74 protein-coding genes, 1 pseudogene and 1 other annotated feature (1 of these 76 cut by a window edge) are annotated in these 81719 nt (G+C 62.5%); of the genes and pseudogenes, 58 read left to right on the plus strand and 17 right to left on the minus strand.

Going from position 1 to position 81719, the window contains the following annotated elements:
* The 3 genes from I8J29_RS12125 to I8J29_RS12135 form a co-directional block, all read left to right on the plus strand.
* Positions 1 to 340 carry the 3' portion of a glycoside hydrolase family 15 protein gene (locus I8J29_RS12125; protein WP_208847868.1) on the plus strand. 1658 nt of this gene lie to the left of the window's left edge, so 340 of the gene's 1998 nt are visible here — the last part of the coding sequence; the start codon falls outside the window, past its left edge; the stop codon is at positions 338 to 340.
* A gap of 691 nt (positions 341 to 1031) precedes the next feature.
* On the plus strand, positions 1032 to 2951 hold the full coding sequence (gene thrS, locus I8J29_RS12130; protein WP_208847869.1) for a threonine--tRNA ligase: 1920 nt from the start codon (positions 1032 to 1034) through the stop codon (positions 2949 to 2951).
* A 138-nt stretch (positions 2952 to 3089) separates the two neighbouring features.
* Positions 3090 to 3599, plus strand: a complete 510-nt coding sequence (locus tag I8J29_RS12135; RefSeq protein ID WP_208847870.1) for a GyrI-like domain-containing protein — start codon at positions 3090 to 3092, stop codon at positions 3597 to 3599.
* 440 nt (positions 3600 to 4039) lie between these two features.
* Here I8J29_RS12135 and I8J29_RS12140 read toward each other — a convergent pair whose 3' ends face one another.
* The 5 genes from I8J29_RS12140 to I8J29_RS12160 are packed head-to-tail and all read right to left on the minus strand — an operon-like array spanning position 4040 to position 6091.
* Entirely contained in the window at positions 4040 to 4588 is a 549-nt protein-coding gene (locus I8J29_RS12140) for a spore germination protein GerPE (RefSeq protein WP_208847871.1), read from the minus strand.
* A complete protein-coding gene (locus tag I8J29_RS12145) occupies positions 4585 to 4848 on the minus strand; it encodes a hypothetical protein (RefSeq protein ID WP_208847872.1) in 264 nt (87 codons plus the stop codon). Before I8J29_RS12145 ends, I8J29_RS12140 begins: the two co-directional genes overlap by 4 nt.
* 32 nt (positions 4849 to 4880) lie before the next feature.
* Positions 4881 to 5636, minus strand: a complete 756-nt coding sequence (gerPC, locus tag I8J29_RS12150) for a spore germination protein GerPC (RefSeq protein ID WP_208847873.1) — start codon at positions 5634 to 5636, stop codon at positions 4881 to 4883.
* A gap of 18 nt (positions 5637 to 5654) precedes the next feature.
* Positions 5655 to 5855 (minus strand): spore germination protein GerPB, encoded by a 201-nt coding sequence (locus I8J29_RS12155; RefSeq protein WP_090635706.1) that lies wholly within the window; start codon positions 5853 to 5855, stop codon positions 5655 to 5657.
* Entirely contained in the window at positions 5855 to 6091 is a 237-nt protein-coding gene (locus tag I8J29_RS12160; RefSeq protein ID WP_090635707.1) for a spore germination protein, read from the minus strand. The genes I8J29_RS12155 and I8J29_RS12160 overlap by 1 nt, the downstream gene beginning before the upstream one ends.
* 154 nt (positions 6092 to 6245) lie before the next feature.
* On the opposite strand from I8J29_RS12160, the gene I8J29_RS12165 reads away from it, so the two are divergent.
* The 4 genes from I8J29_RS12165 to gndA all read left to right on the plus strand — a co-directional run bounded on the left by I8J29_RS12165 (position 6246) and on the right by gndA (position 9736).
* Positions 6246 to 6671: a hypothetical protein gene (locus I8J29_RS12165; protein WP_208847874.1), complete on the plus strand. Its 426-nt coding sequence runs from the start codon at positions 6246 to 6248 to the stop codon at positions 6669 to 6671.
* 119 nt (positions 6672 to 6790) lie between these two features.
* Positions 6791 to 6991, plus strand: coding sequence for a hypothetical protein (locus I8J29_RS12170; protein WP_090637029.1), 201 nt, complete (start codon positions 6791 to 6793; stop codon positions 6989 to 6991).
* Positions 6992 to 7498: 507 nt separating this feature from the next.
* Positions 7499 to 8095 (plus strand): hypothetical protein, encoded by a 597-nt coding sequence (locus tag I8J29_RS12175; protein ID WP_208847875.1) that lies wholly within the window; start codon positions 7499 to 7501, stop codon positions 8093 to 8095.
* 228 nt (positions 8096 to 8323) lie between these two features.
* Positions 8324 to 9736: an NADP-dependent phosphogluconate dehydrogenase gene (gene gndA / locus I8J29_RS12180; protein ID WP_208847876.1), complete on the plus strand. Its 1413-nt coding sequence runs from the start codon at positions 8324 to 8326 to the stop codon at positions 9734 to 9736.
* Here gndA and I8J29_RS12185 read toward each other — a convergent pair.
* Complete coding sequence (locus I8J29_RS12185; protein WP_090635713.1) at positions 9717 to 10016, minus strand: hypothetical protein; 300 nt, start codon at positions 10014 to 10016, stop codon at positions 9717 to 9719. The genes gndA and I8J29_RS12185 overlap by 20 nt on opposite strands.
* A 144-nt stretch (positions 10017 to 10160) precedes the next feature.
* Here I8J29_RS12185 and I8J29_RS12190 point away from each other — a divergent pair, with 144 nt between their 5' ends.
* From I8J29_RS12190 to ptsP, 6 genes are all read left to right on the plus strand, one after another.
* Complete coding sequence (locus I8J29_RS12190) at positions 10161 to 10706, plus strand: shikimate kinase (RefSeq protein ID WP_208847877.1); 546 nt, start codon at positions 10161 to 10163, stop codon at positions 10704 to 10706.
* 21 nt (positions 10707 to 10727) lie between these two features.
* A complete protein-coding gene (gene aroA / locus I8J29_RS12195; RefSeq protein WP_208847878.1) occupies positions 10728 to 12026 on the plus strand; it encodes a 3-phosphoshikimate 1-carboxyvinyltransferase in 1299 nt (432 codons plus the stop codon).
* Positions 12027 to 12081: 55 nt separating this feature from the next.
* The gene (locus I8J29_RS12200; protein ID WP_208847879.1) at positions 12082 to 12516 is read left to right on the plus strand and encodes a CoA-binding protein; all 435 of its coding nucleotides are present in this window, start codon (positions 12082 to 12084) and stop codon (positions 12514 to 12516) included.
* Between the two features lie 113 nt (positions 12517 to 12629).
* Positions 12630 to 13460, plus strand: a complete 831-nt coding sequence (locus I8J29_RS12205; RefSeq protein WP_208847880.1) for a hypothetical protein — start codon at positions 12630 to 12632, stop codon at positions 13458 to 13460.
* A 161-nt stretch (positions 13461 to 13621) separates the two neighbouring features.
* Positions 13622 to 15505, plus strand: coding sequence for a glucose PTS transporter subunit IIA (locus tag I8J29_RS12210; RefSeq protein ID WP_208847881.1), 1884 nt, complete (start codon positions 13622 to 13624; stop codon positions 15503 to 15505).
* The gene (ptsP, locus tag I8J29_RS12215) at positions 15502 to 17262 is read left to right on the plus strand and encodes a phosphoenolpyruvate--protein phosphotransferase (RefSeq protein ID WP_208847882.1); all 1761 of its coding nucleotides are present in this window, start codon (positions 15502 to 15504) and stop codon (positions 17260 to 17262) included. Before I8J29_RS12210 ends, ptsP begins: the two co-directional genes overlap by 4 nt.
* Positions 17263 to 17365: 103 nt before the next feature.
* Here ptsP and I8J29_RS12220 read toward each other — a convergent pair whose 3' ends face one another.
* A complete protein-coding gene (locus tag I8J29_RS12220; RefSeq protein WP_208847929.1) occupies positions 17366 to 17890 on the minus strand; it encodes a type 1 glutamine amidotransferase domain-containing protein in 525 nt (174 codons plus the stop codon).
* A 332-nt stretch (positions 17891 to 18222) separates the two neighbouring features.
* Here I8J29_RS12220 and I8J29_RS12225 point away from each other — a divergent pair, with 332 nt between their 5' ends.
* The 4 genes from I8J29_RS12225 (at position 18223) to I8J29_RS12240 (ending at position 20757) form a co-directional block, all read left to right on the plus strand.
* Positions 18223 to 18603, plus strand: a complete 381-nt coding sequence (locus I8J29_RS12225; RefSeq protein ID WP_338113140.1) for a hypothetical protein — start codon at positions 18223 to 18225, stop codon at positions 18601 to 18603.
* 15 nt (positions 18604 to 18618) lie between these two features.
* Positions 18619 to 18975 (plus strand): bacillithiol system redox-active protein YtxJ, encoded by a 357-nt coding sequence (gene ytxJ / locus I8J29_RS12230; protein ID WP_208847884.1) that lies wholly within the window; start codon positions 18619 to 18621, stop codon positions 18973 to 18975.
* Between the two features lie 72 nt (positions 18976 to 19047).
* The gene (ccpA, locus tag I8J29_RS12235) at positions 19048 to 20052 is read left to right on the plus strand and encodes a catabolite control protein A (RefSeq protein WP_090635727.1); all 1005 of its coding nucleotides are present in this window, start codon (positions 19048 to 19050) and stop codon (positions 20050 to 20052) included.
* Positions 20053 to 20757, plus strand: coding sequence for a 5'-methylthioadenosine/adenosylhomocysteine nucleosidase (locus I8J29_RS12240; RefSeq protein WP_208847885.1), 705 nt, complete (start codon positions 20053 to 20055; stop codon positions 20755 to 20757).
* 162 nt (positions 20758 to 20919) lie between these two features.
* Here the strand turns inward: I8J29_RS12240 and I8J29_RS12245 are convergent, their stop codons facing one another.
* Together I8J29_RS12245 and I8J29_RS12250 are read right to left on the minus strand one after the other, a co-directional pair.
* Entirely contained in the window at positions 20920 to 22098 is a 1179-nt protein-coding gene (locus tag I8J29_RS12245) for an acetoin utilization protein AcuC (RefSeq protein WP_208847886.1), read from the minus strand.
* A gap of 44 nt (positions 22099 to 22142) precedes the next feature.
* The gene (locus tag I8J29_RS12250; RefSeq protein ID WP_208847887.1) at positions 22143 to 22775 is read right to left on the minus strand and encodes a GNAT family N-acetyltransferase; all 633 of its coding nucleotides are present in this window, start codon (positions 22773 to 22775) and stop codon (positions 22143 to 22145) included.
* Positions 22776 to 22942: 167 nt separating this feature from the next.
* On the opposite strand from I8J29_RS12250, the gene acsA reads away from it, so the two are divergent.
* Positions 22943 to 24667: an acetate--CoA ligase gene (gene acsA, locus I8J29_RS12255; protein WP_208847888.1), complete on the plus strand. Its 1725-nt coding sequence runs from the start codon at positions 22943 to 22945 to the stop codon at positions 24665 to 24667.
* Positions 24668 to 24744: 77 nt separating this feature from the next.
* Here the strand turns inward: acsA and I8J29_RS12260 are convergent, their stop codons facing one another.
* Positions 24745 to 27885: a transglycosylase domain-containing protein gene (locus I8J29_RS12260; protein WP_208847889.1), complete on the minus strand. Its 3141-nt coding sequence runs from the start codon at positions 27883 to 27885 to the stop codon at positions 24745 to 24747.
* A 183-nt stretch (positions 27886 to 28068) separates the two neighbouring features.
* Positions 28069 to 28353 (plus strand) — a binding site (T-box leader).
* Positions 28354 to 28403: 50 nt separating this feature from the next.
* On the opposite strand from I8J29_RS12260, the gene tyrS reads away from it, so the two are divergent.
* From tyrS to I8J29_RS12320, 12 genes are all read left to right on the plus strand, one after another.
* A complete protein-coding gene (gene tyrS, locus I8J29_RS12265) occupies positions 28404 to 29660 on the plus strand; it encodes a tyrosine--tRNA ligase (RefSeq protein WP_208847890.1) in 1257 nt (418 codons plus the stop codon).
* A gap of 211 nt (positions 29661 to 29871) precedes the next feature.
* The gene (locus I8J29_RS12270; protein WP_208847891.1) at positions 29872 to 30399 is read left to right on the plus strand and encodes an NfeD family membrane protein; all 528 of its coding nucleotides are present in this window, start codon (positions 29872 to 29874) and stop codon (positions 30397 to 30399) included.
* A 31-nt stretch (positions 30400 to 30430) separates the two neighbouring features.
* The gene (locus I8J29_RS12275) at positions 30431 to 31996 is read left to right on the plus strand and encodes a flotillin family protein (RefSeq protein WP_208847892.1); all 1566 of its coding nucleotides are present in this window, start codon (positions 30431 to 30433) and stop codon (positions 31994 to 31996) included.
* Positions 31997 to 32290: 294 nt separating this feature from the next.
* On the plus strand, positions 32291 to 33064 hold the full coding sequence (locus tag I8J29_RS12280; protein WP_208847893.1) for an AraC family transcriptional regulator: 774 nt from the start codon (positions 32291 to 32293) through the stop codon (positions 33062 to 33064).
* Positions 33065 to 33218: 154 nt separating this feature from the next.
* The gene (locus tag I8J29_RS12285) at positions 33219 to 34052 is read left to right on the plus strand and encodes a phytanoyl-CoA dioxygenase family protein (RefSeq protein ID WP_208847894.1); all 834 of its coding nucleotides are present in this window, start codon (positions 33219 to 33221) and stop codon (positions 34050 to 34052) included.
* Positions 34053 to 34864: 812 nt separating this feature from the next.
* Positions 34865 to 35974: a glycoside hydrolase family 172 protein gene (locus I8J29_RS12290; RefSeq protein ID WP_208847895.1), complete on the plus strand. Its 1110-nt coding sequence runs from the start codon at positions 34865 to 34867 to the stop codon at positions 35972 to 35974.
* 34 nt (positions 35975 to 36008) lie between these two features.
* Entirely contained in the window at positions 36009 to 37139 is a 1131-nt protein-coding gene (locus tag I8J29_RS12295; protein ID WP_240546123.1) for a DUF4185 domain-containing protein, read from the plus strand.
* Positions 37140 to 37229: 90 nt separating this feature from the next.
* The gene (locus I8J29_RS12300; protein WP_208847896.1) at positions 37230 to 38711 is read left to right on the plus strand and encodes an ABC transporter substrate-binding protein; all 1482 of its coding nucleotides are present in this window, start codon (positions 37230 to 37232) and stop codon (positions 38709 to 38711) included.
* Between the two features lie 93 nt (positions 38712 to 38804).
* Positions 38805 to 39692, plus strand: a complete 888-nt coding sequence (locus I8J29_RS12305) for a carbohydrate ABC transporter permease (protein WP_208847897.1) — start codon at positions 38805 to 38807, stop codon at positions 39690 to 39692.
* Positions 39693 to 39720: 28 nt separating this feature from the next.
* The gene (locus I8J29_RS12310; protein WP_208847898.1) at positions 39721 to 40545 is read left to right on the plus strand and encodes a carbohydrate ABC transporter permease; all 825 of its coding nucleotides are present in this window, start codon (positions 39721 to 39723) and stop codon (positions 40543 to 40545) included.
* Between the two features lie 28 nt (positions 40546 to 40573).
* Complete coding sequence (locus I8J29_RS12315) at positions 40574 to 42817, plus strand: DUF6259 domain-containing protein (protein ID WP_208847899.1); 2244 nt, start codon at positions 40574 to 40576, stop codon at positions 42815 to 42817.
* 227 nt (positions 42818 to 43044) lie between these two features.
* Positions 43045 to 44061 carry a LacI family DNA-binding transcriptional regulator gene (locus tag I8J29_RS12320; protein WP_208847900.1) on the plus strand — a complete coding sequence of 339 codons (1017 nt, stop codon included), beginning with the start codon at positions 43045 to 43047 and terminating at the stop codon, positions 44059 to 44061.
* Between the two features lie 164 nt (positions 44062 to 44225).
* Here I8J29_RS12320 and I8J29_RS12325 read toward each other — a convergent pair whose 3' ends face one another.
* A complete protein-coding gene (locus I8J29_RS12325; protein WP_208847901.1) occupies positions 44226 to 45101 on the minus strand; it encodes an AraC family transcriptional regulator in 876 nt (291 codons plus the stop codon).
* Between the two features lie 119 nt (positions 45102 to 45220).
* On the opposite strand from I8J29_RS12325, the gene I8J29_RS12330 reads away from it, so the two are divergent.
* Positions 45221 to 46324 (plus strand): glycoside hydrolase family 172 protein, encoded by a 1104-nt coding sequence (locus I8J29_RS12330; RefSeq protein ID WP_208847902.1) that lies wholly within the window; start codon positions 45221 to 45223, stop codon positions 46322 to 46324.
* A gap of 128 nt (positions 46325 to 46452) precedes the next feature.
* Here the strand turns inward: I8J29_RS12330 and rpsD are convergent, their stop codons facing one another.
* Positions 46453 to 47052 carry a 30S ribosomal protein S4 gene (rpsD, locus tag I8J29_RS12335; RefSeq protein ID WP_090635757.1) on the minus strand — a complete coding sequence of 200 codons (600 nt, stop codon included), beginning with the start codon at positions 47050 to 47052 and terminating at the stop codon, positions 46453 to 46455.
* Between the two features lie 382 nt (positions 47053 to 47434).
* Here rpsD and I8J29_RS12340 point away from each other — a divergent pair, with 382 nt between their 5' ends.
* The 5 genes from I8J29_RS12340 (at position 47435) to I8J29_RS12360 (ending at position 52154) form a co-directional block, all read left to right on the plus strand.
* Positions 47435 to 49303 (plus strand): GGDEF domain-containing protein, encoded by a 1869-nt coding sequence (locus I8J29_RS12340; protein WP_240546124.1) that lies wholly within the window; start codon positions 47435 to 47437, stop codon positions 49301 to 49303.
* Between the two features lie 159 nt (positions 49304 to 49462).
* Positions 49463 to 50206, plus strand: a complete 744-nt coding sequence (locus tag I8J29_RS12345; protein WP_208847903.1) for a hypothetical protein — start codon at positions 49463 to 49465, stop codon at positions 50204 to 50206.
* Positions 50207 to 50299: 93 nt separating this feature from the next.
* Positions 50300 to 51415 carry an aminopeptidase gene (locus tag I8J29_RS12350; RefSeq protein ID WP_208847904.1) on the plus strand — a complete coding sequence of 372 codons (1116 nt, stop codon included), beginning with the start codon at positions 50300 to 50302 and terminating at the stop codon, positions 51413 to 51415.
* Between the two features lie 78 nt (positions 51416 to 51493).
* Positions 51494 to 51733, plus strand: coding sequence for an HPr family phosphocarrier protein (locus I8J29_RS12355; protein ID WP_090635765.1), 240 nt, complete (start codon positions 51494 to 51496; stop codon positions 51731 to 51733).
* A gap of 139 nt (positions 51734 to 51872) precedes the next feature.
* Positions 51873 to 52154, plus strand: coding sequence for an Fpa/YlaN family protein (locus tag I8J29_RS12360; protein WP_090635766.1), 282 nt, complete (start codon positions 51873 to 51875; stop codon positions 52152 to 52154).
* A 108-nt stretch (positions 52155 to 52262) separates the two neighbouring features.
* Here I8J29_RS12360 and cax read toward each other — a convergent pair whose 3' ends face one another.
* The gene (gene cax / locus I8J29_RS12365) at positions 52263 to 53324 is read right to left on the minus strand and encodes a calcium/proton exchanger (protein ID WP_177221940.1); all 1062 of its coding nucleotides are present in this window, start codon (positions 53322 to 53324) and stop codon (positions 52263 to 52265) included.
* Between the two features lie 171 nt (positions 53325 to 53495).
* Between cax and I8J29_RS12370 the strand changes: the two genes are divergently transcribed.
* Entirely contained in the window at positions 53496 to 53885 is a 390-nt protein-coding gene (locus I8J29_RS12370; RefSeq protein ID WP_090635769.1) for an Asp23/Gls24 family envelope stress response protein, read from the plus strand.
* A gap of 57 nt (positions 53886 to 53942) precedes the next feature.
* Here I8J29_RS12370 and ftsW read toward each other — a convergent pair whose 3' ends face one another.
* Together ftsW and I8J29_RS12380 are read right to left on the minus strand one after the other, a co-directional pair.
* Positions 53943 to 55112 (minus strand): putative lipid II flippase FtsW, encoded by a 1170-nt coding sequence (gene ftsW / locus I8J29_RS12375; RefSeq protein WP_208847905.1) that lies wholly within the window; start codon positions 55110 to 55112, stop codon positions 53943 to 53945.
* A gap of 20 nt (positions 55113 to 55132) precedes the next feature.
* Entirely contained in the window at positions 55133 to 55477 is a 345-nt protein-coding gene (locus tag I8J29_RS12380; RefSeq protein ID WP_090635772.1) for a YugN family protein, read from the minus strand.
* Positions 55478 to 55704: 227 nt separating this feature from the next.
* Here I8J29_RS12380 and I8J29_RS12385 point away from each other — a divergent pair, with 227 nt between their 5' ends.
* The 9 genes from I8J29_RS12385 (at position 55705) to I8J29_RS12425 (ending at position 64725) form a co-directional block, all read left to right on the plus strand.
* Positions 55705 to 56910, plus strand: coding sequence for a M20 family metallopeptidase (locus I8J29_RS12385; protein ID WP_208847932.1), 1206 nt, complete (start codon positions 55705 to 55707; stop codon positions 56908 to 56910).
* 111 nt (positions 56911 to 57021) lie between these two features.
* Positions 57022 to 57465, plus strand: a complete 444-nt coding sequence (locus tag I8J29_RS12390; protein ID WP_208847906.1) for a CBS domain-containing protein — start codon at positions 57022 to 57024, stop codon at positions 57463 to 57465.
* Positions 57466 to 57631: 166 nt separating this feature from the next.
* Complete coding sequence (locus I8J29_RS12395) at positions 57632 to 59362, plus strand: DNA repair helicase XPB (RefSeq protein WP_208847907.1); 1731 nt, start codon at positions 57632 to 57634, stop codon at positions 59360 to 59362.
* On the plus strand, positions 59359 to 61263 hold the full coding sequence (locus tag I8J29_RS12400; protein ID WP_208847908.1) for a hypothetical protein: 1905 nt from the start codon (positions 59359 to 59361) through the stop codon (positions 61261 to 61263). The genes I8J29_RS12395 and I8J29_RS12400 overlap by 4 nt, the downstream gene beginning before the upstream one ends.
* A gap of 197 nt (positions 61264 to 61460) precedes the next feature.
* Positions 61461 to 61886, plus strand: a complete 426-nt coding sequence (locus I8J29_RS12405) for a YlbF/YmcA family competence regulator (RefSeq protein WP_240546132.1) — start codon at positions 61461 to 61463, stop codon at positions 61884 to 61886.
* 40 nt (positions 61887 to 61926) lie between these two features.
* Positions 61927 to 62190 (plus strand): YlbG family protein, encoded by a 264-nt coding sequence (locus I8J29_RS12410; RefSeq protein ID WP_090635781.1) that lies wholly within the window; start codon positions 61927 to 61929, stop codon positions 62188 to 62190.
* A gap of 182 nt (positions 62191 to 62372) precedes the next feature.
* Positions 62373 to 62810 (plus strand): hypothetical protein, encoded by a 438-nt coding sequence (locus tag I8J29_RS12415; RefSeq protein ID WP_208847910.1) that lies wholly within the window; start codon positions 62373 to 62375, stop codon positions 62808 to 62810.
* 155 nt (positions 62811 to 62965) lie between these two features.
* Complete coding sequence (locus I8J29_RS12420) at positions 62966 to 63877, plus strand: selenium metabolism-associated LysR family transcriptional regulator (RefSeq protein WP_208847911.1); 912 nt, start codon at positions 62966 to 62968, stop codon at positions 63875 to 63877.
* Complete coding sequence (locus tag I8J29_RS12425) at positions 63868 to 64725, plus strand: PHP domain-containing protein (protein WP_208847912.1); 858 nt, start codon at positions 63868 to 63870, stop codon at positions 64723 to 64725. Before I8J29_RS12420 ends, I8J29_RS12425 begins: the two co-directional genes overlap by 10 nt.
* Before the next feature lie 229 nt (positions 64726 to 64954).
* Here I8J29_RS12425 and I8J29_RS12430 read toward each other — a convergent pair whose 3' ends face one another.
* The gene (locus I8J29_RS12430) at positions 64955 to 66805 is read right to left on the minus strand and encodes an Rqc2 family fibronectin-binding protein (protein WP_208847913.1); all 1851 of its coding nucleotides are present in this window, start codon (positions 66803 to 66805) and stop codon (positions 64955 to 64957) included.
* Between the two features lie 159 nt (positions 66806 to 66964).
* Between I8J29_RS12430 and I8J29_RS12435 the strand changes: the two genes are divergently transcribed.
* The 12 genes and pseudogenes from I8J29_RS12435 to fmt form a co-directional block, all read left to right on the plus strand.
* Positions 66965 to 69769 (plus strand): calcium-translocating P-type ATPase, SERCA-type, encoded by a 2805-nt coding sequence (locus tag I8J29_RS12435; protein ID WP_208847914.1) that lies wholly within the window; start codon positions 66965 to 66967, stop codon positions 69767 to 69769.
* A gap of 175 nt (positions 69770 to 69944) precedes the next feature.
* On the plus strand, positions 69945 to 70958 hold the full coding sequence (locus tag I8J29_RS12440; RefSeq protein WP_208847915.1) for a MerR family transcriptional regulator: 1014 nt from the start codon (positions 69945 to 69947) through the stop codon (positions 70956 to 70958).
* A gap of 63 nt (positions 70959 to 71021) precedes the next feature.
* On the plus strand, positions 71022 to 71720 hold the full coding sequence (locus I8J29_RS12445; RefSeq protein ID WP_208847916.1) for a class I SAM-dependent methyltransferase: 699 nt from the start codon (positions 71022 to 71024) through the stop codon (positions 71718 to 71720).
* 536 nt (positions 71721 to 72256) lie between these two features.
* Positions 72257 to 73087 carry a diaminopimelate epimerase gene (dapF, locus tag I8J29_RS12450; protein WP_208847917.1) on the plus strand — a complete coding sequence of 277 codons (831 nt, stop codon included), beginning with the start codon at positions 72257 to 72259 and terminating at the stop codon, positions 73085 to 73087.
* A 25-nt stretch (positions 73088 to 73112) separates the two neighbouring features.
* Positions 73113 to 74981, plus strand: a complete 1869-nt coding sequence (locus I8J29_RS12455) for a bifunctional homocysteine S-methyltransferase/methylenetetrahydrofolate reductase (protein WP_208847918.1) — start codon at positions 73113 to 73115, stop codon at positions 74979 to 74981.
* A 288-nt stretch (positions 74982 to 75269) separates the two neighbouring features.
* Complete coding sequence (gene remA / locus I8J29_RS12460) at positions 75270 to 75530, plus strand: extracellular matrix/biofilm regulator RemA (protein ID WP_020615370.1); 261 nt, start codon at positions 75270 to 75272, stop codon at positions 75528 to 75530.
* A 15-nt stretch (positions 75531 to 75545) separates the two neighbouring features.
* Entirely contained in the window at positions 75546 to 76163 is a 618-nt protein-coding gene (gmk, locus tag I8J29_RS12465; protein WP_090635797.1) for a guanylate kinase, read from the plus strand.
* A 16-nt stretch (positions 76164 to 76179) separates the two neighbouring features.
* Positions 76180 to 76404 carry a DNA-directed RNA polymerase subunit omega gene (rpoZ, locus tag I8J29_RS12470; protein ID WP_208847919.1) on the plus strand — a complete coding sequence of 75 codons (225 nt, stop codon included), beginning with the start codon at positions 76180 to 76182 and terminating at the stop codon, positions 76402 to 76404.
* A gap of 106 nt (positions 76405 to 76510) precedes the next feature.
* Positions 76511 to 77731, plus strand: a complete 1221-nt coding sequence (gene coaBC, locus I8J29_RS12475; protein WP_208847920.1) for a bifunctional phosphopantothenoylcysteine decarboxylase/phosphopantothenate--cysteine ligase CoaBC — start codon at positions 76511 to 76513, stop codon at positions 77729 to 77731.
* A complete protein-coding gene (gene priA, locus I8J29_RS12480; RefSeq protein WP_208847921.1) occupies positions 77728 to 80256 on the plus strand; it encodes a primosomal protein N' in 2529 nt (842 codons plus the stop codon). The genes coaBC and priA overlap by 4 nt, the downstream gene beginning before the upstream one ends.
* Positions 80257 to 80298: 42 nt before the next feature.
* Entirely contained in the window at positions 80299 to 80784 is a 486-nt protein-coding gene (def, locus tag I8J29_RS12485) for a peptide deformylase (RefSeq protein WP_208847922.1), read from the plus strand.
* 4 nt (positions 80785 to 80788) lie between these two features.
* Positions 80789 to 81514, plus strand: a pseudogene (gene fmt / locus I8J29_RS12490) (methionyl-tRNA formyltransferase); the annotation flags it as partial.
* Here the strand turns inward: fmt and I8J29_RS33780 are convergent.
* Positions 81454 to 81719 (minus strand): hypothetical protein (locus tag I8J29_RS33780; protein WP_240546133.1); only part of this gene is annotated, 266 nt, incomplete at its 5' end. The pseudogene fmt and the gene I8J29_RS33780 sit on opposite strands and share 61 nt — an antisense overlap.

Raw genomic sequence — 81719 nt, forward strand, 5'->3', positions numbered from 1 at the left:
GAACGACTACTACTTCCAGCAATCGGGCGACATCGAGAACGTTCCCGGCAACCCGTGGGTCATCTGCACGCTGTGGGTCGCGAATTTCGAGATCGAGTCGGCCCGGTCGCTCGCCGACCTGGCCGCGCCGCGGAAGACGCTGGAGTGGGTCGTACGGACGGCGCTGTCCAGCGGCGCGCTGCCCGAGCAGCTGCATCCGAACGACGGCAGCCCGCTGTCGGTCGCGCCGCTCACGTGGTCGCACGCGACGTACGTGCAGGCGGTGACCCGCTACGCGGAGAAGTACGCCGAGCTTTCGAAGGCGAGCGAAGGCGCGGATACCGGTCCGGTGGTAGAGTAGCGGCGCCGCGGCCGCCGCGGGTGGCGGCCTGTCGACCGTCGCGATGCGCCGGCGATCGCGCAAAGAGCAAGGCGGCGGAGTGTTCCGCTGCCTTGTTTGAGTTTGCGCCCGAGGCGCGCGGCGCCGGCGGACGCGGGCGAGGCGGAGAACGCCCGAGCGCGGGCCGGCAATCGGCCCCCGGCTGGCCCGGCTTGGCGGCCGGGGGCCGCGGCCGCCTGCGATGCGACGCGGGAGGCGTTGCCATGCCTGCCGAAAAAATAGGCGCCGCCCCCCTTGCGCTTTCGTTCCCGGCTCCTTATAATAGGGAACCAAAGCTTCATACCCGGCGAGAACCAAAGACACGGTTCCCACCGGCGGGCTGCCCAGAGAGAGGGATGATCGCTGCGAATCCCTTCCGTCCCGCGGTGCGAATTACCACTTTGCAGCCGTCACGTTGAACCCGCCGACTCGGTGTCGCGGCTGTAAACGGAACCGGATCATCCCCGTTAGCGGATTCCAATAAGGACCTTGTCCTCTCTGCGCATGCGGCTCGAGGCAAGGTCGAATGAGGGTGGAACCACGAGCCGAACGCACTCGTCCCTTTCCGGGCGAGATGCGTTTTTTTGCGTTCACGCGGTTTGAAACGGCCCCCTTCGCCAAGGGGCGTGCCCTCGTTTCGGCCGACAATCATTCGAACGGAGGAAGAAGGCTCATGGAACCAAACCTAATCGTGAAATTGGCGGACGGCTCGGAACGAAGCTGCGGGAAAGGAATCGCGGTCGCGACCCTCGCGGACGACATCAGTCCGGCGCTGCGCAAAAGCGCCGTCGCCGCCCGCGTCGACGGGCGGCTGGTCGATCTGGGCCACGCGCTGCTCGGCGACTGCGCGCTCGAATTCGTCCCGCTCGACAGCGAGGCGGGACTGGCGATCTACCGCCGGAGCGCGGCGCTCCTGGCCGCGCAGGCCGTCCAGCGCGTGCTCGGCGCGGACCGGGTCCGGCTCGGCGAATGCCGCGAGACGGAAGACGGCTTCAGCTGCGACGTGCAGGCCGACGAGCCGCTGACGCCCGCCGTTCTGAGGGCCGTCGAGAAGGAAATGGACGCGATCGCGCGCGCGAATCTGCCCGTCGTCCGCCGGCTGCTCGGCCGGGACGAAGCGATCGCATGGTTCGGGCGACGCGGCGAACCGTTTCTGCTGGAGCGGCTCCGCGAGCTGCCGGCCGGCGCGGACGTTGCGGTTTACGAGCAGGGTGAGTTCGCCGCCATGTGCGACGGGCCGCTGCTGCCGTCGACGGGGAGGATCAAGGCGTTCAAGCTGCTCGGCGTATCGGGCGCCTATTGGCGGGGCGACGCGGACGGGGCGGTTCTGCAGCGCGTGCACGGCGCGGCGTTTCTGAAGAAGTCGCAGCTGGACCGTCATCTGGCGCTGCTCGAGGAAGCGAAGAAGCGCGACCACCGCAAGCTCGGCCGCGAGCTCGAGCTGTTCATGTTCTCGGAGGAAGCGCCGGGCATGCCGTTCTACCTGCCGAAGGGGATGGCGGTCCGCGCGGCGCTCGAACGGTTCTCGCGGTCGTTCTGGCGGAAGCGGGGCTACGAGGAGGTGCGCACGCCGTCCATGATGAACCGGCGGCTCTGGGAGCAGTCCGGCCATTGGGACCACTACAAGGACCATATCTACTTCGCGAAGGTCGACGACGCGGAATACGCGCTGAAGCCGATGAATTGCCCCGGCCATATCCTGCTGTACAACCATCGGCGGCGTTCGTACCGCGAGCTGCCCATCCGCTACGCGGAGTTCGGCCAGGTGCACCGCCATGAGTATTCCGGCGCGCTGAACGGGATGATGCGCGTGCGCGCGTTCTGTCAGGACGATGCGCATTTGTTCGTCCGGCCCGACCAGCTCGAACGGGAAATCGACGGCATCTTGGCGCTGATCGACGAGATGTATGCGGCTTTCGGCTTCGCGTACCGGATCGAGCTGTCGACGAAGCCGGAGAGCGCCATGGGCTCGGCGGAGCTCTGGGAGCGGGCGGAACGGGCGCTCGAGCAATCCCTGCGGCGACGCGGCGCCGAGTATCGGTTGAACCCGGGGGACGGCGCCTTCTACGGACCGAAGATCGATTTTCACATCCGCGACGCGATCGGCCGCAGCTGGCAGTGCGCGACGGTACAGCTCGATTTTCAGATGCCGGAGAAGTTCGACCTGTCTTACATCGGCGAGGACGGCGGGAAGCATCGGCCGGTGCTCGTTCACCGGGCGGTGTTCGGCTCGGTCGACCGCTTCGTCGGCATCCTGACGGAGCATTACGCCGGGGCGTTCCCGCTCTGGCTCGCGCCCGTGCAGGCGGCGGTCATTCCGGTGTCCGAGGCGGACGCGGAATCGGCGCTTGCGCTGCGGGAGGCGCTGGAGGAAGCGGGTTTGCGGGCGGAGGCCGACCTGCGGCAGGAGAAGCTGGGGTACAAGGTCCGCGAGGCGCAGCTCGCGAAGGTGCCGTACACGCTGGTGCTCGGCGAGGCGGAGCGGGCCGGCGGCACCGTATCCGTGCGGCGCAGAGGCGAAGTCGCGGCCGCCGCGATGACGCCGGCGGAGCTGATCGCGCGGCTGCGGGCGGAGGAGGCGGCGCGGGCGTAAAGCCGGACGCGAAACCCGCTTGACGCGGCGCTTCCCCGCGGCTAGGCTAAGGCTAGACGGCGTAAGGCGGATGCGCGCGGCATCCGCCCGACGGCCGAAAACGAGCGCGAACGCGAGTTCGCCAGGGAGGCTGCCCGCATGAGCAAGCCCGAAGAAGCAAAGCCCGAGGACGCAAAGCCCGCACAAGCCGAAGACGCACGGCCGGAAGACGTTCGCATCGTCATGCTGCCGCACCGCAGCTACGTCGGCATGGCGCTGACGTCGGCGTTCGCCTCGCACGACCCGAAGCGCGCGGAACTGCTGCAGAAGCAGTTCATTAGCCGGCGTTTCGAGATCAAAGGGATGACGGATTCCGAGACGTATGTATGTCCGTCCTTCGTCTGCGAGCAGCTGTTCACGTATCTGTTTTGCAAGGAAGTGAGCCGGATTGCCGACGTGCCGGAGGGCATGATCGGTTTCGAAATTCCGGAAGGACGCTACGCGAAGGTGCGCGCGAAGCACGGCGACCCGTACGACGCGCTGCATGCGTTCCTGCGGGCGAACGGGCTGCGCAACGACCCCCGCGGCATGTCGCTCGAGGCGTATCGGGTGCATCGCCCCAAGTGGCCGGACGAAGTCGACGTGTACGTGCCGCTCCTCGAGACCTGATGCGAGCGGGCGTTCGGACAACGAGAGCCGACAAACCGGCGAAGGGCGCTTCATGAAAGCATAGGCATCCGATCACCAGACAGGCCTCCGGCGTTCGCCGGAGGCCTTCGTTTTGGCCGCCGCGGGGCCAACCGCCCGCGAACGGCAAACGGCCCTACCGAGGGCAGGACCGTTCCGGGGATCGGGTGCGGTTACCATCTGCTTAGATGAATACACCGCGAAGAACGATTACGAGCAAAATATAGAGGACAAGGATTACGCCGATTGCCGTGCCGAATACCGGGCCGCAACCTACTCCGCCTACACCATTCATGTATCCCACTGTACATACCTCCTGAGTGGTTTGATTTGTGATGGTTCAGATCACATTGGTAATATATGACGGCGGGGCGGCAACGACTGGACGTTTGACGGGGGTACATTCATAATTATGCATTCGCCTAAACGGAAGTCCGCCCGAGCAGGGCGTAAGGCGCCATGGGGGCGCATTCGCCCGGTTCGACCCAGCGGATCGTGGCCGGCTTCGCGAATTGGCGGATGTTGCTGATGCGCGATTCGGCCCGCGTGTTCACCCCGTTGCCCACGAGCAGCATCGCGGAGCTGCTGACGGCGATGATCTCGATGCAGCCGACGCTGATGCGCGGGTCGCGGTTGACCGTCCGCACGTCGACGGGCTCCCTCGCCGCTTCGGCCAAGAACGGCGTGACCGGCGGAACGGGCTGGCTGAAAATATCATAGGACTCGAAATAGACGCGGTTCGAGAACAGATGGTCCGACTCCCGCTGCACGGCGACGCCGCGGAGCTTGGCGTTCACGTCCGCGCGGTCCCCGAACTGCATGATGGACGCGCTGCTGATGCTGTTCACGTAGACGCCGCCGACCTCCGACACGCGGACGGGGTAGTCCGAATTTTCAACGTCCGGCAGGCCTAGAAGGTCCGCGAACGGCACCTCGCCGGGCTTGCGGACGCTGCGCGCCTCGCGGCTCATCGGGCATCCCCGAGCTTGCTGCGCGTCAAGCGTTCTTCCGCTTCCTGCTCCAGCGCGCCTTCGCCTTCGGACTGCTCGGCGCCTTCCGGTTCCATCAGCGGCGCGAACGGACCGACGATGACCGATTCCGGCGGCGTATCGAACATCGAGACGAGCGAGATCGTCTCCGTATCCCCGATTTGCAGGACGGAGGCGCTCGCGACGGCGGTCAATTGGATGCAGCCGACCGCGAGCACGTGATTGACGACGTTAAGCTGCATGGGCGTTTCCTCTCCTTGTTCGCCGGCTTGGCTTAAGGCGCCAGACGGCCGACGTAATTTTGCAGAGCCAGATCGATATCGCGCTCCGTCTTGCGGATGACGTCCGCTTCGATGGCCGGTTCCTGCGCCTCGCCCGGCGTTCCCTTCTTCTGCTCTTCCTCCGCCTTGCGCGTCAGGGTCTGGATATAGAATTGGATGCGCGGATTCATCTGCTTGCGAATATCTTCGATCACCAGCTTGCGATGGTACGGATCCAGGGCGATGCCCGCCTGGGCTTCGATTTGCTGCAGCCTGAGCGGCGCTTCCTGGTCCAGGTAGCAATCGACGGCGCGCCGGATTTCCGGGTACGGCGGCGGAGGCGCGACGAACGCGGGCATTCCGCTCGCCGACGGGGACGGGAATTGATGCGGCGTTTGCGTCGCCTGCGGGTCCATGCCCGATTCCGGATTCTCCTTGGGCTCGTTCACGACGAGCTTGCCCGGTCCCGGCATGACGAGCTGGCCGATCTCCTTGACCTGCTCCTCGCTCGGCGCCGACATGCCGATGTTCAGCGTGCCGCTCAGCTTCTCGACCTTCAGCTGGTCGAAATGGTATTGAATCGTATCGACATGATAATACGGTTTGTTTTCCGCGGCGTTCATCCGCTCGTTCAGGTCGTCGAGCTGCCGGCACAACCTGCCGATGACCGCCTGCTGCTCGTTCACCTGGCCCTGCAGCTGCTGAACATATTGATTGAGCGCCATGACCATTTGCCACGGAGACGGCGATCTATTCGGTTCGTTCTGCATTTGCGGGCACCTCCGGTATTAATTCGGATTCGGCAGCGGCACGAAATTGACCGGATTCTCCTCCAACTGGGGAGCCGGTCCCGTGAATCCTCCCGTATTGTACATTTGGGCGTTCGACGCGATGGAACCCGCCGTCCCGACTTGCAGGACGGACGAGTTCGTCACGCTGTTGACGCGAAGCTGATGGATGGTGATGGTTTGATGAACCGTCAGATTCATCAGACGTTGACTCCGTTGGCGAGGTTGTTTTCCGTGTTGTCCTGAACGTCCGGATCGTTCGTGTTCGTGGCGCTGACGGCGTTGTTGGAGTTCGTCAGGCTGCCGGTCAGGAAGGAGCCGGAGCCCGCGTACGTCTTGGAGGAGCTCGCCGGGGAGAGCTGGACGGAATCGCCGAACTGCACGATGGCGCTCGAACCGACGCTGATGACTTTGACGAAGCCGACGATGGCTGGCATGGTGCCTCACTCCTTATCTGGGATTGCAGCATCGATGCTACATCCTATGCGGCAAACGCCCAGACGTGACTTTCGCGGCCGACTTCGCGTGTGGCGGAACGATGGGCGGATGCATACAGTGGTAGGAAGAAGCACGGAAGCGGGGGGAGTCGGGATGGCGCTTGATTGGGAGGAATTGGAGCAGTGGATGGAGAAGCAGCAGCTGCCCAAAGGATTCGATGTCTTCCGGCAGTCGGAGTGGATCGAGAATTACGTCCGCGGCATGATGAACAAAGCGATTCCGGCGGCTTCGTCGGCGTTCCAGACGACGAACGCGAACGTGGCGGAAACGAAGCGGTTCGTGGTCGTGACGTATCCGCTCGGGGAGGAAGCGGATCTGTCGGCGCTCCGGCTGCTGGCCAAGGAGGACCGGCTGAAGCTGAGCGGCCTGCCGGGCGGCGACGCCGAAACGATCCGGCTGCCGAAGCTGGTGCTGCCGCGTACCTGCCAGGCGGAATACGACGGCGCGGTGCTCAAGGTGAAGCTGAGGAAGCGGCCGCCGAGCAAGCGGTCCCATATCGCGACGATTCAGGGGCCGTAGGGGGGGTTCGTCACATAACTGTCACCAATTCGTCCGAACTTCAAAGGCGCGTCCGCTGGCGGAAGGCGGTTTCTTTCCTTATAATGCAGGTAAAGGAACTTGCATAGGGAGTGTTTTCCGTGACGCTGGTGGATGTCAGCCAAATTTCGGCCGCCTTGTTCATTACGGGCGCGATCTTCATCTTGTTGTTTTTCGGCCTGCTCAGCCTCGGGGTATTGAAAATGTTTCAGCTCAAATACCGGCAGGGCTGGTTCAGCTTCATCGGCGCGGTCGTCAGCGGCGCCGCGTTCGGAATCATATTGAATACGTGGTTCGTCTGAGGCGCTGTACGCGCCGTTCGAGCGAACGCGGAAGAGCCGTTTTTCGTCCGGGGGCCGGGCGGGAAACGGCTTTTTGGCGCGTTTGGATGCAAACGCATGGTGAACATCCGGCTGCGAGGGGAAAAAACGGTATCTGATGCGGTACATGGCCGCAAGCCGGCGGATTAGGGCATAGCTGCATGGCCGCAGCTAATTTGTTCTCGAAAGTACGCGGCCGCCAGGCGTTCCAGGCCTTAAGAAAGGCAACTCCATACGGCGCTCTCCTCCCTGGTAGTAAGCGCTTTCTCGGAGCCGCGCACCGGTTCGTCCGCCGCTGTTTTTTCTCCGATCCCGGACGGCCGGATATTCCCGCGGCGGGAAATAAATTTGTTGTCCCATTCGGGGCGGCGCGTTTAAAAATAGTCAATAATCCAAGTTGCCAGAACATAAGATGGAGTATAAGATAATGATATGAGAGAATATTCAGAACATTTCGTCAATGAATCCATACGAGGGGAGGGCTTGCCGATGAACAAGAGCCATGAAGTCGAGTATTGCAACCTGGAGCTGCGCTTCGACCGCCGGCAAATCCAAAATCTCATTCGGGATCTGATCCAGGAAGGGTACTCGCTCTATTGGAGCGAAACGGACGTTTATTTTCTCATCTCCGTACGAAGCGGCCGCAAGCTGGTTAAGCTTCGGTTTCAGCGGATGCGCAACCGTTACAAGATCGTCGGCGATTATTTGATCAGGGACGAGAAGCTCTCGGATTTGCTCGAGAAGCTGATCAACGATTCCCGCGGCCACGCGGTGGTCAAACGGTTCAAGGACCGGCAGATCGTCATCGAAAGCATCATGTTCGGCGAAATCATACGACTTGTGGAGGTGTCCGGCATGGAACATCGGATCATTTATCAGAAGAAACCGTTCGTTACCGTCGAAGAAGTGATTCAGGCGTTTCAGTCGAAGCGTGCGGAAGAACGGGCTTCCGTACTCCGGTTCGAGCTCGATTACGAATTGTCCGTCCTCCACGAAGCGATTACGGAGGGGCGGGAGACCGATATGGCGCAGTCCAAGGAAAGGCTGCAATCCCTGAGAACCGAGATGATACAGCTTGAGCTTTAGGAAGACCGAACGCGGGCACGCGAAATAGACTCCCGGCCGAACGCGAGCCGGGGGTTTATTTTGTTTGGGGTTCCCGCTTCCCGGCGTCCGTCAACGGCAAAATGTTGGGCGCCATGGTTTTCATTAGCGGCTAAAAAGAGTAAACTAGGAGTATTGTAAGCGTAGTGGGCCTGGCGGCGCGCCGCGTTGATTTAATCCTATAACAGAGAAAAGGTGTGGAATCGTTCAATGTCGAAACAGCAAATCGGTGTCGTCGGACTTGCCGTCATGGGCAAGAATCTTGCCCTGAATATCGAGAGCCGGGGCTTCACGGTATCCGTGTTCAACCGCTCCCGCGAGAAGACGGACGACCTCATGAAAGAAGCGGCAGGCAAAAACCTCGTCGGTACATACACCATCGAAGAATTCGTGCAATCCCTTGAAGTTCCGCGCAAAATCCTGATCATGGTACAGGCCGGCGCCGGTACGGACGCGACGATCGACGCGCTCGTGCCGCTGCTCGACCAAGGCGACATCATCATCGACGGCGGCAACGCCTATTTCCCGGATACGGTCCGCCGCAACAAGGACCTCGAAGCCAAGGGCATCCGCTTCATCGGCACGGGCGTGTCCGGCGGCGAAGAAGGCGCGCTGAAAGGGCCGTCCATCATGCCGGGCGGCCAGGAATCCGCGTATAAGCTGGTCGAACCGATCCTGACGGCGATCTCCGCGAAGGTAAACGGCGACCCTTGCTGCACGTACATCGGGCCGGACGGCGCCGGTCACTACGTCAAGATGGTCCACAACGGCATCGAATACGGCGACATGCAGCTCATCTGCGAGGCGTACGACCTGCTGAACCGCGTGCTCGGACTCGGCACGGAAGAGCTGCAAGCGATCTTCGCCGAATGGAACAAAGGCGAGCTCGACAGCTACCTGATCGAGATCACGGCGGACATCTTCTCGAAGTACGACCCGGATACGAACAAGCCGATGGTCGACGTGATCCTGGACTCCGCGGGCCAGAAGGGTACCGGCAAGTGGACAAGCCAAAGCGCGCTCGACCTCGGCGTGCCGCTGTCCATCATCACGGAGTCCGTTTTCTCTCGCTTCTTATCCGCCCGCAAGGAAGAGCGCGTCGCGGCGAGCAAGCTGCTGAAGGGACCGCAGGCGGCGCCGTTCCAGGGCGACAAGAACGCTTTCGTCGAAGCGGTCCGCAAGGCGCTGTTCGCGAGCAAGATCTGCTCCTACGCGCAAGGCTTCGCCCAAATGCGCGCCGCATCCGACGAGTACGGCTGGAATCTGCGCTACGGCGATATCGCGATGATTTTCCGCGGCGGCTGCATCATCCGCGCCGGCTTCCTGCAGAATATCAAGGACGCGTACGACCGCAACGCGGGCCTCACCAACCTGCTGCTCGACGAGTACTTCAAGGAGATCGTCGAATCGTACCAGGGCGCATGGCGCGAAGTCGTGGCGACGGCCGTGACGCAGGGCATTCCGGTTCCGGCGTTCGCGAGCGCGCTGGCGTACTACGACAGCTACCGCACGGAGCGTCTGCCGGCCAACCTGCTGCAGGCGCAGCGCGACTACTTCGGCGCCCACACGTTCAAGCGCGTGGACAAGGAAGGCACGTTCCACTTCAATTGGATTCAATCGTAAGATCCGCGATTAATTCCAGCAGGCAGCTCCGGAGGCGGTCGGTTTCATGGCCGCATCCGCCGCGCTGCTTGAGCAGCATGAGCGACGCTTCGGCGAAGCTTTGGAATTTCCGCAATAAAAGTGGCTGAGGAAGACCGACCAAGTCGGGCGCTTCGTCAGCCATTTTCTTTTTGACGAAGGCCAGCGTCCAGACGACGTCTTCGCGAGAAAGCGGGTAATCCGGGTTATTCAGCCGGCCGACCCTGTACCGGGCGGACAGCGGCTCTGGCAAAGAAGCCATGGGATTCACTCCTTTTTCGAATGGTAGCACGTATTAACAACTCTACGGTAGAAACAAGTTTTTTATACCCGCGCTACTCTAAAAATGCTATAATCATGAAACATGTTTATCGTGTAAATTGACGCGAAGGGAAGGTGTCGGCCGATGAGCGACGGCAAGCCGCCACGGCACGTGGTACTCGTCGGTTTCATGGGCACGGGCAAGTCGACCGTGAGCCGCCGGCTGGCGGAGCTGCTGGCTTGCGGGACATGCGACGTCGACGCCGAGATCGTGAAGCGCGAAGGGGAAGAGATTGCGGCGATCTTCGCGGGACGGGGCGAAAGGGAATTCCGCGCCGCGGAGACGGAGGCGCTGCGCGCCGTGCTCGGCGCGGAGGACGCGCTCGTCGTCGCGACGGGCGGCGGCGCGGTCCTGTCCCCGATCAACCGCGAGCTGATGTTGCGGCGCGGGTTCGTCGTGGCGCTGACCGCGGATCCGGAGCAGGTGATCGCGCGCGTCAGCCAGGATCCGGACCGCCCGCTGCTGCAGGGCGACGTCCGCCGGCGCGTGTACCAGCTGCTCGAGGACCGGAAAGGCGTCTACGATTTCGCCCACCTGACGATCGATACGACGTCGCTCTCCGTGGACGAGGTCGTGGAACGGATCGCGCAAGCGATCAGCCGATTCAGAACCAGCCAACATTCCATTTAAAAAAGGGGAAGTACGTAAACCATGGACGTTCTTGTTACGCCGACGCCGAGACTGCAGGGCGAACTGCAGGCGCTTTCTTCGAAAAACTACACGACCCGCTATCTGCTGGTCGCGGCGCTGGCCGAAGGCACCAGCACCATCCATTATCCGGCCCACAGCGAAGACAGCGACGCCATGCGCCGCTGCATCCGGGATTTGGGCGCGGTCATCGAGGAAGACGACCGGAAGATCACGATTACCGGCTTCGGTTCGCGTCCGCGGGACGTGAAGGAGCTCGACGTGGGCAACGCCGGCGCGGTGCTGCGCTTCCTGATGGCCATCGCGGCGCTGGCGCCGGACGTGACGTTCATCAACCGATACCCGGAATCGCTCGGCAAGCGTCCTCACGACGACCTGATCGACGCGCTCGGACAGCTCGGCGCGGACGTAAGGCATAACGACGGCAAGCTGCCGATCACGATTCGCGGCGGCGCGCCGAAGGGCGGCAAAATCCAAGTATCCGGCAGCGTCAGCTCGCAATTCCTGAGCGCGCTTCTCTTCCTGACGCCGCTGCTGCAGGAAGACAGCGAGATCGAGGTGCTGCACGACCTGAAGTCGAAGGTCGTCGTCGGCCAGACGCTGGAGGTGCTCGAGCAAGCGGGCATCGTCATCGAAGCGAGCGAGGATCTCATGCGCTATCGCGTGAAGGGCGGGCAGAAATACGCGGCGAAGGAATACGTCGTGCAGGGCGATTACCCGGGCTCCGCGGCCGTGCTCGCGGCCGCCGCGGTCACGCAATCCGACGTGAAGCTGCATCGGCTGCTGGAGAACAGCAAGCAGGGCGAGCGGGCCATCGTCGACGTGCTCCGCATGATGGAGGTTCCTCTGACCCACGATAACGGCGTCGTTCACGTGCAGGGCAACGGCAGGCTGAAGGCGCTCGAATTCGACGGCGACAAGGCGACGGACGCGGTGCTGGCGATGGTCGCGGCGGCCGTGTTCGCCGAAGGCACGTCGCGCTTCTACGACGTCGAGAACCTCCGTTACAAGGAATGCGACCGCATCACCGATTACCTGAACGAGCTGCGCAAGGCGGGCGCCAACGTCGAGGAGCGCCGCAGCGAAATCATCGTGCACGGCCGTCCCGAAGGCGTCGAAGGCGGCGTGGAGATCAACGCCCATTACGACCACCGCGTCATCATGGCGCTGACCGTCGTCGGGCTTCGCGCCAAGTCGCCGATCCGGATTCGCGACGCGCACCACGTCGCCAAGTCGTATCCGATTTTCTTCGACCACATGAAGGCGCTCGGCGCCAACGTGGAATGGGTCGAATCGAAGTAAGGCACGCTAGAACGGAAAGAAGCCGATCATTCAACCACCGAAAGGAATGAGGCCAATGGCGTTCGCGAACCCTTCGCGGGATGAAATCAAGCGTATATTAGAAGAAACGGAAACAATCGCGGTCGTGGGCTTGTCGGACAATCCGGAGCGCACTTCCCATATGATCGCCCAAGCAATGCAGGCCAAGGGCTACCGGATCGTGCCCGTCAACCCGAACGCGGAGACGATCCTCGGCGAGCAGGCGTATGCCTCGCTCAAGGATATTCCGTTCCCGGTCGACGTCGTCGACGTGTTCCGGCGCAGCGAATTCACGCCGCCCATCGCGGAGGAAGCCGTCGCGATCGGCGCCAAGACGCTTTGGCTCCAGCTCGGCGTCGTCAACGACGAAGCGGCCGAAATCGCGCTGCAGGGCGGCCTGAACGTCATCATGGACCGCTGCATCAAGGTGGAGGATTCCATCCTGCTGCCGCACGGAAAGACCAAATCCTGACAAACATAAAAACGCGGCGCGTCTCCAACAATAAGGGAGGCTATTGAGGACCAAGGCGATGCTGCCGCGGGAATCGGAGCCTAATCCACGAATTCTAGGAGGACGACACGACGATGAATCAATACGGGCAGCAGGGCTTCGGCATGAACGCGTCGGGAATGAGACAGCAGAACCAGTATCAACCCTCGGGCTTCGTGCAATCCCACTACCAAGGCATTTCGAAGCAGCCTGGCAGCATTTCCGCCCAATCGAACACGGGGCCGGTGATTTCGCATCTGGGGTACTCCGCGAACAACGGCTACGGACAACAAGCTTCCATGAATTCGTTCTCCGGACAAAGCTTCGCGAACAGCTCCCAGCCGGTGCTCTCGCACTTCGGAGGCAGCTCCGTTCAACAAAATACGCAGCCGGTCATCTCGCACTTCGGCGGCTACCAGGCGCAAAACGCGCAGCAAGCCCAGCCGTATCAAGCGTCGTCCGGCATGCAGCAGCAATCCGCGATCGGCCGCAGCTCGTTTAACGCGAGCTCTCAGCCGGTCATTTCGGCTTTCGGCGGCTACCAGGCGCAAAACGCGCAGCAAGCCCAGCCGTATCAAGCGTCGTCCGGCATGCAGCAGCAATCCGCGATCGGCCGCAGCTCGTTTAACGCGAGCTCTCAGCCGGTCATCTCGGCCTTCGGGGGCTATCAGGCGCAAAACGCGCAGCAATCGCAGCCGTATCAAGCGACGCATTATATGAACCAATCGTCGTCGCAGCCGGTACTGTCGCACTTCGGAGGCAGCACCGTCCAACAAAATTCGCAGCCGGTCATCTCGCACTACGGCGGCTACCAAGCGCAAAACGCGCAAAGCCAAGCCTCCGGCATGAGCAACGCGGGCGGCTTCGGCGCGACGACGAACCAAGCGGGCATGGGCATGATGGGCAGCAACCAACAACGTTTCTAAACAGCCGCGGCATGCGGGCTGAACGAAGCGGCGAGACGGCGGACTTCCGGTCCGCCGTTTTCTTTTTGACAACGGCAAGGGAAACCCTTACGATCAAAGAAGAATCCGCGGCCGTTTCCGATTGCGAAGCCGCGATCCCGTACATAGAGAGGGGGACATTCATGAACATCATGGGTCATTTGCAGCAGCTCGGCCGATCCTTGATGCTTCCGACCATCGTATTGCCCGGAGCGGCGGTATTTCTCGCGCTGAGCGCGCTACCGTGGGCGTCGTTGGGCATGCCGAGCATTCATACGCATCTTCAGACCGCGGGCGAGACGCTCTTCGCGTACTTGCCGTATTTGTTCGCGTTCGGCGTCGCGATGGGCATGACGAGCAACGCCTTGACGGCGGGACTTGCGGCGATCGCGGGGATGTTTATTTATACGAGCATCATCAATGCCAGCCATTACGAGCTGGAGCCGACCGTGTTTACCGGCGTCATTATCGGCATCGTCACGAGCGTCCTGAACGAGAAATTCAAGTCGCTCAAGCTGCCCGAATACATTCAGTTTTTCGGCGGGCCAAGGTTCGTGCCGCTGATCGTAAGCGCATTCTCGACGCTGTGGGCGATCATCATGGTCGAGATCGCGCCGTCGATCCACAGCGCCTTGATGGAGCTGGGCGACATCGTCAACTCCGGCGGAGGCTTCGGGGTCTTCCTGTTCGGCTTCGTGCTGCGGATCCTCGTCGTCTTCGGCTTGCACCATCTGGTCAGCCACGTCTTCTGGTTCCAGGTCGGCGCATACGAGACGCCGGGCGGGCATATGGTATTCGGCGACTTGCCGCGCTTCTTCGCGGGCGACCCGTCGGCGGGCGGCTTCATGGCCGGCCTCTATCCGACCATGATGTTCGCGCTGCCGGCGATCGCGTTCGCGATCATTCACGAGGCACGCGAGGACTTGAAGCCGAAGATCCGCCGAACGTTCCTGACGGCCGCGCTCTCGTCCTTCCTGACGGGCGTGACGGAGCCGATCGAATTCGCGTTTCTGTTCGTGGCGCCGTACCTGTTCGTCGTGCACGCGCTGCTGTCGGGCTTCATGATGTGGCTGACGTACGAGCTTGGCATCCGGACCGGCTTTTCGTTCTCCGCGGGGGCGATCGACTATCTGATCAACGAGCATCTGGCCACGAGGGGCTGGCTGATCATCCCGATCGGCATTGTTTTCGGACTGATCTATTACGTCATGTTCCGCTGGGCGATCCGCCGATTCCGCATTCCGACGCCGGGACGGGAGGAAGGCTCGCAGCTCGACGAATGGGCGGGCGACATCCCGTACCGGGCGCCGCTTATCCTGCAGGCGATCGGCGGGAAGGAGAACATCGTTCAAATGGAAGCCTGCATCACCCGGCTGCGGCTGAAGGTCGGAAGCGACCGGCTGATCGACAACAACGCGCTCAAGCATCTCGGCGCGGCGGGGGTCATTAGGCTCGGCGGCGGCAACGTCCAGATCGTGTTCGGCACCTATTCGGAGCTGATCCGGGAAGAGATGGACAAAGCGATCCGGCGCGACATTTCGCGGGTGCTCTTCAATTCGCCGGTGCAAGGCCGGATGATGCCGCTCAGCGAGGTGCCCGATCCGATCTTCGCGGGCAAGCTCGTCGGGGACGGCGTCGCCTTCATGCCGGAGAAGGGCGAACTCGTCTCGCCGGTGCCGGGCAAGGTCATCCACGTGTACCCGTCGATGCACGCGATCGGCATTCGCACGCCGGAAGGACTCGAAGTGCTGCTGCACATCGGCATCGACACGTCGCAGCTGAAGGGCCACGGATTTAAGGCGCTCGTCAAGGAAGGCGACCAGGTCAAGCCCGGCCAGCTGCTGATCACCTTCGACATGCAAAAGATCCGCAAAGGAAGCAAGTCGCTCGCGACGCCGATGGTCATTACGAACTCGGACCGCGTCAGCTCCTGGAGCTTCGCGCCGTTCAAAAGCGTGAAGCGCGGTCAGGCTTCCGTCATGTCGGTCGTTCTAAAAGAGAGAAGCGGTGGAGGGGAAACAGCGTGATTCAAGGGATAGGAGCTTCAACGGGCATCGCGATCGGCAAAGCGTTCGTCCTCCCGAACTGGGAGTGGGATCTGCCCGAACAAAAAATCGACGTAGGCGATCTGGCCCGCGAATTCGATCGGCTGTACGAGGGGATTCGCACGTCCAAGGTCGAAATCGAGCAGATGAAGGATGAGCTTCGCGAGGTCGTAGGCGCGGAAGAGAGCTATATTTTCGACGCGCACCTGGCCATACTGGACGATCCCGTGTTCATGAACGAGATTCAGGGCATCATTCAGCGGCAGTACAAGGCGGCCGAAGTCGCCGTCAAGGAAGCGATCGACCATTTCGTCACCATGTTCGATCTGCTCGACGACGAATATATGAAGGAACGCGCGCTCGACATCAAGGACGTAGGCAACCGGCTGCTGAAGCATCTGCTCGGCGCGCCGGAAATCACGCTGCCGTCGGATACGCAGCCGTTCATCCTGATCGCGAAAGAACTGTCCCCGTCGCAGCTGGCGCACTTGAACCCGCATCACGTGCTCGGCATCGCGACGCTGGCCGGCAGCATGACGTCGCATTCGTCCATCATGGCGCGGGCGCTGGGCGTGCCGCTCGTCATCGGCATCGAATCCAAGCTGGAGGAGCCGATTCAGACCGGCGACATGCTGATCATCGACGGCGGCCCCGGCATCGTGCACATCGATCCCGAGCAGGCGCTGATCGATTATTATACGGGCAAGCAAATCCTGCAGCGGGAGAAGAAGCAGCAGCTGAAGGGCATCATCGGCTTCAAACCGGTGACGCAGGACGGCAAGGAGATGGAGCTGAGCGCCAATATCAGCTCGCTGAAGGAGCTGGACGTCGCGCTCTCGAGCGGGGCGAACGGGGTCGGCCTGTTCCGGACGGAGTTTCTGTATATGGACCGCAGCCGGCTGCCCCGGGAGGACGAGCAGTTCGAGGTGTACCGCACCGTGGCCGAGAAGCTGTATCCGAAGCCGCTGATCATCCGCACGCTGGATATCGGGGGCGACAAGCAGCTGGATTATTTCGAGCTTCCGGCGGAGGACAATCCGTTCCTGGGCTACCGGGCCATACGTATCTGCCTCGACAAAACCGACCTGTTCAAAACGCAGCTGCGGGCGATCCTGCGCGCTGGCGAACGCGGCAACGTGAAAATCATGTACCCGCTCATTTCGTCCGTCGACGAGGTACGCGCGGCCAACCGGCTGCTCCAGGAGTGCAAGGACGAGCTGCGCGCGGAAGGCTTGGCGTTCGCGGACGACATCCAGGTCGGCATCATGATCGAGCTGCCCGCCGCCGTCGTGATCGCGGATATGCTCGCCGAGGAAGTGGACTTCTTCAGTATCGGCACGAACGATCTCATCCAATTCACGCTGGCGGTCGACCGCATGAACGAGCAGATCTCCCATCTGTACGAGCCGTACCATCCTTCGGTGCTGCGGATGATCAAGCTGACGGTCGAGGCGGCCAAGCGCCACGGCATCCACGTCGGCGTGTGCGGGGAGCTGGCGGGGGACGTCAAGGCGCTGCCGATCTGGCTGGCGCTGGACGTCGACGAGCTGAGCATGTCCGCGCATTCGATCCTGCCGGTCAAGGAACGGCTGCTCTCGCTGCGGCAGCAGGACAGCCGCGACAACTTCGATCGGATTCTCGGCTGCCGGACCAGCGCGGAGATCCACGAGCTGCTCAAGCTCAAGACGTCGGAGGAGCAGCTTGCTGAGGAGTTTCCGGACGTTTTCAACAATTCCTGAGCCGAGCCGGGCGGGCTTACGGTCGCGAAACGCGAGATAGCTGGACGAGAAAGAGCGGCACCCGGTTGGGGGCCGCTCTTTCGCTTGTGCGGTTGGATGGTAATCAGCCGCCGCGAAGCGCGTCGACGAACGCCTTCGCGTAAGGCGGCAGATCCGGCGGACGGCGCGCCGAGATGAGATGCCCGTCCACGACGACCGGCTCGTCCAGCCACGTAGCGCCGGCGTTCTCCATGTCGTCGCGAATGCCGGGGGTGGACGTCACCTTGCGGCCTTGCAAAATTTTGGCCGAAATCAGCACCCAGCCCGCATGGCAGATTTGCCCGATCGGCTTGGCCGCCGCGTCCATCTCCCTGACGAGCTCGAGCACCCTCGGGTAGCGGCGGATCTTGTCCGGCGCCCAGCCGCCCGGCACGAGCAGGCCGTCGATGCGGGAGGCGTCCAGCTCGTCGTAGGCGGCGTCGGCCGTGGCCGGCACGCCGTATTTGCCGATATGCGCGCGGCCCTTCTCCGGCCCGGCGAACAGCACGGTCGCGCCTTCCTCGCGGACGCGGTAAACGGGATACCATAATTCCAGATCTTCGAATTCGTCGTCCAGCAAGCAGACGACCGTTTTGCCTTGCAGCGACATGGACATTGTCCGTCATCCTCCTTCAACCCTGCGCATAGATAAAGATCAAGCCCGCGCAATCCACCCTCATTTTATCGAAGCCGCCCCGGCGAAGCAACCCGGGCCGCCCGCCGTTGCGCGTCCGCGGCGTTTTCAAGCCGCCGCGGCGCTGGCTGCTTAATCCGCTAAATGCAAAAATTACAACCTGCGCGCAAGGAGGACTTTAATGCGAAAAGTCGAATACCTTATCGTCGAGCTGCGCCTCTGAAAGAACGCTTTCAAGGCCGTGCTGCTTTTAGGAGAAGGAGTGGACCATTTTGCAAAAGCGCTGTTCTTGCGGCGACGTGATGCCGATGAAGCTGCGTACCGTCATTTATTCCAATAAGGTTGAAATCGATAACGTGCCCATCTACTCTTGCCCTTCCTGCAACCGCAGCGAAGTGTTTCCCGAGGTAAAGCCGGACCTGACGGGATTGATCGGCCAGCTGGGCGCGCAGCCCGCAAAACAAACCTTCCTGTTTAACGAATGGAATGAATGGGCAAAGCTGTTAGTAGAAGCCTATTACGAACATAAACATTCCGATCCGGCGATCGTCCGGAAGATGACCGAGGAACGGATCGACATGCTCCTCGATTTGCTGGCCGTCGCGCAAGCCACCGGCGATCCGGACTGGATGGCGGACATACATAAGCGGTTAAGCCAGCTGAGCAGGAGCATGCTTCAATACGGCTAAGAAGGATGTGTCCGCATGGAAATGCCTCTTCCGATGAGAACGCTTGCGGACTGGGAGGACGCCTACGGGAGCTCCTTCCGGCAGCCGCTGCTGGTGTTCAAGCACAGCACGCAGTGCTCCGTCAGCGCCGGCGCGCACGACGAATTGGCCAACTGGCTGGAGGACGCGAAGGCGCTCGCGCTGACGCCCGTCCTCGCGCTCGTGCCGGAGAACCGCAACGTATCGGACGCGATCGCCCAACAATTGAATCTCAAGCACGAGTCGCCGCAGCTCATTCTGGTGAACGGCGGCGAGGTGTCGTGGCATGCTTCCCACTGGCGGATTACCTACTCGACATTAGACGAGCATCTCGGCACGCATTGCGAAAAGTAATATTTTGTCGTATGATTAACGATAAAGTGTTATGGGGCGAGAGAAAAATTTGAACTAATGGAGAGAAGGACTGTGACGGTAACCATTTATGATGTAGCAAGAGAAGCAGGCGTGTCCATGGCGACTGTGTCGCGGGTCGTCAACAACAATCCAAACGTGAAACCTCAAACACGCAAAAAAGTATTCGAAGCCATCGAACGTCTCGGCTATCGTCCGAATGCGGTTGCGAGAGGGTTGGCGAGCAAGAAAACCACGACCGTCGGCGTCGTCATTCCCGATATTTCCAACGCGATCTTCGCCGAAGTGGCGCGTGGAATTGAAGATATCGCCAATATGTACCACTACAACATTATCCTGTGCAACGCGGATAAGAAGAAGGATAAAGAGATTCGCGTCATCAACACGCTGCTCGAGAAGCAGGTCGACGGGCTGCTGTTCATGGGCGGCGCCGTAACGGACGAGCACCTGCAGGCGTTCAAGACGGCCAACGTGCCGATCGTGCTGTGCGCCACGACCGACGAGAACGGCATGATGCCGTCCGTCGACATCGACCACGAAGCCGCGGCGTTCGACGCCGTGCAGACGCTGATCAAGAACGGCCACCGCACGATCGCGATGATCGGCGGCACGCTGCAGGATCCGGCGAACGGCTACGCGCGGTTTCAAGGCTATAAGCGCGCGCTCGAAGCCGCGGGCCTGCCTTACGACGAGAACCTCGTACGCATCGGCAATTACCGCTACGAGTCCGGCGTCGACGCGATGAAATACTTCCTGGAGCTCCCGGAGCGCCCGACCGCCGTCTTCTCCGCGACGGACGAAATGGCCATCGGCGCCATTCACTGCATCCAGGACGCCGGCCTCAAGGTGCCGGACAACGTTTCGGTCATCAGCGTGGACAACAGCCGGATGGCGTCCATGGTCCGTCCGCAGCTGACGGCCGTCGCCCAGCCGATGTACGACATCGGCGCGGTATCGATGCGGCTGCTGACGAAGCTCATGAAGAAGGAATCGGTCGACAATCCGCGCGTCGTGCTGCCGTACGAAATCGTCACGCGGCAGTCGGTAGGGAGCATCTGAATGGCGGCTCTTTATCATAAGATCGGCATCGTAGGCGCCATGGCCGAAGAGATCGAGCTCTTGCATAAGCACGTCGTCAAGACGGGATCGTTCGTGAAGGCCGGGATCGAATATACCGAAGGCACGCTGCACGGCCATAACGTCGTCTTCTGCAAATCCGGCGTCGGCAAGGTCAATGCCGCGGTATGCACGCAGGTGCTCATCGACGCGGGCGCGGACTGCGTCCTGTTCACGGGCGTCGCGGGCGCCGTCGCGCCGAGCTTGAATATCGGCGACATCGTCGTCTCGACGTCCTGCCTGCAGCATGACTTCGACGTCACGCCGCTGGGCTTTGCCCGCGGGCAAATCCCGTATCAGGACGTCTGGGAATTTCAAGCCGCGCCGGACCTCGTGGAGCTTGCCGCGTCGGCCTGCGAGCGGTTGTTCCCGGGACGCAGCCTGAAGGGCAAAGTGCTCTCCGGCGACCAGTTCATCGCTTCGCGCGACGCGGTGCGCGGGCTGTACGAAGAGCTGGGCGGCGCCTGCACGGAGATGGAAGGCGCTTCGCTGGCGCAAGTATGCGCGATGAACGGCGTGCCGTTCGTCGTCATTCGTTCCATGTCGGACAAGGCGGACGGTTCGGCGCATGTCAACTTCGCCGAGTTCACGATTCAAGCGTCCGTTAATTCGCACGCGATCATCGACGACATGCTGCGGCATTTGTAAGCAAAGACAGGGATCCGGCTAGTAGAAAGGCAGCTTTTCGCTTCCGAGCGCATCGGAAGGGGAAGCTGCCTTTTGTTTTGGTTCGCGCTTGCGGGTACCAGTGTCAATGATGCCCAATTGCGATCTCATTGACATTGCAATGCCTTGCAGGGCTGTCGCAGCTTAGAGCTGCTGCAGGACGATTCCCGCGACCTCCTTGTTGCGGGCCGCGATCTCGCCGCGCCGCGGCATCGGCGTCCAAGCCGCGAGGTCGTCCAGCCAGTCGGCCGGCAGCGGCGCATCGCTCAGCGCTGCCCAATGCTCCTGCCACGCCAGCGGCAGCGGCTCGTTGGCGCCTTCGGGCGCCAGCCGGTCCATCAACGGATGGTCCGTCATGGCAAGCCAGACGAACGCCCAGGCGCGAGGCACGACGCGCCAGATGTCGTACCCGCCGCCGCCCAGCGCGACCCAGCGGCCTTCGGCGTACCGATGGGCCAGGTCATGGATGATCGCCGGCATCGCCTGGTAGATGCGCATGCTGCAGTGGATGTGCGACAGCGGATCGTAAGCGTGCGCGTCGCAGCCGTGCTGGCTGACGATGACGTCGGGCTTGAAATACTCGGCCGCGCGGCTCACGGTCGCGCGGAAGCTGTCCAGCCACGAGTCGTCCTCCGTATATGGCTCCATCGGCACGTTGATGCTGGCGCCGAAGCCGGCGTCTGCGCCGCGCTCGTGAACGAAGCCCGTGCCGGGAAACAAATATTTGCCCGTCTCGTGAATGGAATACGTGCAAACGTCGGGATCGGCGTAAAACGACCACTGCACGCCGTCGCCGTGATGGACGTCCGTATCGATATAGAGCACGCGGGCGCCGTACCGCTTGCGGATATGCGCGATCGCGATCGCGGCGTCATTGTAGACGCAGAAGCCCGCGCCGCGGTCCGGGAAGGCATGATGCAAGCCGCCCGCCATATGGTACGCGTGCCGCGCGCGTCCGTCCATGACCGCGTCCGCCGCAAGCACCGAGCCGCCGACGATCGCGGCGGCGGCCGCGTGCATGCCGGGAAAATACGGCGTGTCCTCGGTGCCGAGGCCGAATTTGTCCGCGCCCGCGACGTCGGCCGGGACGGGTTGGGGCGAGCCGAGCCGCCGCACGGCCTCGACATAATCGTAGCGATGCACGAGCTTCAGCTGATCTTCGCCGGCCGGCGAAGCCGTCAGCATGTGCTCGTCCTTCAGCGCGCCCGCGGCTTCCAGCAAGTGCTTGGCCAGCGCCAGCCGGATCGGGTTGAACGGATGCTCCTGATTGAATTTATACCGTTTCGCCTCGGGCGAATAAATAAATACGGCATTGGCCGTCATGCTGCTCCACTGCCTCTCTGCACGGATTGCGCGAATCGCCTGAACTAATACATGAATCGCTGCCGGAAACGAACGCGGTCGAACTGCTCGACCGAGCTTAAAGGCACTTCCCTGCCGATGCGGACCATCAGGCAATTGGCGGGATGCGCGCAAATCTCCGGATCGTCGGTCGCGAACCAGACCATGCCGACTTCCTTCATCAGCTTCTCCATCATGGCACGGTAGTCCCAGACGCTGAGCCCCGTACCCTCCAAGTCCCAGTGCCAGTAATATTCCGTCGTATAGACGATGACGTTCTCCAGCTGCCCGCCGCGGAACGCGAGGGAGATGAGCCGCTTGGCCAAGCCCAGCCCGCGGTAATCGTCGGCTACCTCGACGGCGCCGAGTTCGATCAAATCCGCCATGTTGCCTTCCGACCAGCGCTCCAGCTCGTCGGGATAATGAAACGTGACGTAACCGACGATCGTGTCGCCGTCCCGCGCCGCGATGATGCGGCCTTCGGGCAGCGCGGCGATCTCGATCAGCGCCTGGAGCTGCTCGGGCGGACGACGGAAGGCGTCGAGCTGCGCGTGCAGCGTCAACCCGGTTAGCCGTTCGGCCGGCAGCGGGCCTTCGACGACGATTTCCCGCGCCTGAAAGCGGATGGTTTCGGTATGCGGCAGTTTGCGATGTTCCAAAAATCATCGGGCTCCTTTCGCCTGCTACCCTACTTATAGCAAAAAAATGCGTCAATGAAAAGCATGGTCGAGGCATCGAGAGTCATGCTATAATATGAAAGCGTATTCGGGTTTGCCGGCAGAGAGATAGGAAAACAGTTTTACTATGGGCAGGAGGATGATGAAGAATGAGCAATACCCATCAAGAACGGATTCCGGCGACGGCGTCCGGCTCCAACATGGCAAGCTACAATGAAACCTACGAAGCCTTTAACTTCGAACAGCTTGAACGGCAGTTTTCCTGGCATGGCACGGGCAAGGTCAACATGGCCTACGAAGCGATCGACCGTCACGTCGAAGCGGGGCGGGGCGACAAGATCGCTCTCTACTATAGCGATAACGCAAGGGACGAATCGTACACGTTCGCGGAGATGGCGAAGCAGTCGAACCGGTTCGCCAACGTGCTTCGCGGGCTGGGCATCGGCAAAGGGGAGCGCGTGTTCATCTTCATGCCGCGCACGCCGGAGCTGTATTTCGGCCTGCTGGGCGCGCTGAAAGTCGGCGCCGTCGTCGGGCCGCTCTTCGAAGCGTTCATGGAAACGGCCGTCAGGGACCGGCTGCTGGACAGCGGCGCGACCGCGATCGTCACGACGCCGGCGCTGCTGTCGCGCATTCCGCGGAGCGAGCTGCCGGACTTGAAGCATGTCATCGTCTTCGGCGACGACGTGCAGACAGGGGAAGGCATCGTCGATTACAAGGCCGAGATGGCCGCCGCATCCGACGCCGCCGAGATCGAATGGCTCGGGCGCGAGGACGGACTTATCCTGCATTATACGTCGGGCTCCACGGGCAAGCCGAAGGGCATTTTCCACGTGCAGAACGCCATGATTCAGCACTACTTCACCGGCCGGATCGTGCTGGACCTGCAGCCGGACGACATCTACTGGTGCACCGCCGATCCGGGCTGGGTCACGGGCACGTCGTACGGCATCTTCGCGCCGTGGCTGAACGGGGCGACGAACGTGATCCGCGGCGGCCGCTTCAGCCCGCAGGACTGGTACAAGACGATCGAGCGCTACAAGGTGACGGTCTGGTACAGCGCGCCGACGGCATTCCGCATGCTGATGGGCGCCGGCGACGACGTCGTCGGACAGTTCGACCTCTCCAGCCTGCGCCACGTACTGAGCGTCGGCGAGCCGCTTAATCCGGAAGTCGTCCGCTGGGGGATGAAGGTCTACAAGCAGCGCATTCACGACACGTGGTGGATGACGGAGACGGGCGGACAGCTGATCTGCAACTACCCGAGCATGGACATCAAGCCGGGCTCCATGGGCAAGCCGATTCCCGGCGTTCAAGCGGCCATCATCGACGACGCCGGCAACGAGCTGCCGCCGTACCGCATGGGCAACCTCGCGATCCGCACGCCATGGCCGTCCATGATGCGCAAGGTATGGAACAATCCCGCGAAATACGAGGAGTATTTCCGTATTCCGGGCTGGTACATCTCCGGGGACTCCGCCTACCGGGACGAGGAAGGCTACTTCTGGTTCCAAGGCCGGATCGACGACGTCATCAACACGGCCGGCGAGCGCGTCGGACCGTTCGAAGTCGAGAGCAAGCTCGTCGAGCATCCCGCGGTCGCGGAAGCCGGCGTCATCGGCAAGCCGGACCCGATGCGCGGCGAGATCATCAAAGCGTTCGTGGCGCTGCGCGAAGGCTACACGGCGTCGGACGAACTGAAGGCCGACATTACCAAGTTCGTGAAAGAAGGCCTCTCCGCGCATGCGGCGCCGCGCGAGATCGAATTCAAAGACAAGCTGCCGAAGACGCGCAGCGGCAAAATCATGCGCCGCGTGCTGAAGGCATGGGAGCTGAACCTGCCGACCGGCGACCTGTCGACCATTGAAGACTAAGCTTCGCCCGGCTTCGGCCGCGGCACGAAAAAACCTTCCGATGCAGCTCGCATCGGAAGGTTTTTTGCGTTGCTTCTTTAAGGTTGAATGGCGGCCGGCGCCGAAGGCGGCGATTCGCCGGCGTCGTTGACGGCCGTCACCCGGAAATACCCGCTCGTGAGCGGCGAGACGTATTCGAAGCGCGCCTCGTTCGTGGAGCCGATCTTCTTGAACGTGCCGCTGCCGTCGGTACTGTAATACACGTTGTAGCCCGTGACCTGCTCGGACGTCGCGTTGTCCGACCAGGTCAGCTTGATGCCGATCGCCGTGCTTTCGATGGCGATATGGATCGGCGCGGACGGCGACGCGAGGCCGGGATTCGAGCCCGGCTGACCGCCGCCACTGCCGTTGCCGTCGTCGGTCGGCAGTCCGATAATGTCGCCGACCGAGCCCGTGTCCGTCGGCGAGGTCGATCCTTGATCCGGCGGAGGCGCGATGCCGCCGCCGGAATTGACGACCGCGCTCGGCGCGGATTCCTTGCCGGCCACGTCGACGGCCGTGACGTAATAGGCGTAGCCGCCGGGCGCGTTAATGTAGTTCACGAAGCGCGCGTCCTGTCCCGTGAGTACCGGGTTATTCATGTTCGCGAACGCGCCGCCGTTCACGGAACGGTACAGCCGGTAGCCGACGACGTCGCGTTCCGGCGAAGCCTTGAACGTAATCCGGTACGCGCCGCCGCCCGATACCGTCTCGATGCCCACGTTGGACGGCGGGCTCGGCGCCCGGCCGTCGTCGGCCCGCGGATCGACCATGGACGGGGCATCGCGGCCAGCGTCCGCCGGCACGTAAGCGCTCATCGGCCTGCGGCTGTCCGCCGGCAGCTTCGCCTGCGCGGCTTCGATTTCCTTCATTAGCTCGTCGAGCGGCTTCTGACGCTTCACGACGAGCCGCTCCTTGACCATGTCCGAAGGCGTGGTCGGCTTCGGAATGTAATTGATGCCGTTGTAGGAGATGACGGCCATCCTGACGAGCGCGTCGTCCGGCTCCTTCGGCACGAACTTCGTGTTGAACCAGTCGGTGACCAGCTTGCCCTCGCTGCGCGTCAGATCCGTCGGCAGCTTGCCGCTCAGGCTGGAGACGGTCGCTTTGACGATGCCGGACGGCATGGTGAACTCCTTCGTCGGGAACAGCTCGGGCCGCGTGGACGTGACTTCGTTCATGATATCCGACCAGATGATCCGCGCCCGCTCCCGTTCCGGTTTGGACAGCGTGTATTTCTGCTTCTCGTAGCCGACCCAGACGCCGAGCGTAATGTCCGGCGTGAAGCCCATGAACCAGACGTCGCCGTAGCTTTGGGTGGAGCCGGTTTTGCCGACGACCGGAATTTTGCCGTAATTTTTGAAGTACGACGTAATTTTGTGCCCGGAGCCGGACGGATCGGAGATGACCGTCCGCATCATGTCCGTCATCAGGAACGCGGTCTGTTCCGAGAAGACGCGGAGCGGCTTGTCCTCGTGCTGGTAGACGACCTTGCCGTTCGCGTCGGTGATTTTGCTGATCATGTACGCGTCGTTGAATTCGCCTTTATCGGCGATCGCGCCGTAGGCGTTCGTCAGTTCTTCGACGGAAACCCCGATGCTGAGACCGCCGATGACGCCCGTCTGGGCATAGTCGTCTTCCGGCTGAATCGTCGTGATGCCGAGCTTTCTCGCGAATTTCCAGGCTTCCGGAATGGTCACGAGGTTGTTGAAGATTTTGAGCGCCGGGATATTCAGCGATCGGTTGAGCGCGTCCCTTGCCGTCACGAGGCCGTAAAATTTGTTCGTGACGTTCATCGGAATGTGGAAGCCCTTCTGTCCGTCCTTCATGACGATCGGCGAATCGTCGATGACGCTTGCCGGCTGGATGATGCCTTTCTCGATAGCAGGCAAATAAGCGGCGATCGGCTTCATGGTGGAGCCCGGCTGCCGGGTCATCTGGGTCGCGTGGTTCAGCTGCTCCGTGTAGAAGTCGCGGCCTTCCAGCATGCCGAGAATCGCGCCGGTCTTATGGTCGAGCATGACGGCGCCCGTTTGTTCGATGCCTTTCTCCTTGCTGTCGCCTCCGAAATTGCTCGGATCCGACCCGATCTTGTGCATGGCATTATAGACTTTCTTGTCGATCGTCGTGTAGATGTGATACCCGCCGCGGAGCAGATGCTCGTGGGCTTCCTCCAGCAGTTGGGCGTTCTCTTTCTTGTTGACGTCTTCCGGCTTCAGGTTCGGATTCTCCGCGAGCAGCAGCTGCACCGACGCCTGGCGCTCGGATTCCAGCATGAGGAACGGGAACGTCGAGTAGGCTTTCTCCGTCGGCTTCGCCAGCGATTTCTCGAGGTCGAAGCTCATCGCTTCGTCGTACTGCTCCTGGCTGATCCGCCCGGTTTCCAGCATCCGCCGGAGCACGATGTGCTGGCGGTCCACCGCGAGCTTGAAGCCGTCGGGATTGAATTTCCCTTTGCTCGTGAACGCCGTGTACGCCGAAGGGCGCTGAGGCAAGCCGGCCAGATAGGCGGCCTGCGCGATGTTGAGCTTGTTCAGGTCCGTGATGTTGAAGATGCCCTTGGCCGCGGCTTTGATGCCGTACAGATTGTAGCCGCTGTTGCTGGTGCCGAACTGCACCTTATTCAAGTACGCGGTCAGGATCTCGTCCTTCGTCATGAATCGCTCGAGGCGGAGCGCAAGGAAGATTTCCTTGGCCTTCCGGCTGTCCGTCTTGTCGAGCGTCAGGAACACCTGCCGTGCGAGCTGCTGGGTCAGCGTGCTGCCGCCGGTCTGCGTGTCCTCGTTCAGCAGCTTTTGCTTGACCGCGCGGGCCAGGCCGTTGAAGTCGACCCCGATGTGCTTGTAAAAGTTGTTGTCCTCCGTGGCGAGCACGGCGTTGACGACCTGCGGCGGAATTTCGTTCCGCTTGACGAGCCGGCGGTCCTCTTCCGTCCGGAGCTGGCCGACGGGGGTTTGTCCGTCATTGAAATACACAAAGCCGGTGACGGCGTTTTCATCGATTTTCGCTTCGATTTCCGCGCGCGAGCGCACGGGCTCGTCCTTGACGAAAGAGGCTACGTAGCCGGCGACCGCGGCGCCCGCGAACAGTCCGATCAATAATCCGAAAATAAAGAGCCATTTAATTGTTACGAACGTTACGATGCCAAAGGTCCGCCATTTGCTGTAGCTTTTCGGTTTCTGTTGACGGTCTTGATCCATACAATGCTGAGCCTCCTCCGATTAACAGCCTTATTATAGCATAGTTCCCAAGCCGAGTTGGAGTTCGGGGACGACGAATTTGTCCATAGGCCGCCAATTTTCCCAATTCGAAGGCGAATCGCGCGACTTTATTGACTTCGCACAGGGCGTTGTGGTATAACGGAAAACAAGAAAATCGCATATCGAAACGCGTTGAAAGGCTTCAGTAGAGCTGCGGGACGACGATGTCAGAGAGCCGGTGGGAGGTGCGAACCGGTACGCGCCGCAATTCGAATTACCGCCTCGAGCTGATCGGACGAACCCGAATAATCTCCTGTCCGCGATGGGAGCGTTCGCCAGTAGTCCGCATCCGGATGATCTCCGTTATGAAATGAAGTGAGAGCCGTATTCTCGCTGTCCGCGCGACTTGGCGGGCACGGGCGGTTCTAACGAGGGTGGTACCGCGAGCAAATCCTTCTCGTCCCTTGAGGACGCGAAGGATTTTTTTTATTTGATTCGGACGGGAGCGTCGAACGCGAATGGTAAAATGGGAAGCATTGACCGCTGCGCAGCAGCAGGAAGTCGAACGGCAGATGGAGGTCATCCGGCGGGGCGTCGTCGAGATCGTGCCGGAAGACGAATTGAAAGCGAAGGTCGCGAACGCCGTGGCGACCGGCAAACCGCTCAAAGTCAAGCTGGGGCTCGATCCGTCGGCGCCGGACATCCACGTCGGCCACACGGTCGTGCTCCACAAGCTGCGGCAGTTCCAGCAGCTGGGCCACGACGTGCAGTTGATCATCGGCGATTTCACGGGCCGCATCGGCGATCCGACGGGCAAGTCGGAGACGCGCAAGCAGCTGAGCGAGGAGGACGTGAAGCGCAACGCCGAGACGTACCAGAAACAGATTTACAAGCTGCTCGATCCGGCCAAAACGACGGTGTACTACAATTCCGAATGGCTCGGTCCGATGAGCTTCGCGGAAGTCGTGACGCTGTCGGCCAAGGTGACGGTCGCGCGCATGCTGGAACGCGACGATTTCACGAAGCGCTACACGACCGGCCAGCCGATCAGCATCCATGAATTTTTCTACCCGCTCATGCAGGGCTACGATTCGGTGGCGCTCGAGAGCGACGTGGAGCTCGGCGGCACCGACCAGAAGTTCAACCTGCTCATGGGCCGCACGCTGCAGAAGGAATACGGCAAAGCGACGCAGGCCGCCATCATGACGCCGCTCATCGAAGGCTTGGACGGCGTGAACAAGATGAGCAAGAGCCTCGGCAACTATATCGGCATCGACGAAGAGCCGAACGAGATTTACGGCAAGTCCATGTCCATTCCGGACGAGCTCATGCCGAAATACTACGAGTTGGCGACGGATATGACGAACGAGGAGCTGCAGGCGCTGCGCGAAGGACTCGCGGACGGCAGCAAGCATCCGCGCGACGCGAAGATGGCGCTCGCCCGCACGTTCGTGCGCATGTACCACGGCGAGGAAGCGGCGGCGGCGGCGGAACAGCATTTCGTCACGGTGTTCCAGAAGCGCGCGCTGCCGGACGACATCCAAGAGGCGGAGGTGAATTCGTCCGACCTGCAGGACGGGCGCATCGGCATTCTGAAGCTGCTCACCTCGATCGGCCTGCAGCCGTCCACCAGCGAAGCGAAACGGAGCGTGCAGCAGGGCGCGGTAAGGATCAACGAGGAGAAAGTCGAGGATTGGTCCGCGGAGATCGCGGTGGCCGAAGGCGATATCATCCAAGTCGGCAAGCGGAAATTCGCGAAATTGGTTCTTCGTTAAGGAAGGCCGGCCATAAGCTTATCGTGCGGCGTTTTGCGCGCGGTAAGCTTTTTTTTGATCGGCGACGAGTCCGTCCGGCCGCTCCGACAGGCGCGATTCGACAGAAATTGCAACAATTGCAAAGCGTTTCCGAAACTTATTCGGTACAAATGGCGTAAGAAATAACGGATGGAATTCAAAATAATGGAATTCTTCGGACAGGAGGGAGGGCATGGAAGGCTTATTTCTCGGTTGTCTCATCGGAGGCGCCTTGTTCGCGATCGTCAGCGTCGTGCTCGGCGACTGGCTCAGCCTGGCGCTCGACGGCATGCTCGATTTTTTGTCGCTGGACGGCCACCCCGTCCTTCAGCCGACGGCGATCGTCGGGGGGATTACCGTATTCGGGGGAGCGGGGCTGCTGCTCGCGCGCCATACCCCGTTCGGAACGGTTCCGGTCGTGCTGCTCGCGGCGCTCTGCGCGGTCGCGGCGGCGATCGGGATCTATTGGCTGTATATCCGGCCGATGGAGCGAAGCGAGAATTCGACGGGCTACTCCATGAAAGAGCTGACCGGCATGATCGGCGAAGTAAACGTGCCGATTCCGGCCAAGGGCTTCGGCGAGGTGACGGTGAAGGCGGGCGCGGGCTTGACGAATCATACCGCGGCCAGCTTCGACGGCGTCGAGATCGCGTCCGGCGAGCGGGTCGTAATCGTGGGGCTCGACGCGCACACGCTGCTCGTCTCCAAGCTTGAGCTTTAACCGGACATGAATGAGGAGAGGGGAATACAACATGCCAGATTATTTGGTTATTCCGGCTATCGTGGTCGGCGTATTGATCGTGCTCGGCTTGGCGTTTTGGGCAAGATACCGGACGGTGGGGCCGGACAAGGCGATGATCGTGACGGGCTCGTTCCTGGGCAGCCGCAACGTCGCGGAAGACGAATCGGGCCGCAAGAACAAAATCGTCCGCGGCGGGGGCGCGTTCATCCTGCCGATCTTCCAGAAGGCGGACTTCCTGTCGCTGCTGTCGCACAAGCTCGACGTGTCGACCCCGGAGGTGTACACGGAGCAGGGCGTGCCCGTCATGGCCGACGGCGTCGCGATCATCAAGATCGGCGGCTCCGTCGAGGACGTCTCGACCGCGGCCGAACAATTCCTCGGCAAGCCGACGGAATCGCTCAAGAGCGAGGCGCAGGAGGTGCTGGAAGGCCACCTGCGCGCCATCCTCGGCTCCATGACCGTCGAGGAAGTATACCGGAACCGCGATAAATTCGCCCAAGAGGTGCAGGGCGTCGCGGCGCGCGATCTGAAGAAGATGGGCTTGCAGATCGTCTCGTTCACTATCAAGGATCTGCGCGACAAGCACGGCTACCTCGACGCGCTCGGCAAGCCGCGCATCGCCGCGGTCAAGCGGGACGCCGATATCGCCGAAGCCGAGGCGGTGCGGGATTCGAGGATTCAGAAGGCGCGCGCGGAGGAGGAAGGCTTGAAGGCCGAGCTGCTGCGCGACACGAACATCGCGGAGGCGGCGAAGGACAAGGAGCTGAAGGTGGCGTCCTTCAAGAAGGACCAGGATTCCGCCAAGGCCGAGGCCGACCAGGCGTACGCCATCCAGGAAGCGCGCGCGAAGCAGCACGTCGTCGAGGAGCAGATGCAGGTAGAGCTCGTCCGCAAGGAACGGGAGATCGACCTCGAAGGCAAGGAAATTCTCCGCCGCGAGAAGCAGTACGACGCGGAAGTGAAGAAGAAGGCCGATGCCGACCGGTACGCCGTCGAGCAGGCGGCCGAGGCGGATAAGGCGAAGCGGATGCGCGAAGCCGACGCCGCGCAGTACAAGATCGAGACGGAAGCGAAAGCGAACGCGGAGCAGAAGCGGCTGGACGGCCTCGCGATCGCGGACGCGGAGCGGGCGAAAGGAACGGCGGAGGCGGACGTCATCCGGCTTCGCGGCTTGGCGGAAGCCGAGGCGAAGGAGAAGCTCGCCCGGGCGTTCGAACTGTTCGGCGAAGCGGCCGTGCTCGACATCGTCGTGAAGATGCTGCCGGAGCTCGCCGGCAAAGTGGCGGATCCGATCGCCGCGATCGACAAGCTGACCGTCGTCGATACCGGCCACGGCGAAGGCGCGGCGCGGGTCAGCAATTACGTCACGTCGCTGATGGCGACGGCCCCGGAAATGCTGAAGAGCGTCTCCGGCCTCGACCTGAACGCCCTCATCCGCGGCCTGACGACGCGCGTCGCATCGGCAGCGGCCGCCGGCGCGGCGGTCGCGGAGGCGGCCGCAGCGGGAGCCGGGCTGCCGGAGGCGGGTAACCCGATGCTGAAGGCCGATCCTGCGGCCGGAGGCGACCTGGCCTAAACGGCGCCGCCGACATGTCCGGGCCGCGCCGCGCCGGTCCGGGCGGAAGCGGCCGCGCGGAACCGTACTACGCGAAACGGCCCGTCCCTTAAGGGACGGGCCGTTTCGCGCGTCCGTCCGAGACCGGGAGGGAAGCGAGGCCGGTCTCGCGGATACAAGCCGCGGATATAAGCCGGCTTGACGTTCGCGACAGGAACCGCGCGGCTCCGCGGCGAAGGAATACGGCAATCGAGATACGGCAATCGAGATACGGCAATCGGGATGCGCATTAGGCAATCGGAGGAGATGGCAGCCATGATCAAGATGCACACGTGCTACGTCAAGGATTTTCACGGGAAATGGGAAATGGGCCGGGAGCCGACGCAGTACAACATTCTGCTGGTCGTGACGCGGGGGAAGATCATGTACTACGTGAACGACGAGACCGTGTTTCTCCAAAAGGGCGACGTGCTCTTCATGCCGGCCGGCACCATGCGGGGCGGCGTATCGATGGAAGAGCATCAGCGGTATGCGACGCATTTCACGCTGGAGGCGCACGACCGCGCGCTGCTGCCCGTGCTGCGGGAGGAACGCTTTTGCAAGACGTCGATCCCCGGCTTCGAATATTTCAAGCAGCGCTTCCTGCTGCTGAAGCATCATTGGCTCATGCGGGGGCCGTACTCGGAGACGGCCTGCTACGCCGTGCTGCTCGAGCTGCTCGGCATCCTCAACTACGAGCGGGACAAGCGGAAGCTGCCGGCCAAAAAAATCGACATGGCGGAAGACATCAAGCGCTACATGCTGGACCATTTCAAGGAGCCGGTGACGCTGAGCGACCTCGCCGCGTATACCGGGCGGACGCCGAACCACGTGTCGCATGTGTTCAAGTCGGTCACGGGCCAATCGCCGATCGAATATTTGCACCACTTCCGGATATCCAAGGCGAAGGAGCTCATGTTCGACAAAATGACGCCGATCAGCGTCGTCGCGGAAGAGACCGGCTTCTGCGACCAGGCCTACTTCAACCGGGTGTTCAAGAAGCTGACGGGCTGTTCGCCGACGGCGTTCCTGAAAGGACGGACGGATTGACGAAAGAACGGGCGATAGGATGACGGCGTAAATGTCAGCGCTCTCACCGAAATCGTTGAATCGTGCAAAAGAAAGCCGGATCGTTAATCGAATGCGCCTCCTCGGCCCCGTATGATTGATACATGCATTAATTACTCAGTTGGAGGGGATGCCGATGAATCCGTCTTGCTTGCAGTACGCATTGACCGAGGAAGAGCGCAAAACGTTTTTGGAAACCGGCTATCTGATCGTGGAGGACGCGCTGTCGCCGGAGCAGGTCGCCGCGCTGACGGTGGAGTTCGACCGCATATACGACGATAAGCTGAAGGCTGGCCATGATCCGAAGACGGCGCTGTTTTATCCAAATTTCATACCCGACCACGACGTCTTCCTGAACCTCGTCGATTACGAGAAGGTGCTGCCGAAAGTATGGGGCATTCTCGGCTGGAACATCTACCTGTACCACGCCCACATGATCGCGACGCCGCCGAACGGGCAGGCGAAGAACGACAACACGTTCGGCTGGCATCAGGACAGCGGGCGCGTCAACCAGGAGATGGAGTCCCATCCGCGTCCGCGCTTGTCGCTGAAGGTCGCGTATTTCCTGTCGGACGTGTCCGAGCCGGACCGCGGCAATTTCTGGATCGTGCCCGGCAGCCACTTGAACGACAATCTCCAGCTCCCGGCCGACCGTCAGGGCCAGCCGGAAGGCGCGATTCCGGTGCGCGTGAAGCCGGGGACGGCGGTATTCTTCGACCGCCGGCTGTGGCACGCGGGCACGCCGAACTGGTCGGAGCTGCAGCGCAAGGTGCTGTTCTACGGGTACGGCTACCGCTGGATCCGGACGAAGGACGACATGACCGTGCAGCATTTGTGGGACAAGAGCGACCCGATCCGCCGGCAGCTGCTCGGCGCGGGCGTGAACTGCAACGGCTACTATACGCCGACGGACGCCGACGTGCCGCTGCGCGTCTGGTTGAAGGAGCATCAGCCGGAGCTGGTGCGTTAAGAGGAGGCGGGAGGAAGGCCCCGAGCCGTTTCGGCGCTCCGCGACGGCTCGGGCCGGCCCGCGAAAAATAGGCGGAAAAAAAGAGTTGACGGATATCCTTGCCATCCGGTACGATGAACATGTGAACGGCAAGTAATCGATTACATACGGTTCGCTGCTTCGTTTCGCGCAAGCGCGGAGCTTGGAGCGGCACGCCGGGAGCGATCGCGCGGCAGAGGCATCGACAGGGCAAGGCGATGAAGGGGCCTTCTTTTTCCAACCGACTTGAAAGCGGTTACGAGATGCCCGTGATCCAACATTGGATCGGCGTTCCAAGCCCGAGCAGCGCTGACCGGCGTGTCGTCCGATGTGAAAGACCGGCGTGCTGTCCGATACCGAGGCAAGAGCGGCAAGAATTCCGGCCGGCGGGGCGGGTACGAGTTCCGGCTTCCGCGAGCTAGACGGACTGCGGCTGCAGGCAGCCGGGCGCCGATCGTGCGCCATGGCTTGACTTCATTCTGCAATCGATTGCAGAATTCGTCGTTTCCGGCCACCGGCCGCTCTCTTGGCATGTCCGTTCCGTTGACCCGGCCAGGATTGCGGCGGCGACGCTCGGTTCTTAGTTCCGGCAATCAGCCGGACTAAGAGGTCTCGGCCCGACAGGCCGCATGTCCGATGCGGGCTCCCGAGGAAGGCAAAGCTGACGCCTTCGAGCCGGCGGCAGAGCCGACGAGAAGCAAACCGGCAAAACAAGTAAGCCGCTTACCTTTTGTGGCATCGATTGCACATGGGATGTTCAAGAACACGACTACACGGCAAAGGGAGTGCCCATCATGGACGTACAGCAAAGCCTCGCGGGTTTGAGCCAAGCGCGAATCGGCAAGCGCAAGCGCGAATCGAGCTATGACCGCTCGGGCGGCAACAAGGACTTTTTCACGATCAAGCCGGGCGACGTGACGGACGTCTGCCGCCTATCCGGGGCGGGCGCGATCACGCACATCTGGATGACGATGGCGCCGGACGCGCCGGTCGAGGAAGCGTTCCTGCCGCGCAAGATCGTCCTGCGCATGTTCTGGGACGGCGAGACGGAGCCGAGCGTGGAAGCGCCGATCGGCGATTTCTTCGGGATGGGTCACGGCTTGACCCGGAATTACGCGTCGGCCGCGCTGATGATGAGCCCGGAGGACGGCAAGGCGTTCAATTCCTTCTTCCGGATGCCGTTCGCGGACGGCGCCCGCATTCAGATCGAGAGCGAAGCGGAGCATCCGATCAAATTTTACTTCTACGTCGATTACGAGGCGTACGGCAAGCTGCCGGACAGCGAGCTTCGTTTCCATGCCTCGTGGCGCCGCGAGAATCCGACGGACGGCATCCCGGACGACGGCGTCGACAACGCCTATTACGAATTCGGCGGCAAGAACACGACGGGCGACGGCAATTACGTCATTCTCGAGGCCGAGGGGAAGGGACACTACGTCGGCTGCAACTTCAACGTGCATAATCTCCGCGACACGAGCGAGTGGAACTGGTACGGAGAAGGCGACGACATGATCTTCATCGACGGGGAGTCTTGGCCGCCTTCCCTGCACGGCACGGGGATGGAGGATTATTTCAACACCGCCTGGTGCCCCCAGCAGGAAGTTTGCACGCCGTACCACGGCATCATTCTGGGCGGCGGACCGAACTGGAGCGGCAAAATCACGGCCTACCGCTATCATATCCTCGATCCCGTCATGTTCGAGCAGCGCATCCGGGTGACGATCGAGCACGGCCATAACAATCACCGCCGCGACGACGTCTCGTCGACGGCCTACTGGTACCAGCAGGAGCCGCATCGTCCGTTCGCGCCGCTGCCGAAGATCGACAAGCGGCTTCCGCTGCCGGCTATCAAGCCGTTCGACGGCGGCAGCCTGGCTCGCATTTTCGGCCACGCCAATCCGTAATCCGGCTTTATAGCCTCGAAAGGACGGTGCCGCATTGAAACCGAAGAGCGGTATAGCCATAACCGCCGCGGCCGCCGCGCTGCTGCTCGTGGCGGCGGGCTGCGCGGACGGCGGGAAATCGAATCCGATGCTGGACGGCGAAGGGAAATCGTTTCTGCTGAAAGGCGTGTCGGGCGTGAAGCAGATCTCGCAGCTCACGGGCGCGGAGTCGCCGAACAAGACGGAGCGGTTCGGCGTCTTCGGCACGGACCTCGGCTCGATGTTCAACGTCGGCGACCGGACGTATTTCGTATTCGGCGATACGTTCGGCGAACGCGATCCGGATCAGATCGGCGGGGGCGGCAGCTTCTGGCGCTCCAACACGATCGGGTATACGACGGACGGCGATCCCGCGGACGGCATTGCGCTGGACGGCATGATCGCGGACGACACCGGCCTCGCCAAGGAGCTGGTGCCGTCCAAGAAGACCGATTACGACGAGATGACGACGATTCCGACGCACGGGCTGTCGGCGAACGGCGCGATGTACCTGTACTACATGTCGGTCAACCATTGGGGCGATCCCGGCAAGTGGGACGCCAATTTCGCCGGCGTCGCCAAGTCGGCGGACGAGGGCAAAACCTGGACGCTGCTGGATGGCTTGAAATGGCCGGGCGACAGCAATTTCATTCAGATCAGCCCGTATCGCGTGGCAGCGGACGATAACGCCGCGGAGATTTATTTCTGGGGCATCCCCTCGGGCCGGTTCGGCGGCGTTCAGCTGATGAAGGTCCCCGAAGCGGACATCGAGAAGCCCGATGCGTACCGCTATTACGCGGGCAGCGACGAGAAGGGAGCGCCGGTCTGGAGCGAGGCGGCCGCCAAGGCGAAGACGGTGGTCGACGACACGGTCGGCGAGCTGTCCGTCGTCTGGAATCCCTACCTCGAACGCTGGCTGATGACGTACCTTAAGGAAGGCGAGGGCGTGGTCATGCGGGAGGGACTGGCGCCGTGGGGGCCTTGGGGTGACGCGATCGATCTCGTGACAGCCTCGGAGCAGCCGGGTCTCTACGCCCCGTTCATGAACGACCGCTATACGGCGGACGGCGGCAAAACGATCTATTTCACGCTGTCCCTGTGGAACCCGTACAACGTCTTCTGGTTCAAAGCCGACTTGCAAAAATGAAAGCGGATTCAGGTTGACGATCATCATCCATCCGGTTTAAGCGCCACCGGCGTTTAAATAGCATGTCGACAAAAAAGGGAGGCTTCTTTCATGCAGCCAAAGAAGGGAATTCACTACGGCACGGCGCTGCTATCGCTCATGCTCGCATCCTCGCTCGCGCTGACGGCTTGCGGCGGTTCGGGCGGCGGCAACGGCTCGAACGGCAACGCGGCGAACGGGGGCAATGCGGCGAACGGCAACGCATCGGGCGGCAACGGGGCAAACGGCGCCGCGGACGGCAGCGGCGCGGCGGACGCGGGCGGGACGAACGACGGCGGCAACGCGGCACCGGCGGAGAAAACGACGATCGAGTTCTGGGCGAACCAATTCGAGAACACGACGAACGACTGGTTCAAAAAATGGGTCGCCGAATTCAACAAATCGCAGGACGCCGTCGAAGTGAAGATCCAAATCGTCCCGGGCGACGCCTGGGCGCAGAAGATGAAAGCGGCGCAGGCGGCCGGGAAAGCGCCGGACTTGTATACGATGAACTACGGCAGCATCGCCAACTCCGCGAAGTTGGCGCAGATTCAGCCGCTCGACGGGCTCATCGACGGCGGCAAGTTCGACGACGTGTACGACAACATCAAGGATTTCGTCTCGGCCCAGGGCAAATTCTATGCCTACCCGATGCTCGTCGAGCCGTCCGCGGTGCTCTACTACCGAAAGGATCTGTACGAGAAGGCCGGCCTCGATCCGGAGAAGCCGCCGGCGACGTGGGACGAACTGCTCGCGAACGGCAAGAAGCTGACGGAGAAGGGCATCTTCGGACTCGGCACCGGCGGCAACGCGGGCGACATCGGCTGGTCCTCGTGGGGACTGCAGTACGGAGCGGCCGGCCATTTGGCGCTGACGGACGACTGGTCGAAGGCCGACGTGCTGAACGACGGCTACCGCGCGGTCGTCGACTTCTACGCCAACGCGTACAAGTCGGGCATCATGCCGAAGCAGCCGCTCGCCGGCTATACGGACATGGCGCCGTTCGGCCAAGGCAAGCTGGCGCAGCAGGTCAACGGCTCGTGGGGCATCGGCCAGCTGCGCAACGACTACAAGACGCTGCTCGATAAAGTCGGCGTCGCGCCGATGCCTTCCAAGGACGGCGATCCGTCGGCCACGACGGCCACGCTCGGCGGCTGGTCGCTCGTCGTCGACGGCAAGTCGAAGCACGCGCAGCAGGCGGCAACGTTCATCGGCTATCTGCTGGCGGGCGACCCGAACATCATGATCGACTTCTTCAAGACGGCGCAATTCTCCAAGTTCTCGCCGCGCAAATCCGTCGACGAAGCGATGAAGGCCGACCCGGCCGCTTCGCAGGATCCGTGGCGCGCCTTGATCGCCGAGAAAGTCATTCCGTTCGCGAAGGCGGAGCCGATCTACCCGTACGACGTCAGCCTCGCGGTCTCGACGGCGATCGAATCGGCCATGAAAGGCACGGATACGGAGAAGGCGCTGGAGAAGGCGGATAAGGACATCAACGACTTCATCGCGAAATCGAAGCTCGCCGGCACGAATCCGAAGCAAGCGCAGCAGTAGCGACAGCCGGAAGACGCCCGGGGACGCGGCGGGTTCAACCCCCCGTCAACGGGCGTTCGTTCCGATTCCGAACCCACGGTGGTGAGTGAAGCCATGTTCAAAAAAAATGTCCGGCACGACAACAAAACCGCGTATTTGCTGCTTACGCCCATTCTCGTGCTGCTGACCGTCTTCGTCGTCATTCCGTTCTTCTATTCCGTCCGCGTCAGCTTCTTCAACTGGAGCTTCTATCAGCCGTCCAAGTTCGTCGGCGTCGACAACTTCTCGTTCGTCCTGTCGGACGACCGGTTTCTGAAGTCCGTCTGGACCGGCCTCAAATTCGCGCTCATGGTCACGCCGGCCACGCTCGTCGTGTCCTTCCTGTTCGCGAACGTCATTAAAGGCATGGGCAGCAAAATGTCGGGCTTCGTCAAGACCTCGATCTATATCCCGACCGTCATATCCGGCATCGTCGCCTCCGTCATCTTCGTTTTCATATACGATTATCTGGGCGGTCTCGCCAACTACGTGCTGGGCCTGTTCGGCGCCGAGCCGAAGGCGTGGCTCGCGGAAGTCGGCACCGCGCTGCCGAGCATCGCCGTGCCGGCCGTCTGGCTCGGGTTCGGGCTGACGACGCTGATCATGCTCGCCGGCCTGCTGGACATCCCGGAGAGCTATTACGAGGCGTCCGATCTCGAGGGGGCCGGCGCGTGGCAGAAGATGCGCTACATTACGATTCCGCTGCTCAAAAATATTTTCCTGTTCCTAACGGTCACTGGCTTCACGGCGAATATCTCCCAGTACGAGCTGTCGCTCATCATGACGAACGGCGGGCCGCTCGATTCCACGATGACGCCCAACCTGTACATTCTGACTCATTTCCGGAACGACGTGATGGTCGGCAACTCCATCGCGGCGTCGCTGCTCCTGTTCGTCGTGCTGGGCAGCATTTCGGCCATCATCTTCAAGGTGCTCAATTCCGACAAAGCGATCGACGGCTAACGGCCGGGCGGAAAGGAGGATACGGACTATGAAAACGAAGCAAACCGCCGCGAAGGCGACGTTGACGGTCATCGCGCTGATTTGCACGCTGCTCGCGCTGTTTCCGCTCGTCTGGGTCATTCTCGCCGGCTTCAAGGAGAAGACCGAGGTGCTGGCGACGCCGTTCCGGTTTTTGCCCACGCACTGGCTCGGCGTCAACTACGCCGATATCGTGAAGGATGCGGCGTTCCGGGAAGCGATGCTGACCACCTTCGGCGGCGCGCTGCTGTTCGCGGTGCTCTGCCTTGCGGTGAACGCGGCGGCGGCCTACGTGTTCGCGCGGCTGGAGTTCCGGTTCAAAACGTTTCTATGGCTGTACGTCATCTCGACGATGTTCATTCCGAGCATGGCGATTCTGCTGACTTCGTTCATCGTCGTCAACAAGCTGGGCATGCTGGACACCTTCGCGGTGCTCGTGCTGCCTGGGGTGGCCTCGGCCGGCTCGATGTTTTTCATCCGGCAGTTTTACTTGAACATCCCGCTCGCGCTGGAGGAAGCGGCGCTGATCGACGGCGCGGACCGGATGCGGATCTTCACGAGCATTTTCGTGCCGATGTCGTACCCCGTGTTCGTCATCGTCGGCATCGGCGCCTATCTCGGCTATTGGAACTCCTTCGTCTGGCCGACCATGACGATCACGAACCCGCATCTGTTCCAAATCATGCAGTACCTGGCGACGTTCCGCTCCGAGCGCTCGACGGAGCTCGGCATGCTGATGGCCGGCTCCGCGCTGTCGGCGATTCCGACCATCGTGCTGTTCCTGATCTTCCAGAAGTACATCATCGCGGGCGTCAAAATATCCGGCCTCAAGTGAAGGCCGCCGAACAAGGAGGCGCATGCGCATGATCGTGCTTGAAAACGACCAGGTCCGGCTCGAGCTCGGCGAGGCCAACGGAACGGTCCGCGGCTTGCGGGACAAGAAGCGGGACCTGGCGTTCATCGCGGACGGCGGCGCGGAAGGGGCCGTGCCGTTCCGGCTCGAACGGGACGGAGGGGCCGACGGAGCGTTCGCGTCGTTCGCATGGGAGCTGGCGCAGACCGAGGCGGGCGCGCAGCAAGCGAAGCTGGCGTGGACGACGGAGGACGGCGTCGCGGTGCGGGCCGAGATCCTCCTGGCGCCCGGCGAAGGCGAGCTCGTCTTCCGCTGCGCCGCGGACAACGGTTCGGGCGAGCGGCTGCTCAGCCTGGAATACCCGGTGCTTCCGGGCATCGGCACCCTCACCGAGGGCGGCGCGGACGACATCGTCGCCCATCCGTTCGCGACGGGCGTGAAGGTGCGCAATCCGATGGCGAATTTCGCCGCGGACGGCCCCGGACTGCGCTACATGCCGTACCCGGAAAGCTTCTCCGGCGCGTCGATGCAGTTTTTCGCCTATTACGGCGAGAATCGGGGCGGTTTGTACTTCGCCGCGGACGACGGGGACGGCCGGCCCAAATGGCTCAACTTCTTCAAGGGCGCCGGCGGCTTGCTCGAGGCGTCCTTCATCCACGGCTGCGAGGACATGGGGCCGGGCAAAGGGATCGCCCCGCCTTATGCGGCGCGGGTCGCGCTGCTCGCCGGGGAGGGCTGGGAGGAAGCCGCGGACCGGTACAAGGGCTGGGCGCACGCGCAAGCCTGGTGCGCCGCGGGCAAGCTGGCCGACCGGCCGGCGGGGGACGGCGGCGATTGGCTCTTCAAGGACATGGGCGCCGCGACGTTCGGCATCAACGCCGGCTCGGACCGGACGGCCTGGCTGCGCGCCTACCGCGACGCGCTCGGTACGCCGATTTTTCACGTGCTCGGCCCGGATTGGACGAACGCGCCGCAGACGTTCTACAAGGGGGTGCCCGGCGGCTTCGACGATTGGTTCCCGACGCGGTTCAACGAAGCGAACCTTGCCTGCATGAAGGCGTTCGGCGATAAGTTCGCGCCGTTCGAATTCGATTATCTGTACCGTTTCGAAGGCGCGGACGGCGAACTCGGCCGCGCGGCGGCCCAGAAGTTCCCGGACGCGAAGAAGAGCATCGACGCGTACCGGTTTCCGTTCCTCTGTCCCGCGCATCCGTACGCGCACGAGTTTCACGTCCGCCGGGACGCGGAGCTGCAGCGGGCGAACGACGTCGACGCGATCTACTACGATATTTCGGCCAACAATATCCTCAAGATATGCATGGATGATTCCCACGGCCATCCGGTCGGCGCGGGCCGGCTCATCGAGGAGGCGTACCGGCGCAATTACGCCGACACGAAGCGGGCCATGCGCGAAGCGGCCGGGCGGTACGTGCCGATGGGGACGGAAATGATGAACGAAACGATGCTCGGCCTCATCGACTATTACCAGGCGCGGGCAGGCGGGCAGCCGGCGGCGCCGCTCGAGCTGTGGCCGCTCCGCGAGCTGCTCAAGACCGGCGAAGCGGAGCTCGCGCCGATGTTCGCGTACGTCTACCATGAATACGGCATTCTGCGGATGGACGGCTGGGGCAAGCTGACGGAGGAGATCGGCGAGCTGTTCTACTTCACGGTGGCGCGGACCTATCTGTGGGGCGGACTGTACGAGCTGAATTACGAGTACAGCCCGATGGAAGCGCTGGACGGCCGGGAGAACGCGCCGGAGGAGCATTACTATCCGTTCGAGCCGCGGGGCTACGCGTTCTCGCCGTCGCGCGCGGCATACCTCGGGGCTTATGCGAAATTGCGCGTCGGCGAAGCCAACAAGTATTGGGCATACGGCCGGATGCTGCGGCCGCTGGCGTACGAATGCGCGCGCGTCCGGCTGGATTGGTTCCATTACAATCACGGCAAGGAGTCGCCGGAGTACAACGACGCCGGCACGCTGGAGGTCGAGGCGGTCGTTCACGCCGCTTGGGCGCACAAGGACGGAAGCGCCGCCTTGTTCTTCGCCAACGCCACGGGCGAGGAGCAGACCGTGCGTACCCGAATCGATGCCGGCTCGCTCGGTTTGGATCTGGACATCGGCGCCTCGGTCGAGGTCCGGTTGTTCGGCGCGCCGGCGCAAGCGGGAGGCGTTCGGCTCGATATCGGCGATGCGGGCGATGCGGAGTTCAAGATTCCGGCCAGGTGCGCCGCGATGATCGAGCTCTCGTAGCGGGCGCGCCGTCCCGCCGTCCGATGTCGTCATGAAGGCAGGAAGGCGTGAATCGGCGGCTTCCGAGGGGCGCGGCTCTTCGGAGGCCGCTTTCGCATCGGCCGGGAAGGACGGCCGAGACGCGGGCAGGATTTGTTTGCCTAATGATAGATTAGATGATACTGTGAGCTTAATCGTTTTTTCATATTCGGTTACTTGACAATGGCCACGGAGGACACTTCATTACGATGGACAACAATACCATTTACCATATCGCGGAGCGGGTCGGCGTCTCTCCCTCTACCGTATCACGTGCGCTGTCCGGTAGAGGCTATTGCGGTCAAAAAACGAAAACGAAAATCCTGGCCGTCGCCAAAGAATTGAATTACGCGCCGGACAGCGCGGCGCAGACGCTGAAAATGCGGCTGACGAAGAAGATCATTTTCGCCGTGCCCGATATTTGCAATCCGTTCTATTTCGATATGATCAACGGAATCAATCAAGTGCTGGAAGAGCACGGCTACCTGCTCATCCTCATCTATACGAAGCACAGCCTGAAGGAAGAGCTGCGCGCCATTCAGAACTTGAAGGAGAAAGTCGCCGACGGCATGATCATGGTGTCCTTCAACTTCATGGAAGACAACATCGGCGCGATCAACGCCCTGCAGTCGCCGGTCGTGCTGACGAACAAATACGTCTCGCCCGAAGGCGCCGACCGGTTCGATTACGTCTATGCCGATACGTATCTGGGCATTAAACTCGGCGCCGAGCATCTCATCGCGCAGGGCGTAGCGCGCATCGGCTATATCGGCGGGAGCAATGCCGAACAGACGGGCTATCAGCGGTTTTGCGGTTTCCGCGACGCCTTGGAGCTGGCCGGGCTGCCGGTGCGCATGGACTACGTCGCCGAGTCCGACTACACGGAGAACGGCGGGTACGAGACCGCCAAGGCGTGGCTTCAGCGCGCCGAGCTGCCGGAAGCGATCGTGGCGGCCAACGACCTGATGGCGATCGGGGTGATGAAGGCGTGCGAGGAAGCGTCCCTTCGCATCCCCGAGGATATCGCGATCGTCGGCATGGACAATCTCGACATCGCCTCGCGGGTGTACCCGAAGCTGACGTCCGTCTCGCTCAATCAGGAGGAGATTGGCCGGCGAGCGGCGCAGGTGCTCATGGACCGTCTCCTCGGCAAGCCGCGGGAGGAAGGGGAGATCCGGATCCAGCCGCGGCTCGTCGTCCGGCATTCCAGCATCCGGCCGGGATGAGCGGGAGCGGGATGGCGCCGCGGTGCCGCTAGACCGGATGGAAGAAGGCGCATGCGGCCGGAGAAGGAAAAAGGGAGCTTTGCGTAAGGCCGAATGGCTTTCGCGAAGCTCCCTTTGTTCGTGCTTGGACAGCGGCGGGGATACGTTCGCGGATGGCCCGGGCCTCAACCGGACGTCGCGTCCCGGTAGCCGGACGGACTGCAGCCGGCGTTCGCCTTGAACGCACGGCTGAACGCATGGATCGTCGAATAGCCGAGCTGGTCCGCGATTTCCTGGATGGACAGGTACGTATATTGGATCATCGTCTTCGCCTTCTCGATCCGGATCTTCTGGTGGTATTGGATCGGGGTCATCTGAAACCCTTTCTTGAACAGGTGGATCAAATGAAACTTGCTGACGTGGAACCGCTCCGCGAGCTCGTCCAGCTGCACGCCGCGATGCGCGTTGTCGTCGAGGTAGGCGCGCACCTCCGACAAGCGCTCCAGCTGACCGCCGCTCTTCATCGCGCTCCCCCAGTAATGCTCGCGCATGATGTGGGCCAGGATGGCCAGCATGGCGCTTTTCAACCGCAGCTCGTAGAAGGGCGGTTTGGCGGCGAATTCCCGGATGACTTCGAACAAACTCTTCTCCAGCGGCAGCGGGTCGGCGGGACGGAATCGCGTCGGAATAAAATAAAGCCGATCGTTCAGCTCGTTCTCCCGAAACCAGCCCCGTTCCTTCGCGTTCATTTGCGCGAGCGGCTTGAAGGAGACGCCGACTTCCCGGCTGTCGGGCCGTTCGGTCAGGTCGAAATGGATGTGGGGCTGGCGAATGCGCGACTCCCCCACGATGCGAATGGCATGCCGCTGCCCCGGCTTGAAGAAGAAGAAATCCCCGGCTTGCCCGTGCAGCACCTCGTCTTCCACCGTAACCAGCAGCTCGCCCTCCATCAGGTAGAGCAGCTCGTAATCCCAGATCACCCGTTCCTCCAGCGTCCACGACGGATCGAGGATGCTGTCGATCGCGACGCGGACATAAGGGGAGAGCTTCTCGATTTCCATGACGACACCCCGCAATAATAGATAAAGTATTCAACAATAACCGCTAACGAATCTCTTCGTTTATCATTATATAATAGATTCGGAAATGCACAATAATTGATACACGAGGTGATCGGTCAATGCTGCAACAATACGGACTGGGATTAGGGCTGTCCTCCGCGCCGCTTGTCACGAAAGCGCGCACGCGGTCGATTACGGCGGAAAATCCGAACGGCGAAAAAGGGCAAGGCGGCAAAGAAGCGAACCATTTGGGAACGGGCCGCAAAGGCCGGCCGGCCATTACGCTGAAGCAGGGCGACGAGGTCACGCTCGCCGAGGTGCAGGGCACCGGCATCATCCAGCATTTCTGGATCACGGTGACGGACAAGACGGGCAAGGGACATGCGGGCCAATTCGTGCTGCGCGATCTCGTCCTGCGCATGTACTGGGACGACGAGACGGAGCCGTCGGTCGACGTGCCGCTCGGCGACTTCTTCTGCAACGGCTTCGGGGTGCGCACGAACGTGAGCTCGCTGCCGATCTGCGTCGTGCCTACCGGCGGCATGAACTGCTACATTCCGATGCCGTTCCGGAAGTCCGCCAAAATCACGATCGTCAACCAGCATGCGGTCGACATCGGCGGGTTCTTCTACGCGTTCAACTATACGCTCGTGGACGAGCTGCCCGAGAATACGGCGTATTTCCACGCGCAATGGCGGCGGGAAGCCGTCACCGAGCGCGGCAAGGATTACACGATCCTCGATAACGTCAAGGGCGAAGGCCAATACATCGGCACGTACCTGGCCTGGGCGGCGCTCGAGCGGAACTGGTGGGGCGAGGGCGAGATCAAATTCTACATGGACGGCGACGACGAATGGCCGACCATCTGCGGCACCGGCGTCGAAGACTACGTAGGAGGCGCCTGGTGCTTCAACAACATGAAGACGAACGAGCCGGAATCCTACTCCACGCCGTATTTGGGCTATCAATTCTATAAGGAAACGACCGAGATCGACGCCTGGTACGGCCACGACGTGCCGATGCACGGCATGTACCGCTGGCATCTGCCCGATCCGATCCGGTTCGAGCGCGATCTGCGCGTCACGATCCAGCAAATCGGCCACGACCATGCGCAGCTGTTCGAACGCTCGGACGACGTGGCGTCGGTCGCGTATTGGTACCAAATGGAGCCGCACGCGCCGTTCCCGGCGCTGCCGCCGGCCAACCGGAGATGGCCGCGCTAAGCGCGGGCGCACGCACTCGGGCCAGGGTGACATTCTGAACGTGCCTCTGGAGGCGGACCTATAGGTCCCGTTGAACAAGAAGGCAAAAAAAAAGAGGTCCAAAGCATTCGCTTTGGACCTCTTGCTTATTAACGGCTGTAGAACTCGACGATTTGCTTCTCGTCGATCTCTTGCGGAAGTTCCGCGCGCTCCGGAAGACGAACGTATTTGCCTTCGACGGCAGCGTCGTTGAATTCCAGGTAATTCGGCAGGAAGTTACGGCCTTCCACCGCTTCTTTGATTGATTTCAGGGCGCGGCTGCGCTCGCGCAGACCGATAACGTCGCCGACCGAAACCGTGTACGAAGCGATGTCGACTTTCTTGCCGTTGACCGTCACGTGACCGTGGGATACGAGCTGACGCGCGCCTGCGCGGGAGTTCGCGAAACCGAGACGGTATACGAGGTTGTCCAGACGGCTTTCAAGCAGCGTCATGAAGTTTTCGCCGGAGATGCCTTTCATTTTCGACGCTTTGTCGAACAGGTTGCGGAATTGCTTTTCGTTTACGCCGTACATATGGCGCAGTTTTTGCTTTTCTTGCAGCTGAATGCCGTAGCCGCTCATTTTTTTGCGTTGGTTAGGACCGTGTTGACCCGGAGGGAATGCGCGCTTCAGTTCTTTGCCCGTACCGCTCAGGGAGATGCCGAGGCGGCGGGAGAGTTTGAATTTAGGGCCTGTATATCTTGACATGTGTCGTAAAACTCCTTCTTCAAATGGAATGTTTGAAAATGGGTGTTTCGCCGAGTACTGTCCGCGCTACGCTGCCGGGCAGCGAAGTCCGATCGGGCATGTTCAGCCGCAGGCCTGACCGCGACAGCCTCTTGAGGGTGACACAAAACCGCTCCCATGTATTCAACTATAAGATATTATATAAAATCACGGCGTTTTGTCAAGTCATGATTAGCGTCCGCGCCCATGTAAACGCCACCATCGACCGCGACTTTAGAACTGAAACCAAAGTCCTATGAGCATTAATCATTTCTAGTGCAATCCAGCTAGTTTTCCAGTATAGTGAATGGTAGAGATAACCGATTAATAATGAGGTTTACGACATAGCGGGGTGATGCTGCGTATGAACGATTCCACGAAAATAAGCGAACCGGCTCCCGGCGGCCAGCGGGCGGAAGAGCCGAAGGAAGCGCAGCAGCCCGACGCTTGGACGCCTTCGGGCGAGTATAACCTCGGCGGCGAGCCGCGCTGCGAAGACCTGCTGGCGCAGGCTTGGGAGAGCTGGCTGGCGGAAGCGCTGGCCGTCGATTCCCCGCTTGCGCGCCATACGCTGCGGCTGTCGAACGAGCACGGCGTTGTCGTCGCGCGCCGGCAAAGCGGCACCGGTTCCGCCGGCCTGCGCGCGCTGGAAGAGCCGTTATTCGGCCGTGCAAGCGGCCCTTTGAACGGTCCGAGCCTTGCTTTGGAGCCGTCGGGCGAAGTCGACGAGGCGTTCTACCGGCCGCTCCTCCGGATGGCCGCCGTGCTGCTCCGCGAGAAATGGGAGCGCGCCGCCGAATCCGCGGCCGTTCAGCAGACGATCAGGCGGCATCGGCTTAACGAACGGGAAGCCCGGCGGCGCGACAATCTGTTTCAAGCGGCCATTCGGCTGAATAACTTGAACGACGTCTATTCCGTGCTCCGCGCGCTGCTTGACGACGTCGGGCTGCTCTATCCGAGCGCGAACGCGCATTTGTTTTTGACGCAGGATTACGTCGACGGCGATTCCCGGATCCAGCCGCTGCTGCTGCGGCATACGAGCGACGACCTGAACGCCGACGCCTTTTTGTCGGGCAGGCCGATGACGGGGACGGACGCGGACGGTACGATCCGGCTGGCGATTCCGATGCGGGGCAAGCAGGCCGTCTACGGCGTGCTCAGCCTGGCGCTGCCCGGCGAGGACTGGGACGCGCCGGAGCTCCAATCCGTCGCGATGCTGACGGAGACCGCGGGTTTCGCGTTCGAGAACGCGAAGCTGTTCGAGCAGTCCAACCTGCTGGTAAGCGAGCTGCAGCTGATCAACGAGCTGACGAAGCGGCTGAACCAGTCGCTGCGCCTGAACGAGATATTCGAATTCGCGATGACCGAGCTGCTGCAGATTTTCAAAGCCGACTACTGCAATTTGCTGCAGCTGAGCGCGGATAACCACTTCCGGATCGTGGCGAGCAACGTGCCGGCGGCGGCGAACGAGCTGTATTCCGCCGGCTACGGCTTTTGCGGCATCGTCTACAGCACGAAGGAGCCTTTGATCATCTCCGATTACACGGCGACGCGCGTCGTCGATTCCCAGCTGATGGACGCCACGGGATCGCGCTCGCTGATCGCCGCGCCGGTCATGGCGGGCACGGAGGTCGTCGGGGTCATCCTCGTGTCGCACCGGGTACCGAACTACTTCTCGTACGAGAACTACAAGCTGCTGCAGGTCCTCTCCACGCATATCGGACTGGCGATCTCCAACGCCTCGCTGCACGCGGAGGTGCGGCGGATGGTCATAACCGACAATTTGACGGGGCTGCACGCGCGGCACTACCTTAACGAACAGATCCAGCTGCGCCAGCGGAAGGACCGCTGCGGCTCGCTCGTTCTCGTCGATATCGACCATTTCAAGCGCGTGAACGACACGTTCGGGCATTTGATCGGCGACAGCATCCTGGTCATCGTGAGCGACGTCATTCGCACCAGCATCCGGGATTCCGATATCGCGGCGCGCTGGGGCGGGGAAGAGCTGGCCGTCTACTTGCCGGGCATCCAGTCCGGCCAAGCGTACCGGATCGCGGAGCGGATCCGCAGCACCGTCGAAGCGCACACGAACCCCGCCGTCACCGTCTCGTGCGGCTTGTCGGAGTGGACCTTCGAGGAAGAGAAAATCAGCGTCGAGTCGTTGTTCAACCGCGCGGACATGGCGCTCTACGAAGCGAAGAAAAACGGACGGAACCGGATATGCGTCGGTTGACCGCGCGGCGGCCAACCTTAACGAGCTCATTATAACCGAAACGGCGGGGCATAGAGCCCGCCGTTTTTCCGTTTCGTACAGGTCGCGTACATAAAGAAGAATCGGAAGACAGACGCTATCCGGGAGGCTTGCAACCAAGCTTGAAGGATGGTGGATTCGATGAGCTGGTATATGAACAAATCAATGGGCAGGATCGCGGGCGCGTGCGGCTTGGCGCTGGCGCTGTCCGGCTGCGCCCACGACGCGAACCGGTCGCCGAAGGAGCTGTTGTCGCTGTCCGTATCGGGCTTGTCGGGCGTCGACCGGTACGCGTTCAGCGGCGACACCGCGATCGGCGCGGCGAGCGGGACGGCGAGCCGCCCCGCCGCTTTTCGCGGCACGGTGCAGCATCATGACCAAGTATCCGTACAGACCGAAGGCGGGGCGGACGAGATGCCGGCCGGGGTCCATCCGCTTCGCCTCCTGAACGATGTCGAACGCATGGCGGCGCGCGCGGAGGTCGTGCCCGAAGCGTCGAACGGCCAGCGAACCGTGCTGCGCATTACGGCCGACCCGGCGAAAGCCGCGAAGGTCTGGACGAACCGGCTGCGAAGCGAATTCGCGTTGCTGAAGAATAAAGTCCCCGCGAATGGTTCGGCTGCTTCGGCGCGGGACGCCGGGACGCGCAGCCAAGAGAAGCCTTCCGCGCTCCGGGAGGCGTGGGACCGGGAGCTCGACCGTTCCGGGAAGGAATTCGAGGCGATGCTGTCGACGATGTCGGTGCGATCGACCAGCACGCTGGTCATCGACCGCAAGAAGCTGCTGCCGCTGTCGCTCGAAGAGCGGACCGAGTTCCGCTACGAGGCGAACGGCAAGCCGGCGCGGGAAAGCCGGACGACGCGGATCGCGTTCAAGCGGTCGTAAATCGGAACGCGGGGCCGGGCCATGCTCGTGCATCGGCCAGCCAAACGTGATAGGATTAATTCCGTAACGATCGAACCATGGAGGTAATGAACGATGCATGATCCAAGAATCCGAAAGCTGGCGCAGAACCTCGTCAGCCATTCCATCAACGTGCAGCCCGGAGAAAACGTTTTGATCGACATGATCGGCTCCGAGCGCGATCTGGCGAAATGCCTCGTCGAAGAAGTCGCGAAGCGCGGCGGCCGTCCGTTCGTGGAGACGAGCGACCGCTCGGTGCTTCGCGCGATGCTGATGAACGCGACCGAAGAGCAGATCAAGCTGTGGGCGTCCTTCGATTTGAAGCGGATGGAGGCGATGCAGGGTTACATCGCGATCCGTTCCGGCGAGAACGTCAACGCGCTCGCGGACGTGCCTGGCGATAAAATGCGGCTGTACGACAAGTACTACCGGCATCCGATCCATTCGGAGCGGCGCGTGAAGCATACGAAGTGGGTCGTTCTGCGCTACCCCAACGACGCGATGGCCCAGCTGGCCAACACGAGCACGGAAGCGTTCGAGGATTTTTATTTCGACGTGTGCAACCTGGACTACGGCAAGATGGACAAGGCGATGGAGCCGCTCCGCGAGCTGATGGACCGGACGGACCGCGTGCGCATCACGGCGCCGGGGACGGACCTGTCGTTCTCGATCAAGGGCATCGGCTCGATCAAATGCGCGGGCGAGAAAAACATTCCGGACGGCGAGCTGTACTCCTGCCCGATTCGCGAGTCCGTGCAAGGCACGATCACGTACAACACCCCGTCGGTTTATTCCGGCATCACGTTTGAGAACATCGCGTTCACGTTTAAGGATGGGAAGATCGTCGAGGCGACGAGCAACCAGACGGACAAGCTGAACGAAGTGCTCGATACGGACGAAGGCGCGCGCTACATCGGCGAATTCAGCCTGGGTTTCAACCCGTATATCCTGCATCCGATGAAGGATACGCTATTCGACGAGAAGATCGCCGGAAGTCTGCACTTTACGCCGGGTCAGGCCTACGAAGACGCGGACAACGGCAACCGTTCGGCCGTTCACTGGGATCTCGTGCTCATCCAGCGGCCCGAATACGGGGGCGGCGACGTGTATTTCGACGACGTGCTGATCCGCAAGGACGGCCTGTTCGTACTGCCCGAACTGCTTGGCCTGAATCCCGAAAATTTAAAGTAAAAGGCTCTTGTAGGAATGGGGAAATCGGGTTATGATGAGTGAAGTTAGCGCAGTCAACTAAATAATGGAGGGATTCCTATGTCCAATAACGCGGCAATCGTAGACATTTCCCAAACGGCCAATAAATTCCGGTCGTCGATCGTTCTTCAAGCCGAGAACAAATACATCGACGTTAAAAGCATCCTCGGTCTCTTCACGACATTGGTCGGCGGACACTCCTATGAACTGCATGTCCACGGTCCGGATGCGGAAGAAGCCAAAGCGGCGATGTCCGAAGTATTCGCGAAACATAACCTGAACGTTACGGTCATCGAATAGCGTTTCGTTCTAAACGACAAGGTAAGCGCTTCACTGAGTAATCGGTGGAGCGCTTGTTTGTTTTATCCTTGTACATTGCTCCGATATCGTCTAATATAAAGGATAAAGACGATAAGCTTGATGGACAAGGAGGGTTACGATGTCTTCATCCGATGTTCTTATTCATTTGCATCAAAAAGCGCTGAACCTCCTTCACGAGGACGCCACCAAAATCGAGAAGCTGATCGAAGTGCAAATGGAAAATTTGACGACGAGACAATGTCCGCTCTACGAAGAGGTGCTGGATACTCAAATATATGGCTTTTCCAGAGAGATCGATTTTGCCATTCGCGCGGGGCTCGTAGCCGAAGGGGTCGGCAAGGAAATCATCAGCAAGCTGGAACGGAATTTGGCGCAGCTGTACGAGGCGTTGGAGAAGTAGCCGCGCTTTTCGCAGCTGCTTTTTTTGAAGTGGGCCTAAAGACCGATGAGGCAACGCAAAAAGACGCTCCGTACGGGGAGCGTCTTTTTTGCGTCCTTGCGCTTGGCCTCAGACGAGGTAGAACGAAATGCCGAGAATGATGTACACGAAGATCAGCAGCGAGCCCTCGTACCAGTTGGTCGTTCCGTCTTTGGAGATCGACTTGGCGATGAAGACGGAGACCGCGATGGCGGCGAGCTCGATCGGACTGAAGACGATGTCCATCGTCGGACCGAAGAAGGTGCTGACCAGGATGAGCACCGGCGCCACGAACAAGGCGATTTGCAGGCTGCTGCCGACCGCGATTTCGACGGCCGCGCCGATTTTGTTCTTCATGGCGAGCATGACGGCCGCGCTGTGCTCCGCCGCGTTGCCGACGATCGCGATCAGGAACGCCCCGATGAACACTTCGGAGAAGCCGAACTTGGCTGTGAACGTATGCAGCGTGCTGACGAGCCATTCGCTGACGAAGGCCGTCATGACGGTCGCCAGGACGAGGAACAGCACGGAGGTCGTCTTGGACCAGGCCGCTTCTTCGCCGTGATCCGGCGTGGTTTCCTCGACGTCCGCGAGCACGTCCTTGTGCGTGATCATCGAGAAGATCAGCCACAGGACGTAGGCGACGATCAGGATGCCGGCGATGGTCAAGCTGAGCAGCTCCGACTTGTGCGCGGAGAAGTGCTGCGTGGAGATGAAGATCGCCGGAATGCCGAGCGCGATGACCGCCAGAATCATCAGGGACGAGTTGTGGCTGGCCAGCTGGACGTTGAACCGCTGTTCCTTGTATTTCAGGCCGCCGAGCAGCACGCTCGCCCCGAGGACCAGCAGCAGGTTGCCGATGATGGAGCCGGTGATGCTCGCCTTCACCATGTCGAATAAGCCCGCGCGTACCAGGAAGATCGCGATGATCAGCTCGGCCGCGTTGCCGAACGTCGCGTTCAGGAATCCGCCGAGCCGCTGTCCGGCGTAGTGGGAGACGCTCTCGGTCGCTTTCCCCAGGAAGCCGGCCACGAACAGGATCGCGAGGGCGGAGATGATGAACTCGGCGACGGTCCCGAAGTGGGCGTAGTGCGCGACCCCGCTAAGGACGAACAGACAAGCGAGCAGCAGAAAAAACAGTTTTTGATTCAATGGTTCAGGCACCTCGTTCTGCGGATATAGGAAATCGAAATCTGTAAACACTATAGCGGAAAAAGTCATTTGTGTAAACTTGGAAACGGACCGGCCGGATACCTTGCTTCACAGGTGAGCTTCCATTACAATGAAAGCATGAAAGCATTAGGTGAACGAGGAGTGAGTGGCATGGCAGAAGAACTTCAAACCGGCATCATTCGTATCTCCGACGACGTAGTCGCCACGATCGCAGGCTTGGCTGCGCTTGAAACTCCTGGCATTGCTGCAATGTCCGGGGGGATATCCGAAGGCCTTGCGAAACGTCTCAGCGGCAAGAACGCGCAAAAAGGGGTATCGGTCGAAGTCGGCCAGCTCGAAGCGGCGATCGATCTGCGGATTATCGTGAAATACGGCATTCCGATTCAGGAAGTATGCCGGCAGCTGCAGGAGAACGTTCGCGAAGCGGTCGCGAACATGACGGGGCTGCACGTCGTGGAAGTGAACATCAAGGTCGAAGGCGTGGCCTTCAAGGAAGAGGAAATCCCGGTGGAACCAGAGGCGCCGGCTCGTCTCAAATAACGAAACGAACGAAACGCAAAAAAAGGCATGTCCATCGCGGACATGCCTTTTTCGGATTTATTTGCGCGCGGGCGGTTTCTCCTGCGCCGGCCGGTTATACTCGCGGGAGATGCTGAGCAGCACGCCCATGCCGAGCAGGCAGACGATGAGCGACGAACCGCCGTGGCTGATGAAGGGCAGCGTAACGCCGGTGAGCGGCATCGCGCCCGTGACGCCGCCGATGTTGATGATGGCCTGCACGGCGATCAGGCTGACGATCCCCACGCCGACGATCGTGCCGTACGTGTCGGGACATCGAATCGCCACGAGCATGCCCCGCCAGATGAAGAACAAGTAGAAGAGCAGGAACAGGAGGCTGCCGATGAAGCCGAATTCTTCCCCGATGACGGAGAAGATAAAGTCGCTGTACGGATACGGCATGTACCGGAGCTTCTGGACGCTGTGGCCGAAGCCCGCGCCGGTGATCCCGCCGTGTCCGAGCGCCTCGAGAGAGCGGGACAGGTGGTACGTCGTGTTCTGCATGTCCGAGGTCGGATCCATGAACGCCGTGAAGCGGTTGATCCGGTACGTCCAGCTGTCCGGGTCGTGCAGCATCGAGACGCTGACGAGCGCGGCCACGATGGAGGCGATGATCACGCCGGACAGGAAGAGCTGCTTGAGGTTCGCTCCGCCGGCCACGATGATGATGAGCGACGTGCCCGCGATGACGATGCAGGCGCCCAAATCGGGCTGCAGCATGATGAGTCCGCAAATGACGGCGATGATGATAAAGACGGGAACGAGTCCTTTCTTGAAATCCCTGAATTTCTCGCCTTTCTTGGCGATCAACGAGCCCAGATAGAGCACGAGACCGAGCTTCGCGAACTCCGTCGGCTGAATGCCCAGGGAGCCGATGCCGAACCAGCTGCGCGCCCCGTTCAAGCTTTTGCCGACGAACGGGACGAGGATGAGCATGATCAATACGGGGAAAAAGTAGATGACGAACCCTTTCTTAAACGCCGTATAGGGGATGTTCATCGCGACGAACATGCTGAACGTGCCCAGCACCGCGAAGAGAAGCTGGCGCTTCGTGAAGTACAAGGCGTCGAAATTGTTGCTCTTGGAAATGACCGCCGTGTTGGAGCTGGCACTGAAGACCATGATCAGTCCGAAGCCGACAAGCAGGAGGGTGAGCACGAGAAGCAAGAAATCCGGCCTGCCGCGCAGGCCGTTCGTCTTTGGTTTCATCTGTGGACTCATCGCGCGGGTTAGGCGAGCAGCTTCTTCAATTCTTGCAAGCGCTGCGAAGCCGCGTTCAGGATCGGCTGCGGGATCGGCGAATCATAGTCCAGCCCGTGCGGGAACGTAGCCCGTCCGATATAAACGGACTCCACTTGCAGCACGGCGTGCGCGGATTCCAGCTTCCCCTCGATCGCGCGGGTGTTGAAGCGCAGGTAGTAATCTTCGCGGTTGGCGCGATCCTCCAGCTTCAGGTCGTACGTCGCGCGGTAATATTCCCATTGCCAGCGCACGAAGCCGAGCTTCTCCGCGGATTCGTCGAGATGCGCGAGTTCGCTGCTCATGCCGTTCAAGCCCGTATTCTCAATAATCATCGGTGATCCTCCTTCTAACTAAAAGCAGGTTTATTCTTCATTTATGATAGTCGTTTTCAGGGGGCAGTGCAAGCCTTCGCCGAACGGGCTCCCGCGGGCAAAAGTGACAGCTTTACGAAAAATCTCCGCTTTCGCGGACAAACAACTTCCGTCCCCTTCCGGGCTTCTGTTACAATAAAGAGATCGCAAACGATTGAATGAATAGGGGGTTTGTAAGCGTGAGCGTGATGGCAAGGGTGGATGCACAGCTGCAAACTGCTTATCCGAATATGGTGGATTCGCGCCGGTACCTGCACCGGCATCCAGAATTGTCGTTCCACGAGCGGGAAACGTCCCGCTGGATCGCGGAACGGCTCCGCGGCATCGGCTGCGAGGTCAGGGAAGGCGTAGGCGGCTACGGGCTCGTGGCGACCGTCCGCGGCGAACGGCCGGGACCGGCGATCGCCCTGCGGGCGGACATCGACGCGCTGCCGATTCAGGACGAGAAAGGAACGGAATACGCGTCGCAGGTGCCGGGGGTCATGCACGCGTGCGGCCATGACGCGCATACCGCGACGATGCTCGCGATCGCCGCGTTCTATCAGGCCAACCGGGACGGCTTCGCCGGCGAGCGGCGCTTCCTGTTCCAGCCGGCCGAAGAGGTGTCGCCGGGCGGCGCCGTCGGCATGATCGCGGACGGCGCGCTGGAAGGCGTCGACGCCGTCTACGGCGTGCATCTATGGACGCCGCTGCCTTACGGCGTCGTCGCGACCCGGTCCGGCCCGTTCATGGCCGCTCCGGACGAGATCTATATCGACATCGCCGGTAAAGGCGGTCACGGGGCGCTGCCGCACGAGACGGTCGACGCCGTCGTCGTCGGCGCCGCGATGGTGCAGGCGATGCAGACGATCGTCAGCCGGAGCGTCAATCCGCTCGACCCGGCGGTCGTGACGGTCGGGTCGTTCCACGCGGGCTCGACGGCCAACGTCATCGCCGAGCGATGCCGGCTGACCGGCACGGTGCGGTCGTTCTCGGAGGATGTCCGCGCCTTGGCGAAGGAGCGCCTGGAGGCGATCGTCGGCCAGACGGCCGCGATGTACGGGGCCAGCGCTACGCTGGAATACCGCGACGGGTATCCGACGGTCGTGAACGACGCCAAGGAGGCGGAACGGTTCTTCCAAGTCGCGGCCGAGACGTTCGGGGCGGAGGCCGTGCGCGAATCGACCCTGATCATGGCGGGGGAAGACTTTACGTACTACTTGCGCGAAGCGCCGGGCTGCTTCATGTTCGTCGGCGCGGGCAATCCGGACTGCGGCGCGACGTTTCCGCATCATCACCCGCGGTTCGACATCGACGAGCGGGCCATGCTGCGGGCGGCCAAGCTGATGATCGCGATGGCGGAGGATTTCGCGGCGGAAGCGCTGGCCGGACGGATCGGCGGCGAATCGGCTTGATCCGGCAGCGGCGGCATGGCAACAGTTGACGTTGCGCGAGGCGCATGGCGGCAACCGGACGGGGCCAACCTAAGGGACGCAAGCGACGAACCCAAGGGGAGGCATGCGACGATGTCACGCGTAGTCAAAGAATTGATGTCGACGGATTGCGTAACGGCCACGTTGAAGGATAACGTGTATGAATTGGCGGTATTGATGAGAGACCACGATATCGGCTTCGTGCCGATCGTGGAAGGCAAGAAGCTGATCGGCATCGTGACGGACCGGGACTTGGTGATTCGCGGGTACGCGGCGAAGCATTCCGGCTCGACCGCCGTCTCGGACGTGATGACGGACGACGTGAAGACGATCGACGCGGGCACTTCGGGCGACGAGGCGGCGAGAATCATGGCCAGCCATCAGATCCGGCGGTTGCCTGTCGTCGAGAACGGCAACCTGGTCGGCATCGTATCCATCGGCGACTTGGCGGTCCGCGAAATTTTCGTGGACGAAGCCGGGCAAGCGCTCAGCAGCATCTCCGAGCAAGGCACGGGCGAAACGCACGCGTATCACTGAGCGTTCGCGCGCGAATGGCAATTCATGGAAAACGCAATTCCTTCGGGGATTGCGTTTTTTCGCGTGCGCGTAGCTGCCATGGAAACGCCAAGGAGGGCGGCAAATGCATAAAATCGGCTCCATTCCTTCATACTGACTGATGACTATACATGCGGGAGCTGGAAATATGTTGAAACGAGAACATCGGCCGTTGAGCGTGCAGGCGGATATGACCGTCCTGCTCGACGACCGGCACGAGCAGGCGGACGCGGCGCGCGAGCAGCTGAACCGGTTCGCGGATCTGATCAAACGTCCGGGCCATATCCATACGTACCGGATCTCGCCGATGTCGCTGTGGAACGCCGCTTCGGCGGGCATGACGCCGGACGACGTGCTGCGGGTGCTGGGTGAGCACAACGCATACGACCTGCCGCTGCAGGTCGTCGGCACGGTCCGCAAGCTGGGCGACCGTTACGGCAAACTGCTCTTGGAGCAGACGCCGGAAGGCCGTCTGCTGCTGCTTGGCGAAGAGGAGCTGCTCGCCGCGCTCGGCGAGCATGCGGCGGTAGCCGCCGCGCTGCAGCAGGAGGAGACGACGGGAGGGCGGCGAAGCGTGAAGCCGGAGGCCCGCGGCCTGCTGAAGCAGGAACTGATCCGGCTCGGCTACCCCGTGCTGGACAAGGCCGGCTACCGGCACGGCGAGGCGCTGGACGTCGGGCTGCGGACGAAGACGGCGGGCGGGCGGGCGTTCCGGCTGCGCGACTATCAAGAGCGGGCGGTCAATTTGTTTTACCGCGAAGGGCAGGCGGACGGCGGAAGCGGCGTGCTCGTGCTGCCGTGCGGCGCGGGCAAGACGGTCATCGGCATCGCGGCGCTCGCGCGGCTGCGGTGCGACACGCTGATCCTGACGTCGAACGTGACCTCGGTCCAGCAATGGAAGGCCGAGCTGCTCGACAAGACGTCGCTCCGGGAGGACGAGATCGGCACGTACGCCGCCTCGTCCAAGGAAGTCCGGCCGGTTACGATCGCGACGTACCAGATTTTGACGAGCCGCCGCCAGAAGAGCGACGAATACGGACATATGCGGCTGTTCGGACAGCGGAATTGGGGACTCATTATCTATGACGAGGTGCATCTGCTGCCCGCGCCCGTGTTCCGAATGACGGCGGACCTGCAGGCGACGCGGCGCCTGGGACTGACGGCCACGCTCGTACGCGAGGACGGCCGGGAAGAGGACGTCTTCTCGCTGATCGGCCCGAAGCGGTTCGACCTGCCGTGGAAGACGCTGGAGACGCGGAATTGGATCGCCTCCCTGACCTGCACGGAGGTTCGGATTCCGCTGGCGAGCGACGATGCGGAGGCGTACATGGCGGCGGACGAGAAGGCGAAGATTCGCTTGGCAGGGGAAAACAAAGACAAAATCGACGTCGTGCGCGGCTTGCTGGAACGGCATGCGGGCAAGCAAACGCTCGTGATCGGCCAATATTTGACCCAGCTGCACCGGCTGGCGGAAGCGCTGGAAGCGCCCGTCCTGACGGGCGAGCTGCCGCACGAGGAACGGACGGCGCTGTACGAGCGCTTCAAGTCCGGGGACGTTCCAGTGCTCGTCGTATCGAAGGTCGCCAATTTCGCCGTCGACCTGCCGGAAGCGGCGGTCGCGATTCAAGTGTCGGGCAGCTACGGCTCCCGGCAGGAGGAAGCGCAGCGGATCGGCCGCGTGCTGCGGCCGAAGGCCGGCGATAACGAGGCTTGGTTCTATACCGTCGTCACCCAGGGAACGAAGGAGACGGAATTCGCGGGCCGGCGGCAGCTGTTCCTCCTCGAGCAGGGCTACCGGTACGAGCTGACGGAATGGCGCGAGCCGCAAAACCGGCTGCCGGAGGGTGCAGCCGCGCTGAAACGGGGGACAGCGCGGTGAAGGCGCGCGATATCGCGGCGAAGCTGACGGAAGAGCAGGCCGGACGGCTGCGGGAGCAAGCGATATGGGCCGGCTTGACGGCGTCTTGGCCGGAGGCGCTGCTGAACCCGGAGTGCGCGCGGACGGCATGGACCCGGCTGCCGGAGGAGGCGGCCTTGACGCTCGAGCTGATTCTGGCCGGCTTCGGGCCGGCGCCGTTCAAGGAGGAGCAGCTGCTGCAGGCCGCCCGCCCGGGTATCGCCGCCGGGGCCGATCTGCGGCTCGGGCTGCTGCGCCTTGCGGAGGCGGGCATCGTATTCCCCGTCCGCCGGGGCTGGGGCGAGAAGCTGTTCGTGCTGCCGCCGGACAGCTTCTTCGTCTGGCATCGCGCGATTCGGTCCGCGCGAAGCGAACGTTCGCAGCCGCCCGAAATCGAACCGTTGTCCGTGCGACCGATCGACGACGAAGGCTACGTCCCGCCGTTCAGCCTGCAGCTGCTGCACGCCATGGCCGCGATGGGGGAAGCCGGACTGAAGCTGACGGCCAAAGGCGTCCTGGCCAAGCGCACGGCGGCCAAGGCCGCCGAGCAGCTGCATGTCCGGGGCGAAGCGCTCGCGCCGCTCCTTCCGCCGCCGGCCGGGGCGGAGGCGTATCCGGCGGGCGTGCTGCTCGCGCTGGAGACGATGGCGCGGCAGGGCTGGCTTGTCCGAAGCGGGCAGTCGCTCGCGCGGGACGACGCGGCTTGGGAGGCTTGGCTGCGCCTGGACGCCGCGGACAGGGAAACGGCGCTGTGCCGGAGCCTCGTCGAGGCGATCGCGGCGCAGAACGGCCCGGCGGCGGCCGGCGCGGCGGCGCTTGCCGCGCTGGAGGCCGGCAAATGGTTCCGGCTGCGCGACGTCGATGCGTCGCATGCGGCCGGGCAGGCGGTGCTGGCGAAGCCGCAGCCCTCGGCGATCGAGCCGTGGTGCCGGCTGCTGCGGCAGTTGGGCTGGCTGGAGCTCGCGGCCGACGAAGCCGGCGAGCCCGCGGTTCGGTGGCGCCTCGACCCGCTCGGGCTCACGGACGCGCCGCGGGAGGAAGGCGAACGGGAACCGGCGGAGCCGGCGTTCGGTCCGCCCCCGGTGCAGCTGACGCCCGACGGCGAAATGTTCGCGTACGAGGATTGTCCCTATTCCGTCCGCTGGCAGCTGGAATGGCTTGCGGAACGCCGGCGTACCGACCATATGACGGCGTACAAGCTGGAGACGCGCGGCTATGCCCGCGCGGCAGGGGCCGGCCATACGGCGGATTCGTTGGCCGCGGCCGTGGAGGCGATGACGGGCGAACCGCTGCCGGACACGGTCCGCGCGATGATCCGGATGGGCATGGATACCCTGACGGCCGCGGCGGGAACGGCGCGGGACGAAGCGGCGGGAACGGCCCGCGCCGACGCCGCCGGAGCTGCGCGCGGCGATACTCCCGGAGCGGCGCGCGCCGGCCTCGCGCCGCGCGGCGATACCGTTCCCGAAGCCGGCGGATCCGCTTCCGGGCCCGGCGAGCCGTTGCCCATCGGCGCCGCGTTCGTTTACCCGCCTCCCGGGGCGGGCGGCTACGAGCTGCTGAACGAGCGTCCTTCCGTGAAGCAGCTGTTCGCCGGCATCGACGAAGTGCCCTCCATGTGGCTGAAGCAATTCCGAACCTACCACCATTCGACCCGCAGGGAACTGCTGGAGCAGGCATTAAGTTGGCGCGCGACGGTGAGACTGAATTGCGAAGGCGTCGCGACGGCGTTCATCCCGGAGCGGATCGTCGACGAGGCGGACGGATGGGCGGTCGCCGGCTATCGCCCGGACGCGGAGGAGCCTCAGACGGTCACGAAGCTGCATCCCGGCATGTGGGATGAAATGATGCTCGTGCTGCCGCCGCCGCTCGGCGTCCGATAACCGCGATTTCCCAGTCCGCTCTACCTTTTTGCGGCCGCGGTATGGTATGATACCAGTAAGGCATACGCCTATCGATCCTAGAGGGGGCGGGAATAATGGAAACTTTGCCGTTATCGGACCCCGGAGCGCCCGAATTGAATTTGCCGCTCTACGAATCTTACGATTCTTACGAGAGCAGCGGTTCGGCATCGCTCGATATGGGGCAGCTGCTGTTAAGCGCCTACGAGTTAGGCGATTTGATCAACCAATCGGCGGAAGTCGCCGAATACGCATATTGGAAATCCGTCGTCGACGGCGACGAGCAGGTACGCGGGCTGGTGAAGAAGTTCGCCAAAGCGAAGGAGCAGTTCGCGGAGTGCGAGCGGTTCGGCCGTTTCCATCCGGACTACAACGCCGCGAAGGACAACGTGCAGGCCGTGCAGCGCGAGCTGAACGAGATCGACTGCGTCGTCCGCTTCAAGGCGGCGGAGCAGGCGGTGGACGACCTGCTGCACGACGTCGCGGCGCAGATCGCCGGCGCCGTGTCGGACGCGATCAAGGTGCCGAGCAACGACCCGTTTCCGAAAGGCGGCGGGTGCGGCGGAGGCGGTTCGTGCAGCTGCGGCAGCGGAGGCTGCGGGTAAGAGAAGCAAGCGGAGAAAGAGGAGAAAGCGGGGGGCGGTCATGTTTTCGGAACGCGTGGGTTACATCGTGTGGGTCAGCGATCTTAAAGCGGCCCGTTCGTTGGAGAAATACGGAACGGTTCATTACATGTCGCGTAAAATGCATTACGTCGTCATGTACATGAACGCGGACCGGGCGGACGAGGTCGTGCGCAACATGGGGCGCCTGCCTTTCGTGAAGCGCATCGAGCGCTCGTACCGCAACGAAATAAAAACGGAGTACACGCAGGGCGTACCTGACAAAACCCGTTTTTATAGCTTGTAATTCGCAGGCCCCCGGCCGGTTTTTCGGAGTTGGGGGTCTTTTTCTATCGCCGTAACATCCAGTAAAAACCAGATTTGGGGCGTCTTTATTTTTATGTTGAAATATCGGACATGCATGCTACAATAATATGGAAAGTACATATAGATAATAAGGCCTACTTCTGGGGAGGGGTGGATCGCGAAATGAAAGACAAGATGACGGAGCGTTGGAACACGTACGAGTCCTTTCATGTCGTATTGGGCGATAAGAAGGTGGCGGACATTGTCATCACCAACCACGCCAAAAGCCGCTGGGCCGACCGAGTCGAAAGCGAGCGCACCGGCTTCGAGGACATTGCGGATTTCATGTGGCAGTGCTTGAAGCAAGGGCGCATCGAACCTTATTACCGAAACGAACAAGACGTCTACCTGATCGACGACGACCTGGTGTTCGTGGCCGAATTCGCCGTGCTGGAGAAGGAAACGGACCTCGCCGGCAATCCGCTGCACAAGATGATCGTCGTCACGTTTCTCGGAAGAATGTCTGAGACTATAGAACTACGCGATTTGAAATCGTATTATTCCTGGCTGCGTCATTCCCGCCGAATGACGTTAATCAAGAATAGCCGGAAACGCAAGTAAAACGGTGACGCGCCCGGCGCGGCCCGAATGATCTGCGACGTACAAGCACGGGCTGCTGCGGCTCGTGCTTTTTCTATGCCGGGGCGAGGATTTGCGGCGCGATTCATGTATAATAGTGGACAGACAACGGACAGAGAAAGGGAGGGGTGCCCGTCATGGCGCTAAATTTTCATCAGCTGCATATTTTCTACACCGTGGCGGACCGGGGCAGCTTCTCCGCGGCCGCGCAGGCGCTGCACATGACGCAGCCGGCGGTGACGATGCAGGTGCAGTCGCTCGAAGATTATTTCGGCACGAAGCTGCTTCAACGCTCGACCAAGCGGATCGAGCTGACGGAAGCGGGCAGGGCGCTCATGCCGTACGCCCAACGGAGCATCGACTTGATCCGCGAAACCGATCAGCAGATGTCCAAGTTTACGAAGCAGCTCAAGGGCCGGCTGCAGCTCGGCGCGAGCCTGACGATCGGCGAATACATCCTGCCGAGGCTGCTCGGCCCGTTCGGCCAAGAGTTCCCGCATATCGCGATCAGCATGAAAGTGATGAACACGGCGCAAATCATGGAGGAGATCGTCAACCACCAGCTGAACTTCGGCCTGATCGAGGCGCCCGTCAATCATCCCGACATGCACATGGAAGCGGTCATGAGCGACGAGCTGAAGCTGATCGTCGGCAAGGCGCATCCGCTGGCCGGCTCGCGGGAAGTCGAGCTCGAGGACGTGATGAAGTACCCGATCGTGCTTCGGGAGCAGGGCTCCGGCACGCGCCTCGTCATGGAGGAGCAGCTGCGGAAGAAGCAGTTCAGCGTCGCCGACATGAAGATCGTCATGGAGCTCGGCAGCACGGGCGCGGTTAAATCGGCGGTCGAGGCGGGGCTCGGCCTGTCGTTCGTGTCCGCTTCGTCGGTCAAGCACGAGGTGGCGCTCGGGCTCATTCAGACGATTCCGATTCGCGACGTCCATTTCAAGCGGCAATTTTATTCGATATTTCTGAAGTCGGCGCTGCTGCCGATCTCGGCCGTGACGTTCCTGACTTTTTTGAGAGAGAGGGATCTGCAGCAATGGCTATGAGCGGAAGAGCGGATTTGCATACGCACACGACGGCGTCCGACGGCCTCCACCGTCCGGCGGATAACGTGGCCCGGGCGAAAGCGAACGGGCTCGCGGCCGTCGCGATTACCGATCACGACACGGTCGACGGCATCGCCGAAGCGCTCGAAGCCGGCGAACGCCTCGGCGTGACGGTCGTTCCCGGCGTCGAGATCAGCACCGTCGCGGAAGGCATCGACGTGCACGTGCTGGGGTATTACATGGATTGGAACGACGCCGGATGGCGAACGAAGCTGAGCCGCCTGCTGACGTTCCGGGAACAGCGCAACGAGCTTATTATCGGAAAGCTGGCCGAGCTCGGCCTGTCCGTCGCCTGGGACGAGGTGGAAGCGGAAGCGAAGGCGCACGGCAAGGACGGGGGCTCCATGGGCCGCCCGCACATCGCCGCCGTGCTCGTCAAGAAAGGCTACGTCGGCACCATGCAGGAGGCGTTCGACCGTTACCTCGGCCAAGACGGGGCGGCTTACGCCAATCCGCCGCGGCTGCATCCGTTCGAAGCGTTGGCGTGGATCCGCGAAGCGGGCGGGACGAGCGTCATCGCGCATCCCGGCTTGTATCATAACGACGCGCTCGTGGAAGCGATCATCGCGCAGGGCGCGCAAGGCATCGAAGTCTTCCATCCGGATCACGACGCCGCAGCCGAGACGCGCTATCTGGCCATGGCCAAGCGGCACGGCCTGATCGCGACCGGCGGCTCCGATTTCCACGGCGAGCGGCAGGGCGTCGTCTTCCACGGGGAGATCGGCAGCCGGACCGTCGACGTCTCGGTGCTCGAACGGTTGAACCCGGCCGGGCGGCGAAACGGTTGACGGCACGCCGTTTCCGGGTCGGAAAGCGGCGTGCCGTCTGGGGGACGTCGTCGTCGATTGAAGTTAAAAAGTGAAGGTAGCGAACGCGCTGGAACATGTCTAACAACCGCGATCGCGGTTCACTCGTTGTTTTGAAGGCGGGCAGGCAGCCCTCCGATTCGCGCTCAGCGATTCGCGGCCCATGCCGGGCGATGCGATGCCCGGCGAACCTGGTCACCGGGCGCGGCCGTTATGCTTTGATTTGCGAAGGCAGTTCTTTCAGACGCTGTTCATCCGGAGTGATGAACAGCGTTTTTTGATGGTCGTAGATGACGAAGCCCGGCTTGGCGCCGCTCGGCTTCTTCACGTGCCGGACGAGCGTGTAGTCGACCGGCACCAAGGAGGAGGAGCGGGCTTGGCTGAATCGGGCCGCCAGCATGGCCGCTTCCTCGAGCGTCCGGCTGCCGAAGCCGCTGCCTCGGATGACAACGTGCGAGCCCGGAATATCCTTCGTGTGCAGCCACGTGTCGTTCGGACCGGCGAGCTTGTTCGTCAGGAAGTCGTTCTGCGTGTTGTTCTTGCCGACGTAGATCGCATGGCCCTCCGAGGACGTGTAGCTGAGAAGGGCGGGCTGCTTCGGCTTCTTCCGCTTCGCCCCTCGCTTCGCGCGCTGCCGCATGTAGCCCTCCTCCGAGAGCTCGTCGCGGATTTCTTCGATGTCCGCCAGGGACGCGCTGTCCAGCTGCTGCAGCAGCGAGGCGAGGTACGCGATTTCTTCCCGGGCGCGCTCCATCTGCTCGGCCACGTACGTCTGGCTGTTGCGGTATTTCGCGTATTTCTTGAAGAGGCGCTGCGCGTTCTGCGACGGCGTCAGCTGCGGATCGAGCGGCACGGCGACGGTCGGCATCTCTTCCTCGTAATAGTTGACGAGCTCTACGGCATTGTCGCCCCGCTGGATCAGATGCAGGCTGGCCGTAAGCAGTTCACCCAGGATCCGGAACTTGTCGGCCTCTTGCGCTTCCCGCAGCGAATCCTCGAGCTTCTCCAGCTTCTTCTCGTTCTTGCTCCGTTCGTTCTGCAAGAAGCGGATGAGATCCGTGACGCGCTGCTTGACCGTGTCCCGCTCCGCCTTGTCGCCGTAGAAGGCTTCCAGGCAGGCGCTGACCGAGGCGAACGCGGTCCGTTCTCCGTTCAGATGCGTGAGGGCCGTCACCGAGAACGCGGCTTTGCCTCCGCTTCCGCCTTCCGGCGCGACGATCTGCGGCTCGTATTTCCGCGCGCGGAAGCCCTCCAGCATGTCGCGGAACGAAGGCCACACCGTCTTGACCGTCACGTCCAGCCGGTCGAGGCCATGCGGCAGGACGACGCCCGCGGCGCCGCGGAAGACGATTTCCCGGGCCAGCAGCGGGCTGAGGCCGCTGAACGCCCCGACGATCAGCTTCTCGGCCGTGAGCGATTCGGGCGCGGCCGGCTTCGGCGCGGTGCCGAAATGGATGCTGTCCTCGTCCGGCGCGGGCGGGTGGAGCAGCAGCTCGCCGGCCGCGCGCAGCGCGCCTTCGAAGGCGGCTTCGTCCCGAATCGCGAACGGATCGCGCTTGCCCTGCTCCGGCGGGGCGACGTACGCGGTGCCGGGCATGACGACGCGGTAGCTGCTGATGGACGGCGTGACGTGATGGATGCCGTCGTGGATCGTCTCGCTCGCGGCGTCGAGCAAGATAATGTTGCTGTGCCGGCCCATCAGCTCGACGACGATGCGCTTCTGGAACGTATCGCCGAGCTCGTCCCGCTTGCGGACGTCCAGGTGCAGGATTCGTTCGCTGCCGACCTGGCTGACCGCCTCGATGACGGCCCCTTCGCAATATTTGCGCATCAGCATGCAGAACATCGGCGCTTCCAGCGGATTGACGAACGATTGCTCGGACCAATGGACGCGCGGGTAGGTCGGGTTCGCCGAAAGCAGGAGGCGGCCTTGCGCGCCGCCGCCGCGGATTTGCAGCACGAGGTCGTGCGGCGAAGGCTGATGTATTTTATGGATGCGCGCGCCGACGCAAGCTTGCAGCTCGTCGGCAATGGCGCGGGTTACGATACCGTCTAAGGCCATGATGCGAAAATCCCCTTTTCTTCTGAGTCATCTTCCCTATCATGCCATATCCGGACCAAAAACTTAAGTCCCCGCTGGGATATTTTGCGGGTTGTCCGAATACATTTAGGCCATAGAGGCTGTCCGTCAGGCGGCAAGTATCGGAAGGGAGTCGGAGCAATGGAACAGGGAATGTGGCATGGGCTGGAAACGGCCGAGCTGGCCAAAGCGCTTGACGCGAATTTGGATGCCGGGCTGACGCCGGAAGCGGCGGCGGAACGGCTGGCCCGCGCGGGACGCAACGAGCTGTCGGAGGGCAAGAAAGCATCCCCGCTGATGCTGTTTCTCGGCCAGTTCAAAGATTTCATGGTGCTGGTGCTCATGGGGGCGACGCTGATCTCGGGGCTGCTCGGCGAATACTTGGACGCCATCACGATCATCGCGATCATCATCATCAACGCCGTGCTCGGTTTCGTGCAGGAATTCCGGGCGGAGAAGTCGCTGCGCGCGCTCAAAGCCCTATCCGCTCCGATGGCCAAAGCGCTGCGGGGCGGGGAAGTCGTCATCGTTCCGGCGAGCGAGCTCGTGCCGGGGGACGTCGTGGAGCTGGAGAGCGGCGACCGGGTTCCGGCCGATATCCGGTTTCTCGAAACGAACAGCTGCTACGCGGAGGAATCGGCGCTCACCGGAGAATCCGTGCCGGTCGGCAAGCACTGCGACCCGATCAAGACGGCCGACCTGCCGCTCGGGGATATGCGCAACATCGGCTTCATGGGAACGATGATCACCCGCGGCACGGCCAAGGGCATCGTCATCCGGACGGGCATGAACACGGAAATGGGCAAGATCGCGAACCTCATCCAGCAGACGGAATCGATGGAAACGCCGCTGCAGCACCGGCTCGAGCAGCTCGGCAAAATCCTGATCATCGTCGCGCTCGCCTTGACGGTCCTGGTCGTCGCCGCGGGCATCCTGCACGGCCAGCCTGCCTACGAAATGTTCCTGGCCGGCGTGAGCCTCGCCGTCGCCGCCATTCCGGAGGGCCTGCCGGCCATCGTCACCATCGCGCTCGCGCTCGGCGTGCAGCGCATGATCAAGCGGCGCGCGATCGTGCGCAAGCTCCCGTCGGTCGAGACGCTCGGCTGCGCGTCCGTCATCTGCTCCGATAAGACGGGCACGCTGACGCAAAACAAAATGACGGTCACGCAGCTGTGGATCGGCGGCCGGAAGATGGACGTCACGGGCGAAGGCTACGAGCCGGCCGGCAGCTGTCTCGAGGGCGGCAAGCCGGTCGACGTCAAGCACGACCAGTCGCTCCGCCGGCTGCTCCAGATCGCGGCGCTGTGCAACAACGCGACGGTCACGAAGCTCGACGAGGAGCCGGAGTCGGCGAAGCGCAAGAAAGGCAAAGGGACGGTCGTCCAGGACGAATGGGTGCTGAAGGGCGATCCGACGGAAGGCGCGCTCACGGTGCTGGCCTCCAAGCTCGGCGTCTCGGCCAAATCGATGGAAGGGCTGTACAAGCGCGTCAAGGAGTACCCGTTCGACTCGGATCGCAAGCGGATGTCCGTGCTCGTCCACCATCAGGGCGGCCGGCTCATCTGCACGAAGGGCGCGCCGGACGTGCTGATGAACCAGTGCGCGTACACCCTGTGGGACGGCAAAGTCGTGCCGTTCACGGCCACGCTCAAGCAAAAGGTGAGCGAAGCGGCGGAAGGCCTCGCCGCCGGCGCGCTGCGGGTGCTCGGCTTCGCGTACCGCGAGCTGCGTCCGCACGACGCGTCGGAGGTGGATACCGACGTCGAGAACCAGCTGATTTTCGTCGGGCTTTCGGGCATGATCGACCCGCCGCGCCGCGAAGTGAAGGACGCGATCGCGAACTGCCGCCGCGCGGGCATCAAGACGGTCATGATCACGGGCGACCACCAGCTGACGGCGGAGGCGATCGCGGGACAGCTCGGCATCATGCCGCGCGGGGGCATCGCGGTCAGCGGCCAGCAGCTGAACGAGATGTCGGAGGAGCAGCTGGACCGGCTCGCGGACAATATTTTCGTTTACGCCCGCGTCTCGCCGGAGCATAAGCTCCGCATCGTCAAGGCGCTGCAGCGCAAAGGCCACGTCGTGGCGATGACGGGCGACGGCGTCAACGACGCGCCGGCGATCAAAGCGGCCGACATCGGCATCGCGATGGGCATCACGGGCACCGACGTGTCCAAGGAGGCGTCGTCCCTCGTGCTGAGCGACGACAACTTCTCCAGCATCGTGTCCGCGATCGAGGAAGGCCGCGGCATCTACGAGAATATCCGCAAGTTCATCCGTTATCTGCTCGCGTCCAACGTCGGCGAAATCCTGACGATGTTCCTGGCCATGATGGCCGGCCTTCCGCTGCCGCTCGTGCCGATCCAGATTCTGTGGGTCAACCTCGTGACGGACGGCCTGCCGGCCATGGCGCTCGGCGTCGACCAGGCGGAGAAAGACCTCATGCAGCAGAAGCCGCGTTCCGCGAAGGAGAATATTTTCGCCCGCCGGCTGGGCTGGAAAATCATCAGCCGGGGCATTCTGATCGGCGTGTTCACGCTGCTGGCGTTCTGGATCACGCTCCGCATCAAGCCGGGCGACCCGCAGAACCTGATCCACGCGCAGACGGTCGCGTTCGCGACGCTGGTCATGGCGCAGCTGATCCACGTGTTCGACTGCCGGAGCTCGCGCTCGATCTTCCACCGCAACCTGCTGCAGAACAAATATTTGCTCTTCGCGGTGCTGTCCTCCGTCGCGCTCATGGCGGCCGTGCTGTACGTTCCGGCGCTGCAGCCGATCTTCAAGACCGTGCCGCTCGGACTGCGCGACTGGTGCCTCGTCATCGTCGCCGCCGGCGTGCCGACGTTCTTCATGGGCATCGGCAGCGTGCTCGGCACGACGGACAAGAAGAAAAAGAAGAAAAAATCCGGCATGCAGCTCGGCGGGCAAAAGCCGGCCATGCGCTGAGTTTTCGCTGGCACGGATTCTGCTCGGAAGCGTTCAAGCTTTAAATAAGAGAGGTAACGAGGCCGCCGGGTCAGTCCGGCGGCCTCGTCCGCGTTTCGGACCTGCTGGACCTTCACCCAGCGTCATGGTTTATAATGAACGCAGCCAATGAACGGGACGGAAGGAGGGGACGAAGTTGAAAATCCATGAAGTTGCCGCCAAGCTCGGCATCACGCCGCGCGCGATCCGGCTGTACGAGGCGAAGGGCCTGCTGCGGCCGGGCCGGGAGAGGGACAACGGCTACCGGACGTTCTCGGAGCGCGACGCCTGGCGGCTGCAGACGATCGCCGCGCTGCGGGACGTCGGGCTCGGACTGGAGCGGATCGCCGCGATGCTCGACAAGCTCGACCGCGGGGACTCCGCGGGCGCGCATCATTATTTGGAGCTGCAGCGGATGGCGCTCGCTTCCAAATGGGTGGAGGGGAAGCACGCCCTCGACGCGCTCGACGAGCTGATCGGCCGCCTGGAAACGAAAGGCCGGCTGGAGACGGGCGATCTGTTCCGGCTGACGGGCCGGCTGAACGAGATCCGCCGGCAGCAAGCCTCGTGGATCGACGCGTGGCGGTTCGACGAGCTCGCCCCGCGGTTCGACGGCTCCGCGGCGCTGCTGTCCACCGGGCCCGCGCTGTCGCAGCCGGAGTACGGGCGGACGCTGGACATGATCGCGCAGTGGACGGCTCCGCGGCCGGGCGAGCCGGGTCTGGACGTCGGGACGGGGACGGGCAATCTGGCCGGCCTGCTTGCCGCGCGGGGCGCGCGGATGTCGGCCGTCGACCAGTCCAAGGCGATGCTGGCGATCTGCCGGGAGAAGCATCCTGAAGTGGCGGCGAAGCTCGGCAACGCGCTGGCGCTGCCGTTCGCGGACGGCCGGTTCGCGTTCGTCGCGTCGGCGTTCTCGTTTCACTTCCTGAACGCGGAGCAGCAGCTGCTCGCGCTGGCGGAGATGGACCGCGTCCTGAAGCCCGGCGGGCGCGCGTGCCTGGCCGGACTCATGACGGAGGAAGGCGGAGAAGCAGCCGGGACGGAGCCGGCCAAGCACTGCATCGGGCGAGAGAGGACCGCGGCATGGTTCCGCGAGCGGGGCTACGTGACCGTGCATTATGCCATTAATCCGCAGATCGGCGTCCTGCACGCCGCCCGCACGCCGTGACTTGACCTTTCCCCGGCGTCAGGGCTCATGCTGGGGATGCACCAACACACGGGAGGGAACAAGATGATCGATCACGACGTGATTTATCGGGACGAAGCGGCGCGCTACGACCGGCTCGTCGCCCGGGAGGACCAAGCGGGCAATCTGTTGAAAGCCATTCGCGCGGTCGTGCCGGATTTGGAGGCGAAGGACGCGGCGGACATCGGCGCGGGCACGGGGCGGCTGACTTCGCTGCTCGCGCCGCACGTGCGTTCCATTCGGGCGACGGACGCCTCGGAGGCAATGCTCCGGCTCGCCGCGGAACGGCTCCGCGCATCGGGCGCCGCCAACTGGACCGTCGCGCCGGGAGCCAACGACCGTCTGCCTTTGGCTGACCGCTCCGCCGACTTGCTGACCGCGGGCTGGACGATCTGCTACTCGGCCAGTTCTTCGGTCGGCGGGTGGCGGGACAACCTGCGGGCGATCATGGCCGAAATCGACCGCGTGCTGCGCCCGGGCGGCGCGGCGATCGTGTTCGAAAATTTCGGCACGGGCGCGGCGGAGCCGAGTCCGCCGGAATTCCTGACCGCGTATTACGCCGAGCTCGAAAGCCGTTACGGTTACAAGCATTTCTGGATCCGCACGGATTACCGGTTCGAAACGAACGAGGAAGCCGTGGCGCTGACCGACTTCTTCTTCGGCGGCGAATTGAGCCGAGCGCTGGCCGAGACCGGCACGACCGAACTGCCCGAATGCACGGGCGTCTGGTGGAAGCACGTCTAAGCGAAATGCCAAAAAGCGCAAATGGGCTAAGGTCCATTCGCGCTTTTTTGGCATAGGAAACGCAGCAATCCGGCTCTTCGCCGCCAAGACGACGGCGCCCCCTATTGCCGGCGAGCGAATCGCGAGTCCTGGCAATCCCGCGCGACCAGCGTAAAGCGTGTCCCGCCAGGGACGAAAGCGAGCCAAGCGCGCATGTCCGCCAAACCGCCTCTGCGGCGCGTCACGTTCCCATGGCATCAGGTAGTTCGCGAGCGCCAAACGGTAAGCGAGTCCCGCAAGGGACGAAAGCGAGCCCTGCGGTCGTTCACCTAGGTGCGCTTCTCGGTTCCGCCGACGTTAGACCATCCGGGTGTCCAGAGGGCGGAGCCCTTGGGGTCTCCCTTGAAGAAGGGGGATTTAGGGGGACGGTCCCCAGGGTGGAAAACTGTCGACAATTCCCCCCGGTCTAAGGTAAACTATCTCTTAATAAGCAAGTTGGCCAATCGGCACTTAAGACGCTTTTCGACAAATTTTTCCGAACGGGGAGACCAGGGATCATGAACTTTACGAAAATGCACGGTCTCGGCAACGATTTCATCGTGGTCGCGGGCGAATCGAAACTGCCGGACGACGCGGCGCAGCTGGCGGAACGGCTGTGCAACCGTTTCTTCGGCATCGGCGCGGACGGCCTCGTTTATATTTTGCCATCGGAGCAAGCGGACTTCCACATGCGGATCATCAACTCGGACGGCTCCGAGGCGGAGCAGTGCGGCAACGCGATCCGCTGCGTGGCGAAGTACGTGTTCGATAACGGCCTCACGGACAAAGAAACGCTGACGATCGAGACGCTCGGCGCGGGCGTGCAGGAAGTGCAACTGACCGTCGACAACGGCAAAGCAAGCCGCGTGCGGGTCAATATGGGCCAGCCGATTCTCGAAGGCCTCAAAGTGCCGACGACGATCGACGCCAACCCGGTCATCGGCCAGGCGATCGAAGTGGACGGCCGCGAATTCAAGTTTACCGCGGTGTCCATGGGCAACCCGCACTGCGTCATCTACGTCGACGACGCGGTCAATTTCGACCTCGCGACCTGGGGGCCGAAGCTGGAAGTGCACCCGATGTTCCCGCGGAAAATCAACGTCGAATTCGTGACGGTGCGCGCCAAGGACCGTACGGACATGCGCGTATGGGAGCGCGGCGCCGGCCCGACGCTGGCATGCGGCACGGGCGCGTGCGCGACCGTCGTGGCGTCGGTGCTGAACGGCTTGACCGACCGGACGGCGACGGTATCGCTCAAGGGCGGCGATCTGCTCATCGAGTGGGACGAAGCGACCAACTACGTGTTCATGACGGGCCCGGCGGAAGAAGTCTACCGCGGAACGGTCTAAGCAGCGGACGAAGGAGTTTTGACATATGAAACCGGATTTGAGGGAAGCGCTGAAGGCGCGTATCTTGACCGGCGACGGCGCGATGGGAACCTACCTGTACGGGATGGGGTTCCCTGTCGGCGTTTCCTACGAAGAATTCAACCTGCTCCGGCCGGAGGTCATCGCGGACGTGCATCGCCGCTACTACGGCGCCGGGGCGCGAATCATCGAGACCAACACGTTTTCCGCCAACCTGATGAGCCTGACCAATTACGGGCTGGACGCCGAGGTGGAAGCGATCAACCGAGCGGGCGTGCGCATTGCCCGCGAAGCCGTCGGCGGCGACGCGTACGTCGTCGGAGCGGTCGGCTCCATCCGGGCCGGGAAGCGCAAAAACATTTCGACGCTCGACCTGGAAGGGCTGTTCCGCCAGCAAATCGGGGCGCAGCTCGCCGAAGGGGTCGACGGCATCCTGCTGGAGACGTTCTACGACCTCGAAGAAGCGCTGCTGGCGCTTCGGATCGTGCGCGAGCGGTCCGACCTGCCGGTCATCTGCCAGTTCGCCGTGGAGAAGGAAGCGGTGACGCTGGACGGCAAACCGATCGCGGCGGCGTTCGATAGCTTGCGCCTCGAAGGGGCCGACGTCGTCGGCTTCAACTGCCGCAGCGGCCCGAACGGCATTCTCCGCGCCATCGATTCCATCGGCGGCGAGCCGGGGCTGCCGCTGTCGGTCTTCCCGAACGCGGGCATCCCGGATTACGTCGACGGCAAGTACCAATACACGTCGACGCCGGATTACTTCGCGGAATCGGCGCGCAAATTCGCCGACCGCGGCGCGCGCATCATCGGCGGCTGCTGCGGGACGACGCCGGAGCATATCGCGGCGATCGCCGCGGCGCTGGACGGCTACGCGCCGCGGCCGGTCGACCCGGCGGACCGGCTGGCGGCCGCGCCGGCGGAGCGCCTGACCGTCCGCGAGCCGAAGCAGCCTGCGGAACGCGCGGCGAAGACGGAGCCGACCATCGTAGACCTGGTCAACCGGCGCCATACCGTCATCGTCGAGCTCGACCCGCCGCGCGATCTGGACATTCGCAAATTCATGGACGGCGCCAAGGCGCTGAAAGCGGCCGGCGCCGACGCCGTGACGATGGCCGACAATTCGCTGGCCGTCACGCGGATGAGCAACATCGCGCTGGCTTCCCTCGTGCAGCACCAGATCGGCATCAAGCCGCTCGTGCACATCGCCTGCCGCGACCGCAACCTGATCGGGACGCAATCGCACATGATGGGCCTCGACGCGCTCGGGATCGACCACGTGCTCGCGGTGACCGGCGACCCGGCCCGCTTCGGCGACCTGCCGGATTCCAGCTCGGTGTACGACCTGACCTCGTTCGAAATGATCCGCATGATCAAGCAGCTGAACGAAGGCGTCGCGTTTTCCGGCAAGGCGCTGAAGCAGAAGGCGAGCTTCGTTACCGGCGCGGCGTTCAATCCGAACGTGAAGTACTTGGACAAGGCGGTCGCCCGGCTGGAGCGCAAAATCGAAACGGGCGCCGATTACATCATGACGCAGCCCGTCTACGACAAGGCGCTCATCGCGCGGATCGCGGAGGCGACGCGGCATCTGAACGTGCCGATCTTCATCGGCGTCATGCCGCTCGCGAGCGGGCGCAACGCGGAGTACCTGCACAACGAGGTCCCCGGCATTCAGCTGTCGGACGACGTTCGCGGCCGGATGGCCGGCCTGGAGGGCGAGGCGGGCCGCGCAGAGGGCGTACGCATCGCGGAGGAACTGCTGGACGCGGCGATGGACCATTTCAAGGGCATCTACCTGATCACGCCGTTCATGTTCTACGAGATGACCGTGAAGCTGACCGATTACGTATGGCGAAAAACGGGCAGTTTGGCAAGGTAACCTCGTTATTTCTCGCGTTTGCGCTTTAACACTTGTTCGTCCGATAAAAATGGATTAATATAGACGTTGGATGCACTTGCCATGCCGCGCCCCCGTGCGTTACAATAAGGGGCCCGAAACCCCGCGCCTCCGCTTGGGCTTTCGGCTGGCGCAACGTATGCTCCGGACTTTTTTCGTCAAGAATAGTGCAATATTCTGCCATCGGCAGACGCCTTCATTCTTGCGCTTATCGATAGATCGTGTACTATTCCTAACCAAGCACGAGAGATACCGGAGGGGAACCTTAACATGGCCATCAAACTCATCAATATCGGCTTCGGCAACATCGTGTCCGCGAATCGGATCATTTCGATCGTCAGTCCGGAATCGGCGCCGATCAAGCGGATCATTCAGGAGGCGCGCGACCGGCACATGCTGATCGACGCGACGTACGGACGCCGCACGCGCGCCGTCATCATCACGGACAGCGACCATGTCATTCTGTCCGCAGTGCAGCCGGAGACGGTTGCGCATCGTCTCTCGACCAAGGATGACGATCACGACGAATAAGTAACGGGGAGTCTTATGAAAAGAGGATTGTTAATCGTATTGTCCGGTCCTTCGGGCGTGGGCAAGGGTACCGTGTGCGCGCAGCTTCGGCATAAGCAGAACGATCTGGTGTATTCCGTTTCGGCGACGACGCGCAAGCCCCGCCAGGGAGAAATCGACGGCATCAATTATTTTTTTAAGAGCAAGGAGCAATTCCAGGACATGATCGCGCGCGACGCGCTGCTGGAATACGCGGAGTACGTCGGCAACTACTACGGCACCCCGCGCGATTTCGTGGAGCGGACGCTGGCTTCGGGCAAGGACATCATCCTTGAAATCGAGGTGCAGGGCGCGCTGAAAGTGAAAGAGAAATTCCCGCAAGGCGTGTTCATCTTCTTGGTGCCGCCGTCTCTTGACGTGCTCAAACAGCGCATTACGGGACGCGGCACCGAGAATGCCGATATAATCGACCATCGCATGAACGTCGCGGTGGAAGAGATGAATTTGATTCATTATTACGATTATGCCGTCGTCAACGACCAGATCGACGCCGCGTGCCACCGGATTCAGAGCATCATCGTCGCGGAGCACTGCCGCAGGGAACGGTTCGTCGAAGAACTCGAAGAAATGAAAGCAGCTTCCGAGAAAGCATGAGCGAGGTGAAAGCAGGTTGTTATATCCATCCATCGATGAAATGATGAAGAAAGTCGACAGCAAGTACTCGCTGGTCGTCGCGGCATCTCGCCGGGCGCGCAAGCTGCGGGACGGCAGCAAGAGCGAAATCCGCACGCCGAAGTCCCACAAATACGTGGGCGTCGCGCTCGAAGAAATCTACCATGACATTCTCGTGGTCGAAAGCACGCTGAACAAGAAAGACACGGACGAACAGGAATAACAACCCTCGCGGTTGTTATTTTTTTCATCCCGGAAAAGGAAGCGGCGCATTTCGCGGGACCGGACGAACGGCGGCGCGGCCATAGGTATAGAGAGGAGAGGCAGCCATGCTACAGGGAAAAACGATTTTGCTCGGCATTACGGGGGGCATCGCGGCTTACAAGGCGGCGACGATTTGCAGCCGGCTGACGCAGGCGGGCGCGAACGTGCGCGTCATCATGACCGAGTCGGCGACCAAATTCATCTCGCCGCTGACGTTGCAGACGTTGTCGCGCCATCCCGTCTATCTCGACACGTTCGACGAATTCGATCCGGCCGTGGTCGCGCATATCGACGCGGCGGACAGCGCGGATCTGGTGCTGGTCGCGCCGGCGACCGCGAACGTGCTCGGCAAAATGGCCAACGGGCTCGCGGACGATTTTCTCAGCACGACGCTCCTGGCGGCGACGGCCCAGGTCATCGTGGCCCCGGCGATGAACGTGCACATGTACGCGCATCCGGCGGTAGAGCGGAACATGGCGCTGCTCGCGGAGCGCGGCGTCCGGTTCGTGGAGCCGGGCACGGGCAACCTGGCCTGCGGTTACGTCGGCAAAGGGCGGCTCGCGGAGCCGGAGGAGATCGTCTTCGCCGTGAAGCAGTGGTTCGCCTCGCGCACGGAGCTGGCGGGCAAGAAAGTGCTGATTACCGCCGGCGGCACGGTGGAACGGCTTGACCCCGTGCGTTACCTGACGAACGATTCGTCCGGCAAAATGGGCTTCGCCCTGGCGGAAGCGGCGGCGAACCGCGGCGCGGACGTCACCGTCATCGCCGCGCGGACGACGGCGGCGCCGATCGGCGGCGTCGAGCTCGTCCGGGCGGAGTCGGCGGAGGAGATGCTGCAGGCGGTGCTGGCGCGCTACGAATCCGCGGACCTCGTCATCAAGGCGGCGGCCGTCGCCGATTACCGGCCGGTCTCGCAGGCGCCGTCCAAGATCAAGAAGAGCGACGAACGGCTCGTCGTCGAGCTGGAACGGACGACCGATATTTTGAAGACGCTCGGCGAACGGAAGACGCATCAATTTCTCGTCGGCTTCGCGGCCGAGACGGAGAATGTGGCGTCCTACGCCATGGATAAGCTGGCCCGCAAACATTGCGACCTCGTCGTCGCGAACGACGTCTCGCAGGAAGGCGCGGGCTTCAACGCGGACACGAACGTCGTGCAGGTCTTCGGGCCGGAAGGGCTGGTCGAAGCGCTGCCGCAGCTGCCCAAGCGCGAAGTGGCGGAGCGGCTGCTCGCGCGGATCGCGGAGCGGATGAACGCCGATACGGCGCCGGGAGACGCCGAATGATCGCGAGAGTCATCGTGGACGTGCCGAGCCGCGCGACGGACCGGCCGTTCGATTACGCGATTCCGGACGCGATGGCCGGCTGGGTGGAGGTCGGCAGCCGGGTCGGCGTGCCGTTCGGCGGCCGCGTCCTGCAGGGCTTCGTCGTCGGCATCGCGCCGTTCGCGGAAGTGGACGCGCGGAAGCTGAAGCCGGTTGCGGAGCTGCTCGACCATTTGCCGCCGCTGTCGCCGGATCTCGTCGAGCTCGGGCAGTGGATCGCCGAGAAATACTGCTGCCCGCTCACGACGGCGCTGCAGGCGATGATCCCGTCGGCGCTGAAAGGCAAGGCGGACTCCGTCGTGCGGCTGTCCGAGGATGCGGCGGCGGAGCCGGACGGCTTGTTCGTCGCGGAAGAAGAGCCGTGGCTGCGGTATTTGCGGCAGCAAGGCGGCGAAGCGCGGCTCGCGCTGCTGCAGGAGCGGTTTCCCGAGGCGGCGGCGTCCGTCAAAGCGGCGATCGGCCGGGGCACGCTGGAGGAGCGGGTGTCGATCCGCGACCGGCTCGCGGTGCGCAAGGTGCTGACGGTGTATCCGTCGGAGGATGCGGACGCCGTCCGCGCCGAGCTCGCGAACGCGTCGGCCCGTGCGGCGAAGCAGCGGGAAGCGGCGCAGTACATGCTCGAGCATGCCGAGCCGATCCCGCTCGCCGCGCTGGCGCAGGCGCTCGCGACGACGACCGGCACGATCCGCGGCGCGGAGGCGAAGGGCTGGCTCGCGATCCGCGAAACGGAGCAGCGCCGCGACCCGTACGCCGGCCGCGGCTTCGGCAAGACGGCGCCGCTGCGCCTGACGGAAGGGCAGCAGGCGGTCTACGACGAGCTCGCGAAAGCGGTGGACGACGCGTCGCCCCGGGTGTTTCTGCTGCACGGCGTAACGGGCAGCGGCAAGACGGAGGTGTACCTGCAGGCGATCGAGCGCTGTCTGAAGGACGACCGGCAGGCGATCGTGCTCGTGCCGGAGATCGCGTTGACGCCGCAAATGGTGGAACGCTTCAAAGGCCGCTTCGGCGACGCCGTCGCCGTGCTGCACAGCCGCCTCTCGAGCGGCGAGCGCTACGACGAGTGGCGCAAAATCCGCGAAGGACGCGCGGAGGTGGCGGTCGGCGCGCGTTCGGCCGTGTTCGCGCCGTTCAAGCGCATCGGACTCATTATTATCGACGAGGAACACGAATCGTCTTATAAACAAGAAGAAAGCCCGAAGTACCATGCTCGGGACGTCGCGGTCCGTCGGGCGAACCAGCATGGCGCCGTCGTCGTGCTCGGCTCGGCGACGCCGTCGCTGGAGTCGTTCGTCGCCGCTACCGCTTCCCGAGGCGGCCTGGAGACGGCCGGCGAGGGCGCGGCCGCCAAGCGCGGCGCGTCGCTGCTGCCGATGCCGGACCGGGTGGCCGGCCGGCCGCTGCCCAAGGTGCACGTCGTCGATATGCGGGACGAGCTGAAGGACGGCAACCGCTCGATGTTCAGCCGCCAGCTGCACGAGGGACTGCTGCGGCGGCTCGAGCGCGGCGAGCAATCCGTGCTGCTGCTGAACCGCAGAGGCTACTCGACGTTCGTCATGTGCCGATCCTGCGGGTATACGGCGCAGTGTCCGCATTGCGATATCTCGCTTACGTACCATCAGAAATCGCGGGCCCTCCGCTGCCATTACTGCGGCCACGCCGAGCAGGAGCCGAAGGCGTGCCCGTCCTGCGAGAGCGAGCATATCCGGTTCTTCGGCACCGGCACGCAGCGCGTGGAGGAAGAGCTGGCGAAGCTGTTTCCGGGCATCCGCGTCATCCGGATGGACGTCGACACGACGACGGAGAAGGGCTCGCACGAGAAATGGCTGACGCAGTTCGGCAACCGGGAAGCGGACGTGCTGCTCGGCACGCAGATGGTCGCGAAAGGGCTCGATTTTCCCTATGTGACCCTGGTCGGCGTCATCGCCGCGGATACGTCCCTGCATCTGCCCGATTTCCGGGCGGCGGAGAAGACGTTCCAGCTGCTGACCCAGGTCGCGGGCCGGGCCGGGCGCCACGAGCTTCCGGGCGAAGTCATCGTGCAGACGTATAACCCCGAGCATTACGCCATCGTCAGCGCGCGGCATCACGACTATGCGTCGTTCGTCCGGGAGGAGCTGAAGCACCGCCGGTTCATGGCGTATCCGCCGTTTTGCCGGCTCATTCTCGTGACGCTGTCCCACGAGCAGCTCGCGCTCGTCATCGGCGAAGGCGAGAAGCTCGCCGGAGCGCTGCGCGACTTGGCCCGGGCCGCCGGCATCCGGGGCTCGGACGAAGGAGACGGCAGCCGGTTCATGGACGTGCTGGGGCCCGTCGCCTCGCCGATTCCCCGCATGAAAGATCGCTATCGTTTTCAATGTATGCTAAAATATCGGGGAAACGTGGGGGCCGCGGACCTGCTGCAGCAGGCGATCGCGCAGCTCGCCGGCACGAACGGGCAGCCGCCGGTCACCATGAGCGTGGACGTGGATCCGCAAATGATTTTATAACGTACGTTATAGAGAGCAGCTAAGATTGGGAGGTCGTTTGGTATGGCAATTCGATTAATCGTGCAGGATCCGGACCCGGTGCTCCGCGAACGCGCGGCCGTGGTGACGAAGTTCAATTCCAATTTGCATAAACTTCTGAACGATATGGCGGAAACGATGTACGACGCGGAAGGCGTCGGCTTGGCCGCGCCGCAGGTGGGCATCTCCAAGCGAGTCATCGTCGTGGACGTCGGGGACGACCACGGGCTGATCGAGATGGTCAATCCCGAAATCGTGGAGCGCTCGGGCGAGCAGCTCGGACCGGAAGGCTGCCTCAGCATCGCCAACCTGAACGGCGAGGTTCGCCGCGCCCAGCACATCAAGCTGAAAGGCTTCGACCGCAACGGCGCGCCGATCGAGCTCGAAGCGAGCGATTTTTTGGCGCGGGCGTTCCAGCACGAAGTGGATCATTTGAACGGGGTGCTGTTCACCGACATCGCGGAAACGGTGTACGACGTCAGCAAGCGTCCCCGGCCGGACGGAGAGTGATCGCATGCGCATCGTATTCATGGGCACGCCGGAGTTCGCCGTGCCTTCCCTGGAAGCCATATTGGATGCCGGCCATACGGTCGAGCTGGTCGTGACGCAGCCCGACCGCCCGAAGGGCCGCAAAAAAACGCTGACGCCGCCTCCGGTCAAGGAAGCGGCGCTTCTGCGCGGGCTCCCGGTCGAGCAGCCGGAGCGGCTGCGCGGCTCGGAGACGGCGGCGCGCATCGCCGGGCTGCGGCCGGATTTGATCGTCACGGCCGCCTACGGGCAGATTCTGCCGAAAGCGGTGCTGGACGTGCCGCGGCTCGGCTGCATCAACGTGCACGGATCGCTGCTGCCGCGATATCGCGGGGGCGCGCCGATCCAGCGCGCGATCATCAATGGCGAGACCAAGACCGGCGTGACGATCATGTACATGGCCGAAGGGCTCGACACGGGCGACATGATCAGCGTCGTCGAAGTGCCGATCGCCGAGACGGACACGTCGGGCAGCCTGTTCGAGAAGCTGACCGCGGCCGGCGCGAAGCTGCTGGCCGAGACGCTGCCGGCGATCGAAGCGGGAACGGCGAAAGCGGTCCCTCAAAATCACGGCGAGGCGACGTACGCGCCGAATTTGACGCGCGACGACGAACGCATCGACTGGAGCCGCCCGGCGCGCGACCTCTACAATCAAGTGCGCGGTTTGTCGCCGATGGCCGGCGGCTTCACGGTATGGAACGGCGAGCCGTTCGGGGGGGGGGGGGCGGGGCGGGGGAGGGGGCGGCTGGGCGCCGGGCGCCGGGGCGGGGCGGGAGCGGGCCCGCGGCTGGAAGGGGGGGGGGGGGGGGGGGGGGGGGGGGGGGGGGGGGGGGGGGGGGGGGGGGGGGGGGGGGGGGGGGGGGGGGGGGGGGGGGGGGGGGGGGGGGGGGGGGGGGGGGGGGGGGGGGGGGGGGGGG

It is taken from the genome of Paenibacillus artemisiicola (genome assembly GCF_017652985.1).
Classification (GTDB): domain Bacteria; phylum Bacillota; class Bacilli; order Paenibacillales; family Paenibacillaceae; genus Paenibacillus_Z; species Paenibacillus_Z artemisiicola.

Coding starts and splice junctions, on each gene's coding strand:
- dapF (WP_208847917.1), top strand. CDS start 72,257: ATGAACTTTACGAAAATGCACGGTCTCGGCAACGATTTCATCGTGGTC.
- I8J29_RS12385 (WP_208847932.1), top strand. CDS start 55,705: ATGGCAAGGGTGGATGCACAGCTGCAAACTGCTTATCCGAATATGGTG.
- I8J29_RS12210 (WP_208847881.1), top strand. CDS start 13,622: ATGAACATCATGGGTCATTTGCAGCAGCTCGGCCGATCCTTGATGCTT.
- I8J29_RS12320 (WP_208847900.1), top strand. CDS start 43,045: ATGGACAACAATACCATTTACCATATCGCGGAGCGGGTCGGCGTCTCT.
- thrS (WP_208847869.1), top strand. CDS start 1,032: ATGGAACCAAACCTAATCGTGAAATTGGCGGACGGCTCGGAACGAAGC.
- I8J29_RS12205 (WP_208847880.1), top strand. CDS start 12,630: ATGAATCAATACGGGCAGCAGGGCTTCGGCATGAACGCGTCGGGAATG.
- I8J29_RS12175 (WP_208847875.1), top strand. CDS start 7,499: ATGAACAAGAGCCATGAAGTCGAGTATTGCAACCTGGAGCTGCGCTTC.
- I8J29_RS12140 (WP_208847871.1), bottom strand. CDS start 4,588: ATGAGCCGCGAGGCGCGCAGCGTCCGCAAGCCCGGCGAGGTGCCGTTC.
- coaBC (WP_208847920.1), top strand. CDS start 76,511: ATGCTACAGGGAAAAACGATTTTGCTCGGCATTACGGGGGGCATCGCG.
- I8J29_RS12275 (WP_208847892.1), top strand. CDS start 30,431: ATGCCAGATTATTTGGTTATTCCGGCTATCGTGGTCGGCGTATTGATC.
- I8J29_RS12425 (WP_208847912.1), top strand. CDS start 63,868: ATGGCTATGAGCGGAAGAGCGGATTTGCATACGCACACGACGGCGTCC.
- I8J29_RS12325 (WP_208847901.1), bottom strand. CDS start 45,101: ATGGAAATCGAGAAGCTCTCCCCTTATGTCCGCGTCGCGATCGACAGC.
- I8J29_RS12435 (WP_208847914.1), top strand. CDS start 66,965: ATGGAACAGGGAATGTGGCATGGGCTGGAAACGGCCGAGCTGGCCAAA.
- I8J29_RS12410 (WP_090635781.1), top strand. CDS start 61,927: ATGTTTTCGGAACGCGTGGGTTACATCGTGTGGGTCAGCGATCTTAAA.
- acsA (WP_208847888.1), top strand. CDS start 22,943: ATGAGCAATACCCATCAAGAACGGATTCCGGCGACGGCGTCCGGCTCC.
- tyrS (WP_208847890.1), top strand. CDS start 28,404: ATGGTAAAATGGGAAGCATTGACCGCTGCGCAGCAGCAGGAAGTCGAA.
- def (WP_208847922.1), top strand. CDS start 80,299: ATGGCAATTCGATTAATCGTGCAGGATCCGGACCCGGTGCTCCGCGAA.
- I8J29_RS12225 (WP_338113140.1), top strand. CDS start 18,223: ATGAAGCTGCGTACCGTCATTTATTCCAATAAGGTTGAAATCGATAAC.
- I8J29_RS12190 (WP_208847877.1), top strand. CDS start 10,161: ATGAGCGACGGCAAGCCGCCACGGCACGTGGTACTCGTCGGTTTCATG.
- I8J29_RS12145 (WP_208847872.1), bottom strand. CDS start 4,848: ATGCAGCTTAACGTCGTCAATCACGTGCTCGCGGTCGGCTGCATCCAA.
- I8J29_RS12220 (WP_208847929.1), bottom strand. CDS start 17,890: ATGTCGCTGCAAGGCAAAACGGTCGTCTGCTTGCTGGACGACGAATTC.
- I8J29_RS12405 (WP_240546132.1), top strand. CDS start 61,461: ATGGGGCAGCTGCTGTTAAGCGCCTACGAGTTAGGCGATTTGATCAAC.
- I8J29_RS12300 (WP_208847896.1), top strand. CDS start 37,230: ATGCAGCCAAAGAAGGGAATTCACTACGGCACGGCGCTGCTATCGCTC.
- I8J29_RS12135 (WP_208847870.1), top strand. CDS start 3,090: ATGAGCAAGCCCGAAGAAGCAAAGCCCGAGGACGCAAAGCCCGCACAA.
- I8J29_RS12240 (WP_208847885.1), top strand. CDS start 20,053: ATGGCGGCTCTTTATCATAAGATCGGCATCGTAGGCGCCATGGCCGAA.
- I8J29_RS12245 (WP_208847886.1), bottom strand. CDS start 22,098: ATGACGGCCAATGCCGTATTTATTTATTCGCCCGAGGCGAAACGGTAT.
- I8J29_RS12155 (WP_090635706.1), bottom strand. CDS start 5,855: ATGAATCTGACGGTTCATCAAACCATCACCATCCATCAGCTTCGCGTC.
- I8J29_RS12380 (WP_090635772.1), bottom strand. CDS start 55,477: ATGATTATTGAGAATACGGGCTTGAACGGCATGAGCAGCGAACTCGCG.
- I8J29_RS12165 (WP_208847874.1), top strand. CDS start 6,246: ATGGCGCTTGATTGGGAGGAATTGGAGCAGTGGATGGAGAAGCAGCAG.
- I8J29_RS12430 (WP_208847913.1), bottom strand. CDS start 66,805: ATGGCCTTAGACGGTATCGTAACCCGCGCCATTGCCGACGAGCTGCAA.
- I8J29_RS12310 (WP_208847898.1), top strand. CDS start 39,721: ATGAAAACGAAGCAAACCGCCGCGAAGGCGACGTTGACGGTCATCGCG.
- priA (WP_208847921.1), top strand. CDS start 77,728: ATGATCGCGAGAGTCATCGTGGACGTGCCGAGCCGCGCGACGGACCGG.
- remA (WP_020615370.1), top strand. CDS start 75,270: ATGGCCATCAAACTCATCAATATCGGCTTCGGCAACATCGTGTCCGCG.
- I8J29_RS12345 (WP_208847903.1), top strand. CDS start 49,463: ATGAGCTGGTATATGAACAAATCAATGGGCAGGATCGCGGGCGCGTGC.
- gerPC (WP_208847873.1), bottom strand. CDS start 5,636: ATGCAGAACGAACCGAATAGATCGCCGTCTCCGTGGCAAATGGTCATG.
- I8J29_RS12370 (WP_090635769.1), top strand. CDS start 53,496: ATGGCAGAAGAACTTCAAACCGGCATCATTCGTATCTCCGACGACGTA.
- I8J29_RS12445 (WP_208847916.1), top strand. CDS start 71,022: ATGATCGATCACGACGTGATTTATCGGGACGAAGCGGCGCGCTACGAC.
- I8J29_RS12185 (WP_090635713.1), bottom strand. CDS start 10,016: ATGGCTTCTTTGCCAGAGCCGCTGTCCGCCCGGTACAGGGTCGGCCGG.
- I8J29_RS12290 (WP_208847895.1), top strand. CDS start 34,865: ATGGACGTACAGCAAAGCCTCGCGGGTTTGAGCCAAGCGCGAATCGGC.
- I8J29_RS12360 (WP_090635766.1), top strand. CDS start 51,873: ATGTCTTCATCCGATGTTCTTATTCATTTGCATCAAAAAGCGCTGAAC.
- I8J29_RS12270 (WP_208847891.1), top strand. CDS start 29,872: ATGGAAGGCTTATTTCTCGGTTGTCTCATCGGAGGCGCCTTGTTCGCG.
- I8J29_RS12260 (WP_208847889.1), bottom strand. CDS start 27,885: ATGGATCAAGACCGTCAACAGAAACCGAAAAGCTACAGCAAATGGCGG.
- I8J29_RS12395 (WP_208847907.1), top strand. CDS start 57,632: ATGTTGAAACGAGAACATCGGCCGTTGAGCGTGCAGGCGGATATGACC.
- ftsW (WP_208847905.1), bottom strand. CDS start 55,112: ATGAAACCAAAGACGAACGGCCTGCGCGGCAGGCCGGATTTCTTGCTT.
- I8J29_RS12285 (WP_208847894.1), top strand. CDS start 33,219: ATGAATCCGTCTTGCTTGCAGTACGCATTGACCGAGGAAGAGCGCAAA.
- I8J29_RS12330 (WP_208847902.1), top strand. CDS start 45,221: ATGCTGCAACAATACGGACTGGGATTAGGGCTGTCCTCCGCGCCGCTT.
- I8J29_RS12315 (WP_208847899.1), top strand. CDS start 40,574: ATGATCGTGCTTGAAAACGACCAGGTCCGGCTCGAGCTCGGCGAGGCC.
- I8J29_RS12200 (WP_208847879.1), top strand. CDS start 12,082: ATGGCGTTCGCGAACCCTTCGCGGGATGAAATCAAGCGTATATTAGAA.
- I8J29_RS12340 (WP_240546124.1), top strand. CDS start 47,435: ATGAACGATTCCACGAAAATAAGCGAACCGGCTCCCGGCGGCCAGCGG.
- I8J29_RS12415 (WP_208847910.1), top strand. CDS start 62,373: ATGAAAGACAAGATGACGGAGCGTTGGAACACGTACGAGTCCTTTCAT.
- aroA (WP_208847878.1), top strand. CDS start 10,728: ATGGACGTTCTTGTTACGCCGACGCCGAGACTGCAGGGCGAACTGCAG.
- ytxJ (WP_208847884.1), top strand. CDS start 18,619: ATGGAAATGCCTCTTCCGATGAGAACGCTTGCGGACTGGGAGGACGCC.
- gmk (WP_090635797.1), top strand. CDS start 75,546: ATGAAAAGAGGATTGTTAATCGTATTGTCCGGTCCTTCGGGCGTGGGC.
- I8J29_RS12350 (WP_208847904.1), top strand. CDS start 50,300: ATGCATGATCCAAGAATCCGAAAGCTGGCGCAGAACCTCGTCAGCCAT.
- I8J29_RS12305 (WP_208847897.1), top strand. CDS start 38,805: ATGTTCAAAAAAAATGTCCGGCACGACAACAAAACCGCGTATTTGCTG.
- rpsD (WP_090635757.1), bottom strand. CDS start 47,052: ATGTCAAGATATACAGGCCCTAAATTCAAACTCTCCCGCCGCCTCGGC.
- I8J29_RS12355 (WP_090635765.1), top strand. CDS start 51,494: ATGTCCAATAACGCGGCAATCGTAGACATTTCCCAAACGGCCAATAAA.
- I8J29_RS12280 (WP_208847893.1), top strand. CDS start 32,291: ATGATCAAGATGCACACGTGCTACGTCAAGGATTTTCACGGGAAATGG.
- I8J29_RS12160 (WP_090635707.1), bottom strand. CDS start 6,091: ATGCCAGCCATCGTCGGCTTCGTCAAAGTCATCAGCGTCGGTTCGAGC.
- gndA (WP_208847876.1), top strand. CDS start 8,324: ATGTCGAAACAGCAAATCGGTGTCGTCGGACTTGCCGTCATGGGCAAG.
- I8J29_RS12455 (WP_208847918.1), top strand. CDS start 73,113: ATGAAACCGGATTTGAGGGAAGCGCTGAAGGCGCGTATCTTGACCGGC.
- I8J29_RS12390 (WP_208847906.1), top strand. CDS start 57,022: ATGTCACGCGTAGTCAAAGAATTGATGTCGACGGATTGCGTAACGGCC.
- I8J29_RS12420 (WP_208847911.1), top strand. CDS start 62,966: ATGGCGCTAAATTTTCATCAGCTGCATATTTTCTACACCGTGGCGGAC.